The organism is Escherichia sp. HH26CH (assembly GCF_009820205.1).
Lineage (GTDB): Bacteria > Pseudomonadota > Gammaproteobacteria > Enterobacterales > Enterobacteriaceae > Escherichia > Escherichia coli_F.
The window spans coordinates 1-115,343 of record NZ_VNXM01000013.1 but is presented as its reverse complement, the minus strand read 5'-3'; the positions used below and the strand labels follow the sequence as shown (position 1 = coordinate 115,343).

Genomic DNA, 115,343 nt, shown 5'->3' with positions numbered 1-115,343 from the left:
GCTGAAGTTACTGAAAACTATTATGCGCGCCGGAACCGCGACGGTGAAATATCCCTTCGCGCCACTGGAGGTCAGCCCAGGCTTTCGCGGGAAACCGGACCTGATGCCCAGCCAATGTATTGCCTGCGGTGCCTGCGCCTGTGCTTGTCCGGCAAATGCGCTGACTATCCAGACCGACGACCAGCAAAATACGCGCACCTGGCAGCTCTATCTGGGGCGTTGTATTTACTGCGGACGTTGTGAAGAAGTGTGCCCGACCAGAGCCATTCAGCTTACCAATAACTTTGAACTGACCGTCACCAATAAAGCCGATCTCTATACCCGCGCGACGTTCCATCTACAACGTTGCAGCCGTTGCGAACGCCCGTTTGCCCCGCAAAAAACCGTCGCACTGGCTGCAGAACTGTTGGCACAGCAACAAAATGCACCACAAAACCGCGAAATGTTGTGGGCGCAAGCGAGCGTCTGCCCGGAATGCAAACAACGCGCGACGCTGATCAACGACGACACAGATGAACCGCTGGTGGCTAAGGAGCAGCTATGAGTCCAGTGCTTACGCAACATGTCAGCCAGCCCATCACGCTGGACGAACAAACGCAAAAGATGAAGCAGCATTTGCTACAGGATATCCGTCGTTCGGCCTACGTTTATCGCGTGGATTGTGGCGGCTGCAACGCCTGTGAAATCGAAATTTTTGCCGCCATCACGCCAGAGTTCGACGCAGAACGCTTTGGCATTAAGGTTGTTTCATCACCGCGTCACGCCGATATTTTGTTATTTACTGGCGCAGTCACCCGGGCGATGCGTATGCCTGCACTTCGGGCATATGAGTCTGCCCCCGATCATAAAATCTGTGTTTCCTACGGCGCGTGCGGTGTCGGCGGCGGTATTTTCCACGATCTCTACAGCGTCTGGGGCGGCAGCGACACCATTGTCCCCATTGATGTTTGGATTCCCGGCTGCCCGCCAACACCGGCCGCCACCATTCACGGTTTCGCCGTGGCGCTCGGTTTGCTACAACAGAAGATTCACGCGGTGGATTATCGCGATCCCACCGGGGTGACCATGCAACCGCTGTGGCCGCAGATCCCGCCATCACAGCGTATCGCCATTGAGCGAGAAGCGAGGCGGCTGGCGGGCTATCGTCAGGGGCGAGAAATTTGCGATCGGCTCCTGCGCCATTTAAGCGACGATCCTACAGGAAATCGGGTTAACACCTGGTTGCGCGAAGCCGACGATCCGCGTCTCAATAGTATCGTTCAGCAACTCTTTCGCGTTCTCCGGGGGTTACATGGCTGAGGAGTGCGGGGAAATTGTTTTCTGGACGCTGCGAAAAAAATTTATCGCCAGTAGCGACGAGATGCCGGAACACAGCTCCCAGGTAATGTATTACTCGTTGGCTATCGGTCATCACGTTGGCGTGATTGATTGTCTGAATGTCGCCTTCCGCTTCCCACAGACGGAATACGAGGATTGGCTTGCACAGGTCGAAGAGGAGCAAGCCCGACGTAAGATGCTGGGGGTGATGACCTTTGGTGAGATTGTTATTGACGCCAGCCACACCGCCCTGTTGACCCGGGCATTCGCGCCACTGGCAGATGACGCGACGTCTGTGTGGCAGGCGCGTAGCATTCAATTCATTCATCTGTTGGATGAAATTGTGCAGGAACCGGCCATCTATCTGATGGCCAGAAAAATTGCGTGAGAAGGATTTCTCATTAATAAGGACTGTTGATGGCTATGTCAGACGAGGCGATGTTTGCCCCGCCGCAAGGAATAACAATTGAAGCGGTAAACGGAATGCTCGCGGAGCGGTTAGCGCAGAAACACGGCAAGGCGTCTTTATTACGCGCCTTCATCCCGCTGCCGCCGCCGTTCAGCCCGGTACAACTTATTGAACTGCATGTTCTCAAAAGCAACTTCTATTACCGCTACCATGATGATGGCAGCGATGTGACGGCAACAACAGAGTATCAGGGCGAGATGGTCGATTATTCGCGCCACGCCGTCCTTCTCGGCAGTAGTGGAATGGCGGAGCTACGCTTTATTCGCACCCACGGCAGTCGTTTTACTCCCCAGGATTGCACACTGTTTAACTGGCTGGCACACATAATCACTCCGGTTCTGCAATCATGGCTCAATGATGAAGAACAGCAGGTGGCGCTGCGTTTGCTGGAGAAAGATCGCGATCATCATCGGGTACTGGTGGATATCACTAATGCAGTGTTGTCACATCTTGATCTCGACGATCTGATCGCTGACGTCGCTCGTGAGATCCATCATTTTTTCGGTCTGGCTTCAGTCAGTATGGTACTGGGCGATCATCGAAAGAACGAGAAGTTCAGCCTGTGGTGCAGCGATCTTTCTGCCTCACATTGTGCGTGTCTGCCACGCTGTATGCCTGGCGAAAGTGTATTGCTGACACAAACGCTACAAACCCGACAACCGACCTTGACGCACCGTGCAGACGATCTGTTTCTCTGGCAACGCGACCCGTTATTACACTTACTCACATCGAACGGCAGCGAATCTGCGCTCCTTATACCGCTCACCTTTGGCAACCATACACCGGGTGCATTGTTGCTGGCGCATACCTCTCCCACTCTCTTTAGTGAGGAAAACTGCCAGCTACTACAACATATTGCCGATCGCATCGCTATTGCCGTTGGCAATGCCGATGCCTGGCGTAGCATGACCGATTTGCAGGAAAGCTTGCAGCAAGAAAACCACCAGCTTAGCGAGCAGCTCCTTTCGAATCTGGGCGTCGGTGACATTATCTATCAAAGCCAGGCAATGGAAGATTTGCTCCAGCAGGTAGATATTGTGGCGAAGAGCGACAGTACGGTGTTGATTTGTGGTGAAACCGGAACCGGCAAAGAGGTGATCGCCAGGGCGATCCATCAACTGAGCCCGCGACGCGACAAGCCGCTGGTCAAAATCAACTGCGCCGCTATCCCCGCCAGTCTTCTGGAAAGTGAGTTATTCGGTCACGACAAAGGGGCATTTACTGGCGCGATTAACACTCATCGTGGTCGTTTTGAAATTGCCGATGGCGGCACGTTATTTCTCGATGAAATTGGCGATCTGCCGTTAGAACTTCAGCCTAAACTGCTGCGCGTATTGCAGGAACGGGAGATTGAGCGTCTCGGCGGGAGTAGAACGATCCCGGTAAATGTCAGAGTCATTGCCGCCACCAACCGTGATTTGTGGCAAATGGTTGAAGATCGCCAGTTTCGCAGCGATCTCTTTTATCGCCTGAATGTCTTCCCACTGGAACTGCCGCCACTGCGCGACCGTCCGGAAGATATCCCTCTTTTAGCAAAGCATTTCACGCAAAAAATGGCGCGCCATATGAATCGCGCAATTGACGCCATCCCGACCGAGGCGCTACGCCAGTTGATGTCGTGGGACTGGCCGGGCAACGTGCGCGAGCTGGAAAACGTGATTGAGCGAGCGGTACTACTGACTCGCGGTAACAGTCTGAATTTACATCTTAATGTCCGACAAAGCCGTTTACTGCCGACGCTAAATGAAGATTCAGCGCTTCGCAGTTCAATGGCGCAGTTACTGCACCCGACGACGCCAGAGAATGACGAAGAAGAACGTCAGCGCATTGTTCAGGTATTGCGAGAAACCAATGGCATTGTTGCCGGGCCTCGTGGCGCGGCGACGCGATTAGGGATGAAGCGCACCACGCTGCTATCACGAATGCAGCGGCTGGGGATCTCGGTTCGCGAGGTGTTGTAATCTGTTTTTGCAGGAGTATGCATGAGAAACAAACTCTCTTTCGACTTGCAGTTGAGCGCCAGAAAAGCGGCAATCGCTGAACGGATTGCCGCCCATAAAATTGCCCGCAGCAAAGTGTCGGTCTTTTTAATGGCGATGTCCGCAGGCGTGTTTATGGCGATCGGATTTACTTTTTACCTTACCGTTATCGCCGATGCCCCGTCTTCACAGGCATTAACCCATCTGGTGGGTGGCCTTTGCTTTACACTCGGCTTTATTTTGCTGGCGGTTTGCGGCACCAGCCTGTTCACCTCGTCGGTAATGACGGTGATGGCAAAAAGTCGGGGCGTTATTAGCTTGCGAACATGGCTGATTAATGCACTTCTGGTGGCCTGCGGTAATCTGGCAGGTATTGCCTGTTTCAGTTTGTTAATCTGGTTTTCCGGGCTGGTGATGAGTGAAAACGCGATGTGGGGAGTCGCGGTTTTACACTGCGCCGAGGGCAAAATGCATCATACATTTACTGAATCAGTCAGCCTCGGCATTATGTGCAATCTGATGGTTTGTCTGGCGCTGTGGATGAGTTATTGCGGACGTTCATTATGCGACAAAATCGTCGCCATGATTTTGCCCATCACCCTGTTTGTCGCCAGTGGCTTTGAGCACTGTATCGCCAATTTGTTTGTGATTCCGTTCGCCATTGCCATTCGCCATTTCGCCCCTACCTCCTTCTGGCAACTGGCGCACAGTAGCGCAGACAATTTTCCGGCACTGACGGTCAGCCATTTTATTACCGCCAATCTGCTCCCGGTGATGCTGGGTAATATTATCGGCGGTGCAGTGCTGGTGAGTATTTGTTATCGGGCTATTTATTTACGTCAGGAACCCTAAAAATCAGCCCGGCGAAACAGTTCGTCGGGCTGAAGATTATTCTTGCGCGATTTGCCCATCGGGCCAGGCGTGAATCACGGCTTTGATCAGCGTCGCCAATGGAATGGCGAAGAATACGCCCCAGAATCCCCACAAACCACCGAAGATCACTACTGATAAAATAATGACCAGCGGATGCAGGTTAACCGCTTCGGAGAACAACACAGGTACTAACAGGTTGCCGTCCAGCGCCTGAATGATCAGATACACCGCGAAGCAGCTCCAGAATTCCGTGCCAGCACCAAACTGGAATAGCGCCACGCCAACCACCGGAATGGTCACCACAAATGCACCAATGTACGGAATAAGTACCGAGAAGCCGACCAGCACCGCCAGCAGCAGCGAATAGTTCAGCCCGAAGAGTAAGAACCCCAGCCAGGTGGCGATCCCCACCACGATCATTTCCAGCACTTTCCCACGGATATAGTTAGTGATTTGCTGATTCATCTCCTTCCACACCTGGCCTGCCAGACCACGGTTACGCGGCAGCACCCGGCGAACGGCGTTCAACATTTGCTCTTTGTCTTTCAGCAGGAAGAAGACCATCAATGGCACCAGCACCAGATAGACGGCAATGGTCAGCAAACCGACCAGCGAGGCGAGGGAAATTTTCACCACCGAATCGCCCATGGTGAGCATTCGGCTGCGCATATTTTCGGCCATTGCATCAATAATCCCCGCATCCATTAACGCCGGATAGCGGCGCGGCAACGTGGCGGCAAAATCAGAGAGCTTATTGAGCATCCCCGGCATATCACGGATTAAGTAGATGCCCTGTTGCCAGGCGATAGGCATTACCACGAACGCCATCAGCAGCAAAATACCGACGAAAACGACCAATACAATCGATGTCGCCCAACGTCGGGAGCAGCCTATTGATTGTAGGCGCACGGTTGGCCATTCCAGTAAATAGGCCAGCACAATCGCCACCAGCAACGGTGCGAGTAGGCCGCTAAAGAAAAAGATAATGCCAAATCCGGCAACTAAAATAACCAGCAAGGCAATCGCTTCCGGGTCACTAAAACGGCGGCGATACCATTGCATCAACATTTCGAGCATAAAGACCTTCCCTGAACCTCAAGAGCGGGATTGCGATCCGCAATTGTATCGAAATGTCACAAAAAAGACTTCGCTTTTTATGACGAATTCAGGAAACTGAAAAGTCATTTGAGTGGGCTAATCTTCGCCGTTACACTCAAAGGCGGCGCGGTGGGAACGATATTTCACAGTATCGGTCAAATGACTATCTCCAGAAACACAGGACAGAGGTTATGTTCAGGCAGTTGAAAAAAAACCTGGTTGCAACCCTCATTGCTGCCATGACCATTGGTCAGGTAGCCCCGGCGTTTGCCGATAGTGCAGACACCTTGCCGGATATGGGAACCTCCGCAGGAAGCACGCTTTCCATTGGTCAGGAAATGCAGATGGGCGACTATTATGTCCGCCAGCTACGCGGTAGCGCGCCGTTAATTAATGATCCACTATTAACGCAGTACATTAATTCACTAGGAATGCGTCTGGTTTCGCATGCCAATTCGGTTAAGACACCGTTTCATTTTTTTCTGATCAACAACGACGAAATTAACGCCTTTGCTTTCTTTGGCGGCAACGTGGTGCTGCACTCTGCCCTGTTCCGTTATTCCGATAACGAAAGTCAACTGGCTTCAGTTATGGCGCACGAAATCTCCCACGTCACCCAACGTCACCTGGCGCGAGCGATGGAAGATCAACAGCGCAGCGCGCCGCTGACCTGGGTCGGCGCGTTAGGTTCTATTTTACTGGCGATGGCCAGTCCGCAGGCGGGGATGGCAGCGCTGACCGGTACACTGGCGGGAACGCGCCAGGGGATGATCAGCTTCACCCAGCAAAATGAACAGGAAGCGGATCGCATTGGTATTCAGGTGCTGCAACGCTCAGGATTCGATCCGCAGGCGATGCCGACCTTCCTCGAAAAATTGCTCGATCAGGCGCGTTACTCCTCGCGTCCGCCGGAAATTTTATTGACTCACCCGTTGCCGGAAAGCCGTCTGGCGGATGCCCGTAACCGTGCCAATCAAATGCGTCCGATGGTGGTGCAATCGTCAGAAGATTTCTATCTGGCAAAAGCGCGTACGCTGGGGATGTACAATTCTGGACGTAATCAGCTCACCAGTGATTTGCTGGATGAATGGGCAAAAGGAAATGTTCGTCAGCAACGGGCCGCGCAATATGGTCGCGCTTTGCAGGCAATGGAAGCCAATAAATACGACGAAGCGCGTAAAACGCTGCAACCGTTACTGGCGGCTGAACCAGGCAACGCGTGGTATCTCGATCTGGCTACCGATATCGACCTTGGGCAAAACAAAGCCAATGACGCTATCAATCGCCTGAAAAATGCCCGCGATTTGCGCACCAATCCGGTGTTGCAGCTCAACCTGGCGAACGCTTATCTGCAAGGGGGGCAACCACAGGAAGCGGCCAATATTCTGAATCGCTACACTTTTAACAATAAAGATGACAGCAACGGCTGGGATTTACTGGCACAGGCGGAAGCCGCACTAAATAACCGCGATCAGGAACTGGCTGCGCGAGCAGAAGGTTATGCGCTCGCCGGGCGACTCGATCAGGCCATTTCCTTGTTGAGTAGCGCCAGTTCTCAGGTGAAATTAGGCAGCCTGCAACAAGCGCGTTACGATGCGCGCATCGACCAGTTGCGCCAGCTGCAGGAACGCTTTAAGCCTTATACCAAGATGTAATTCGCATTAAAGGAAGAACCATGACCAAACAGGTAAAAATCTACCATAACCCACGCTGTTCAAAGAGCCGGGAAACGCTGAACCTGCTGAAAGAAAACGGCGTGGAGCCAGAAGTGGTGCTCTACCTTGAGACACCCGCCGATGCGGCAACGCTGCGCGATTTGCTGAAAATGCTGGGAATGAATAGCGCTCGTGAATTGATGCGCCAGAAAGAGGATCTTTATAAAGAACTGAACCTGGCTGACAGTTCGCTTAGCGAAGAGGCGCTGATTCAGGCAATGGTGGATAATCCGAAGCTAATGGAGCGCCCGATTGTGGTCGCGAATGGCAAAGCGCGAATTGGTCGTCCACCGGAGCAGGTGCTGGAAATCGTGGGTTAAGAAGTGCTCCATCGCTAGTTGAAGCACATTGCCGGATGCGACGCTTGCCGCGTCTTATCCGGCCGACGAATACTAAGGGTGCGCATCCGACAATAAACGTCTTGTCTACAGTTTCAGAATTTCTTTCACAAACGGAATGGTCAGCTTACGTTGCGCGGTAATCGACGCACGATCCAACTGATCCAACGTCATAAATAACGTGCGCATCTCTCTGTCGAGCCGCTTCAGCAAGAAACGCCCCACATCTTCCGGCAGTTCAAAACCACGTAAACGCGCGCGTAACTGGAGCGCCTGCAACTTATCTTCATCAGAAAGAGGCTGCAATTTGTAGATCTGCCCCCAGTCGAGTCGCGACGCGAGATCCGGTAATCCCAGATTCAACTGCCGCGGTGGACGATCGCCGGTGATTAACAACCGTGTTTTACCCGATTCCAGAATTCGATTGTAGAGATCGAAAATCGCCATCTCCCACAGCTCATCGCCTGCAATACACTCAATGTTGTCGATACAGACCAGCGACAAATGCTCCATACCGTCGAGCACTTCCGGAACAAACCAGGTGCGTTTATCCAGCGGGACATAGCCCACCGCATCGCCACGCTGCGACAATTCCGCGCAAGCCGCGTGCAGCAGATGGCTGCGCCCCGCGCCTTCGCGTGCCCAGAGATAGATGTAACCGCTATGTTCCTGACGCAGCACGTTTTGCAGCGCGGCCAGTAAAGAGGAGTTATCCCCCGGCCAGAAACTTGCAAAGGTTTCGTCGTCAGGAAGATAAAGTGGCAAAGAGAGCTGTGCCGGTGTGTTCAGAGATACCTCAACCAGGATTTCACAAAATCGCGAGAAGTTTACCACAGAATCCCATGATGTTTGAACCGGGCAGCAACACTGCCCGGTCGGTACATTATTTGTCTGTTATATCCGCGTCTTCTGCGTCCAGCACCACTTCTTCAGGGCGCAGCACACTAATCAGTTTGAAGATCAAACTTAAGCCGATACCGACGATGGTCGCCAGCGCCATACCTTTCAGCTCCGCCGCGCCGATGTTTACCTTCGCGCCACTGACACCGATGATCAAAATGACAGAAGTCAGGATCAGGTTCTGTGCTTTGTTGTAATCCACTTTCGATTCGATCAGTACGCGAATACCGGAAGCACCAATGACACCATAAAGCAGCAGCGAAACGCCGCCCATCACCGGCAATGGGATCATCTGGATAGCTGCAGCCAGTTTACCGACGCAGGAAAGCAGGATAGCGAAAATCGCCGCCCCGCCGATAACCCAGGTACTGTAAACACGGGTGATCGCCATCACGCCAATGTTTTCCCCGTAGGTAGTATTTGGCGTGGAGCCAAAGAAGCCGGAGATCACGGTCGACAAGCCGTTAGCAAACATCGAACGGTGCAGACCTGGATCGCGCAGCAGATCTTTTTTGACGATATTAGCCGTTACCACCAGGTGCCCTACGTGTTCGGCAATAACCACTAACGCCGCTGGCAGAATAGTCAGAATGGCAAACCACTCGAAGCGCGGCGTATAGAGAGTTGGCAGCGCAAACCAGTGAGCATTAATAATCGGCGTGGTATCGACAATTCCCATTGCGAAAGAGAGCGCGTAGCCCACCAGCACGCCAATTAAAATCGGGATAATTGCCAGAAAACCACGAAACAGCACGGAACCTAAAACCGTGACCGCCAGGGTGGTAATGGAGATGATGATGGTTTTGGAGTCTGGCGTTTGCCCTTCAGCCGGGAGTAAACCTGCCATACCGGCAGCTACGCCCGCCAACTCCAGACCGATGACGGCAACGATTGCGCCCATTGCCGCAGGTGGAAACAGCACGTCCAGCCAGCCGGTCCCCGCTTTCTTCACGATAAAAGAAACCAGGCAGAACAGCACGCCGCACATAATAAAGCCGCCCAGCGCGACTTCATACCCTAACGGCAACAGTAACAATACCGGTGAAATAAAGGCAAAGCTGGAACCAAGATAAGCCGGAATTTTCCCTTTACAGATGAAGAGATACAGCAGCGTTCCTATACCGTTAAATAACAGTACAGTCGCCGGGTTAATATGAAATAAGACGGGCACCAGGACGGTTGCACCAAACATGGCGAACAAATGTTGCAAACTAAGCGGGATTGTCTGTAAAAGTGGCGGTCTTTCACTCACCCCGATAGCACGGCGCGTCATAGTATTATCCTCTGTATTATGTGTTATAGGCGCTTTACTCAAAAAAAAGCCGACTCTTAAAGTCGGCTTTAATTATTTTTATTCTTTATTTCGTACCAAAGATTTTGTCACCGGCATCGCCGAGGCCCGGAATAATGTATCCGTGCTCGTTCAGTCCCTGGTCAATCGATGCAGTATACAGTTCGACGTCCGGGTGCGCTTTTTCCAGCGCTGCGATACCTTCTGGCGCAGCTACCAGCACCAGAACTTTGATGCTGCTGCAGCCCGCTTTTTTCAGCAGGTCGATGGTCGCGATAACGGAACCACCGGTTGCCAGCATTGGGTCAACGATCAGCGCCATACGCTCATCGATGTTAGAAACCAGTTTCTGGAAGTACGGTACCGGCTCCAGCGTTTCTTCATTACGGTACATACCGACGACGCTGATGCGCGCGCTCGGAACGTTTTCCAGCACACCGTCCATCATCCCCAGACCGGCACGTAAAATTGGCACCACGGTAATTTTCTTACCTTTGATCTGGTCGATTTCTACCGGACCGTTCCAGCCTTCGATAGTTACTTTTTCCGTTTCGAGGTCGGCGGTCGCTTCGTAAGTCAGCAGGCTACCCACTTCGGAAGCGAGTTCGCGAAAGCGCTTGGTGCTGATATCTTGCTCACGCATCAGTCCCAGCTTGTGTTTGACGAGTGGGTGTTTGACTTCCACGATCTTCATACTCTTTCTCCTTTGAGGGGCAGCCACAAAAAAAATCGACGGATTATACCTCCTTTCTTCAAGGCGGCAATATTATTTTCGTTGACTTTAGTCAAAATGATAACGGTTTGAGATAAAGTTATTTTGTATTCAAATGGTTATGGAAGAAGATTATTCCATCCGAAAACGATCCTTTGCCCAGGTACAAGTATTCTTTCGCCGCGCGCCTGGGGAAAAGACGTGCAAAAAGGTTGTGTAAAGCAGTCTCGCAAACGTTTGCTTTCCCTGTTAGAATTGCGCCGAATTTTTATTTTTCTACCGCAAGTAACGCGTGGGGACCCAAGCAGTGACCGATAAAACCTCTCTTAGCTACAAAGATGCCGGTGTTGATATTGACGCGGGTAATGCTCTGGTTGGAAGAATCAAAGGCGTAGTGAAGAAAACGCGTCGTCCGGAAGTGATGGGCGGTCTGGGCGGCTTCGGTGCGCTGTGTGCATTGCCGCAAAAATATCGTGAACCCGTGCTGGTTTCCGGCACTGATGGCGTTGGCACCAAGCTGCGTCTGGCGATGGACTTAAAACGTCACGACACCATTGGTATCGATCTGGTCGCCATGTGTGTTAACGATCTGGTAGTACAAGGCGCGGAACCCCTCTTTTTCCTCGACTATTACGCAACCGGAAAACTGGATGTTGATACCGCTTCAGCGGTGATCAGCGGCATCGCTGAAGGTTGTCTGCAATCGGGCTGTTCGCTTGTGGGTGGCGAAACGGCAGAAATGCCGGGGATGTATCATGGTGAAGATTACGATGTCGCTGGTTTCTGCGTTGGCGTGGTAGAAAAATCAGAAATCATCGACGGCTCTAAAGTCAGCGATGGCGATGTGCTGATTGCACTCGGCTCCAGCGGTCCGCACTCGAACGGCTATTCGCTGGTGCGCAAAATTCTTGAAGTCAGCGGTTGTGATCCGTTAACCACCGAACTTGATGGTAAGCCATTAGCCGATCATCTGCTGGCACCAACCCGCATTTACGTGAAGTCCGTGCTGGAGTTGATTGAAAAGGTCGATGTGCATGCTATTGCGCACCTGACCGGCGGCGGCTTCTGGGAAAACATTCCGCGCGTATTGCCAGATAATACCCAGGCAGTGATTGATGAATCTTCCTGGCAGTGGCCGGAAGTGTTCAACTGGCTGCAAACGGCAGGTAACGTTGAGCGCCATGAAATGTATCGCACCTTCAACTGCGGCGTCGGGATGATTATTGCCCTGCCTGCTCCGGAAGTGGACAAAGCCCTCGCCCTGCTCAATGCCAACGGTGAAAACGCGTGGAAAATCGGTATCATCAAAGCCTCTGATTCCGAACAACGCGTGGTTATCGAATAATGAATATTGTGGTGCTTATTTCCGGCAACGGAAGTAATTTGCAGGCAATTATTGACGCCTGCAAAACAAATAAAATTAAAGGCACCGTACGGGCAGTTTTCAGCAATAAGGCCGACGCGTTCGGCCTTGAACGCGCCCGCCAGGCGGGTATTGCAACGCATACGCTCATCGCCAGCGCGTTTGACAGTCGTGAAGCCTATGACCGGGAGTTGATTCATGAAATCGACATGTACGCACCCGATGTGGTCGTGCTGGCGGGTTTTATGCGCATTCTCAGCCCGGCGTTTGTCTCCCACTATGCCGGGCGTTTGCTGAACATTCACCCTTCTCTGCTGCCGAAATATCCCGGATTACACACCCATCGTCAGGCGCTGGAAAATGGCGATGAAGAGCACGGTACATCGGTGCATTTCGTCACCGATGAACTGGACGGTGGCCCGGTTATTTTACAGGCGAAAGTCCCGGTATTTGCTGGTGATACGGAGGATGACATCACCGCCCGCGTGCAAACCCAGGAACACGCTATTTATCCACTGGTGATTAGCTGGTTTGCCGATGGTCGTCTGAAAATGCACGAAAACGCCGCGTGGCTGGATGGTCAACGTCTGCCGCCGCAGGGCTACGCTGCCGACGAGTAATGCCCCCGTAGTTAAAGCGCCAGCTCTGCCGCTGGCGTTTTTCAATTCACCTGTAAATCGCAAGCTCCAGCAGTTTTTTTCCCCCTTTTCTGGCATAGTTGGACATCTGCCAATATTGCTCGCCATAATATCCAGGCAGTGTCCCGTGAATAAAACGGAGTAAAAGTGGTAATGGGTCAGGAAAAGCTATACATCGAAAAAGAGCTCAGTTGGTTATCGTTCAATGAACGCGTGCTTCAGGAAGCGGCGGACAAATCTAACCCGCTGATTGAAAGGATGCGTTTCCTGGGGATCTATTCCAATAACCTTGATGAGTTCTATAAAGTCCGCTTCGCTGAACTGAAGCGACGCATCATTATTAGCGAAGAACAAGGTTCCAACTCTCATTCCCGCCATTTACTGGGCAAAATTCAGTCCCGGGTGCTGAAAGCCGATCAGGAATTCGACGGCCTCTACAACGAGCTGTTGCTGGAGATGGCGCGCAACCAGATCTTCCTGATTAATGAACGACAGCTCTCCGTCAATCAACAAAACTGGCTGCGTCATTATTTTAAGCAGTATCTGCGTCAGCACATTACGCCGATTTTAATCAATCCTGACACTGACTTAGTGCAGTTCCTGAAAGATGATTACACCTATCTGGCGGTGGAAATTATCCGTGGCGATACCATCCGTTACGCGCTGCTGGAGATCCCATCAGATAAAGTGCCGCGATTTGTGAATTTACCGCCAGAAGCGCCGCGTCGACGCAAGCCGATGATTCTTCTGGATAACATTCTGCGTTACTGCCTTGATGATATTTTCAAAGGCTTCTTTGATTATGACGCGCTGAATGCCTATTCAATGAAGATGACCCGCGATGCCGAATACGATTTAGTGCACGAGATGGAAGCCAGCCTGATGGAGTTGATGTCTTCCAGCCTGAAGCAGCGCTTAACCGCAGAACCGGTACGTTTTGTTTATCAGCGCGATATGCCTAATGCGCTGGTTGAAGTGTTACGCGAAAAACTGACTATTTCCCGCTACGACTCCATCGTCCCCGGCGGCCGTTATCACAATTTTAAAGACTTTATTAATTTCCCCAACGTCGGCAAAGCCAATCTGGTGAACAAACCATTGCCGCGTTTACGCCATATTTGGTTCGATAAAGCCCAGTTCCGCAACGGTTTTGATGCCATTCGCGAACGTGATGTGTTGCTCTATTATCCTTATCATACCTTTGAGCATGTACTGGAACTGCTGCGTCAGGCTTCGTTCGACCCGAGCGTACTGGCGATTAAAATTAACATTTACCGCGTGGCGAAAGATTCACGCATCATCGACTCGATGATCCACGCCGCACACAACGGTAAGAAAGTCACCGTGGTGGTTGAGTTACAGGCGCGTTTCGACGAAGAAGCCAACATTCACTGGGCGAAGCGCCTGACCGAAGCAGGCGTGCACGTTATCTTCTCTGCGCCGGGGCTGAAAATTCACGCCAAACTGTTCCTGATTTCACGTAAAGAAAACGGTGAAGTGGTGCGTTACGCACACATCGGGACCGGGAACTTTAACGAAAAAACCGCGCGGCTTTATACTGACTATTCGTTGCTGACCGCCGATGCGCGCATCACCAACGAAGTACGGCGGGTGTTCAACTTTATTGAAAACCCATACCGCCCGGTGACATTTGATTATTTAATGGTGTCACCACAAAACTCCCGCCGTTTGTTGTATGAGATGGTGGACCGCGAGATCGCCAACGCGCAGCAAGGGCTGCCCAGCGGTATCACTCTAAAGCTAAATAACCTTGTCGATAAAGGTCTGGTCGACCGTCTGTATGCGGCTTCCAGCTCCGGCGTGCCGGTTAATCTGCTGGTTCGCGGCATGTGTTCGCTGATCCCCAATCTGGAAGGCATTAGCGACAACATTCGTGCCATCAGTATTGTTGACCGTTACCTTGAACATGACCGGGTTTATATTTTTGAAAATGGCGGCGATAAAAAGGTCTACCTTTCTTCCGCCGACTGGATGACGCGCAATATTGATTATCGTATTGAAGTGGCGACGCCGCTGCTCGATCCGCGCCTGAAGCAGCGGGTGCTGGACATCATCGACATATTGTTCAGCGATACGGTCAAAGCACGTTATATCGATAAAGAACTCAGTAATCGCTACGTTCCCCGCGGCAATCGCCGCAAAGTGCGGGCGCAGTTGGCGATTTACGATTACATCAAATCCCTCGAACAACCTGAATAACCCTATGCCAATACACGACAAATCCCCTCGTCCGCAGGAGTTTGCTGCGGTCGATCTTGGTTCAAACAGTTTCCACATGGTTATTGCCCGTGTGGTGGATGGCGCTATGCAGATTATTGGTCGCCTGAAACAGCGGGTCCATCTGGCAGACGGTCTGGGGCCAGATAATATGTTGAGTGAAGAGGCAATCACACGCGGATTGAACTGCCTATCGTTGTTTGCTGAACGCTTGCAGGGATTTTCGCCTGCCAGCGTTTGTATTGTTGGCACCCATACGCTGCGTCAGGCGTTGAATGCTACTGACTTTTTGAAACGCGCGGAAAAGGTCATTCCCTACCCGATTGAAATTATTTCCGGTAATGAAGAAGCCCGTCTGATTTTCATGGGCGTGGAACATACCCAGCCGGAAAAAGGTCGCAAACTGGTTATTGATATTGGCGGCGGATCTACGGAACTGGTGATTGGTGAAAATTTCGAACCGATTCTCGTTGAAAGCCGCCGGATGGGTTGTGTCAGCTTTGCCCAACTCTATTTCCCGGGCGGGGTCATCAATAAAGAGAATTTTCAGCGCGCTCGCATGGCAGCAGCACAAAAACTGGAAACTTTAACCTGGCAATTTCGCATTCAAGGCTGGAACGTGGCAATGGGCGCTTCCGGTACCATTAAAGCCGCCCATGAAGTGTTGATGGAGATGGGCGAGAAAGACGGGGTAATTACCCCGGAACGTCTGGAAAAACTGGTAAAAGAAGTTTTACGTCACCGTAATTTCGCATCGCTGAGTTTACCGGGTCTTTCCGAAGAACGGAAAACAGTCTTCGTTCCTGGACTGGCGATTTTATGCGGTGTGTTTGATGCTTTAGCCATCCGTGAACTGCGCCTTTCTGATGGGGCGTTACGCGAAGGTGTATTGTATGAAATGGAAGGACGTTTCCGTCATCAGGATGTGCGTAGTCGCACCGCCAGTAGTCTCGCTAACCAGTATCACATCGACAGTGAACAGGCCCGACGGGTGCTGGATACCACTATGCAAATGTACGAACAGTGGCGGGAGCAGCAACCGAAGCTGGCGCATCCGCAACTGGAAGCGCTACTGCGATGGGCCGCCATGCTGCATGAGGTCGGGTTGAATATCAACCACAGCGGTTTGCATCGCCACTCCGCTTATATTCTGCAAAACAGCGACTTGCCGGGTTTTAATCAGGAACAGCAACTGATGATGGCGACGCTGGTACGCTATCACCGTAAAGCGATTAAGCTCGACGATCTGCCGCGCTTTACCTTGTTTAAAAAGAAACAGTTTCTGCCGCTGATTCAGCTATTGCGTCTTGGCGTATTACTCAATAATCAACGTCAGGCAACCACCACACCGCCAACATTGACGCTGATTACCGATGACAGTCACTGGACACTGCGTTTTCCGCATGACTGGTTTAGTCAGAATGCACTGGTACTGCTTGATCTGGAAAAGGAGCAAGAATACTGGGAAGGCGTGGCTGGCTGGCGATTGAAAATTGAAGAAGAAAGTTCACCTGAAATCGCTGCTTAATGCTTTGCGGGCCGACGAGAAATGTCGGCCCTCGCTGTTCAGGCACTTTCGCGAATGGGTTCGATTTCATTCAGCGTATCAATTAACGGTTGCGGCTTACCAATAAGATAACCCTGCATATAATCTATCCCTAAAGAAAGCACCGCCTCGCGGATCTCTTCGTTTTCAACGTACTCTGCCACTACCAGCATTTTCTTCATTCGCGCCAGGTGACAAATCGACGCCACTATCTGGTAATCCAGACTATTTGACACAATATTGCGGATAAAACTGCCGTCAATTTTAAGGAGATCGGCATTCACATTTTTAAGCCGCGCATAGCTGGCGTAGCCGGTGCCGAAATCATCAATCGCAATCTGGCAGCCTAATTCCTGAAGATGCTGCAAGGTGATTTGCGCCTGCTTAACATTGGTTAGCGCATTACTTTCGGTGACTTCAAAAATAAGTTGCCACGCTTCAATCTGGTATTTAGCCAGCAGCTGACTGACTTCAACGGGAAAACGAGCCTGACATACCGAGGTTGGCGACAGATTAATCGCAAAACGGTGAGCGGGCATCTTCGCTCTGTTTTCAGCCATAAATTGCAGCGTATGCTCAATGACCCACATGTCGATACTCGACGATAAACCAAATTCGTGCGCGACCGGCAAGAAGCTGTCGGGGCTGATCAGTTCATCATTATCACCTTTCATGCGCAGAAGAATTTCATGGTAGACATCACCACGCATACCGGTAATCGGCTGGGCCATCAGGAAAAAATGGTTGTGTTCCAGCGCCTGCTGTAGCCGATTCATCATCGCGACTTTATCTTTCAATTCGCGTTGCAAATACATTGCCCCGCGACGCTGCATATTTTCCGGGGCGTTGGTCACGATGGAGAGTTCAGCAACCGTATTTAGCTCTCCCAGCAGCAGGTAGATATGATTCACCGGCGAGCGTACATAGCAATAACTGACGCCAATCTGTGGTTGCATCGGCATACCATCCCAGTAAAAACGAAATTGCTTGAGATGGCTATCCAGTGCGGTAATGCGCTCCTGGTGCGATTCTGTATTCAGTCGCAGCGCGAGATCGTTACCCGAAAGCTGATAAACATCTTCACCCGGTTCCAGCAATGGTGACAGCCAGTGAGAAAGTTTTTGCTTGTATTGAATCCGTAGCATGATGCCATAGTTCTTAACCAGCATTTCCATGCCGGGGATGCGTAAATAACAAAGCGCAGACCAGGGGGCATCACGCAACGCGCGATTCAGGGCGCGAACATTTGGCAGATGAACCACCGGGTCCACATACGCAAGCCGCTGAATGCGTCTGACTACCGCTCGCTGACGGGTTGCCAGTACAGCCATATAATTGACAATAAAAGAGAATACCAGATAACTGGAGGAGGTTATGGTCAGTTGCGTGGTATAGCCAGGATAAATGGGAATGTAATTTTGATAGCTGTGGATGCTGATCATCAGCACGACCGCCCAGAGCAGCGAAATCAACTTATAACCATAGCGCATGGCTCCCCACATCATCAGGGGTAGCAATAATGACAAGGTATAATTGGTGCTGAAAATCGTGCTTTTTTCATTTAACGGCATGCATAACAGCAACAACAACGCACCTAATGCCAGTAGCCAGAGCGCGAACTCTTTTTTGGTGACTTTCACATCAACTTGCTGTTTTAATTGCGAATAATAGCTGCGTAAATAAAACGGATTTCGCACCACCCGAATGATGAAGTAGCACAGCGGAACACCAATCAGATTGCCCACCAGTAAGGCCTGATAATTGATTAAGGTCCCGAGGTTAAAAGGCATGACGCCGACCAGATTTTCTCTACTCGCCAGTAACCCTACAAACGCAGCAAACTGGAAAAGTATCAGAAACAGCGTTGCAGGAAACACAATCTGCCAGAATATACGCTGGGAAATTAAACGGGTATCACCATGTGAAACGTTGTTACGCCGGGGAGTAAAGACCCTGTAACCGCCCCAACAGAGAATGATAATGATAATAAAATTAGCTGTTAATGAGAGCGTTTCGTAAAAACCCAGCTCTGCATATTTGCGGACAAAAATCCCTAAGGCGATCCCTGGCAATGCCGCCCAGCTGAAAAACATCATCATGCTGATCATCAGTGCCAAAGGCAGGTAAAAGAGAAAAACCTCACCGGAAGAAATATGCGCGAAAGTATTAATATGGGCGAAAATGGGCAAGATTAAAGAAGGCAGGAACAGCGGAAGCCCCCACCATTTATCACGTATTTTTATATAGGTTGCATTCAGTTTCATAGATGCTCAGCAGAATCCCCCACATCCTGAAGGAGGTGTATTCAGACAGGCATCCCACCTGACTTCGAATGATGATTATTCATCACTATAGAGAGCATTGATTCTAAGTGTCATATGAAAGTTCCAATTGATATATATCAAACAAAATAACCCTGATTAATGAATTATTACGTTTATCATGTTAATTCATCATTATTACATCATCATTGTAAATAATTAAATTAACTTCCATAACATTAAAATATGTATCCACTGACGCTTTTTTACATAACGAAGAATTGACCATTTTGTCCTGTTGTGCCTTAATGTAAGTACCGTCCACGGCGTGGGACATACTTCAAGGAACCTTTTGTGAGTCAGGCAACCAGTATGCGAAAACGACACCGATTTAACAGTCGCATGACCCGTATCGTACTGCTCATCAGCTTTATCTTCTTCTTTGGCCGCTTTATCTACTCGTCCGTCGGTGCCTGGCAGCACCATCAGAGCAAAAAAGAAGCTCAACAATCCACACTCTCCGTCGAATCACCGGTACAACGTTAGCGGTTACCTTCTCCACCTTCACTGAACATAACGGCACCTCGCTGTCGGATGCAGTTGCTCTTTGAGATTATCAAAGCGGCAGATATTCTTTCATCTTAAATTTTACGTCTTTGTCCTGACTGATGTTTATCCTGTTTGGCTGCGAAATAAATATAAAATTAATACATATGTTTTAATGATGTATTTTTATAAATTATTTTCCACATGAATTTTAATAAATTTAATCTATTCCTTTATACGCAATACATTTACTTTCCTCTTTTGATGATCTTAAATGTCTTATTTTTCGTAATGTGTATAACAAGGAATAGTGATGAAATTTAAAAAATGTCTTCTGCCTGTGGCAATGTTAGCGTCATTCACTCTGGCAGGATGCCAGTCAAATGCTGATGATCATGCCGCCGATGTTTATCAAACCGATCAACTGAATACCAAACAAGAAACTAAAACCGTTAATATTATTTCCATTCTTCCCGCAAAAGTTGCCGTAGACAACTCCCAAAATAAACGAAACGCACAAGCCTTCGGCGCGCTTATTGGTGCAGTCGCTGGCGGTGTTATCGGCCACAACGTGGGGTCTGGCAGCAATTCCGGAACGACGGCAGGTGCAGTTGGCGGCGGAGCTGTTGGCGCGGCAGCAGGTTCTATGGTGAATGATAAAACCTTAGTGGAAGGTGTTTCTCTAACGTATAAGGAAGGCACCAAAGTGTATACCTCCACCCAGGTGGGTAAAGAGTGCCAGTTTACGACAGGTTTAGCCGTTGTTATTACCACGACGTATAACGAAACGCGTATTCAGCCAAATACCAAATGTCCTGAAAAGAGCTAATAATCAGGAGGAGTCATGAAGAAAGTTTTTCTTTGCGCCATCTTAGCCTCCTTAAGCTATCCGGCTATCGCCTCATCATTGCAGGATCAACTCTCTGCTGTCGCAGAAGCGGAACAGCAAGGTAAAAATGAAGAGCAAAGGCAGCATGACGAATGGGTCGCGGAGCGCAACAGGGAAATCCAGCAAGAGAAGCAACGTCGCGCAAACGCCCAGGCCGCGGCTAATAAAAGAGCGGCAACGGCAGCGGCGAATAAGAAAGCTCGTCAGGATAAACTGGACGCCGAAGCCACTGCGGACAAGAAACGCGATCAAAGTTATGAAGATGAGCTACGCAGCTTAGAGATTCAGAAACAAAAACTGGCGCTGGCGAAAGAAGAAGCCCGCGTTAAGCGAGAAAACGAATTTATCGATCAGGAACTGAAGCACAAAGCTGCGCAAACCGATGTGGTGCAATCTGAAGCTGACGCAAACAGGAATATGACTGAAGGCGGTCGCGATCTGATGAAAAGCGTGGGCAAAGCAGAAGAGAACAAATCGGACAGCTGGTTTAACTAAGCGATGTCAGTAACTTCAATCCTATGATTCGTGAGTATAAAAAACCCTCTGTAGTAACAGAGGGTTTTGCTAATTCATAGTGCTGGGCTCAAATCATTCCCACTCAATAGTCGCCGGCGGCTTGCCGCTGATGTCATACACCACGCGGGAAATACCGTTCACTTCATTGATAATGCGGTTGGAAACGCGACCGAGGAAATCGTACGGCAGATGCGCCCAGTGTGCGGTCATAAAGTCGATAGTTTCGACAGCACGCAGAGAGACAACCCAGTCATACTTACGGCCATCGCCCATTACACCAACGGAACGTACTGGCAGGAAGACGGTGAACGCCTGGCTGACTTTGTCGTACAGGTCCGCTTTACGCAGTTCTTCAATGAAGATGGCATCAGCACGGCGCAGCAGGTCGCAGTACTCTTTCTTCACTTCGCCCAGCACACGAACGCCAAGCCCTGGTCCCGGGAACGGGTGACGGTACAGCATGTCGTACGGCAGGCCCAGCTCCAGACCAATTTTACGCACTTCGTCTTTGAACAGCTCTTTCAGCGGTTCAACCAGGCCCATCTTCATCTCTTTCGGTAGGCCGCCCACGTTGTGGTGAGATTTGATGACGTGAGCTTTACCGGTTGCAGACGCGGCAGATTCGATAACATCAGGGTAGATAGTACCCTGCGCCAGCCACTTCACATCTTCCAGTTTCAGCGCTTCTTCATCGAATACTTCAACGAAAACGCGACCGATGATTTTACGTTTTGCTTCCGGATCGTTTTCACCAGCCAGCGCTGACAAGAAGCGATCTTCTGCCGGAACGTGAACAATGTTCAGACCAAAGTGATCGCCAAACATATCCAGAACCTGCTCTGCTTCGTTGAGACGCAGCAGGCCGTTGTCGACGAATACGCAAGTCAGGTTTTTGCCGATTGCGCGGTGCAGCAGCATTGCGGTTACGGAGGAATCCACGCCACCAGAGAGGCCGAGGATCACTTTATCGTCGCCTACCTGCTCGCGGATACGGGCTACGGCATCGTCGATAATTTTCGCTGGCGTCCACAGGGCTTCACACTGGCAGATATCACGCACAAAACGCTCCAGCATGCGCATCCCCTGGCGGGTGTGAGTCACTTCCGGGTGGAACTGTACGCCATAGAAGCGTTTTTCTTCATTTGCCATGATGGCGAACGGGCAGCTTTCGGTGCTGGCTACGGTGATGAAGTCGGACGGGATAGCGGTAACTTTATCGCCGTGGCTCATCCAGACATCGAGCAGCGGTTTACCGTCTGCGGTCAGCGCATCTTCGATACCGCGAACCAGTGCGCTGTCGTTTACGACTTCAACCTGCGCATAGCCAAATTCACGTTCGTTAGAGGCTTCAACATGACCACCCAACTGCATTGCCATGGTCTGCATACCATAGCAAACGCCGAATACCGGTACGCCTGCTTCAAAGACATACTGCGGCGCACGCGGGCTGTTTTCTTCGGTGGTGCTTTCCGGGCCGCCGGAAAGAATAATGCCGCTTGGATTGAAGTCACGAATTTGTGCTTCTGTCACATCCCACGCCCACAGTTCGCAGTAAACACCCAGTTCACGCACGCGGCGCGCAACCAGTTGGGTGTACTGAGAACCGAAGTCCAGAATGAGGATGCGATGCTTATGAATGTTTTCCGTCATTGACGCTTATTCCGAGGCAAGTGAAACAGATAATATAAATCGCCCGACATGAAGTCGGGCGAAGAGAATCAGGAGCCCAGACGGTAGTTCGGGGACTCTTTAGTAATGGTCACGTCGTGAACGTGGCTTTCCTGAATGCCCGCACCGCTGATACGTACAAACTCCGCTTTAGTACGCAGTTCGTCGATAGTACCACAGCCGGTCAGGCCCATACAGGAGCGCAGGCCGCCCATCTGCTGGTGAATGATCTCTTTCAGGCGACCTTTATAGGCTACGCGACCTTCGATACCTTCCGGCACCAGTTTGTCGGCAGCGTTGTCGCTCTGGAAGTAACGGTCAGAAGAACCTTTGGACATCGCGCCCAGAGAGCCCATCCCACGGTAAGACTTGTAAGAACGGCCCTGGTAGAGCTCGATTTCACCTGGGGATTCTTCAGTACCCGCCAGCATGGAACCTACCATCACCGCGCTTGCACCAGCAGCGATAGCTTTCGCGATATCGCCAGAGAAACGAATACCACCGTCAGCGATAACCGGAATCCCGGTGCCTTCCAGGGCTTCTACTGCGTCAGCAACGGCAGTGATCTGCGGAACACCGACGCCAGTAACAATGCGGGTAGTACAAATAGAACCAGGGCCGATACCCACTTTAACGGCACTGCAACCGGCTTCTGCCAGCGCGCGGGCACCTGCAGCTGTTGCCACGTTGCCGCCGATGATTTGCAGGTCAGGATATTTAGCGCGAGTTTCACGGATACGCTGCAGAACGCCTTCAGAGTGACCGTGAGAGGAGTCAATCAGCAGAACGTCAACGCCTGCGGCAACCAGCGCATCAACACGCTCTTCGTTACCCGCACCTGCACCAACCGCTGCACCTACACGCAGACGGCCTTGTTCGTCTTTACAGGCGTTCGGTTTACGCTCCGCTTTCTGGAAGTCCTTCACAGTGATCATGCCGATCAGGTGGAATTCATCATCAACCACCAGCGCTTTTTCAACGCGTTTTTCGTGCATTTTTGCCAGCACAACTTCACGGGCTTCGCCTTCACGCACGGTTACCAGACGCTCTTTCGGCGTCATGTAAACGCTGACCGGCTGGTTCAGGTCGGTAACAAAACGCACGTCACGACCGGTGATGATGCCGACCAGTTCGTTTTCTTCGGTCACAACCGGATAGCCTGCAAAACCGTTACGCTCGGTCAGCTCTTTCACTTCGCGCAGCGTCGTGGTTGGCAGAACAGTCTGCGGATCGGTTACCACGCCAGATTCGTGTTTTTTCACGCGGCGAACTTCTTCAGCCTGGCGTTCAATGGACATGTTTTTGTGGATAAAGCCGATACCGCCTTCCTGAGCCAGGGCGATAGCCAGGCGCGCTTCCGTTACGGTATCCATTGCTGCGGAGAGCATAGGGATATTCAGACGAATAGTTTTCGTCAGCTGGGTACTGAGGTCAGCGGTATTCGGCAGAACGGTAGAATGTGCAGGAACGAGGAGAACGTCGTCAAACGTCAGAGCTTCTTTAGCGATACGTAGCATGGGCAATATCTCGACCAGAGTGGTTAATAAATATTGCCGCGGCATTATACAGAGCGTAACCGATTGCATCTACCCCTTTTTGCAAAAAATGCTTGCTATCCCCGGAGGGCGGGTTACTATCGACTGAATAACCTGCTGATTTAGAATTTGATCTCGCTCACATGTTACCTTCTCAATCCCCTGCAATTTTTACCGTTAGCCGCCTGAATCAAACGGTTCGTCTGCTGCTTGAGCATGAGATGGGGCAGGTGTGGATCAGTGGCGAAATCTCTAATTTCACACAACCGGCTTCCGGTCACTGGTACTTTACGCTTAAAGACGATAACGCCCAGGTGCGCTGTGCGATGTTCCGCAACAGCAATCGCCGGGTGACCTTTCGCCCGCAGCATGGGCAACAGGTTTTAGTTCGCGCCAACATTACGCTGTATGAACCGCGCGGCGATTATCAAATTATTGTCGAAAGTATGCAGCCCGCCGGTGAAGGTTTGCTGCAACAGAAGTACGAACAGCTTAAAGCGAAGTTGCAGGCTGAAGGGTTATTCGACCAGCAATTCAAGAATCCGCTACCGTCACCTGCGCACTGCGTGGGCGTTATCACCTCAAAGACTGGTGCTGCACTGCACGATATTTTGCATGTGTTGAAACGCCGCGATCCGTCTCTGCCAGTGATAATTTACCCGACCGCCGTTCAGGGCGATGACGCACCGGGGCAAATCGTTCGCGCCATTGAGCTGGCGAATCTTCGCAACGAATGTGACGTACTGATCGTCGGGCGTGGCGGTGGTTCGCTGGAAGATTTATGGAGTTTTAACGATGAACGCGTGGCACGGGCGATTTTTGCCAGCCACATTCCGGTGGTCAGCGCCGTTGGGCATGAAACCGATGTGACGATTGCCGACTTTGTTGCTGATCTACGTGCGCCAACGCCGTCAGCCGCCGCCGAAGTGGTGAGCCGCAATCAGCAAGAGTTACTGCGTCAGGTGCAGTCTGCGCAGCAACGGCTGGAAATGGCGATGGATTACTACCTCGCCAACCGCACACGACGTTTTACGCAGATTCATCACCGTTTACAGCAGCAGCATCCACAGCTCCGGCTGGCGCGTCAGCAAACCACGCTTGAGCGTCTGCAAAAGCGGATGAGCTTTGCGTTGGAGAATCAGCTTAAACGCGCCGGTCAGCAACAGCAGCGATTAACACAGCGGCTGAATCAGCAAAATCCGCAGCCGAAGATTCACCGTGCGCAAACGCGGATCCAACAGCTGGAATATCGTCTCGCTGAAACACTTCGCGTACAGCTTAGCGCAACGCGCGAACGCTTTGGTAACACAGTGACGCACCTCGAAGCGGTGAGTCCACTGTCCACACTCGCACGCGGTTATAGCGTTACCAGCGCCGCTGATGGCGCGGTGCTAAAACAGGTTAAGCAGGTGAAAGTGGGTGAGACACTGACCACTCGCCTGGGCGATGGCGTAGTGATCAGTGAAGTGAGTGCTGTGACGAAAAGCCGCAAGCCGCGCAAGAAAACCTGATGACGTATTGCGTACCAGACTTTCCCCCGCTTTACAGACCCGATAAGACTACTGGAAACAGGTCGCAAACCCCGCAGTACTGGATGCCTGAATACCGCAGTTTTGTGTCCCCGCCCCTTCATCCATGCCACAATAGAACGAACCGGCCCGATCGGTAGAGAAATAGGGGAAGCTTATCGATGATGGCCATCCCAGCGCGCTAAAGCTGCTATGTAACGACTGTAAATCGGTATAGCTCGGTGCTCTACTAAAGTCACCGCACTGCTTTGCAATATCCCATTTTTGAGCATCGATCACATGTGCCAGCGCCCAGATTTCATTATTCACCGTTGGCGCTACTGCCGCTGTAGCCCCTGACGGCAACTCTGATTTCAATAGTGGGCGGTGTAACGTCTTGCCACTTACTGTGGCGGTATCCGCCATATGTCCCCAGAAATAAGCCGTGGCAACATTCGGACTGGTCGGCACGGTGAAAATGGTATCCAGCGTCGCGGTTATCGCGGCGTTATTGGTCAGCGTCACCGTCAACGGCGTTTTATATCCTGGCGTATTATCCTGACGAACGGTAAAACTTGCCGTACCGTCCGCCCCTGTCACGCCGTCGATCGTATTCCCACTGTCAGCCAGCGTGGCTGCTGCACCGGATGAGGGTTGCACAGTCAAATCGTCCATCGCGTCCACATCACCATACAATGTCGCCCCGCTGTTACGCGGCACGGCATCACCACGTTTTAAGGTGAAAGCGACATTCGGTACCGGCTTCCCGGCGCTGTCTTTTACGGTAACAACGACGGGCGCGGCTTCACCTTTTTTTACCTTCGCCGCCTGCGTAGTGGCATCTATCGCCGTCGATGTCAGCGTGACGCTGGAGACGGTCGCGCGGGGATTGACCAGACATCCCTGATACGCCGTACTCGCCGTCGACGACTCAAAACCATTATTCAGACTGACAACCAGGGCATTCCCCTGCTTGTTATCCAGTGCCCACCATGCATACTTCGTAGACCAGCCGATTTGAGTCGTCAGCGTGTTCCCCGGATAGCGCGCGTAGAGCGATAATAAATCATCGCTCAATGGCCGACGTGCCGCTTCACAAGGACTGAGGTTGCTATCTTCCCTTTGCGTTGCCTTAAACAACGGCCACACTTCATTGTTATCCGTCACCTGACTGACTCCGGCGCTCGACGGCAGCTCTTTCAACAACTTAGGCCGTTCAAAGACCACGCCGTTTTCCGCCGTTACCGTATCCGGCATATGGCCCCAGTAGGTCGCCATTGCGGAATCCGGGCTGGTGACGACGGTAAAGATCGTATCAAGGACGCTGGTAGTTGCGACATCTCGCGCCAGTATAGCGGTGAACGGAATGGCCAGGCCGATGGTCTCAGGCTGTTCAACATTGAAAGTGGCCGTACCATCACTGCCGGTGAAACCTTGCCATTGCGTATCGTGTGCGGCCAGAGAAAACTCCGCCGGCACAGGTGTCAACTCTGTCAACGTCATTCCATTTGCCGGCGTGCCCACTCCTACTCCTGAACGACTCATCGCTGAACCACGCCTGAGCGTCACGGCCTCTCCCGCCAGCGGGTTGCCATCACGATCTTTGACCGTCACCACAATTGGCAGTGGGTTACCTTTTTTCACTGACGCGCTGGGTCGCCCGCCATTGCTGAGGGTTCTGGCGTTATCCATTGCGGATGACGTCAACATTACGCTGACGCCTGCCGGATGCGGCTTCGTCAGGCAAAGCATCAGCGCGTTGTTTGACGAGCTCTTCGCGATATCTCCTGCGCTCAGGCTGACAGTCTGATACTGCCACGTATATAAATCCGGCATGACCATATCATAAGCCCACCACTTGCCTGCATATATCGGCAGCCCCAGGTCAGTCTTTATCGCGCCGTTGGGATGATCATTATACAAATCCAACAATTCATTACTGCGCGGTTGATTCTCCAGCGGACAATCTGTCGATGTTAAATTTTGAAAGTTGCTCATATACGACCACACTTCACCATTGCCGTTAGTGCTAATCGATGATCCTGAAGTCGCTTCGGCTTTCAGCAGCGGTCGTCTGAAGGTGACGCCTGCCGAACTGGTAAAGGTGTCCGGCATGTGTCCCCAGAATTTCGCGCTCGGTGAGTCCGGGCTGGTTATCACCGTGTAGATAACATCCAGCGTGGCGGTTTTGGTTGTATCGCGCGCCAGCGTGACGGTTATCGGTGTCGCCAGACCGGTCGTGGCATTCTGGCTCACTTCAAAGGTGGCTGTGCCATCACTGCCCGTTGTTTTGAGCACTTTTGCCCCATTTGCCGTCAGCACAGCGTCACTGTTCGCGGGTATCAATGACTTCACGGTAAGATCGTCCGCACTCGAGCTAACGGTTGCTTTCGAGCGATCCAGCGTCGTTCCATGCGTGAGGGTAAATGCGGCGTAGGGTACCGGATTCCCGGCGCTATCACGTACGGTCACCGTCAGCGGAATCGTCTCACCTTTCTTCGCTACGGCGCTCGGTCGACCACCATTGCTGACCGTTTTTGCCGCATCCTGTGCTGTTGAGGCGATCTCTATCGCCGCCGGAACGGTATGCGGTTTCACCAGGCACATCACTACCGCCGTATAACTGGACGATGCCTGAACTGTCTGACCATTAACGAGCGAAAATGCCTGGTTGCTCCAGCTACTGCCAGAAACCGTCATCATATCGTAGGCCCACATATACCCAGCGAAGGTCGGCAAGCCGAGCACCGTGCCCAACTGGTTGTTAGGGTAATCCGCATACAACCCCTGCATGTCAGTCGTCAGCGGTTGATAACTCTCATCACATCCAGCCTTGCTGGCATCCATTTTCTCCGTTGCTGTCAGACGCGACCAGACTTCATTATTGGTCGTTACCGCCGTACCACCAGAAAGTTCAGCTTTGAGGAAAGGCCGTTTGAAGGTGACGCCTTCGCTGCTGGTAAAGGTTTCCGCCATATGCCCCCAGTAGGCCGCCAGTGGTGTATCCGGGCTGGTGATAACGGTGAAGATCACTGACAAGGTGTTCGACGACACCCCGGTATCGTTCAACAGGGCATAAAAGTCGGTTTTGAGTCCGGTGGACGCATCCTGTCGGAGTGTTATCGTGGTGGTTCCGTCTGGCCCGGTCACGCCATACACGGTGGCCGATGCATTGGTATCAACTGTACTGGCCGCTGCGGGTGTCACCGAAACAGTCTGCATCGTCACCAATGCATTCTGGCGATTGAAAGAACTGCTGCGCTTCAGTGTAAACGGCGTATTACCCACCGGTTTTCCTTGCGCATCTTTGGTCGTGACGCGGATAACAACCTCATCGCCTTTTTTCACCTTAATGGCGCTCAGGGTATCGTCTACCTTAACAAATTGCGTGGCGTCCGCAGGCTCCAGAGAAACCTGGCTGGCAACAACCGCAGGCGTTGTGCGACAGGTTTGTAATACCAGCACGGTGGTCACGATTTGAGAAACCGCGCCGGAATTCAGCTGCACCACATTGTAATAACGGTTACTTGATTGCGTATCACTCGGTGTATTGGTGAGATAACTGGTTGCTACCGGCCATCCCTGCACTGTACCCATCGCATTACCACTATTGGCACTGTACAAGGACTTCAGGCCATCCAGTGTCGGCATATACTCCGCACCACACCCATCCATATCGGTGTTATTTGACTGGACCACACTGAATCTTGCCCAATCTTCACCATTCTCAAAAGTGCTATAGCGTGCATAGTTATTGGTAAGTTCTTTAAACAGTAATGGTCGCTTATACGTCATGCCATCAGCGGCCGTTACCGTTTCAGGCATGTGCCCCCAAAAATTCGCTTTAGGAGAATCTGGACTGGTTACCACGGTAAAGACCACCGGGAGGGTCGCCTGAACGCTGCTGACGCCATCCAGTGATGCCGTGAGATCGGTTCTTAACCCGGTACTGTTATCCTGTTTCAGCGTAAAGGTTGTCGACCCGTCAGCCCCCGTCACGCCATAGATCATTTCGGTTGTTGCCTGAAAATTACTCCGCGTATTTCCCCAGGCATCGGTTACGGTCAGCGCACCTGCACTCGCTGTCGCTGATGTATACCTCCGGTTTATGCTGTTGGCACGTTTCAGAATAAACGCCGCATTGCCAACCGGGTTACCTTGCGCATCTTTCGTGGTGACGCGCACTACCGACTCTTCGCCTTTTTTGGCCTTAACCACACTCAGTGTATCGTCAACATAAACCAGGGCCGCAGGATCTGCCGCTTCCAGCAGAATCTGGCTCACCGTGGTGACTGGCGTGGTTTGGCAGGTCAGTAGATCCAGTGTCGACGTTGACACCATGGCACTGGTGCCATTACCGAGATCCACCGCTTTGTAGTTACGCTGTTCCATGCCAGTGTTGTCGGGCGTGCTGGATAAATAACGCGTGACTACCGGCCAGCCCTGGACGGTTTTGATGGTATTGCCAGCGTGATTATCAAACAACGACAACAACCCTGCCTGAGTGGGAACATAGCTAGTGCCGCAGCCGTTACTGGTTGAGTTCGCCTGGGTTTGGGTAAACAGCGCCCAGTTTTCATTGTCTTCGAATATTGCTGTTCGCCCGGTCTGACTTGACAGTTCCTTTATCAGCAATGGGCGTTTAAAAACGGTACCATCTGCCGCCGTTAAGGTTTCCGGCATATGGCCCCACATTTTCGCTTTGCTACTATCCGGGCTGGTGACCACAGTAAAGATCGTATCCAGGCTGTCTTTTTTTGTTGCATCGGAATACAACGTCGCCGTCAGCGCCGTTTTGGTGCCGTGAGTATCCGGGCGGGTAATATTGAGGATTTTGCTGCCGTCGCTACCGGTCATGGCAGTATAAAATCCCGCGGTGTCGTTCAACGTCGTTTCATCCGCCAGCCCACTGTTAATCACCACCGGTGCCACCAGCGCATCGCCACTACCGGCAATATGTTTTTCGCCCGTGCGGGTATAACCGTCTCCGCGACTCAGTTTAAATGGCATATCCGTGAGCGGATTACCCTGCGCATCTTTTACCGTTACCTTAACCCGTAGCGTTTCGCCTTTTTTCAGCTTCGCCGCGTTATTTCCGGCAGCCCACTGTGCGTTATCAACCACATCCAGCGTAATGCTGCTGGCAGGTTTGTTCGCCGTCGTCAGGCAACTGACGTAAACCGGCGTATCGCCGCCGATGGCCTGTGCGCCGTTATCCAGGGCAATGGTGTAATTGTGCGGCGTTAAATCCGCGGGGGAACTGCTCCAGTAGGGCTGACGCTGCGTCGGCCAGCCGTGTGTGGTTTGCACCGCATTACCGTTATTGGCGTCATAGAGCGCACTGAGCTGTGAGCGGCGCGGCAGCATATTGGTTCCGCAACCGCCTTTACTGGTAATGGCCGTACTGGCCTGGCTAACGCGCGCCCAGACTTCGTTTTTTTCCGTTAATGTGCCATCCGGACTGGTGATTTCTGCTGCCAGCTTAGGCCGGGTAAAGGTTAATGAATCAACAGTAATCGTTTCATCCATATGGCCCCACATCTGCGCGCCACTAACGTCCGGGCTGGTTGGGGTGGTAAAAATAACATTGTAATTAATGGCATTTGATAAATGGGAATTTACCGGCGTAACGCTCAGCGCCGTTCTTAGCCCGACGCCTTGTGGTTGCTCTATTTCGACCGTTGCCACGCCTTGTGCATCTGTCGTACCCGTATAAACCATCGACGGCTGCGATGTGCCGTATTGCGTGCCATTCATCGTGATAGCGCCGCTGCTCGGGTCATCAAACCCGCTCACCTGCCCCGCTCGGTTATACCCCATGCCTTTGGTGATGGTGAAAGCAGTAAAGGGAACCGGAGTATTATTGAGCGCGTTAATCGTACGCACGGTCATCACGATGGTGTCCCCCACTTTGGCCTGCGCTTTGCTGCCAGGGGTGATATCGTGATCGGTGCTCACTTCAACCTTCGCGACCATCTCATTGCCCGAACAGGTGAGATAATTCTGCTTAAAGCCGGAGTAGCTGTCGACGCTCCCGTTCCCCAGATTCACCGATGAATGCGTTGTTTGCTCCACCGCGCTTAAGTAGCTCTGTTGGGCGGTGGGCCAGCCATACTCAGTGCCAATCGCGTTACCGGGATGGGCTGAAAACAGGCTTTCCAGCCCACTCTGACGTGGCGTATGGCCGACGCCGCATTCAGCCTGCATACTGGTGTCTTGATCGAACAGCGCCCAGTCTTCGTTATTTTCCCGCACCGATCCCAGTTCATGCTCGGTTTCATCCGCCAGCAATGGACGTTTAAACAAGCTGCCAGATTCAACAATGCCGCGCATATGGCCCCACATCCGCGCCTTATCGCTATCAGGGCTGGTGATCACGGTAAAAATCACATCTTTGGCATCTGCGGCCGTAAAATCGCTGCGCATTTTCGCCGTGATGTGGGTTTTCACGCCTGCACCGTCGGGCTGGCTCAGGGTTAGCGAAGCCTGACCATTGACATCGGTTATGCCTTCATAGGTGTGAGCATCAACCTGTTGTAAATTCGAACCACCAGTAATCTGTACCGGATGGGCTTCCCAGGTAGGGTCGGTTTGATTCTTGCGGTTAACACCGTCATCCAGGTGCAGCGAGAAGTAGTAGTACGCCAGCGGTTGATCGTTGTTTTTGGTGTCAGTGATCGTCAGACGCATCGAGGCGTCTTCGCCCACCTGCGCTTTCATCGCCTGTGCCGCATCATCATAGTTTTCGGGCGTAAGGACGATTTTCGGTTCGACATCAGGCGCTGGCTTATCCACACAGCTCACAAGAAACGTGGTGCTATCCGGCTTTTGCGTTTCACCACGGTTAGAGACATCCGCCGCATGGTGCTGCCCGGTGGTGCCCGCCAGCGATGACCAGTAATAATCCCCCTGCATCGGCCAGCCAAGGACTGTCTGCACCGATGTGGGGATAACGGTCGCCAGCGCGCCGAAGTGGCGCATGCCGGGCAGCACGGTGCAGTGGCTATCTGCGCCGCTCCAGGTGAAGGTGGACCAGGTTTCGTTGTGATCGACGACCGTGGCGCTTTCATTGCTGACTTCTGCCGCCAGCTTTGGTCGACTGAAGGTGTAACCGTGGGCTTCTACCGTCTCCGCCATATGGCCCCACATCGTAGCCTGCGCCACGTCCGGGCTGGTGAGTACGGTAAAAATCACTGCGGTTTCACTGGTTTGCGCAATGCCGGAAATGCTGACCACCAGTGGCGTTTTGACGCCAGGGCCATTCGGTTGGCTCACCGTGATGGTGGCCGTGCCGTTGGCATCAGAGGTGCCATGGTATTCGGTAGCCGTCGTCGTTAACTCGGTGCTATCCAGTACCACTGGCGCACTATTATTCACTGCCCCCTGGCGATTTTCAGCATCTTTACGTTTGATAATAAACGGAATATTACCCGCGACGTTGCCCTGACAATCTTTAGTGGTGACGGTGAGCGTGATGGTGTCGCCAACGGTGGTTTTTGCCGCCGCGATCGTTTCGTTAAAACCACTGGCGCTCACCGAGATTAAATCCCCCTGTGCTGGCGCGATGTTCAGGGTCACTTTCTGGTCCACCAGCGCCACCGTCCCCGCATAGGGATACCCGGTCGAGGTCAGCAGATAGAGCATTGGGAGGGTTTGCTGCGCATCAATCTGCGGCCAGGCCACCAGCGAGCGTCCGGCCAGCCCCTGAGCGCAAAAGCTACGGTTAGCAATGGGTTGTGGGTTAAGGGGCACATCGGGCGTGGCGGCATCGGCCCACATCAGGCTGACGGTAGGGGGTGTTTGATTTTCCCAGCGCAGCGCAGGTGGTGTGGAAAACTGGTCGCCTTCATTGTCCTGAGGATTAGCGACAATCAGGTTAGCTGCGTCATCATCAACGCTAAATTCATTCGGTTTAGCAGAAAACCCGACATCATGAGATTCAGCAGGATTAAGCTGAACACTGCCCTGATAGACGGGTACGCTGGCGCTGTCGGCAAAAGGAACGGTTCCGTTAAACTCGCCTGTAGAATCAGGATATGTCTGCCATTCCACCCCTGCTCGTGCAAAGTCAGACAGCATAAACGCTGCCAACATTCCCAGAAGCATAATGATTTTCCCTGGTTTCAGACATACCGACATGTAGAAAACTCCAGCATGATAAACAAAACATCAACCTGTTTTGCTTAACGCGTCGCTAAGCAAAACAGGCGGAAAACAGCATTCCCGTATGGGAATGCTGTTGTGCGCATTAGTGGTGTTTGTAAATGATAGACAGCGTATAGCCCTGAACGCCGTCGCCGTTTGCCGGGATCGCAAGACCACTCTTACCATTACGGTCACTACCATTAAGGCTGGTTCTTGCTTCTTCGTTAGTTTGCGGGATAACAATGTCATTGTTATCGAAGCTGGCATTAGCAATACCGCCCGCCGCAGCAAGTTGTTTACTGTTACCGTTAAAGACCCATGCAAAGTCATAGTTAGCGGTAACGTCCATATCCGTACCTGCGTCGTATTTATCGTTCTGGTTTTCATCCGAGTACAGTTTGGCCACATACGTTTTATTAAGCGCAATGGCCGTGTTACCACCGATAAGGTTGGTAGTGGTGCCTTTCTCGAAGATGGCAACTTTCAGATTCTGGTTCACAACCGGGCCGGGATCGACATTGTCCGTATCGCTGCCGCCACCGCTGGCCGTTGAAATATCCAGCAGAGTCAGCGACGTTCCCTCGAAGGGATTACCGGTCTGGGTGATGGGCTGGATTTCAACACCGATATAACGCCCACGATCGTCATCAGTGAGTTTATAACTCGTCTTGCCTGCCGCTGCGGTCAGCTCCGTTTTATCGCCACCCGCATTATTGCTGTAGCTGTACCATTTGATAGTGGCCGTCGTTTTCGCATCAATGCCTGCGGGACCATCATCAATATCCCCTTCGGTATCGCCGATATCCCAACCCAGCGTGATGGTATCCCCTGAGTAAAGGCGTTTATCCGTCTCGCTACCCGGAGGACGGGTACCTTTACCATCAGACGTTACTTTAATGTGATCCGCATCTTCCGAGTTAATCGTGGCATTCCCCCCTTCGCGATAGAGCCAGGGTATGGTCCCCTCGAATTCAGCGGTCGTTCCACTGGCGACCCAGGCGGCATCTTCCGCCATAGCGGCTGGTACGGCACAGTATCCAGCCAGCATCAGTGCCAGCGCGACTTTTGTCAGGCCACGTTTCATATGAGGTTTCATAAACACTCTCCTTGATTAATATTCAGCGGTGGCCCGATCAGCCATGGCGCCGCCCCTATTTCTTGCTGTAATTGACCTGCAAACCATATCCCTGCACGCCATCGGTTACCTGGGCACTAAACTTTGCTGCCGCGTCCTTGTTGGTTGCCGGGATCTCTATATCGACGTTCGTGGTATTGGTTTGCGCACCGGTATTGCCATTTACGCTATGCCCCGTGAATTCCCACTGATAGTCATACTGTTTCATCTCGTCGTCAGTGAGCTTCTCAGAAAGCTGGAACACGCCGTCTTTGTTAGCGTCGCGCCACAGCACAAAGCGATAGCGGCTATTGAGAGGCAACGGTTCTTTGTTGCCGATAAGATTGACGGGCTTAGCTGCACCAACGCGGTAGATAAAAGCATTCAGCCCGCCGATGTCAGAACCCAGGAACGTTACGTCAACATAGTTACTGTCATCATAAGGGGCGGCTTTCGCTTTCCAGCGGAAAGTGCCGGGCAACGTACTGGAGAGCGTAACGGTCCCCTTTTCTTTATCTTGTTTGGCGATAAAAACGCACGGCACCTCGGTGGTGCAGGGTTTATTCGCCAGCGTCACTTTTTTATCGTTGGCATCAAACAGCTGCGGGCTGAGATTATCCTGCGGCAAGACATTACCGTTACGGTCAGTGTTGTCGCCAAAGCTATCGGTAATGTCGAGATCCATGACGACACCATCTACACCATCCGCTTGCGCGCTGGCTTCGTGGCTGTGATTGTTCTCATCCGGTACATTGGCGATGTTGTTAACGATGAGCTCAATTTTACGGTCCTGCTGAACGGTAATTTCCACCACGCCGGAATTCTGCCGATTGCCTTTTTCATCTTCCAGCGCCAGGCGTACCCGCCAGGTATTGAGTTTTTCCTGGTCGGCTTTATCAGAGCTGTACTGCCAGGCAGGCAGTACCAGATTCCAGTGGTTGTTGTTCCCTTCAGTAAGGGTGTTTTCTTTGATAACCGGCATCACCAGCGTACGTGCAGCATTGTTTTTCGCCTGCCAGGAGGCAGCAACGATTTTGTAATGATGATTAATGAGCGCGTTAATGGTCCACTTACATTTTTCCAGCCCGATGGCTGCTTCTGGCGTATCTTTAATCACGCACTCGGGATGTTCATTCGTCGTATCAGCTTTCAGCCACAAAGTGACATCGAGGGGATCTTTCTCTTTGTATTCCAGAACAATAAAGTTGTTACGTTCAACAAAGTCGTGACGACTGCCCATGAGCGAGTGGGCCGCGCTCACTTTGTCAGGATCAAGCTGGTCTTTGAGCGGGATGCCAAACTGGTAGTTCAGCGTTGCGTTAACAGAAAGATCGGTATTATCGCCAGTGCCGGCTTTGAAATCCGTTCCTACGGCAATGAGCGGTACGGGCTGGTATTTCACACCCAGCGTGACGGCGAAGGGATCTTTCTCCAGATTATCGGTGCCAAAAAGCGCGACTTCATCACCGTAATACTGTTCGAAAACGATTTTACCGCCAAGCTGCGGGTAAGCGGGTAGCCAGGCTTCGGCGCGAATATCCCAGCCGCGCGCAGGACGCTCCTCATAAAAATCGAAATCTTCGGAGTCTTTCCAGTCAGAAAGCGGATGATAATAGTTGCCAGAGAATTTTAAATAATCAGTCCAGGCTTCGGCACCTAAACCTAAACGGCGATGCCCACGGGTAAAATCATAATCATAAAATATATTTCCACCCAATAACCATCTATCAAAATTATGTCTTACACCAAGCCCAATATTCCCGATCGTACGATCTTCTTTTCGTTGTGCAGAAAATTGGCTGAAATAAACAGTAGTTTGATTATCATACCAGGGAACAAAATAATCGATGGAACTGCCATCCAGATCGCCGCCCTGACCAAGAGAAAGATTCGTTCGGACCTTACCGTAGGGGGAGAGTGTATCCTCAATATAAGATTGTGTCGTAGAGGTAATTTGACTTTGCAGATAGCTTCTGGCCTGGGACTCCAGCGCCTCGGGTGTCAGGTTTTCAAACCCTTGCGTGGCAGAGTTAATGACGTAATCGGCACCACGCTCTTTTAGCGATTTACCCTTGTTAGTTTGCTCTTCCTGTTGTGCGGCCTGACTACCTAAATCAGGTAACGATTCTTTATGCTCAACATTTATCTCTGGAGCCGCAAAAGCAGCTCCAGAGATAAATGTTAGCATAATACAGCGTTTCCATCGCAGCATGCACATCCCCTGTGACATTAATAATGCTTAAAATTAGCTCTAATATTCTATTCCAGATTATTCAGAAAGGCACGCCAGGAAAACTAAATATAATCTTAAATTTATAACACAGTGATTTCGCTCACTTACATTTGCGTTTCAACAAATAAAATAGGATGCAATCATTTATATTATGAATACAAATGATTACACCATATATTTAAATAATATTAAGCAACAATAAATTCAACGCGCTTTTTGGATATTAAACCGTGCCCATGCTGGCAGAAATAATCTACTGCACCACAAGCTTTTAACACCTGTAATGGCTGATGGCAGTCAGGACAAAGCGCCTGAATGGTGAAATCTTTGGCACAAGTTGCACAGTGGGCAGTTTCACCGTTGCGTTCGAGAGGGTTATGGCAGGTTGGGCAGTTGAGTTCCATAAATACTCCTCGCCTGTTGTTCAGTTTCCCTCTCCGTTTGGAAAGGGAAACCGGATAAGAGATTACTTACTTTTCTTAATATGCTTCATCAAACGCTTACGCTTGCGCATCTGGGTCGGCGTCAAGGTGTTACGCTTGTTCGCATATGGGTTTTCCCCTTCTTTGAACTGAATACGAATCGGCGTACCCATCACGTCCAGAGACTTGCGGAAGTAATTCATCAAGTAGCGTTTGTACGAATCCGGCAGGTCTTTCACCTGGTTGCCGTGAATCACCACAATCGGCGGGTTATAGCCACCGGCGTGGGCATATTTCAGCTTCACTCGACGACCGCGAACCAGCGGCGGCTGGTGATCTTCAACCGCCATGGTCATGATACGCGTCAGCATTGACGTACCCACGCGACGGGTGGAGCTGTCATACGCTTCACGCACTGATTCAAACAGATTACCAACGCCGCTGCCGTGTAATGCAGAGATAAAATGCACACGGGCGAAGTCGATAAAGCCCAGACGGAAGTCCAGCGTCTCTTTTACTTGCTCTTTCACTTCCTGGCTCAGGCCGTCCCACTTGTTCACTACAATGACAAGTGAGCGCCCACTATTGAGAATAAAGCCCAGCAGGGAGAGATCCTGATCGGAAATACCTTCGCGAGCATCAATCACCAACATCACCACGTTGGCATCTTCAATCGCCTGCAATGTTTTGATTACGGAGAATTTCTCTACCGCATCGGTGATTTTGCCGCGTTTACGTACGCCCGCAGTATCGATGAGTACATACTCACGTCCATCGCGTTCCATTGGAATGTAAATACTGTCACGCGTGGTGCCCGGCATGTCGTAAACTACGACGCGTTCTTCGCCAAGGATACGGTTAGTGAGTGTAGACTTACCGACGTTAGGACGACCCACTATCGCCAGTTTGATTGGCAGACTTTGCGGGTCAAAGTCGTCTTCCTCTTCTTCTTCGCCGTTCTCTTCCGCTTCAAATTGCGCCCAGTACTCAGCGTCTTCATCCACTTCTTCTTGTGGTGCGATATCTTCCATCCACGGCAACAGCACGTGCTCCAGCAGACTTAATACGCCACGACCGTGAGACGCGGCGATAGGATAGATTTCACCTAAACCGAGCGAATAGAAATCAACAACGGCCTGATCCGGATCCAGACCATCGGTTTTGTTTGCCACCAGGAAGGTCGGTTTTTCGCGGGAGCGCAGATGTTTAGCAATCGCTTCATCCGCAGGCATCAGGCCCGCGCGCGCATCCACCATAAACAGTACGACGTCCGCTTCTTCAATCGCCAGCAGCGACTGTTCCGCCATGCGGGTTTCTACACCGTCTTCTGTTCCGTCAATCCCGCCGGTATCAATACAGATAAACTCGCGGCCTTCAATTTCCGCACGACCGTACTTACGGTCACGAGTCAGACCCGGGAAATCCGCAACCAGCGCATCTCGGGTGCGAGTTAGACGGTTAAATAACGTGGATTTTCCTACGTTAGGGCGCCCGACAAGCGCGACCACAGGTACCATGTTTAAAGCCTCATTTTTATAAATCATCAGACAACGCACGCTATATTCGTGTCGTTGTTAAAAACAGGAAAACGGCCCCTGTCCAGGAGCCGTTTTCAAAGTGAACGACAGAGACGATTAACGTGTAATAGAGTACACAGTCCCGTCTTTTGCCTGGATCAGCAGTTTGCCGTCAGCGGCAACCGGTTCAGTCTGGAAACCGGAGCTATCAACTTTTTGCTGGGCAACGAAACGACCATCTTCGACGTTGATCCAGTGCAGATAACCTTCACTGTCACCTACCACCAGGTTGCCATTATACAGCACCGGAGAAGTCAACAGACGATGCAGCAGATCGCTTTGTGTCCACAGCGTAACGCCGCCATCAATGGTCAACGCCATCACCCGGTCATTTTGATCGACCAGATAGATGCGGTTGCCGTCGACGATGAAATCATTCACCGAACCCAGTTCGCGCTTCCACATAATCTGACCGCTGCGCAGATCAAGCGCCGTCAGGTTACCATTATAGGCCAGCGCGAAAACAACGCCGTTAACAATGACGGGAGTCGTGTCAACATCGCTCAGGCGGTCAATTTCGGTAGAACCGGTCGCCTGAGAAATACGCTGCTGCCAAATCATCTGGCCCTGTTCCATTAGCACTGCGCTGACGCGACCATTATCGCCACCCACGACGGCCGCACCAAAAGCCGTTGCTGGCGCAGACTCGCCACGCAAAGAGAGTGAAGGCATATCGAGGTTAACTGTCCATTTGACAGCGCCGTCAGCTTCGTTCAGGGCTTGCAACTGACCGTTACTGGTGTGGATTAACACCAGACCGTCGCTGACCACCGGGCGAGAAAGCGCTTCACCCGCGACTTTAGTCTGCCATGCCACAGTACCATCACTGGTATTCAGCGCGTAAACCTGCGCCTTTTCGCTACCAATGTAGACATGTCCGCCAGACACGGTCACGCCGCCAGAAAGTAATGCAGGCTCTTTAGAGAACCAGCCATCTTTCTCGGCCAGACTGACAGACCAGATTTCTTTGCCATCATCCGCATTCAGCGCTTTTACTAAACCAGCGCGGTCTGCTGCATAGACAACGTTGTCCGCCAGTGCCGGATGAAGATTGGAATAGAAGTTGCCAATGCCGCTACCCACGGAAGTGCTCCACGCCGTGGTCGGCGTAAACTGGTTTTCAACGGTCGGCAATGGGGACATCTTTACCACATCTTCTTCGCTGTTAAACAGCGAACAGCCGCTTAAAAGGGTAACGGAAAGCAGTCCTGGCAGCAGTAATTTACGCAATTGCATCGGGTCCCTCTCAGATGGACAAATTATTAATTTTCATCTGCATCATTTCGCTCAGTGCCGGAGTAACATCGCTTTTCACGCCTGCTTCCCATGCACTACGCGCACCTTGCTTATCACCTTTGCTCAGCAATGCTTCGCCACGCAGGTCGGCAACAATGGCAGCCCACCCTTCACCTTTGATGGTATCGAGGGTTTTCAGCGCGGCATCAGCCTGCTTGAGCTGTACCTGAACGCGGGCAAGACGCAGATTTATCACGGCTTTGAGATTTTCATCGCTCGTGTCCGCCAATCCCTGTTGTAACTGGGTGGCAGCTTTCTCTAGTTCATTTTTGTCAACAAATTGCTGCGCAAGTTCCAAAGAAGCCAGCGCACCATAGGTATTTTTATTTTCAGCAGCAAATTTTTCCGCCGCCGGGATGCTATCCGGTTTGCCTTCGCTCACTGCGGTAACCGCATTTTGATAGGCAAGAGAAGCGGAGCGTGTAGAATCAACCTGATGGCTGTTCCAGTAGCGCCAGCCAATCAATGCGCCAACGCCCAAAATCACCCCAACAGCCAGTGCTTTGCCATTTTCAGCAAAAAAGCGTTTAACCGCTTCAACCTGGTCGTTTTCGTTCTCGTAAATTTCCACGCTGTCCTTCTCCTTCCTTAACCCAGTAACGTGCGCAAATGCGCGGCTACGCTATCCTGCGCAACTGCCGTTTGCTCACCAGAGCGCAAATCCTTCACTACTGCTGTGCCGTTAGCCACTTCAGACTCACCCAGCACCACAGCAACGCGGGCGCCCCATTTATCAGCACGGGCAAACTGCTTCTTAAAGTTGCCGCCGCCGTGGTTGGTCATCAGTTTCACGCCCGGTAATTCATCACGCAGACGCTCTGCTAATGCCATAGCCGCAGATTGTGTGTCAGCACCTGAAGCCACCAGATATATATCGACAACAGGATCGGCTTTAAATTCCGGATTAACGGCCTGAACTAACAATACAAGACGTTCGAGACCCATCGCGAAACCGACTGCCGGTGTTGCACGACCACCCAGTTGTTCCACCAGACCGTCATAACGACCGCCTGCGCACACGGTGCCCTGGGAACCGAGGCTGTTAGTCACCCACTCAAAAACAGTACGGTTATAATAATCCAGACCACGCACCAGACGCTGGTTTACGGTGTAAGCGATACCCGCGCTCTCCAGCAGTTTGCACAGACCAGCAAAGTGCTCACGAGATTCCTCGTCAAGATAGTCACCTAATGCTGGGGCGTCGTTGAGAAGGGCCTGCACTTCCGGATTTTTGGAATCCAGCACGCGCAACGGGTTAGTGTACATGCGGCGTTTGCAGTCTTCGTCCAGTTTTTCTTTATGCTGCTCAAGGAATGCCACCAGCGCATCACGATAATTGGCGCGTGCTTCCAGCGAACCGATAGAGTTCAGCTCAAGAGTTACGTGTTCAGAGATACCCAGTTCACGCCACCAGCGGGCGGTGAGCATAATCAGTTCAGCGTCGATATCAGGACCTTGTAGGCCGAAAACTTCGCAACCCAACTGGTGGAACTGACGATAACGCCCTTTCTGCGGACGCTCGTGACGGAACATCGGCCCGATATACCATAGACGCTGTTCCTGATTGTACAGAAGACCATGCTCGATGCCGGCGCGTACACAGCCCGCCGTCCCTTCAGGGCGCAGAGTCAGGCTGTCGCCATTGCGATCCTCAAAGGTGTACATCTCTTTTTCAACCACGTCGGTGACTTCACCAATCGCACGTTTGAATAGCGGGGTCTGCTCTACAATCGGCAAGCGGATTTCACTGTAACCGTAGCTGCCGAGCACGTTTTTCAGTGTGCCTTCAATGCGCTGCCAGATGGCCGTTTCGCCAGGCAGGTAATCGTTCATGCCGCGAATGGCTTGAATGTTTTTTGCCACGTTTATTCTCTTTCTGAATATAAAAATGAACCCTCAACGCGCCCCTCAATATTTCGGGAGCCATGCGGGTTCAATCATACACGGGAAGCGAGGCGCTTCCCATCACGTTATTATTTTTCAACCTGCTGAACGTCAATTCGACGCGCTTCATCCAGTTGGCTGGCTTTCGCACGAATGCGCGCTTCCAGCTGGTCGATCATATCGTTGTTGTCCAGACGGTCTTTGCGCACGCCATCTTCATAGAGGCCGCTTTTCTTGTTGCCGCCGGTAACGCCGAGTGTAGAAACCAGCGCCTCACCTGGTCCATTCACCACGCAGCCGATAATCGAAACGTCCATCGGGGTGATGATATCTTCCAGGCGTTGCTCCAGGGCGTTAACCGTACCGATAACGTCAAACTCCTGACGCGAACAGGTCGGGCAGGCGATGAAGTTGATCCCGCGCGAACGGATACGCAACGATTTCAAAATATCGAAACCGACTTTGATCTCTTCGACCGGATCGGCCGCCAGCGATACGCGCAGCGTGTCGCCGATGCCTTCAGACAGCAGCAGGCCTAAACCAATGGCAGATTTTACTGCCCCACTACGTGCGCCGCCCGCTTCGGTGATCCCAAGATGCAGCGGTTGATCGATCTGTTTTGCCAGCAGACGATAAGACTCTACAGCGAGGAAGACATCAGACGCTTTGACGCTGACTTTGAACTGATCGAAGTTCAGACGATCAAGATGATCAACATGGCGCATGGCAGATTCCAGCAATGCCTGCGGCGTCGGTTCGCCATACTTTTCTTGCAGATCTTTTTCCAGCGATCCAGCGTTAACGCCAATACGGATCGGAATGTTTTTATCGCGCGCGCAGTCAACCACCATGCGAATACGCTCTTCATTACCGATATTACCAGGGTTAATACGCAAACAATCGACCCCGTATTCCGCTACTTTCAGCGCAATGCGATAGTCAAAGTGGATATCAGCCACCAGCGGTACGTTAACCTGTTGTTTGATGAGCTTGAACGCTTCTGCCGCGTCCATCGTCGGTACGGAGACACGGACGATATCAGCGCCAACACGTTCCAGCGCCTTAATTTGATTGACCGTAGCTTCGACGTCTGTCGTACGCGTATTGGTCATGGACTGTACGGCGATGGGGGCACCATCGCCAATCGGCACATTCCCAACGTAAATACGTGTTGATTTTCTACGTTGAATTGGAGCCTGGTTATGCATGAAAAATCTCCCGCGTTACCCGTCTGTTACTGCGCCGGTGATTGTTCGGCATTTAGGGTCAGACGCGCAACCTGGTTAGTTCTGATAAAACGACTCAGATCGACAGGTTTCCCTTGATACTGGATCTGTACTGCGGCTGGCGCACCAATTTTCAGTTTGTACGGAGCCTGGCCGGTTAAATTCAAATTACCGTCTTTACGCTGCATACCGCTAAACAATTTTTTACCGGTAGCATCAGTGACTTCCAGCCAGCAATCGGCAGTAAAGTTCATCACCAACGCATTCGGATCAGCCGCTGGCGTGGTCACGCCAGCCTGATCGGTTGGCAACGGCGCAGCACCATCTGGCGTTGTTGTTGCCGTTGGTGCCGGGGTCGCAGCGGTATCAACATTTGCCTGCGAAGGTGAAACAACTGCATTCTGTTGTGAATCAACAGCTGGTGCTGGCGAAGTTATGGCAGGTGTTTGCGTGTTAGTTGCGGTAGTATCCACAGACGCTGGCGGCGTGGACGTCGTAGTCGGGTCTGTGGTTGTCGACGTATCTAACGGAACACTCTGCCCCTGTTCGTTATTACTGCTCAGTTCCGCAGAAGATTGATCGGCCATAGTAGTGATCTCTTCCTGCTGAGCTTTGTGGTCTTGCCACCACCAGGCACCGCTCAGGCCAATAACCACAAACAACACCAGCCAGGTGAAGGTCATCAGCCAGCCGTCACGTTTTTTGCGGCGTTTACCGAGGGAAAAACTCTGCATCGGCGCAACTTTTGCAGCTCGTAGTGGAGCCTGTTTTTCCAGCCCCGGTAGCAGTTCTTCTTCTGGAATATGTACCAGACGCGCATAAGAGCGGATATATCCGCGCAGGAATGTTGAAGCAAGATCGGCAGGTGCCTTATCTTCTTCAATGTCGCGTACCGTGGAAACCTTCAGGCAAAGTCGCTCAGCAACGGCCTGCTGACTAAGTCCTAGTTGTTCGCGAGCATTACGCAGGCGAGCGCCGGTAGTAAGTGCTTCATTTTGGTCGTGCGTGGCTTCAGTATTCATTCGCTGCAGGTACGTTTAAATGAGAATTGAGATGCCGGTGAACCATCATGCTCACCCACACCGCGAAACATCCGTTAAGTTAACCGTTATCATACAGTATAAGACCGTCTGTGTGCTCGTGACAAAGCCCACATTCACTAAGGCTAACTTACTGTTGCATCGTTACATACTGCCTTAAAGTCAGCAAAAACGCACCGTTAATATTGACCAGACAATTGCAACTTAATACTTCATTCATAAAAGATTACGCCACGGTACATAAAGTAACCGTGGCGTAATGGCTATCAGACCGCTTTAATGTCGATGGCCTCACCCTGCATTCGTTTACGCAGGGTACGTTTCGTACGGTCGATAACATCGCCCGCCAACTGACCACAGGCAGCATCGATATCATCACCACGAGTTTTACGCACAATAGTGGTGAAACCGTAGCTCATCAGCACTTTAGAGAAACGGTCGATACGACTGTTTGAGCTGCGTCCATACGGCGCGCCAGGGAACGGGTTCCACGGGATCAGGTTGATCTTACACGGCGTATCTTTCAGCAGCTCCGCCAGTTGGTGCGCGTGTTCAGTGCCGTCGTTAACGTGATCAAGCATCACGTATTCAATAGTGACTCGGCCCTGATTGGCGTTAGATTTCTCCAGATAGCGGCGCACCGCAGCAAGAAACGTTTCGATATTGTACTTTTTGTTGATCGGCACAATTTCGTCACGAATTTCGTCGTTCGGCGCATGCAGGGAAATTGCCAGCGCTACGTCGATCATATCGCCCAGTTTATCCAGCGCCGGAACAACGCCTGATGTAGAGAGCGTAACGCGACGTTTAGACAGACCAAAACCGAAATCATCGAGCATGATTTCCATCGCCGGAACGACGTTGTTCAGGTTGAGCAGCGGCTCGCCCATACCCATCATCACTACGTTAGTGATTGGGCGCTGACCGGTGACTTTTGCTGCGCCAACGATTTTCGCTGCACGCCACACCTGGCCGATAATTTCCGACACCCGCAGATTGCGGTTAAAGCCCTGCTGGGCGGTGGAACAGAATTTACACTCCAGCGCACACCCCACCTGCGAGGAAACGCAAAGCGTGGCACGGTCGTCTTCCGGGATATACACCGTTTCGACGCGCTGATCGCCAACGGCAATCGCCCATTTAATGGTGCCGTCAGATGAACGCTGTTCTTCAACCACTTCCGGTGCGCGGATTTCCGCCACCTCTTTTAGTTTGCCGCGCAACACTTTGTTGATGTCGGTCATCTCATCAAAGTTGTCGCAGCAATAGTGATACATCCACTTCATCACCTGATCGGCGCGGAAGGGTTTTTCACCTAAATCTTTAAAAAACTCCCGCATCTGCTGACGGTTGAGATCCAGCAGGTTGATTTTTCCATCTTTCGTGGTGACGTTTTCAGGTGTGACTAATTGTTCAGACATATGCTATTCCGGCCTCGTTATTACACGTTATGGCCCCTGGAGGGTTGAAAAAAGAAACGCCCCGGTGAGCGGTTGCTCGTCCGGGGGCGCTGCATTGTACAAATTCTGGCGCACGGATGCCACGTTTGCACGCGGCATTTACGAAATTATTAACGGGTGCGCGGGCACACTTCGCCTTCGCCGAAGAAATAAGCGATTTCGCGAGCGGCAGATTCGACGGAATCAGAACCGTGGGTACCATTTTCGGTCAGGTTGTCAGCGTAATCAGCACGCAGAGTACCGGCCAGTGCGTTTGCCGGATTGGTCGCGCCCAGCAGATCGCGGTGACGCTGAACGGCGTTTTCACCCTCCAGCACGGAAACCACAATCGGGCCAGAGGTCATGAATTCAACCAGACCATCAAAGAACGGTTTTCCATCGTGTTCAGCATAAAAGCCACGAGCCTGTTCAACGGTCAGGTGCAGCATTTTGGTGCCGACAATTTTGAACCCTGCAGCTTCAAAGCGCGCAAAGATATTACCAATGACGTTTTTTGCTACCGCGTTCGGTTTGATGATGGAAAAAGTACGTTCAATAGCCATGTTTACCTCTGTAAATTATTCTGTTGTTGTCTGTACCAGCGTACGAGATGGCGCGGATTATAATGAGCAACAGGGCCGTTGACTATTGATGAAGGTAACATTTTTTTAAAATAAAACGAGCTTAAGCAACAAATATGAGCAAAACAGACTACTGCATGACAAATCTCACCGTCGCGACCTGCCCCATTTCGTCCATTACCAGTAATTGATAATCGCCTTTCTCTGTCAAATGCAGAGTCACGTTACGCCCGCGTTCAGCTAACGGTTCACCATTAAGAAACCACCAGCGTTCGCCTGTTCCTCCGATTGATTGTACTGGTAATGACGCATCGGTAGCTCCTGGCAGACGTTTGATAATTACGCCATTACGCACACCAATCAACTGTAAAGGTACCTGAGCATCACGACCATACGGCGAGCAATTTGTTGATGCCCCAGGTAAGCGCGCTGCTCGTCGTTCAGCAGCAGGTAGCCAGGGTTCAAGTGGTAATGGCCAGACATTAATCATTTCTTGTCGAGCCTGAGGACAATCAGCAGCAACACGTTTACCTTGCTCATCAAGCCAGATGGGGAAACGAATCCCACTTATTCCTTCTTGCTCCGGTAAAAGTAATGTTGGTGGCTGGCTATCTTCGAGCAGCCAGGTGGCAAGACGACGGCGGCAATTGCTATCGCCTTCTGGCAATGATTGCCCACCCGGCCAGCAGATAACGCCACGGCTTACAGAATCAGGACGCGGGTCTTCCGGCAGATTCGCACTGCGCGACAGTAAGATATTATTGACCTGATTCAACAGCGGTACGGCGCTGGCAAAGCCAAACTGACCGACAACGGGCGTACCGTCCGGTCTGCCAGTCCAGATCCCAATTACGTAACGAGCGTTAACGCCAATAGCCCATGCATCGCGATAGCCATAACTGGTTCCTGTTTTCCACGCCAGAGGTACGACGCGTGGCAAAGCGCCATCCGGAAGCGGCTGCGCTTCATCTGCCATAATACGGCGGATAATCCACGCGGCCCCCGGCGACATTAACGGTCGCTCAAGTAATGGGTCCCCCGGCTGTAAGCGCAACTTACCCGCCTTACCGTGGCGAGCAAATGCGGTATACGCTGCAGCCATATCCTCCAGTTTTGCACCTGCGCCGCCGAGAATGAGCGAAAGATTCGGTGCAGCACCGTTGGGCAAATATAACGGCAATCCAACATTGCGTAACTTTGCCGCAAACCGTTTCGGTCCATAGGCTTCCAGCACCTGCACAGCAGGTAAATTCAGAGAGCGCACCAGCGCCTCGCTCATGCTGATCGGGCCATGAAAACCGCTGTCAAAGTTGCCTGGTCGATAATCACCAGTGCGCCGGGGAACGTCTTGCAACAGCGATGCAGGGTGGATCAAGCCTTCATCCAGCGCCAGACCATAAACAAACGGTTTGAGTACCGATCCCGGCGATCGGATCGCATTGACCATATCGACATGCCCAAAGCGGGAATCATCATTAAGATCAACCGATCCTGCCCAGCCGCGCACACTCATATCAGTATGATCAACAACGATCATTGCCAACGAACTGCGCGGTGGCAATCGTCCTTTCCAGTTTTGCGCCAGTTCTTCCAGACGACGCTGTAAACCAGCATCCAGCGTAGTAACGATTTTGTCGCTTTTGCTTTTACCGAGCATCATGCGCGAAAACAGCGGTGCCAGTTGCGGCATTTGTCTGGGTGCCAACCAGATGGGCTCTTCACTAGATTCTTTTACCTGCTCACGGGACCACACACCTTGCGCAGCCATCCGATTGAGCACTTTATTACGTGCGGCCTCGGCACGTTCCGGCCAGCGATCCGGACGCAGTCGGCTGGGCGCTTGTGGTAACACCGCCAGCATTGCCGCCTCGGAATAGCTTAAATTCGCAGGCGATTTTCCGAGATATGCCCAACTTGCCGCACCGATCCCCTGCAACGTACCACCAAACGGAGCGCGATTAAGATACAAGGTCAGAATGTCACGTTTAGACAAGTGCCATTCCAGTTGAAACGCGCGCCAGAGCTGGCGAATTTTGCCGCCAAAAGTTTTGGGGTGAGGATCAAGCAGACGAGCAACCTGCATGGTGAGTGTGCTGCCGCCGGAAATAACCCGTCCCGAAATGAGATCTTGCCATGCTGCGCGCGCCACCGAGAATGGATTCACCCCCGGATGCTTCCAGAACCAGCGATCTTCATAATTGATCAGTGCTTCAAGGTAACGCGGAGAGACATCTTCGATGGTTACCGGATAGCGCCAGATGCCCTCAGCATCGGCGAAACGCCAGAGTGGCGTACCATCCTGCGCCACGACTACGCGTGCGGGATTGACTTCATGCAATGGCAGGGGCCAGAGTTTATCTGCTCCCCACGCGGCAAAAAAAAGGAGAAAAGGCGCAGCTGCCAGCGCTATCCAGCAGCCGCGTTTGGTTAACAGGCGAGGCATTTACGGTCTGACAATCAACAGATCTTCAGCCGCGCCAGTCGCCCGCCAGTGGGGAACATACATCGATTCCACCATTGGTTGCGGAACATTGTATGTTCCCGGCGTTACCGCCCGCGCCAGATACACCAGCGTGACTGGTTGATATTCATCAACGGCAACCGCCGCCACAAAGCGATCGTCACGAAACTCAATATGCTTAATGTTCGCTTGTTGCATTTGACTGAGTAGGTTTTGCACTTCGCTACCACTTTGCTCCAGGCTGGCGCTGCCGTTAGCCAGGTTCTGGTTTTCCAGTTCCAGGCCCGCAGGCAGTAAATCAACGACCAAAGCATCCGGCACGCTGTTACTGGCTTTTACCTGCAACCAAACCAGCACCAGATCGCCGCTACGTAACGAGTCCAGCGATTTGCTCTTACCATCAGTACCAAGAATATGACGCTCGATTTGCAGCACATTGTTCGCCGGTAAAGGGGCGGATTGCGGATAACCGCTGGCATCCACACGCAGCCATAACGGCTGATCGCCACTGTTGGTCACCTGTAAGGTGGCAAGTTGATCGCTATTCAGATTGCTGGTTTGCGCTTTCTCACCTGTCAGCAGCTCAGCAGAGAAAGACGTTTGCGCCTGCCATTTGCCCGGTAAATCCTGAATCGTACGGGCAGCCAGGAACAGCGCGTTACTTTCCTGAGTTGATAACCAGCGTTCACCGAACGCCTGCTGCGAAAGTGTGTTCAGCAGAGGGTACTGCTCATCGGGTAGCAATTTGTTCTCTTCCAGCAAGGAGAGCATCAATGCGTTGTCGCGCAGTGGACTACCGTAATCACCCAGCCATATCCGCTCATCACTATTGCGCGGCGTTTTCAGCGCCAGCACAATCGCTTCTTCACCACGCGTTGCATCGCCCATGGTTTTCAGCGCAACGCCAAGTTGCAGCAGCGGTAATCCAGACGCAGCATCGGCACGATGCTCCCAGATTTCACGCAGCGCACCCAGCGGTGCCTTTTGCTGACGGGCCAGCACCAGCGCAGCGTAAGACTGTACGGCGAATTTACTGGCTTTGAGATTATCCGCATACGGAATCGACATCATGCCCGGATCTTGTAAATAGCGCAGTAGACGCTCATTCCCCCGGTTAATGGCTTCTGTCGGCACGCTGTAACCCTGCTCACCTGCGCGGACCAGGAAATCCATCACGTAAGCCGTCAGCCAGTACTCTTCATCACCGTTTTTATCCCACAGCGCAAAGCCACCGTTATCACGTTGCATTTGCAGTAAACGAGAAATGCCGATATCGACTGCCGCACGGCGCTTCTCATCACTGTCGCCTTTGATTCCCAACGCCTGCAGTTGGGCTGCATTGGTGTAAAGTGACGGGAACAGGCCGCTGGCGGTTTGCTCCAGACAACCGTACGGATACGCTTTTAACTCTTTGATATAACGTGCAATATTCAACGGTGCTTTGCCGCTCAACAACAATTGCCCTTCCAGCGTAACAGGCGAGAAGTTTTGCAATCCATCAGCTGGAATCGCCCATGTCTCACCAGGCTGCAACGCCGTACCGTAATTGACGGTTTGTGCCGGAAATGCCGGACGGACACCCATTTTCCACTGCTTATGCTGATCGGCAACGGTTTCGCCCGGTAACGCTAACCCGCTAATAGTGGCCTGAATTTCACCATCACCATAACCCGGCAATGCTCGCACCGGGATAAACAGCGTGGTTCGCACGCCCGGCGCTAATTCAACGGCTGCGGGTGAATCGCTAACCAGTTCAAGCAAGCCACTGGCGGTCAGAGCAACGTTCAGTTTTTGCGGTTTATCGGTAAGATTAGTGATATTCAGCGTCAGACGTGAGGTGTCACCGCTGGCCATAAAGCGCGGCATATTCAGTTCTGCTATCACCGGTGCGGCAACAACCACTTTGCTTTCGTTGCTACCGAAATCATCTGCCGTCCATGCTTGTGCCATGACGCGCAATTCACCGTTAAAATCACCAATCGGCAATGTAACCGTGCCTTCGCCCTGTTCGTTGAGTGTTACCGGTAGCGCCTGTTGCGCAACAATATTGACGTGATTTACTGGCGGTTTACCACCGCGTTTCAGTTCATCACCATCGCCACCAAAACGCAGAGCTGCCAGACGCCCCTGACCTTCAATGACCTGACCGTAAATATCGTAAATATCTGCGCCATAGCGTTTCTGACCAAAGAATGCCTGCCACGGATCTGGCGTGACATAATCAGTAATATTCAACACACCGCTATCAACCGCAGACACCAGCACATTCACCTGTTTTGGCATCTCACCATTTTTATTGCTGGCTTTAATTTTCACGGTTAATGGCTGATTGGGGCGTATTTTCGCTGGAGTTTCCAGCGCCAGATCGAGACGACGGTTTTCATCGCCAAGCGGCAAATGCAACACGCCAACTGCGCGTTTTGGCGTCGCGGAGCGAGATTTATCGCCAGGACGTACCACCAGCGTACTTAAATAAAGATCATGACGATTCCAGGTTTTATCGACCGGAATCGTCAGATCCAGCCCTTGTGCCGGAACATCAATCTCCTGCCACCACAGCGGCCCTTCACTGGACTCGACCATCGCATAGCCTTTACCCGCCGTTGGCGCGGCAATGTGCAACTTAATGGTATCACCAGGGCGATAACTGGCTTTATCCAGTTTCAGCGTGACACGGTCTGGTCGCACAGCACCGCTACCGTCGCTATTGTCCTGCCAGCTATAGCCAGCCCAGAAACGCACACTACTGACCGCTTCATTCGGCGCTTTGACTTCCAGACGATAAGCGCCCCACTCTACCGGGAAACTGACTTTACCGGTTTCATCAGCCTGAAGATCCAGTGTTTGTTCATTTTCGATCAGATCTTTTTGATCAAACTGTGACTGCCAGCCTTCATCTTCTGACCAGTTCCAGTAGTAATCGCGGCGTTCGCGAATCAGGCGCACTTGTAAGCCAGACACAGCTTTTTTGACGCCCTGTGCATCGCTATAAACGATGTCAAAAGCGGCGTTACTGCCTTCATCAACAATGGGCTGTTTTACCGTACTGTCAGTGCGATAATCGTAAACCGATTTCGAGGCGAATTGCGGACGGATCCCCGGCAATGCATCGGCAGGCCAGATAGCCTGCTCAGCACGGCGCGTCACCGGGCGACCGCCAGACTCCAGCAAACTGCCCTGGAAAATAACCTGTAATGGGGAATGCGTTTCCTTCCACTGGCTTTCTGTAGAAACTTCGCCGCGCCCTTTATCATCCAGCGTCAACTGAACTTCATCCAGCGTGCGCGAAAGGTTTTCAGCAGCTATATCGCCGAATTCGAAACCAGGTAAGGCTGACACAGCTTCACGCAGTGGGCGCAGGAAAAGTTGCCCTTGCAAAGTATTACCATTAGCAGGCGCCCCGTACAGGTAGTAACCCACCACGGAGAATTTCACTTCATCTTTCGGCGTTAACGGGGTTTTCTCACCGGTCAGATTCAGCGCCATGCGCTCTGGCATAAAATCTTCGACGTGGAAATCCCACATCCGATACTGGTTATCGCCCGTGTTGGCTCGGATATGCCACATGCCGGTGGCCGCATTACTATCGAGTGGCCAGGTAAAGTGATAGAGGCCATTCGCCGGCTGACTAACGACGCTCCTGAGTACCTGCCCGTCGGGTTTAATTACGTCCAGCTTGATGGGTTGATCGGGCAACGCTTTACCGTCTGCATCACGCAATAAACCATTAAGGATGACTGTTTCACCCGGGCGATAAAGATCGCGCGGACCAAACATGAAAAACTGTTTGTTATAGCCTGGCGCGCCAGCAATGTTAAATTCTGCTAAGTCCAGCGCCGGAAGTTTTAAATCGAGTAGCGTTGTCTGACCGTCTTTACGCGCCAACAGTAATGCCGCGTTTTTATCATTTTCCAGCTGCACATGCCCCTGAGCATCACTGGTTGCCTGAGTCAGAGTCTGCCCTTTCTCATTTAATAATGAGACTTCAACTCCTTGCTGGGCCGCGCCGTTTTCCAGGCTTTGGGTAAAGATATCCAGACGATTGTGATAACGGTGGGCCGATACGCCGATATCACTTAATGTAAACAGCGTCGCGGGATTACTGTAATCGTAACGTCCAGCCTGATTCATCACAGCCAGATACACACCCGCCTGCTGAAGCGGTTTGATATCACCCAGCGGCAGCAATAATTTTTCACGGGTGTTACGCGCAGGATTGAGATCAAAACGTCCGGTATAAACCAGATCCGCCATTTGCAGCAGTTTGTCTGACTGCCAGTTCGCCAGCGAATTTCGGTATTCCCATTGGCTAATAAATGCTGGCAGAGATTCTGGCTTAACACGGAAGAAGTTAACATCGACATTGTTAACATTGAGCGCCATTACCGGCAGCCCTTCAATGACTTTTCCAGGCAGCAGCGAACCACGGCTGGCAAAACCGACGCTGGGCTGGATATCGCGGGTAGTTATAGTTTTTTCGTAATCTTTACTGAAGGTTGCGTTGTTGAGTGCCTTGACCTCCTTGCCAATAGTAACGATCAAATCACGTTTCGGCTCGAGGTGGCGTAAACGCAGCTCTTTAAGATTATCTGACAGCTCCCAGGCCCCATCCACTTTGCCGCTTTTTTTATCAACGACGTGAATAACGCGCGAGAAATCCTGATCCGGATCGAGAGGGATAGAGAAGGTCAGCACCAGCGTGGCTGCGCCATCGAGTTGGACTTCAGAGAGATCCAGCAATGTCAGCGCCTTACCGGCACTCTGTTGTGCCAGTTTTTGTCGCTCCGGTGCAGAGAGTTTTGCTGAACTCGCGTTTTCTGAAGATGCCGCTTTAGTAACTTCAGAAGGTGCATCTTTTTTCACCGCTGTTGGCGCGTTATCGTTGTTGTCGCACCCTGCCAGCGCCAGCATTAGCATGCAGGCGGCTACGCGTAACTTTTTCATTTTTCATCCCTGCCACAATGGCCCGTTAGCAACGTCGAATAATTATTATGCGTGAGAATTTACGTTATGTAATTCAGTATCGCGCCCATGGAATCCGAATTTTAGTGAGAATTGTGGCTCAGACAGCCAAATCAGCCTCTTTTGCTTGTCGCTTTTCACTAAACATCCGACAATTTAGCCTAACCCGGCAAAAATGGAGATGCCTATGTCCACGACATGGTTTGTAGGAGCCGACTGGCTCGCCGAACATATTGATGACCCGGAAATTCAGATTATCGATGCCCGCATGGCACCGCCTGGACAGGAAGATCGTAACGTTGCCCAGGAGTATCTGAATGGACATATTCCCGGCGCAGTGTTTTTCGATATCGAAGCGCTTTCTGATCACAATTCCCCGCTTCCGCACATGCTGCCGCGCCCGGAAACGTTCGCCGTTGCAATGCGTGAGTTAGGCGTTAACCAGGATAAGCACCTGATTGTCTATGACGAAGGTAATCTTTTCTCAGCCCCACGTGCATGGTGGATGCTGCGCACCTTTGGTGTAGAGAAAGTGTCGATTCTGGGTGGTGGACTTGCAGGTTGGCAGCGTGATGATCTGCTATTAGAAGAAGGTGCAGTAGCGCTGCCAGAAGGTGAGTTTAACGCTGCGTTTAATCCTGAGGCTGTGGTGAAAGTAACCGATGTGTTATTGGCAAGCCATGAAAATACGGCGCAAATTATTGATGCCCGCCCGGCTGCACGTTTTAATGCAGAAGTTGATGAACCTCGCCCAGGTTTACGTCGCGGGCACATTCCCGGCGCGTTGAACGTTCCGTGGACAGAACTAGTACGAGAAGGCGAACTAAAAACGACCGATGAACTGGATGCGATATTTTTTGGTCGCGGTGTCAGCTACGACAAACCAATTATCGTCAGTTGCGGTTCTGGTGTAACGGCAGCCGTGGTTTTGTTAGCACTCGCGACGCTGGATGTGCCAAACGTGAAACTATACGACGGCGCATGGAGTGAATGGGGCGCACGGGCCGATTTACCGGTTGAGCCAGAGAAATAAGCTTTTTACAGGCAATAAAAAACCGCCAAATTTGGCGGTTTTTTATTGCTGGTCTGGTTCGCGGCCTTTCCAGCAGGTTGACTTGTGTTGCCGGAGCAACGCAGGCACCCCACAGTGTTGAAATACTCTCTTTTATGCCTGGCTAAGTCAAGATAATAAATAGAGTAATTATTCAAATATGAGAGTATTATTCGTGACGGCCCTTTTCGCCGTCTCGCAAACGGGCGCTGGCTTTAGGAAAGGATGTTCCATGACCGTAAATGCAGGCACCCCACAGCGCTTGCTATCGCGGCAATATCGCCAGTGGTGCTGTCGTGATGCGGTCTTCGCATGGACCGCACAATGAAGATACGGTGCTTTTGTATCGTACTTATTGTTTCTGGTGCGCTGTTAACCGAGGTAAATAATAACCGGAGTCTCTCCGGCGACAATTTACTGGTGGTTAACAACTTTCAGAGCAGCAAGTAAGCCCGAATGCCGCCCTTTGGGGCGGCATATTTTAGATTATCCGATTCTGTTTAAAGTCACGCAAAAAACCACCCCAGCGACGTTCATAGAATGGCGCAATATGTTCGGTAATAAAGTGGCTAATTCCTTTTTCCCCTTTTTTCACCTGACAAATATCGATGGGTTCATCGCCAGGTAATGTATCGGTCGCTACACTTCCCGCCGCCTGAATAATTTCTTCGATATCACCATCGGCTTCAATGCCAATAAGTAAATTAGGCTGTGCCTCTTCGTTCTCCTTAATTGAACAAATAAAAGCACGCTTCACCGGCTTAATGGTTTTAAATAAGGTGGTAAGTGAATCAATCATTTGCGCTGGCGGCTCTGCGACTTCCGATAATATCAGCGATTCACCGCCTTCCAGTACTTCCTGACTGCTCAGCGGATTTCCTTCTTCACCAATCAACAAACTGATTTCACGCGGCATAAACTCTTTACCGGTTGGCAATTTGGCATTAAGGAAGAGCGTTTCGCCAAGGGTCATCTCAAACAGTGTGCGAACGGGCATTACGACAAACGCCTGTTCGTCTTCAACCGCCTGTTGCAGTGCTTCTAACGAGGTGAAAAAAGGAATGACGCTGGTACCGTCTTCTTTTTCCCAGTGCTGTAAATCAAGCGCGCTATCTTCAGCCACTGCCTCGCCCTGCGCCGCCGTACCTGGTACCCAGACAGTGGATTCCAGTAGAGTACGGAAAAAGGCCGGGCGGTGCGCCGGTTCAGTTGCTGCTTTTTCCAGCAGCTCTTCAAGTTCGTTTTTTGTTTCGGACATAAGAACCACAATTCATTCAACGTTCGGGGCACAAGTGCCTGATGCGCTACGCTTATCAGGCCTACAAGGGAATCGCAATTTTTTGAATTCACAATACTTTGTAAGCCGGATAAGGCGTTTACGCCGCATCCGGCATATTAGTTTACGCCGTTAACAGATTAGCAATCGTGCGCACACCCAGCCCGGTCGCACCCGCAGACCACTGTTCAACCGGTGCTTTACGGTAAGTCGCCGAACAGTCGATATGCAGCCAACCTTGTTTATAGTTCTCAACAAAGTGCGACAGGAAGCCCGCCGCCGTACTTGCACCCGCCGGATACGCCGCGCTTCCGGTATTGTTCAGTTCCGCAAAGTTAGATGGCAGCTGGCTACGGTGGAACTCCGCCAGCGGCAGACGCCAGAACGGTTCGTTCTCCTGGGCGGCACTCTCCAGTAGGCGACCGGCCAACGCATCGTCAAAACTGAACAGCGCGTGATAATCATTACCCAGCGCGGTTTTCGCCGCACCGGTGAGTGTCGCGGCATCGATAATCAGTTCCGGTTTCTGCGCACTGGCGTCAATCAGGCCATCTGCCAGAACCAGACGCCCTTCCGCATCGGTGTTCATGACTTCGACTTTTTTACCGTTGCGATAGGTAATGATATCCCCCAGTTTGAACGCGTTGCCGCTAATCAGGTTATCCGCACAGCAGAGGAACAGCTTCACACGCTTGTTCAGACCGCGCGTAATGGCAAATGCCAGCGCCCCGGTAACCGTTGCCGCACCGCCCATGTCAGACTTCATTGAGTCCATAAACGCGGTCTGTTTGATGCTGTAGCCGCCGGAATCAAAGGTGATGCCTTTACCTACCAGGCACGCGTACACCGGCGCTTCTTTATCGCCAGTTGGGTTGTAATCCAGCGCCAGCAATACCGGGGAACGTTCTGAACCACGCCCGACAGTGTGCAGCCCCATATAACCTTGATCACGAAGATCTTCACCTTTGGTGATCCGGTAAGTCACACGATCGCCTGCGACGTTGCTGATCAGATCAACAGCACGCTGTGCCAGTTGCGATGGCCCCAGTTCTTCTGCTGGTGCGTTGATGGTGTCACGCACCCAGTCGATGATCATCAGGCGGTTATCCAGTTCCTGACGCTGGGCATCGTCCAGATCCGGCCACTCCACTTTGCGTGTGCCTTTCGGGGCTTTGTAACCTTGCCAGAATGCCCAGCAACGATCCGCATCCCAGCCTTCACCGCTTAGCTGAACATGCTTGATGCCCAGACCGTCAATCTTGCGCGCCGCACGCTGGATCAGCCCCAGATCGTCTGCCCCGTTCAAATGCAGGGTAATACCATCATTATTAATGCTGTAAGTCGCTTTTTCTCCCCAGCGCGCGTCGGCAGGTTGGGTCGAGAGGGTAATCTTCATCGCTTCTGTCATTTTAGTTATCCTTATTTGTAAAAGGGCCGCCAGTTGGCAGCCCCAGGATTTTTCCGCTAAATGATTCGCGTTGCAGGAAGGCGGCAAGTGAGTGAAGCCCCAGGAGCATAGATAACTATGTGACTGGGGTGAACGAGCGCAGCCAACGCATCTGCGGCGTGAAGCATGACGCGGAAATCACTCGGCTTCGTCCAGCCAGACTAATAAAATCGCTTCGAGGATTTTCTCGTTGGACGCCTGCGGGTCGTCGTCGAAATCTTCCAGATCGCAAATCCACTGATGCATATCGGTGAATCGAACCGTTTTCGGATCAAGATCGGGATATGCATCGTACAGTGCTTCGCCAATTTCGCGGCTATCGGTCCACTTAAGTCCCATACTAACCTCTGTTAATGCTCACGCGCATGGTTGATAGTGTAACGCGGAATTTCGACCACTAAATCTTCGTCGGTAACGCGCGCCTGGCAGCTTAAACGGCTTTCCGGCTCCAGCCCCCAGGCTTTGTCCAGCATGTCGTCTTCCTGCTCTGAGCTTTCCGGCAGCGAATCAAAACCTTCACGAACGATGCAGTGGCAGGTGGTGCAAGCACAGGATTTTTCACAGGCGTGTTCAATCTCGATGCCGTTACGCAGCGCAACGTCGAGAATGGTTTCACCGCTATTCGCTTCCAGAACAGCGCCATCAGGACAGAGATCCTGATGAGGCAAAATAACAATCTTTGGCATATTAAACCTCGTCCACGGAATGGCCCTTCAGCGCACGACGAACCGACTGGTCCATGCGGCGAGCGGCGAAATCCTGGGTTTGTTTGTCTACGTTTTTAATCGCTTGTTCGATGGCGTCAACATCATCGCCCTGCGCCACTTCACTCAGGTGAGCGGCAGCATCGTCAATGACCTGACGTTCTGCGGCGCTTAACAGCGCGGCATCAGCAGCCAGCGCGCCGTGCAAACTTTCCAGCACACGCGCCGCTTCTACTTTTTGTTCAGCCAGCATACGGGCTTTTACGTCCTGCTCGGCATAGCTCATTGAGTCTTTGATCATCGAAGCGATTTCACTGTCGGTCAGACCATAAGACGGTTTAACCTGAATAGACGCCTCAACGCCGGTGGATTTCTCCATCGCCGTCACGCTCAAAAGACCATCAGCATCGACCTGAAACGTTACGCGAATATGCGCGCCGCCAGCCGGTAGCGCCGGAATACCACGCAGCGCAAAACGTGCCAGCGAGCGGCAGTCCTGCACCAGCTCACGCTCACCCTGCATTACATGGATAGACATCGCCGTCTGACCATCTTTAAAGGTGGTGAAATCCTGGGCGCGCGCCACCGGAATTGTGGTGTTACGCGGGATCACTTTCTCCACCAGGCCACCCATGGTTTCGAGGCCCAGCGACAGCGGGATCACATCAAGTAACAGCATTTCGCTGTCCGGCTTGTTACCCACCAGAATATCCGCCTGAATCGCCGCGCCAATAGCGACGACTTTATCCGGGTCGATGGAAGTCAGCGGTGGACGACCGAAAAATTCGCCCACTCGTTCACGCACCAGCGGCACGCGGGTAGAACCACCAACCATAACCACTTCCAGCACTTCATCAGCTTCTACGCCCGCGTCTTTCAGCGCACGACGACAAGCCAGTAAGGTTCGTTTTACCAATGGCGCGATCAATTTATTGAATTGTTCACGGCTGATTTCACCCTGCCAGCCCGCAACATTCACGGTCACAGAGTCCGCATCGCTCAGCGCGATTTTGGCCGCAATGGCGGCATCCAGCAGTTCACGCTGAACGCGGTTATCGCTACGGTCAGGAATGCCCGCCTGTTCGCGAATGTAATCTGCTAACAGATGGTCAAAGTCATCGCCGCCGAGCGCGGAATCACCGCCGGTCGCCAGCACTTCGAACACGCCGCGACTTAAGCGCAGAATGGAAATATCAAACGTCCCGCCACCGAGGTCATAAACAGCGATCACGCCTTCCTGACCGGAGTCCAGTCCGTAGGCGATAGCCGCAGCGGTCGGTTCGTTAAGTAAGCGCAGAACATGTAGCCCCGCCAGACGCGCCGCGTCTTTGGTGCCCTGACGCTGGGCATCGTCAAAGTACGCCGGAACGGTGATAACGACACCATCCAAGTCGCCTGCCAGGGCTTCAGTTGCCCGCGCCGCCAGTGCTTTGAGGATGTCCGCAGAAACACGCACCGGGTTCAGCAGCCCCGCCGCCGTTTCAATCATCGGCAAGCCGTTTTCGCTGGCCTGGAATTGATAAGGCAAATGCGGGTAGCGTTGCTGGATATCAGCCAGCGAGCGCCCCATCAGGCGTTTAACAGAACTAATGGTGTTGGCGGTGTCGAGCGCTGCGTTAGTACGCGCGTCATAACCCACCGAATGCCCCTGCTGTTGATAGTGAACAACAGAGGGCAGCAGGTGACGGCCTTCATGGTCGGCTAACGTTTCGGCCTGACCGCTGCGTACTGTCGCCACCAGCGAGTTGGTTGTGCCCAGGTCAATACCGGCCGCCAGACGACGCTGATGCGGCGCAGCACTCAAACCAGGTTCACTAATTTGTAATAAGGCCATGTTTAGCTTCCAGAAATTAAAAATCGAGCAGTTTTTCTTCGAGTTGTTCGGCACTGCTTCGCAGTTTATCGAGAAAACGCAGCTTACGCACGGTATCCGCCGCCGCGTCCCACGTCTCGTTGTCTAACTGTTCAACCATCAACTGATGGCGGGTATCAAACATCTTTTTCACACGTTTGATAAAGCTTTCCAGCCGTGCTTCATCTTTCGCCTGTTCGATCTCGTCCAGTTCTTCGCGCAGCTCCAGCTGTTCCATCAGGAACGCGGTGTCGCGCACAGTATGCTGCTCGCTGGCGAGATCAAAACCGTGCAAAGAAAGTAAATATTCCGCGCGCATTAACGGATGACGCAGCGTTTGCCAGGCCTGGTTAATGGTTGCAGATTGCTGTACGGCGGCGAGTTGTTCCGCCTGGCTTCCGCTGGCGAATTTATCAGGATGATACTGACGTTGTAGATCCTGAAAACGCAGGCTCAGTGCCTGGGTATCGAGTTGATAACGGGCAGGCAAGCCAAAGAGGGTGAAGTAATCCATAACATTCTCAGGGCTGCGATCCGCCGCAATAACGACGAATCAGGTAAAACAAACCCCACGCGCAGCTGACCACGGTGGGGTTATCGGTATGCGCATCAAACGTGGAAGCTTTCGCCGCAACCACACTCATCTTTGACGTTCGGGTTGGTAAATTTAAACCCTTCGTTCAGGCCTTCTTTTACGAAATCCAGTTGCGTACCGTCCAGAAATTGCAGGCTTTTGCCATCGACCACGACTTTCACGCCTTTGTCTTCAAACACGATGTCTTCCGGCGTCGGTTCGTCAACAAATTCCAGTACATAAGCCATACCTGAACATCCGGAGGTTCTCACACCCAGACGCAGGCCAAACCCTTTGCCGCGGTTAGCCAGAAAGGTATTTACTCGCGCTGCTGCACTGTCGCTCAGTGTAATCGACATAACCAAACCTCAACTCTTATTTTGCTTCACGTTTGCTTTTATAGTCCGCAATGGCGGCTTTGATCGCGTCTTCTGCCAGAATAGAACAGTGAATTTTCACCGGCGGCAGTTCAAGTTCTTCAGCAATATCGGTGTTTTTGATCGCCTGTGCTTCGTCGAGAGACTTCCCTTTCACCCATTCGGTGACCAGGGAGCTGGAAGCGATAGCGGAACCGCAGCCGTAAGTTTTAAAACGCGCGTCTTCAATGATACCTTCATCGTTGACTTTAATCTGCAACTTCATCACGTCGCCACAGGCCGGTGCACCCACCATGCCGCTGCCCACGTTCTCGTCGTTGTTGTCGAAGGAACCCACGTTACGCGGATTCTCGTAATGATCGATAACTTTTTCGCTGTAAGCCATTATAAATTCTCCTGATTCCGATACCGATTAATGATGTGCCCATTCGATGCTGTTCAGATCCACGCCCTGCTTGTACATTTCCCACAGCGGAGAAAGGTCACGCAGACGACCGATGGATTTACGAACTAACTCGATGGTGTAGTCGATCTCTTCTTCAGTAGTAAAACGACCTAAAGAGAAACGGATAGAGCTATGTGCCAGCTCATCGTTCAGCCCCAGCGCGCGCAGCACGTAGGACGGTTCGAGGCTTGCTGACGTACAGGCAGAACCGGAAGAAACCGCAAGGTCTTTCAGCGCCATAATCAGCGACTCACCTTCAACGTAATTAAAGCTGACGTTGAGAATGTTCGGCGCACCGTGTTCCAGGTCACCGTTCAGGTAAACTTCTTCGATATCTTTGATGCCGTTCCACAGACGGTTACGCAGGCCGCGCAAACGTTCCATCTCGGTCGCCATCTCTTCTTTTGCGATGCGATAGGCTTCGCCCATCCCGACGATCTGGTGAACAGGCAGAGTACCGGAACGCATACCGCGCTCGTGACCGCCGCCGTGCATTTGTGCTTCGATACGTACGCGCGGTTTACGACGCACATACAGCGCACCGATACCTTTCGGGCCGTAGATTTTGTGACCGGAGAAAGACATCAGGTCAACTTTCAACTGGCTCAGGTCGATAGGCAGTTTGCCCACGCTCTGGGTTGCATCAACGTGATAGATAATGCCACGAGCACGGCACATTTCACCGATAGCCGCGATATCCTGCACCACGCCGATTTCGTTATTTACGTGCATGATGGAAACAAGGATGGTGTCATCACGCATCGCTGCTTCGAGTTCTTTCAGGTCGATAATACCGTTACGCTGCGGTGCCAGGTAAGTGACTTCAAAACCTTCGCGCTCCAGCTGACGGCAGGTATCCAGTACCGCTTTGTGTTCGGTTTTGCTGGTGATGATGTGCTTGCCTTTTTTCTGATAAAAGTTAGCAGCGCCTTTGATCGCCAGGTTGTCAGATTCGGTAGCACCAGAGGTAAAGACAATTTCACGCGGATCAGCGCCAACCAGATCGGCAATCTGATTACGAGCGATATCTACCGCTTCTTCAGCCTGCCAGCCGAAACGGTGAGAACGGGAGGCCGGGTTACCAAAGGTTCCGTCCATCGTCATAAACTGCATCATTTTCTCGGCAACACGCGGGTCCACCGGCGTGGTTGCGGAGTAGTCGAGATAAATCGGTAATTTCATTGCTCTATAAACTCCGTACATCACTCAATGCAAGGAACCAGGCTACCGGCTGGATGTACGACCGTGTTTACGGAGCGCGAGACGCCCCGGCCTGATTCTGAATACTTTTTATCTTTTATGCGCGTAACTTAACGTCGATTGCGTCTTGTGTGCGGGTGCGTGGCGCGTCGTGAGTATGCTGACGACCAGATACATCCAGCACTTCCTGGTTATTAACCAGTTCGCCTAAAGTAATGTTGTTGAGAAAACCGGTGAGGCGGTCGCTCAAATCACGCCACAGCGCATGGGTCAGGCATTTATCGCCCCCCTGGCAGCCGCCTTTACCCTGACAACGGGTGGCATCTACAGATTCGTCAACGGCGCTAATCACTTCGCCAACGGCGATGCTGCTGGCATCTTTGCCTAACAGATAACCACCGCCTGGTCCGCGTACGCTGGAAACCAGACCATTTTTACGCAGACGGGAAAACAGTTGTTCCAGATAAGAAAGGGAAATTCCCTGACGTTCGGAAATATCAGCCAACGGTACCGGGCCCGCTTCAGAGTTGAGCGCAACGTCAAGCATTGCGGTCACGGCATAGCGCCCTTTAGATGTCAGTCTCATGTCTTACTTCACCTCAAACTCGCCCCTGCCCGGGGTTTTTTATTGTAAAAGTGGGGGTATTGCATAGCAGGGTCAAGTCTGACATTCCCGAGTAAATTGGTCAACTATTCACTTGACTGATTTAGTCGGGTATTTAACCTTCAGTGCCATTTTTTATCGTGGCGTTTGTACCTGTTGTCGGGTGCGGCGTAAACACTTTATCCGACCAGGGGTTCAGTACAATGTAGGCCTGACAAGACGCGTTAAGCGCCGCATCAGGCAACCTCGGTTATTCGGCCTTGTTACCTTTATTCTGCTGCTCAATAGAAGCCAGAATCCCGCGCAGGATATTCAACTCCTGGCTTTCCGGGCGCGCACGGGTAAACAGACGACGCAGCTTATTCATCACCTGCCCCGGATGGTTTTCACGGATAAAGCCGGTTGCCAGCAGCGTTTGTTCAAGATGACCGTAAAAACGTTCCAGATCATCGACCAGCGGATACGGCGTCTCGTCATGTTCAACCTGCTCGCTGTTCTCCTGAGTCGCCAGCCAGGCCATGCGCACTTCATAGGCAATAACCTGAACAGCCATCGCCAGGTTAAGCGAACTGTATTCCGGGTTAGCGGCAATGGCGACATGATAATGGCACTTTTGCAACTCTTCATTGGTCAAGCCGACACGCTCACGACCAAAAACCAGTGCCACCGGCGTATTTGCCGCTTCAGCGACGCTTTTCAAACCGCATTCGCGCGGGTCGAGCATCGGCCACGGCAGCGTGCGGGAACGTGCGCTGGTGCCAACCACCAGGCTACAACCGGCTAACGCTTCGTCGAGCGTATCGACAATGTGAGCATTACCAATCACATCGCTGGCCCCTGCTGCCAGAGCAATCGCCTGGGAGTCAGGTTTCACCAATGGATTAACCAGCCACAGATTGGTTAAGCCCATTGTTTTCATGGCACGGGCAACAGAACCCATATTGCCGGTGTGTGACGTCTCCACCAGCACAATTCGAATATTTTGCAGCATTGTCTTTCTTCGTCTAAAGATTATTTGCGCATCTTATCATAAAACGAAGACAGATGCCGATCTCGCTGCTATACTCTGCGCCGTTTTCCCGTTCTTTAACATCCAGTGAGAGAGACCGATGCATCCGATGCTGAACATCGCCGTGCGCGCAGCGCGCAAGGCGGGTAATTTAATTGCCAAAAACTATGAAACCCCGGACGCTGTAGAAGCGAGCCAGAAAGGCAGTAACGATTTCGTGACCAACGTAGATAAAGCTGCCGAAGCGGTGATTATCGACACGATTCGTAAATCTTACCCACAGCACACCATCATCACCGAAGAAAGCGGTGAACTTGAAGGTACCGATCAGGATGTTCAATGGGTTATCGATCCACTGGATGGCACTACCAACTTTATCAAACGCCTGCCGCACTTCGCGGTATCTATTGCCGTTCGTATCAAAGGCCGCACTGAAGTTGCTGTGGTTTATGATCCTATGCGTAACGAACTGTTCACCGCCACTCGCGGTCAGGGCGCACAGCTGAACGGCTACCGTCTGCGCGGCAGCACAGCTCGCGATCTCGACGGTACTATTCTGGCGACCGGCTTCCCGTTCAAAGCAAAACAGTACGCTACCACTTACATCAACATCGTCGGCAAACTGTTCAACGAATGTGCAGACTTCCGTCGTACTGGTTCTGCGGCGCTGGATCTGGCTTACGTTGCCGCAGGTCGTGTTGACGGTTTCTTTGAAATCGGTCTGCGTCCGTGGGATTTCGCCGCAGGTGAGCTGCTGGTTCGTGAAGCGGGCGGCATCGTCAGCGACTTCACCGGTGGTCATAACTACATGCTGACCGGTAACATCGTTGCCGGTAACCCGCGCGTTGTTAAAGCCATGCTGGCGAACATGCGTGACGAGTTAAGCGACGCTCTGAAGCGTTAATTTCTCTGGCGGGTGATTTCTCTCACCCGCCCTCGCCTTTCAGGCGCTATTCCGAAATGCTTCCGCTCTGCTTTACTTTCTTTCGTCACTCTCCCACCATCTTTCCCCGATTAATGGATGATAAAGAAGTCGCAAGGAAAGGTTATGGCACTGCCAGTGAACACACGCGTTCTCAAAATTCTGTTTATTCTCTTTGTTGTTGCCTTCTGCGTTTATTTAGTGCCGCGCGTTGCCATCAACTTCTTCTATTATCCCGACGACAAAATTTACGGTCCCGACCCCTGGTCGGCGGAATCCGTCGAATTTACAGCTAAGGACGGTACTCGTTTGCAAGGCTGGTTTATCCCTTCTTCGACAGGCCCCGCTGACAACGCCATCGCAACCATCATTCATGCTCACGGCAATGCCGGAAATATGTCCGCCCACTGGCCGCTGGTCAGTTGGTTACCCGAGCGTAATTTCAACGTTTTTATGTTTGATTATCGCGGGTTTGGTAAATCAAAAGGCACGCCGTCTCAGGCCGGATTGTTGGACGATACGCTAAGTGCCATCAATGTGGTGCGCCATCGCAGTGATGTAAACCCACAACGACTGGTGCTGTTCGGGCAGAGTATTGGCGGGGCGAATATTCTTGATGTCGTTGGTCAGGGTGATCGTGAGGGCATACGTGCAGTGATCCTCGACTCCACATTTGCCTCTTATGCAACCATCGCCAACCAGATGATCCCCGGCAGTGGCTACTTACTTGATGAGAGTTACAGCGGCGAAAATTACATCGCCAGCGTCAGCCCGATCCCAGTTTTACTCATTCACGGTAAGGCCGATCACGTTATCCCATGGCAGCACAGCCAAAAGTTGTATGATCTGGCAAAAGAGCCAAAACGTTTAATCTTAATCCCTGACGGCGAACACATTGATGCTTTTTCCGATCGTCACGGTGATGTTTATCGCGAACAAATAGTGGATTTTATCCTTAGCACGTTGAATCCGCACAACTAACCCATGATCGCTAGCGCGATAATCATTCACAAATCCACCTTTAGACGAGCTAATCCACTGGTCAGAACAGTTTAAGATGAGAAAAATTCTGTGACGCTTGCCAACATTTCTGATGATTAGCATTCTCTTCGCCATTTCCCTGGGCAAACTTTAGCTATTCTTATCAATTATGCTTATGGGAGATCTACAGATGATGCCTACGCTTGCTTCACCATCTGTCCTTTCGGCTCCCCAGCGCCGCTGCCAGATCTTGCTGACACTCTTTCAGCCGGGGTTGACCGCCACCACGGCAACCTTCAGCAAGCTTAATGGTGTGGATGATGATATTGCCAGTCTTGATATCAGCGAAACAGGACGGGAGATCCTGCGCTATCATCAACTCACACTGACTACTGGTTATGACGGTAGCTATCGGGTTGAAGGCACAGTGCTTAACCAACGTTTGTGTTTATTTCATTGGCTACGACGTGGTTTCCGTCTGTGTCCGTCATTTATTACCAGCCAATTCACACCTGCTCTGAAGAGTGAACTAAAGCGGCGCGGAATTTCGCGTAACTTTTACGACGATACCAATCTACAAGCGTTAGTGAATCTCTGCTCTCGGCGGCTACAAAAACGCTTTGAATCGCGCGATATTCATTTCCTGTGTCTGTATCTGCAATATTGCTTGCTGCAACACCACGCTGGCATTACGCCTCAGTTTAATCCGCTCCAACGTCGCTGGGCAGAATCCTGCCTGGAATTTCAGGTAGCGCAGGAAATTGGACGCCACTGGCAGCGTCGGGCGCTCCAGCCTGTACCGCCTGATGAGCCACTATTTATGGCATTACTTTTTTCCATGTTGCGAGTTCCCGATCCAATTCGGGATGCGCATCAGCGGGACAGACAATTGCGTCAGTCTATCAAACGTCTGGTAAACCATTTTCGTGAGCTGGGAAATGTTCGTTTTTATGATGAACAGGGGTTATGCGATCAGCTTTATACTCACCTCGCCCAGGCGTTAAATCGCAGTTTGTTTGCCATCGGTATTGATAACACCCTGCCAGAAGAGTTCTCCAGACTGTACCCACGCCTGGTGCGCACCACCCGCGCGGCGCTGACCGGATTTGAAAGTGAATACAGCGTCCATCTTTCTGATGAGGAAAGCGGTCTGGTCGCGGTAATTTTCGGTGCCTGGCTAATGCAGGAAAACGACCTGCATGAAAAACAGATTATTCTACTGACCGGGAATGATAGCGAGCGTGAATCGCAGATTGAGCAGCAGTTACGTGAACTAACGTTACTGCCGCTCAACATTAAGCATATGTCGGTAAAAGCATTTTTGCAGAGAGGTGCTCCACGCGGCGCGGCACTGATTATTGCGCCTTACACCACGCCGTTACCGCTCTTTTCACCACCGCTGATCTACACAGATCTGACGCTGACAACACACCAACAGGAGCAGATCCGCAAAATGCTCGAATCAGCATGAGGGAACAACTTTCGGGCGCAAGAACATTGCCGGAAGCGCCACCAGCGCCATCACCCAGAACACGCCGTGGCCCAGATATTGATACAGGTAACCGGCGAAGACGGTCATGATGGCGATACTACCGCCCATTGCAACGGCAGAGTAAACCGCCTGCAAACGAATGACTTCGCTACCCTGGCGGGCGGCAATATAACGCATGGCCGCCAGGTGGCAGACCGTGAAGGTGCCGCAATGCAGAATTTGCACTACTATCAACCACGGCAACGCCGTCGTTGCTCCCATAATTCCCCAGCGCATTACGCCGCTAATCGCCGAGATCAGCAGCATATCGCGTGCACTACAACGGCGGAAAAGTTTATTACTCAGCGCAAAAATAATGACTTCTGCCACCACGCCCAGCGACCACAAATAGCCCACCGCTGAAGCAGAATACCCAGCTGCCTGCCAGTAAATAGCGCTAAAACCGTAATAGGCTGCATGCGCTCCCTGTAATAAACAAACGCAGGCCAGAAAGCGCCAGTTCTGGCGGACCAGTGTCAGCCAGGCTGGCCCTCCCGTGCTCTCCTGCTGACGGCTAGCCCCTTGTGGCTGAATCGTTGGACGAATGAGAAATCCGAGCAGCATGGACGCCACGCCCAACGTCAACAGCGCGAGGATCACCCGATAATCCAACATACTGACCAGTTTACCTGTCAGCGCCGAGCCAATGACAAACGCCACCGAGCCCCACAGTCGCACTTTGCCGTAATCAAGCGGGAACTGTTTTTGCCATGTATTCGCCAGTGCATCGGTCAACGGTACCAGCGGTGAGAAAAAGAGGTTAAAGCCAATCATCACCACCATCAACCACGCTACATGCGCCCCCGCCCAGAAGGCGACAGCAAAGAGAAGTGTCAGCAGTGCCAGTACGCGCAAGGCGGAAATCAGGCGGGAAGGATCGCTAACGCGGGGCGCGATGATCAAACTCCCGAGAAAACGGGCAACCAGACCAGCCCCCAATAACAGGCCGATAGTTTCTGGCGTTAAGCCAATCCCCTTAAGCCAGACGCTCCAGAAAGGTAGAAAAATGCCGTAACTAAAAAAGTATGTGAAATAACCGAGCGCCAACCAGCGCGTGGATTGCAAAACCATGAGTCCCTCCCGTCAGGAGGCGTTAGTCTGGGGTTAATCGAATGTTGGTGCAAGTTGAAAAATAAGAATATTCGAGCCTGCTTCCCGATGTCTGTAACGCCTGTTCGCAAGCACTAAAAAAGCTGCGCCCCACAACGCACCTTGCAAAATTATTGCGTATTTATGCCGTTACGCTTGCCAAACGTTCCTGCACAATGGCGATGAAATCGCGTAATGCCGGTTTCATTTCGCCTTTCTTCCACGCCATTAGTAGGGCAATGGAAGGCACATTTCCGGCAATTGGCCGAAATACCACCTGCCCGGTATTAAAATTATTCATATAACCGGGTATCAAAGTTACGCCAAGCCCCATCCCCACCAAATTCATCGTTACCAGAATATTGGTTGCCACCTGGACGATATTCGGCTGGCTGTTTTCTTGCGCAAACCACTCCTTAACGATCGGCGCAAGCGAACCGGAATACGCCGGATCGGTACTAACGAAATTCACGCCATCCAGCTGCGCGGCGGTGATCTCTTTTTCTTGTGCTAAAGGATGATCAACCGGCAACACCACCACTAATGGTTCGTCAAAAAGTTCCAGATAATCAATCTCCGGGCTATAAACAGGATGGCGCATTAAGCCGACATCCAGTTCACCACGGCGAATTTTTTCTTCCTGTTCCGTGGTAATTAAACTCACCAATTCGATCAAAGTTTCTGGCTGTTTCAGTCGGAACATGGGCAATACTTTTGGCAGTAAATTCACTTCCGCCGATGGCACAAAACCGATGATTAAATGCTTATCTTCCTGAACAATTTTCCGCGCCCGTTGTTTGGCCTTTTCCGCTTGTTCCAGGATTGCCTGCGCGTCCTGGAGAAAACATTCTCCCGCCGCCGTCAACGCGACTTTACGTTTATCACGTACCAGTAGCGGAACACCAACACAGTTTTCGAGATCGCGGATCTGGCTGCTTAACGAAGGCTGTGAGGTATGCAGTTTTTCCGCCGCACGGGTAAAGTTCAGTGCCTGCGCCACTGCGACGAAATAGCGTAAATGCCGTAGTTCCATCACCTTCCCCTTGTTATCGAAAAAACGTCTCAGTTGGTAGAAATTAACTATTTCACATATCAGCAACCAACCAGCAACATCCTTATGGCACAAAAATAGAAGGTCAATACATCTTATCTTTCAGGATTAAAAAATATGACCACACCCTCAGATTTGAACATTTACCAACTGATTGACACCCAAAACGGTCGGGTTACTCCGCGTATTTATACCGACCCGGATATTTACCAACTGGAGCTTGAGCGCATTTTCGGTCGTTGCTGGCTGTTTCTCGCTCATGAAAGCCAGATCCCTAAACCCGGTGATTTTTTTAACACCTACATGGGAGAAGATGCGGTTGTCGTGGTGCGCCAGAAAGACGGCAGCATCAAGGCGTTTCTCAACCAATGCCGCCACCGGGCCATGCGTGTGAGTTATGCCGATTGCGGCAACACTCGCGCCTTTACCTGCCCGTATCATGGCTGGTCTTATGGTATTAACGGCGAGTTGATTGATGTACCGCTGGAACCTCGCGCCTACCCACAAGGGTTGTGTAAATCCCACTGGGGGCTAAACGAAGTCCCTTGTGTGGAGAGTTATAAAGGGCTGATTTTTGGCAACTGGGATACCTCCGCGCCGGGCCTGCGTGATTACCTGGGTGACATTGCCTGGTATCTGGATGGCATGCTGGATCGTCGCGAAGGCGGTACCGAAATTGTCGGCGGCGTACAGAAGTGGGTGATCAACTGCAACTGGAAATTCCCGGCAGAGCAGTTCGCCAGTGACCAGTATCACGCCCTGTTCAGCCATGCTTCTGCCGTACAGGTATTAGGAGCGAAAGATGATGGCAGCGATAAGCGTCTCGGCGATGGACAAACCGCCCGCCCGGTATGGGAAACCGCTAAAGATGCCCTACAATTCGGTCAGGACGGACACGGTAGCGGTTTCTTCTTTACCGAAAAGCCAGACGCCAATGTCTGGGTCGATGGTGCAGTTTCCAGCTATTACCGCGAAACCTACGCCGAAGCAGAACAGCGTTTAGGCGAAGTTCGCGCCCTGCGCCTGGCGGGTCATAACAATATTTTCCCCACGCTTTCCTGGCTCAACGGCACTGCCACACTCCGCGTCTGGCATCCGCGCGGCCCTGATCAAGTTGAAGTGTGGGCGTTCTGTATTACTGACAAAGCCGCCTCTGATGAGGTTAAAGCCGCTTTTGAAAACAGCGCCACCCGCGCTTTTGGTCCTGCTGGTTTTCTTGAGCAGGATGACTCGGAGAACTGGTGTGAAATTCAGAAATTGCTGAAAGGCCACCGCGCCCGCAACAGTAAACTTTGTCTGGAAATGGGGCTTGGTCAGGAAAAACGTCGCGACGACGGCATTCCAGGCATTACAAACTATATCTTCTCAGAAACGGCCGCCCGTGGAATGTATCAACGCTGGGCCGATCTCCTGAGCAGCGAAAGCTGGCAGGAAGTGCTCGATAAAACCGCCGCATACCAGCAGGAGGTGATGAAATGAGTGCGCAGGTTTCACTGGAGTTACATCACCGCATTAGCCAGTTTCTCTATCACGAAGCCAGTCTGCTGGATGACTGGAAATTTCGTGACTGGCTGGCGCAGCTCGACAAAGAGATTCGTTACACCATGCGCACCACGGTTAACGCGCAAACGCGTGACCGCCGCAAAGGCGTTCAGCCACCGACAACCTGGATTTTTAATGACACCAAAGACCAGCTGGAGCGGCGAATCGCGCGTCTGGAAACGGGCATGGCCTGGGCGGAAGAGCCGCCGTCGCGCACCCGTCACTTAATCAGCAACTGCCAGGTAAGCGAAACCGACACCCCAGACGTGTTTGCTGTGCGGGTAAATTATCTGCTTTATCGGGCACAAAAAGAGCGCGATGAAACGTTCTATGTCGGGACTCGTTTTGACAAAGTTCGTCGTCTGGAAGATGGCAACTGGCGCTTGCTGGAACGGGATATCGTCCTGGACCAAGCGGTGATCACGTCCCATAACCTGAGTGTACTGTTCTGATGAATCGAATTTATGCGTGTCCCGTTGCGGATGTGCCGGAGGGTGAGGCTCTCCGGATCGATACCTCGCCTGTCATCGCCCTGTTCAACGTTGGCGGCGAGTTTTATGCCATTAACGATCGTTGCAGTCATGGTAATGCGTCGATGTCAGAAGGGTATCTGGAAGATGATGCTACGGTAGAGTGCCCACTGCACGCTGCCAGTTTTTGCCTGAAAACGGGGAAAGCGTTATGCCTGCCCGCCACCGATCCGCTAACCACTTATCCAGTACACGTTGAAGGTGGTGATATCTTCATCGACTTACCGGAGGCGCAGCCATGAGCGATCTGCATAACGAGTCCATCTTTATTACAGGTGGCGGATCGGGATTAGGACTGGCACTGGTCGAGCGATTTATCGAAGAAGGTGCGCAGGTTGCCACGCTGGAACTGTCGGCGGCAAAAGTCGCCAGTCTGCGTCAGCGATTTGGCGAACATATTCTGGCGGTGGAAGGTAACGTGACCTGCTATGCCGATTATCAACGCGCGGTCGATCAGATCCTGACTCGTTCTGGCAAGCTGGATTGTTTTATCGGCAATGCGGGCATCTGGGATCACAATGCCTCACTGGTTAATACTCCCGCAGAGACGCTCGAAACCGGCTTCCACGAGCTGTTTAACGTCAACGTACTCGGTTACCTGCTGGGCGCAAAAGCCTGCGCTCCGGCGTTAATCGCCAGTGAAGGCAGCATGATTTTCACACTGTCAAATGCCGCCTGGTATCCCGGCGGCGGTGGCCCGCTGTACACCGCCAGTAAACATGCCGCAACCGGACTTATTCGCCAACTGGCTTATGAACTGGCACCGAAAGTGCGGGTGAATGGCGTCGGCCCGTGTGGTATGGCCAGCGACCTGCGCGGCCCACAGGCGCTCGGGCAAAGTGAAACCTCGATAATGCAGTCTCTGACGCCGGAGAAAATTGCCGCCATATTACCGCTGCAATTTTTCCCGCAACCGGCGGATTTTACGGGTCCGTATGTGATGTTGGCATCGCGGCGCAATAATCGCGCATTAAGCGGTGTGATGATCAACGCTGATGCGGGTTTAGCGATTCGCGGCATTCGCCACGTAGCGGCTGGGCTGGATCTTTAAGGAAGCACGATGAAAGAAAAAACGATCATTATTGTCGGTGGCGGGCAAGCGGCGGCAATGGCTGCGGCCTCGCTACGCCAGCAAGGGTTCACCGGTGAGCTGCATCTGTTTTCCGATGAGCAACATCTTCCTTATGAACGCCCCCCGCTCTCGAAATCCATGTTGCTGGAAGATTCCCCGCAGTTACAGCAGGTGTTACCTGCTCACTGGTGGCAGGAAAACAATGTTCATCTGCATTCCGGTGTAACCATCAAATCGCTGGGCCGCGACACAAGAGAGTTAGTGTTAACCAACGGCGAAAGTTGGCACTGGGATCAGCTGTTTATGGCAACCGGCGCGGCAGCCCGACCGCTGCCGTTGCTTGATGCACTGGGAGAACGCTGCTTTACCCTGCGCCATGCCGGCGATGCCGCCAGACTGCGAGAAGTTCTGCAGCCCGAACGGTCAGTCGTGATTGTCGGTGCCGGAACTATTGGTCTGGAACTGGCTGCCAGCGCCACGCAGCGTGGATGTAAGGTGACAGTGATTGAACTGGCGGCAACCGTCATGGGCCGTAATGCACCACCGCCCGTGCAACACTATCTTTTACAGCGCCATCAGCAGGCTGGTGTGCGCATTCTGCTCAATAATGCCATTGAACATGTGGTCGATGGTGAAAAAGTAGAACTGACGCTGCAAAGTGGCGAAACGCTTCAGGCCGATGTGGTGATTTACGGTATTGGTATCAGCGCCAACGACCAACTGGCTCGCGAGGCCAACCTTGATACTGCCAATGGTATTGTCATTGATGAAGCTTGCCGCACCTGCGATCCCGCGATCTTTGCCGGTGGCGATGTGGCAATCACCCGTCTTGATAATGGTGCACTACACCGCTGCGAAAGCTGGGAAAACGCCAATAACCAGGCGCAAATTGCCGCTGCCGCAATGTTGGGGCTACCGCTTCCGCGACTGCCGCCGCCGTGGTTCTGGAGCGATCAGTACAGTGATAACTTACAGTTTATTGGCGATATGCGTGGCGATGACTGGATTTGTCGTGGCAACCCGGAAACTCAGAAGGCGATTTGGTTTAATCTGCAAAACGGCGTGCTTATCGGTGCAGTCACGCTGAATCAGGGCCGTGAGATTCGCCCAATCCGCAAATGGATCCAGAGCGGCAAAACGTTTGATGCGAAACTGCTGATAGATGAGGACATCGCGCTTAAATCACTGTAACCAGGATAATTAGCGAATATCTCAACGCCTGGGGCGTGGCGAGGTACCAGAGTGTGTATTACGTTTAAATCACATTATCTTGCAAAGGGATTGGTTATGAACACACTACGTTATTTTGATTTTGGTGCTGCCCGCCCCGTTTTGTTATTAATTGCCCGTATCGCCGTGGTCTTAATTTTCATTATTTTTGGTTTTCCCAAAATGATGGGCTTTGACGGTACGGTCCAATATATGGCCTCGCTGGGTGCGCCAATGCCGATGCTGGCAGCGATTATTGCGGTAGTTATGGAAGTGCCCGCCGCGATTTTAATCGTGCTTGGCTTTTTCACCCGTCCGCTGGCGGTGCTGTTTATTTTCTACACGCTGGGTACGGCGGTGATTGGTCACCATTACTGGGATATGACCGGCGATGCGGTTGGGCCAAATATGATTAATTTCTGGAAGAATGTCAGTATCGCTGGCGCATTCCTGCTGTTGGCAATTACCGGGCCGGGGGCAATTTCTCTCGATCGGCGTTAGGAAAGATGCCGGATGCGGCGTGAACGCCTTATCCGGCAATTTATAAATTACAGTAACGCAACCCGCAACGACATCTCTGACGTTGTTGATTCCCCCGGCGCAAGCGCAATGAGGTCACCTCCTTCCGGGCGATGATGGTCATCCGGCGCATGGCTCATCGGTTCCAGACAGAAGAAATCAAACGCATATCCTTTATCAAACGCCGGGTCGGAAACAAAGATGAAATAACATGGTGCAGGCGGCGTCGTTTCCATGATGATGGCATAACCCTCCTGCGGCTGCTCAATGCGGGCCTGACCATTCCATCCGGCAAAGCCATTGTTCACCCACTGGTGCGGCAACGGCGCGAGCTGGTTGAAATCCAGCTCCTGCGGTAGCTGCTCGCAAAACTCACCCGCCAGCCACTGCTCCCGCTCCAGCCAGTAACCGCTCGCCTGCGCCTGAATCCGCGTTTGTGGTGACAACGGAAAATAAGGATGCCAGCCGGTACCAAATGGCAGCGTCTCTGCCCCTTGATTGGTGACAGAGAGCGTCACCGTCAGCGTATCTGCCGTTAAATGAAACGCCTGACTTACCCGATAGTGATAAACACCGCTGCGATGTTCATACACCAGACACAAGCTATCATCGCTGCGCGAGACACATTGCCACTGCCCCAGCCAGCCGTCGCCGTGCAGATAGTGCGCATCCCACTCAACATTCGGTTGCAGTTGATACTCACGCCCCTGCCAGACAAAACGGTTGCCACTCACCCGGTTTGCAAACGGCACCAGCGGAAAACAAGAGGCATCGGTTGCCACACCGTTTTTTTTACCGGGACGTAAGAGCGGCGTCGCGTCACGCCAGAAGCCTTCGATGACGCCGCCCCGGTCAGAAACGTCCAGCTTTAGCGGCCCGTGAGATAAGGTATAGATGGTCATCCGCTGACTCCTTAATCCGGGAAGTTAATCACAACTTTCCCGCATTTACCGCTCGCCATCAGCGCATAGGCATCTCCTGCCTGTTCCAGTGAGAAGCGATGGGTAATGGCATTACGCGGCCACAGTTTCCAGTCCGTTAAATCGTGGGCGCATTTTTCCATATGGAACAGACTGGTCACCCAGGAGCCAATAATCCGCCGTTGATGGTGCATCAGGTCGGCGCTAACCTCGAACTCCACTTTTCCGGTTTCCCCGATGTAAACCACGCGTCCCCAGTCAGCGGTGGATTGCAACGCCAGTAAGCGACCTGCGGCATTACCGGAACAATCGAGCGCAACATCCGCGCCGCCGTGGGTAAGTTCGGCGATAATCTGCGGCAGACTTTCAGTGGTTGCTAAATAGCCGTGATCCATCACCCCTAACTGTTTCGCCATTGCCAGACGTTCCGGCAGCATATCAACGCCGATGATCCTTTTTGCACCGCGACCTTTCGCCAGCATCATCGCCATCATGCCGACCGGCCCCAGACCGACCACCAGCACGTTATCACTGCCGGAAACTTCGCCGCGCAAAATCCCTTCATACGCTGTACCAACGCCGCAACTGATAAACGCACCATCTTCATAGCTCAGCGCGTCCGGCAGAAGGATCAGATCTTTTTCTTCCGCCAGCAGGTATTCGGCATGACCGCCGTCACGCTGCCAGCCGTAAGCGGCTTTTCCTTCGCCAGTACAAGAGATAGGAAAACCGCGACGGCAGTTCGGGCAAAAACCACAGCCAGAAATGTGATACACCAGCACGCGGTCGCCCTCTTTAAAATGGCGGCAGCCTTGCCCCATCGCCACAATTTGCCCGCACGGTTCATGACCGTTGATAAATCCCTGGTATAACGGTTTATCGGGAGCCGCCGCTGTGGCGCGGTGTTGATGATAGATATAGTGGACATCGCTTCCGCAAATCCCGGAGGATTTCATTTTAATCAGTACCTGGTTAATCCCCGGTGTCGGCACCGCAACTTCCCGCAGATCGACGGTCGAATTTCCTGGTAAATAAGCTGCCAGCATCGTTTTCATAATTCCCTCATTAACAATACGATTAATTTTCATCCCTGCCGCACCCGCGCCAGGGGCGTTAAGGTTTAGCGTTTCGCTTTACTGCTTCGCTGGGTCAGCAAGATATTCGCCAGAACCGCCACCACGATGATGACGCCGCGCACCACCTGCTGGAAAAAAGAGTTAATCCCGAGCAACACCAGACCGTTACCGATTAGCGTAATCACCAGCACACCAAGCAATGTACCGAACAAGGAACCGCGACCGCCGGAAAGTGCCGTACCGCCGACCACGACCGCAGCGATGACGTCAAACTCCAGACCGTTTGCCGCACCTGCGTTACCAGAACCGAGGCGAGCTGCCAGCAAAATGCCGGTCACCGCCGCTAATAATCCCGAAAGGGTAAAAATAAGAATGCGCACCCGACGAACGTTGATACCGCACAACTGCGCTGCCGTCGCATTACCGCCAACAGCAAAAACCGAGCGCCCGAAGGCGGTTTTGCGGCTAATGAACACAAACAGCGCAAACAACACCATCATGATCAGCGCGGATACCGGCACACCGAGAAATTGTCCCCCCAGCCAGTCCAGTACCTCGTTTTCGTCAATCGGCACTGGCAGGGCGTTAGTCATAAACAGCCCCATTCCGCGCAGGGCGCTCCACAGCCCCAGCGTGGCAACGAAACTGGGCACGTTAAACACGCCGCGCAGCACGCCGGCCAGCGTCCCCATCAGCGCGCCTAACAGCAACACCAGCAGACAAGCAATCGCCAGCGGAACGTTAAATTGCAGCAAAAATGCCAGGCACACCGAGACAAAAGCCACCATCGGTCCAACGCTGACATCAATTTCACCGGAGATAATAATCAGCGTCATCGCCCAGGCGGCGATCCCGATGGTGGCAGCATCGCGCAGCACGTTCATTTGGTTATTCAATGAGATAAAGCCCGGTGCGTTCAGGGAGAAGACCAGATAAAGAATGGCGATTACCACCAGCAAACCAATCTCATTAATATGGCGACTGACAAATTGTTTGAGCGAGACGCTCTTGCCCTGCGGCAATGATAATGACGAAGCAGACATCTTCAGGTTCCTCGGTAAAATTCATCAGTGCACAGACAGAATGGCGGACATCAGCTCATCCACATTGACCGGCGAGTGAAACTCCTGCGAGAACGTACCGTGCTGTAATAACAGGATGCGGTCGCACACCAGCGGCAACTCCTCCACTTCACTGGAGATAAACACCACGCTTTTCCCTTCGGCAGCCAGCTCGCGGACAATACGGTAAATCTGCTGTTTGGCTTCGATATCGACGCCGCGCGTTGGCTCGTCGAGCAATAAAATCTGGCTGGCGGCATAGACCCAACGACCGATCACCACTTTTTGCTGATTGCCGCCAGAAAGCGTGCCAATAGGCGTTTCGCTACTGGCTGCCTTGACCGTCATCCGCTGCATCACCTCTTCGGTCAGGCGGCGGATGGTGGACCATTGCAGCACACCGTTGGCGCTGATTTTTTGCCGATTGGTCAGCACTGTATTTTCGTCAACGCCCAACCAGGGAATGATCCCCGCTTCTTTGCGGTTTTCTGGCGTATAGCCAATGCCGCGTTTCAGCATGTCGCCGTAATCGGGGCGCGTGATTTTCTCGCCGTTGATAACAATATCGCCCTGTTCATACGTCTCCAGCCCAACAATCGCCTTCAGCAATTCACTGCGCCCTGCCCCCAGCAGACCAGCAATGCCGAGCACTTCGCCGCGACGCAGGGAAAAACTGATCTCCGTAAGTTTTGGTCTGTGGCGTAACGCGCGAACTTCCAGTACGGTCTGGTCCGCAATCTCCTGAGCTACAACCGGTGCAAGATCAACGTGATCGCGCCCGAGCATCAGCGACACAATATGACGGGTTGAGGTGTTTTCGAGCATCACATCGCCCGCCACCTGACCATCGCGCATAACGGTGGCACAGGAGGCAATGCGGCGAATTTCTTCCATCCGGTGGCTGACATAAATCACCGCCACGCCCAGTGCTGACATTTTTTTCACGGCGCTGATCACCAGTTCAACTTCCGTACTGGCAAGCGAGCTGGTCGGTTCATCAAGGATGACCACGCGCGGCTCGCCTTTCATCACCCGCGCAATTTCCACCAGTTGCTTTTGCGCCGGACTTAGTGTCGAAACAAGTTGTTCAGGACTAACGTCAACGCCCAGCGCCTGCAAGCAACGTTGGGCGTCCTGCGCCATTTGCAGGTAATCAATCATGCCGTTGCGGCGGGGCCACTGACCGAGGCAGAGGTTTTCCGCCACTGTCAGCCCTTCCACCAGACTTAATTCCTGATAAACCGCGCGTACCCCCAGTTCAGCGGCACGGCGAGTCAGCGTAGCTTCGTCACCTTCCAGTCGCGTCTCGCCAATCCAGATATCACCGCTATCCGGACGTTCGCTACCGGTAAGCATTCGAATGAGGGTCGATTTTCCCGCACCGTTTTTGCCTAACAGCGCGCGAACTTCGCCTTTATTGAGCGTAAAGTTAACGTTATCCAGCGCAACGACACCGGGGTAACGCTTATTTCCTGCCACCACTTTTGCTACCGGAACTGCCTCTGTTGCCGTGAACATAGGGACCTCTGCGAATCAGCGATTAGGGCAGACCATCAACGTGTGTTGCCAGCCACTGTTTACCGTCTTCCGTTTTGGTATAGAGATCGATTGGTACCTGAATCACTTTTTCACCGTCGGCTTGTTTATTGATAACCTTCAATGTTTGCGCGAAAACAGCATTGCCCATTTTCTTACCGGAAATATCCACTACCGCTTTCAGCACCTGGTTATTTTCCAGTTCCTGAGCAATTTCAGTGGTCATATCTGAACCGAAAACGGCAATTTTTCCAGCCTGATTTTGATTACGTACCGCTTTTACCGCGCCGAGTGTCGCTCCACCCGATTCCCCCATAATGGCGTTGAGATCTGGCGTGGAGATAATCAGTTTTTCACCAACAGAAATCGCTTTATCTAAAACAGTCCCTTCCTGATTAGCGACAATTTTCGCGCCGGGAACGCGGGCTTTTAATACTTCTTCAAACCCTTTACGTCGTTGCACACAAACTTCAAAGGCTTCGCAATTGATGACAGCAATTTTCGGCTGGTCAATTTTGTTAGCAATAAAATAATCGGCGGCAGCGTTACCCAGTTTTTTACCAAATTCCAGCGGATCGCCAACCAGATATGCCGAGACATATTTATCGACACCCTTTTGATTAATACAGGTGTTGTAGCAAATCACCGGAATACCCGCCTCACTGGCGCGGCGAACGGTGCGGCTACTGCCATTTTCAGACACTGCCGACAAAATAATGGCATCGACATTACGCGCCACGAGGGTATCAACAAAGGTACTTTCTTTCGAAATATCGCCCTGGGCGTTAGTTTCAATTAACTGTACCTGTACTGAAGAATCTTTTGCCGCATCCTGAACGCCCTGGCGCACTCCAGCGTAATATCCCTGGGTATCAAGGTATATTGCGCCAATGGTCATTTCTTTATCCGCAGCGTTGGCAAATAGTGTGCTACCTAATAGCGTAGCCATTAATAATAGATTACGGGTTGTTCTCATTTTTTTAGGCATAGTGCCTCCTGTAGGGTTTTTATTTACAACGGCTTATTTTAATTATTTGAGCGTGAGCGGCAGCGCGTGCCGCTCAAATATTACAGTTAATAAGGTTTAGTGAACGCGGTTAAAAATAAAAGGCATCACGGTGGTGAATAATGGCGCTTTCGGCCAGGCCGGATTAATCGCCGTCAATTCAGCGCGAGCAGATTCGTATTGCGCAATCTCGCCTAATCCCGCGGCCGCCAGCATCGCCACCATCAGGCATTTTTCTTTATGCTGCTGTTGTAAATCGCCATACAGCGACAACAAGTCAGGCTGCGAGACGGCAAAGAAATCCGCTTCGATACTGGTTTTTGCCATCTCTTGCGCCCACTGTTTCATTTCAATAAACAGTTGCTGTGCGGTTTGTTGTTCGCCCAGTAATCGCAGCGCCATCCCTTGCCAGAAGAGATAATCAACCGGTTGATCGTTGTAATAACTGTGGATGTTAATAGTGCGATCACCCGTCGCCGCCAGACGTAAACAACGCGTCGCTGCAGTTTCATCGCCCTGGGCTTTGGCACATATCGCCTGCCAGAACCAGATGTCGTTGTCAGTTTGCCCCGGTAAACGGCCTTCGCTTAAATTCTCCGGATAGTGCAGCGCGGCATGAAGCAGTTCGCTGGCCTGCTGCGGTTGTCTGGCATCAAGGTATTGCCAGGCGCGTAACAACTGGTTGAGGATAAACTGACTGGTGACTTTCCCTTCTCCGCCTTCCCACGGATGGAATTTACGCGTGGCGAGAATCTCTGCCGCTTTGTCGGCCTGACCAGTGAGATGCCACAAATTGAGCAATTCTGCGGTCATGTCATCACGCTTCAGGGCGATTTCCAGATTAGCTTCCAGACGCGCCAGACGTTTTTCTGGTGCAGCACCGGTTAACTTATCCAGCAAATCCCGTTCGAATAGCAAACGTGCATCCTGCGGCGCAAGTTGATAAGCATTATCAAGATAACGCGCAGCCAGTTCATAATCATGCTGCTTATTCCACGCATGGATTGCCAGCCCACGCCATCCGTCGGCAAACTCCGGCGACATCTCAACGCAACGCTGCCATAAGGCAATGGCTTTGTTGTAACTGCGCTTGTTGTAGTAGAAACAGGCCAGTAAATGCCGGGCAAACCAGCACTCTTCGATACTCTCCAGCGCCGCCACTTCTTCCAGCGTATTAGGGAAACGGACAAACTGCGGGAAGACATCAATAGCTTTTGCGACCAGTTCTCCGCGTTCAGCTTTTGGCAGCAAACTGGCTTGCAGGTAAAGCGGTAGCGTGCGCTGACAGTCCAGTGCGTTCAGCATCTCTGCCGCCAGAGCGGGCATGCCCCAGTTAATCAGTTGCCCGGCGGTCATCAGGGCGTTAACGTCGCGTCCCTGACACAGACCTCGCCACTGTACGAGGGCAGATTCGCTACAACCATCGAACCAGTTCAGCCACCACAGAGTGGCGTTCAGCGGATAATCACGCAGCAACTTCTCTCGCTGCAAACGCGCGTTGTCCTGACGACCACTTAACACCAGCAGCAGGTTATGCAGGCAAAGCACTTCCTGATTGGTTGGGCAGGCGCGAAGACTTTGTTGGCAAAAATCCAGACCCGCGTCGAAGTGACCATTACGCGCCGCCAGCCGTGCCAGACCATAATAGCCACCGGCTTTACTGTTTCCGCTCCAGACCGCACGCCAGAAATCCTCTTCGGCTTGTTGATATTGCCCCTGACGTTCGTAAGCACTGGCGCGAATTAAACTCGCCTGTCCGCACTGCGGGTTTTTGTTCAACGCATGTGCGCGTTTCAGCGCCTGAGTGGCATACGCCACCGTTTGCGGGAAGTCGGCGCGGTTATATTCCAGCATCGCCAACGCCAGGTTACAGCGATAATCCAGCGGGTCCAGCGCCACGCCGCGCAGGTAGTAATCGAAGGGGGAACGGCTGGCATGATGATATTGCTCCAGATGCTGACCGATAAACCAGGCTTCATCTGTACTGGTAATCTCTTGTGCTGCCAGTGGCGCTTTGGCGACGTCCGGCAACGGCAACTCTTGCGGCTGATGTTCCTGATAACTCAGTACGATATTGCCGTCAGCATCGGAGAGTTCAATGGTTAGTCTGTCAGGATTGATACCATGCAACACGCCCTGAATGGCGTTCGCTGGCGTCAGAGCCACAGCATCGTCGAGCAACGCGTTGCATCTGCCGATTTCGCGGATCGCCAGCCGGTATCCGTTCAACGGAGAGATGGCATACAGCCCCCACTCAATCCCCCGCTCGCTACGCTGGAGTTTAATCACCGCATCGCGGGAGGCGTTTTGCACCATGCCCAGAGAATGATAAGGCAGGAAATACTGCTCGAAACGCTTCTCTTCGTAAGCATCAAGCCAGGTAAAATCGGGCTGGTTATCGGCAAAAATACCCGTCATCAGTTCGATATACGGGCCGTTATTGTCGGTCAGGCTCTTATCCCACGCCTGGCCGAATTCACTGTGTCCCCAGCTCCACTGTTTTTTACCTGGCGCGATGTGGTGGTTGGCAACGTGTAGCAAACCGCCATCTTCATCGTGACACCATGCGCCAACAAAATCGTACTGCGATTTTTCGGCCATATACGAAGTCGGCACTGGCACATTTTTATAGCGAGAAATATCCACTCCGGCGGAGTAGTCCACTTTGTAGTAAGTGCCGGTAGCGATAGGGAAAGCTGAAACAGCCCGTTTGCCGTGATCAAACACCGCCGTTACATCCGGCGGGAAAACGCTCTGATGCCCTTCGCCACCTTTCACTGCCGGGTTGGCCCACCACAAGAAATGACGCGGCGTGGCATTGCCGTTATAGACGCGGCTGGCGATTTCCAGCGCCGCCCGGTCAGGGCGTAGTGTGAAACCGGTCATCACCTGTAAACCGTGCATCGGCTCCGTTTCGCCGACCCACACCGTCTGTGCGCCGTCTTCATGGGCTTCGAGGGTGAAATCAACGGGCATAAAGGTGGTTGGGCGATGGTGTTGTGGCCAGTTAAACTCAATCCCGCCCGAAATCCACGGCCCCAATAGCCCTACCAGCGCCGGTTTAATCACCTCATTGTGATAGACAAAATCGCGCTGTTTCACTTTATCCCAAGCGCGATGCACCCGACCGCCCAGCTCCGGCAGGATCATCACTTTGATATAGTCGTTTTCCAGCCACACCGCTTGCCAGGATTTCAGGACTTTCTGCTCGCTCAGCGTATCGGTCACGCCGTAGGGATAAACCGCGCCGGACGATCCCTGATAAACGCGATTTTCCAGGAACATAGGGTGTATATCCTGCGGCCCGGTTTCATAAGTCGGGATCTCAACGCGCTCTTGCCACACTTTTACTGGAGTCATGGTGCCCTCAATATTAACAAGACATACTGAATTAAAAGATTTGTGGCAGTGTATTGAACAATCTGGCAATGTTTTCGCGGAATAATCACGCAATTAACTAAACAAGGTTTAGTGAATATGAGAGCCTGCATTAACAATCAACAGATCCGCCACCATAACAAATGCGTGATTCTGGAACTGCTGTACCGGCAAAAGCGCGCCAATAAATCAACGCTGGCCCGGCTGGCGCAAATTTCAATTCCAGCGGTCAGTAATATTTTGCAGGAGCTGGAAAGCGAAAAACGGGTGGTGAATATCGACGATGAAAGCCAGACGCGCGGGCACAGTAGCGGTACATGGCTGATCGCGCCGGAAGGTGACTGGACGCTGTGCCTGAACGTAACGCCCACCAGCATTGAGTGTCAGGTCGCTAATGCCTGTTTAAGTCCGAAAGGCGAATTTGAGTATTTTCAGATTGATGCACCGACACCGCAGGCTCTGTTGTCCGAAATCGAAAAATGCTGGCATCGTCATCATAAACTGTGGCCGGACCGTACTATCAACCTGGCGCTGGCAATCCACGGTCAGGTTGATCCAGTGACTGGCGTGTCGCAAACCATGCCGCAAGCGCCGTGGACAACGCCGGTTGAGGTGAAGTATCTGCTGGAAGAGAAGCTGGGCATTCGGGTGATGGTCGATAATGACTGCGTGATGCTGGCGCTGGCGGAGAAATGGCAAAATAATTCGCAAGGACGGGATTTCTGCGTGATCAACGTTGATTACGGTATTGGCTCGTCGTTCGTGATCAACGAGCAAATTTATCGCGGCAGTTTGTATGGTAGCGGACAGATTGGTCACACCATCGTTAATCCGGATGGCGTCGCCTGCGACTGTGGACGTTATGGCTGCCTGGAAACCGTCGCCTCGTTAAGCGCATTAAAAAAACAGGCGCGAGTATGGCTAAAATCACAACCGGTGAATACTCAGCTTGATCCTGAAAAATTGACAACCGCACAATTAATCGCTGCCTGGCAGAGTGGAGAGCCGTGGATCACCAGCTGGGTTGACCGCAGTGCCAACGCCATTGGTTTGAGTCTGTATAACTTCCTCAATATCCTCAATATTAATCAGATTTGGCTGTATGGTCGCAGCTGCGCCTTTGGTGAGAACTGGCTTAATTCCATTATTCGCCAGACAGGATTTAACCCGTTCGACCGTGACGAAGGACCGAGCGTGAAAGCGACGCAAATTGGCTTTGGGCAATTAAGCCGCGCACAACAGGTGCTGGGGATTGGCTATTTGTATGTTGAGGCGCAGTTACGACAGATTTGATGGCGCGATAACGTAACAAGGCTTCCCGAAGAAAGCCTTGATGATCACAAACGAAAAATTGCCTGATGCGCTACGCTTATCAGGCCTACACGGAGATTGCAATATATTGAATTTGCAAGAATTTGTAGGCCTGATAAGGCGTTCACGCCGCATCCGGCATGAACAACGAGCACATTGTCAGCAAATCACCGTTTCGCTTATGCGTAAACCGGGTAACGTGCGCAGATATCGAGAACTTTGCCTTTGATGCGCTCGATAACCGCTTCATCATTGATGCTGTCCAGCACGTCACACATCCAGCCAGCCAGTTCTTTCGCTTCGGCTTCTTTAAAGCCACGACGGGTAATCGCTGGAGTACCTACACGAATACCGGAAGTCACAAACGGGCTCTTCGGATCGTTCGGTACGCTGTTTTTGTTGACGGTGATGTTAGCACGGCCCAGAGCGGCGTCAGCTTCTTTACCGGTCAGGTTTTTATCAACCAGATCAACCAGGAACAGGTGGTTATCAGTACCGCCGGAAACCACTTTGTAGCCGCGCTCCAGGAATACTTCTACCATCGCTTTAGCGTTTTTCGCGACCTGCTGTTGGTAAGTTTTGAACTCAGGTTCCATCGCTTCTTTCAGAGCAACCGCTTTACCAGCGATTACGTGCATCAACGGGCCGCCCTGACCACCAGGGAAAACGGCAGAGTTCAGTTTTTTGTACAGTTCTTCGCTACCGCCTTTCGCCAGGATCAGGCCGCCGCGCGGACCCGCCAGGGTTTTGTGAGTGGTGGTAGTCACTACGTGAGCATGAGGAACCGGGTTCGGGTAGACGCCAGCAGCGACCAGTCCCGCAACGTGCGCCATATCAACGAACAGGTAAGCACCGATGCTGTCAGCGATTTCACGCATTTTCGCCCAGTCAACCACGCCGGAATATGCAGAGAAGCCACCGATGATCATTTTCGGCTTGTGTTCTTTGGCTTGTTTTTCCAGATCGGCGTAGTCGATATGACCGGTAGCATCGATACCGTAAGGAACGATGTTGTACAGTTTACCGGAGAAGTTAACCGGAGAACCGTGAGTCAGGTGACCGCCATGCGCCAGGTTCATACCCAGAACGGTGTCGCCGGGTTCCAGCAGCGCGGTGTAGACCGCAAAGTTCGCCTGGGAGCCGGAGTGCGGCTGGACGTTAGCGTAGTCAGCGCCGAACAGTTCTTTCGCGCGATCGATCGCCAGTTGTTCAACGATATCAACATACTCGCAACCGCCGTAGTAGCGTTTGCCCGGATAACCTTCAGCATATTTGTTGGTCAGCTGAGAACCCTGCGCCTGCATTACGCGCGGGCTGGTGTAGTTTTCGGAGGCGATCAGTTCGATGTGCTCTTCCTGACGTACTTTTTCCTGCTCCATAGCCTGCCACAGTTCGGCATCATAATCGGCAATGTTCATTTCACGCTTTAACATCCGCATCTCCTGACTCAGCTAACAATAAAATTTTCGGCCTTTATAGGCGGTCCTGTTGGACAACGGCGAACAGTATAACCGAATCATTGTGCGATAACAGGTCTTGACAAAGGAATTTACGCAAACGATTACCTTCAGGCTGCGCAAGGCTTTGGAGAATAAAGAGCTTGCAACCGTAAACGGATTTCTTTTCAGGTTTGTGATGCAAATTTTTCACTTCATCACATTCTTCATGAAAAACACCAAAGAACCATTTACATTGCAGGGCTATTTTTTATAAGATGCATTTGAGATACATCAATTAAGATGCAAAAAAAGGAAGACCATATGCTTGACGCTCAAACCATCGCTACAGTAAAAGCCACCATCCCTTTACTGGTGGAAACAGGGCCAAAGTTAACCGCCCATTTCTACGACCGTATGTTTACTCATAACCCAGAACTCAAAGAAATTTTTAACATGAGTAACCAGCGTAATGGCGATCAACGTGAAGCCTTGTTTAACGCCATTGCCGCCTACGCCAGCAATATCGAAAACCTGCCTGCGCTGCTGCCAGCGGTTGAAAAAATCGCTCAGAAACACACCAGCTTCCAGATCAAACCGGAACAATACAATATCGTCGGTGAACACCTGTTGGCGACGCTGGACGAAATGTTCAGTCCGGGCCAGGAAGTGCTGGACGCGTGGGGTAAAGCCTATGGCGTACTGGCTAATGTATTTATCAATCGCGAGGCAGAAATCTATAACGAAAACGCCAGCAAAGCCGGTGGCTGGGAAGGTACTCGCGATTTCCGCATTGTAGCTAAAACACCGCGCAGCGCATTGATCACCAGCTTCGAACTTGAGCCGGTGGACGGCGGTGCAGTGGCGGAATACCGTCCGGGGCAATATCTCGGCGTCTGGCTGAAGCCGGAAGGTTTCCCGCATCAGGAGATTCGTCAGTACTCTTTGACCCGTAAACCTGATGGCAAAGGCTATCGTATTGCGGTGAAACGCGAAGATGGCGGGCAAGTATCCAACTGGCTGCACAATCACGCCAACGTTGGCGATGTTGTGAAACTGGTCGCTCCGGCAGGTGATTTCTTTATGGCTATCGCAGATGACACGCCGGTGACGTTAATCTCTGCCGGTGTCGGTCAAACACCAATGCTGGCAATGCTCGACACGCTGGCAAAAGCAGGCCACACAGCACAAGTGAACTGGTTCCATGCGGCAGAAAATGGCGATGTTCACGCCTTTGCCGATGAAGTTAAGGAACTGGGACAAGCACTACCGCGCTTTACTGCGCACACCTGGTATCGTCAGCCGAGCGAAGCCGATCGCGCTAAAGGTCAGTTTGATAGTGAAGGTCTGATGGATTTGAGCAAACTGGAAGGTGCGTTCAGCGATCCGACAATGCAGTTCTATCTCTGCGGCCCGGTTGGCTTCATGCAGTTTGCCGCGAAACAGTTAGTGGACCTGGGTGTGAAACAGGAAAACATTCATTACGAATGCTTTGGCCCGCATAAAGTGCTGTGATTTGAGGTTGCCGGATGGAGACATCCGGCAACCCTGACGCGGTTTAAATTGCCGCGTCGTCCTCTTCGCCAGTACGGATACGAATGACCCGTGCCACGTCAAAGACGAAAATTTTACCGTCACCGATTTTGCCGGTTTGCGCCGTGCGAATAATCGTATCTACGCAGATATCGACAATGTCGTCCGGCACGACAATCTCAATTTTTACCTTCGGCAGAAAATCCACCATATACTCCGCGCCGCGATACAGCTCGGTATGGCCTTTCTGGCGGCCAAAACCTTTCACCTCGGTGACCGTCATGCCGGTAATGCCGACTTCAGCCAGTGCTTCGCGGACATCGTCCAGCTTGAAGGGTTTAATAATCGCATCAATCTTTTTCATGCTATTCCTTGAAAAGGTCGCCTGTCTTTTGATCTGCTAAACGTAACACATAACGCCGATTCATTCCTTGAAATCGTTTGCATCCAGCTCGTGTCGGGAAAGCAGTTTATAAAATTCTGTCCGGTTGCGCCCCGCCATTCTCGCCGCGTGGGTGACATTACCTTTGGTGATTTGCAGCAGCTTACGCAAGTAGTTGAGTTCAAACTGATTACGCGCCTCAACAAAGGTTGGCAGAGCCGTATTTTCGCCCTCCAGCGCCTGCTCGACTAACGCATCACTAATCACCGGAGATGATGTTAGCGCCACGCATTGTTCAATCACGTTGACCAACTGGCGCACATTACCCGGCCAGCTCGCGGTCATCAGTCGTTTCATTGCATCGGTGGAGAATGCGCGGACAAACGGTTTATGTCGCTCTGCCGCCTGGCGCAATAAGTGGTTTGCCAGTAGCGGAATGTCTTCTGTGCGCTCCGCCAATGCCGGAATTTTCAGACTGACAACGTTGAGGCGATAGTAGAGATCTTCACGGAATTCCCCGCGCGCCATCGCCTTTGGCAGGTCACGGTGAGTGGCGGAAATAATCCGCACGTCGATATCAATATCGCGGTTGCTGCCCAGCGGGCGCACTTTGCGCTCCTGCAACACGCGTAGCAGTTTGACCTGCAACGGTGCGGGCATGTCGCCAATCTCATCGAGAAACAGCGTACCGCCTTCCGCCGCCTGGAATAAACCTTCACGATTGCTGACAGCGCCAGTAAACGCGCCACGCGCATGACCAAACAGCTCTGACTCCAGCAATTGCTCGGGCAATGCGCCACAGTTAATAGCAATAAACGGTTTGCTGTTGCGCGGGCTGGCGTTGTGGATCGCCTGGGCAAAAATCTCTTTCCCGGTACCGCTCTGACCGTTAATCAAAACGCTAACATCTGACTGCGCCACCAGCCTCGCCTGTTCCAGCAAACGTAGCATCAGCGGGCTGCGGGTGACAATCGCCTCGCGCCAGCGTTCGTCGGTGGTTGGCGCGGATTGTTCCAGCGCATCATCAATTGCCTGATACAGCGCGTCTTTATCGACGGGCTTGGTGAGGAAACTGAACACGCCCTGCTGTGTCGCGGCAACCGCATCGGGAATGGAGCCATGCGCGGTGAGGATGATTACTGGCATACCTGGCTGCACTTTCTGGATTTCAGCAAACAGTTGCATACCATCCATTTCATCCATCCGCAGATCGCTGATGACTAAATCTACTTTTTCACGATTCAGTATCCGCAATCCTTCAGCTCCACTTTCCGCCGTGACCACGCTGTAGCCTTCACTGGTCAGACGCAGGCCAAGCAGTTTCAGCAATCCTGGATCGTCATCGACCAGTAATAAATGCGCAGGTTTATGGCTCATCAGGAGTGACCTCATGGGTAGATGGCGCGGGCTTTTCACTCTCGTGCGGCGTATCCGGCGAGAAATTGCCAGCCGGTTTGCGGGTCGAGAGCTGACGTTCAATATCGGTCAGATTTTCCAGCTTGCGGGTGGTGAGCTCCAGTTGCTGCTGTAGAACGTGATGTTGCTGGCGCAAAGTATCCAGTTCGCTGTCGCTGGACTGCTGGAGTTTGCTGTAGCGTTGGCGCTCTTCCGCCAGTTGCAGTTGCAGCGCCTGACCGTCGCGCCACAGTTGATACAGTGGGCGAACCTGTGCCGGGATCTCGGTACTTAACGCATCAATGCGCGCGACCAGCTGGCGGCGCTCATAAGGCGTAATTTTGGCGTCAGCGAGCAAAATCCCTTGTTTGAAGATATTTTGCCAGCTGCCGTCGTCATATTGGCGGGCTTGCTGACGCGACTGCGCAGGCATTAAACGTTCAGCACAATCCATCGCCCGCAGCCAGTAAAGCGGATTGGTTTCGGTTGACTTACCTTGCAGTGCCCAGATGTCGCTGCATTCAGTAGAAAGATAGTCAGCCAGTTGATAAACCGGAATTTTTTCTTCTGCTGGCGCATCAATAGCTGGCTTATTGTGACTCTGCACGCAACCCAGCAATGCCAGACATGGCAGCCCTGCCAGCCATAGCCGTCGGGGCAATAATCGTTGAAAAATGTGTCGCATATTCACCAGACTTAAAACCTATCCCAGTGGGCGTAATTGTTGCAGGCAGTTTGGACATGGACAGCGCGGAGAAACCGGAGCGTACACGTAGTACGTAAGGATTTCGAGCACTGCACGAGGCCAAACTGGCAAATAAAATAGCCTGATGGGATAGGCTCTTAACATTATTTCGTGTTTTTCGACGACGGTAATTCAATGCGGAAGCAAACCTCTTGCCCGCTCTCGTCGACCAGATACAGTTCCCCCTGCATACGGCGAATACAATCCCTGGCAATGCTTAATCCCAGACCGCTGCCCTTCACCGCCCCTTTTCGCTGGTGGCTTCCCTGAAAAAAGGGTTCGAAGATCATGGCGCGTTCCTCTTGCGGAATGGGTGTGCCTGTATTGATGACATCAATATAAACCCGCGCGCCATGTAAACTGCTGCGAAGGCAAATGTTACCGGATTCAGCCCCGTAGTGCACCGCATTGGAGTAAAGATTATCCAGTACGCTCATCAGCAGCATTGGCTCCGCCAGGCAAGCAGTTGCTTTGAGATCGACGTCGGTATGCATCATTTTAGCCCGTGCGGGCAGGCTATGAGCAGAAACCACCATTTCCACCAGCGGTGCTAACTCTACACTCTCCAGTTCCACTGCACCGTCCGCCTGTTTACGGTTGTAATCAAGCAGTTGTTCGATCAGTTTTTGCAAATTGCGGCTGCTGCTATCAAGGATGCTCACCACCTCTTTTTGCTCGGGCGTAAGCGGCCCGACAACCTGGTCAGCCAGTAATTCAGTGCCCTCGCGCATACTCGCCAGCGGGGTTTTTAATTCATGAGATAAATGTCTTAAGAATTGATGGCGCTGGGATTCCAGCCATGACAGGCGCTCACTTAACCAAAGAATACGTTGCCCAACCGAGCGTAACTCACTCGGTCCACTGAACGAAACGCTATTGCCCAGAGAACGCCCTTCCCCCAGACGGTTGATCATCCGTTCAATATTTTTCACCGGGCCGATAATCATCCGCGTGAAAAGCAGTACCATCACCAGACTTACCAGAAATAACACCAGCGATTGCCAACCAAAATATTGCCCACGTTCGGCGATTTCACGCTGAAGCTGCTGTCCGCGAGAGAACACCACTGTGCGCGTGGCCTGTACCATTTCGGTATTGGCACTGGCAAAGGCTTCCAGACGCGCGGCGGCAGCAGCATCGGGACCGCTGTTGTTACACTGAAGTTGAGCCAGATTGTTCAAATCCTGACGCAATGCCTGGTAAAGTTTATCGTCCGGCAGTACGCCTGCGTGGGCATCGAGCATTTCGCTGTAACGCTTGCGCTGGCTTTGATAAACCTTCGCCAGAGTTGGGTCGTCCAGCACGCAATACTGACGGTAGCTACGCTCCATCTCCAGCGCCGCGTTGGTCATCGCTTCACTGCGCCGGGCATCAATAAGCGTAGTGCGGTTAACCAGCGCCGCCTGATCGCTAAGCGCATTCAGGCTTTGCCAGGCTTGCCATGCCAGCACCAACAGGGGTAGCAGAATCAGCAAAAATGCCAGCATTACCAGTTGTCGTAATGAGCGGGGAAAAACGGGCCAGCGTTTCAAGGTGTTACTCTCGTCAGACGCGAATAGCCTGATGCTAACCGAGGGGAAGTTCAGATACAACAAAGCCGGGAATGACCCGGCTTTGTTATGGAATAAGGCGGTGCCTAACTCGACGTTTCGCCCGAGGGTTGATATAGCTAAGCTGATATCAGAAGTTGGACGGCAGGCACCTTGTTGTGCGTCATTCGAATTTTATGTAGCACGTCCCGAAGGGGCTGACATAAGTCGGTGAATGAGCCACTGATGACTATTATGCAGTAACTGTGCCAATAAATAAAATAGTTTGGTAACGTACTGATTATACGTTGTTTTGATGGATTTATGACTTCTTCGCTATTTGGGTGTAAATCAGCCATTGTGTCGCTAAAAAGAGACACCTTAAGATAAATTTATTAGATCCAAATAAAATCAATCAATTAAATGTCGCCAAAAAGCAACACAGTAAACCACCCATTGTCGTGATTTACAGACACAAAAAAAGCTCCCGGAGCTGGGAGCTTATGATAGTGGTCGGCGTTTAATGCCGGATGCGGCGTGAATGCCACATCCGGGCAGCAAAACCAATAGTTTGACGACTTACCCCAACTGCTTACGCGCATTGCGGAAAATACGCATCCATGGGCCATCCTCGCCCCAGTTTTCCGGATGCCAGGAGTTACTGACAGTACGGAAAACACGTTCCGGGTGCGGCATCATAATGGTGACTCGACCACTTTCAGTCGTGACCGCCGTAATACCATTCGGAGAACCGTTCGGGTTAGCCGGGTAGGTTTCAGTGACTTTGCCGAAGTTATCGACATAGCGCAGTGCCACCAGCCCTTTGCTTTCCAGTGCCGCCAGATGCGCCGCATCGCGCACTTCCACGCGTCCTTCGCCGTGAGAGACAGCAATCGGCATCTGCGAACCCACCATCCCTTGCAACAGCAGAGACGGGCTTTGGGTCACTTCTACCAGGCTGAAACGCGCTTCAAAGCGATCGGAGGTGTTACGCACGAAACGTGGCCACAACTCGCTACCTGGGATCAGTTCGCGTAGGTTAGACATCATCTGACAACCGTTACATACCCCCAGCGCCAGCGTTTGCGGACGGTGGAAGAAGGTTGCAAACTCATCGCGTACACGGTCATTGAACAGGATAGACTTCGCCCAACCTTCACCAGCCCCCAGCACGTCACCGTAGGAGAATCCGCCGCACGCTACCAGAGCGTGGAAATCCTCCAGGCTCGTGCGTCCAGCCAGCAGGTCGCTCATATGCACATCGATTGCATCGAAGCCTGCACGGTGGAAAGCTGCCGCCATTTCAACATGCGAGTTCACCCCCTGCTCACGCAGCACGGCAACTTTCGGACGCGCACCAGTGGCAATATACGGTGCTGCCACATCTTCGTTGATATCAAACGACAGTTTCACATTCAGGCCCGGATCGGCGTCGTTAGATTTCGCCTGATGTTCCTGATCGGCACACTCCGGATTGTCACGCAGGCGCTGCATCTGCCAGGTAGTTTCTGCCCACCAGACACGCAACGTGGTGCGGCTTTCGCTGAATACAGTCTGCCCGTTGGCGGTAATTACAAAACGGTCACCGGAAACCGCCTGCCCAACATAATGGACGCAATCAGCAAGCCCATGCTGTGCCAGTACCGCTTCAACTGCTTCACGGTCAGCGGCTCGAACCTGAATCACCGCACCCAGTTCTTCGTTAAACAACGCCGCCAGGCGATCGTCACCCAGAGTGGCGATATCCGCTTCAATACCGCAATGACCGGCAAACGCCATTTCCGCCAGCGTCACCAGCAGGCCACCGTCAGAGCGGTCGTGATACGCGAGCAGCTTACGCTGTGCAACCAGCGCCTGAATCGCGTCATAGAAGCCTTTCAGTTGCGCGACATCGCGTACATCTGCCGGTTTGTCGCCAAGCTGACGATAAACCTGCGCCAGCGCCGTTGCGCCCAGCGCGTTATTGCCTTTGCCCAGATCAATCAGCAGCAGTGCGTTATCTTCGGTAGAAAGCTGCGGCGTGATGGTGTGACGCACATCTTCCACGCGGGCAAATGCAGAAATCACCAGCGACAGCGGCGACGTCATTTCGCGCTCTTCGCTACCTTCCTGCCAGCGGGTTTTCATCGACATGGAGTCTTTACCCACCGGAATCGTCAGGCCCAGCGCCGGACAAAGCTCTTCGCCCACCGCTTTAACGGCTTCATACAGGCCCGCGTCTTCACCTGGATGACCTGCTGCCGCCATCCAGTTAGCGGAAAGTTTGATGCGTTTGATATCGCCAATCTGCGTAGCGGCGATGTTAGTTAACGCTTCACCGACCGCCAGGCGGGCAGAAGCGGCGAAATCCAGCAGTGCAACTGGCGCACGTTCGCCTATTGCCATCGCTTCACCGTAGTAACTGTCGAGGCTGGCGGTAGTGACTGCGCAGTTAGCGACCGGCACCTGCCACGGACCCACCATCTGATCGCGCGCCACCATGCCGGTTACGCTGCGATCGCCGATGGTCACCAGAAAGGTTTTCTCCGCCACAGTCGGCAGATGTAACACACGTTTCACCGCGTCAGCGATGGTGATCCCTTCACGGGCCAGCGCGTCGCCTTTCGCTTTCAGCGTTTGCACATCGCGGGTCATCTTCGGCGTTTTGCCAAGTAGTACGTCGAGCGGCAGATCGATGGGTTGATTATCAAAATGACGATCGTGCAGAGAAAGATGTAATTCTTCGGTGGCCTCACCAATCACCGCGTACGGTGCGCGCTCACGCTTACACAGTTCGTCAAACAGCGGTAACTGATCGGCAGCAACGGCCAGCACGTAGCGTTCCTGGGATTCGTTACACCAGATTTCCAGCGGGCTCATGCCCGGTTCGTCGCTCAGGATATCGCGCAGTTCAAATTTACCGCCGCGCCCGCCGTCGCTCACCAGCTCCGGCATGGCATTAGAAAGGCCACCCGCGCCGACATCGTGGATAAACAGAATCGGGTTCGCGTCGCCAAGCTGCCAGCAGCGGTCGATCACTTCCTGGCAACGACGTTCCATTTCCGGGTTATCGCGCTGAACGGACGCGAAATCGAGATCCGCGTCAGACTGGCCGGAGGCCATGGAAGAGGCCGCGCCGCCGCCAAGACCGATGTTCATTGCCGGGCCGCCGAGAACGACCAGTTTCGCACCGACGTTGATCTCGCCTTTTTGTACGTGATCGGCGCGAATGTTGCCGATCCCACCCGCCAGCATGATCGGTTTGTGATACCCGCGCAGCTCTTCGCCGTTGTGGCTGTTCACTTTTTCTTCATAGGTACGGAAGTAGCCGTTCAGTGCCGGACGACCAAATTCGTTGTTAAATGCCGCGCCGCCCAGCGGACCTTCTGTCATGATGTCCAGCGCGGTGACAATGCGCTCAGGCTTACCGAAATCTTCTTCCCACGGTTGTTCAAAGCCAGGAATACGCAGGTTGGATACGGAGAAACCGACCAGGCCAGCTTTCGGCTTCGCGCCGCGGCCGGTGGCACCTTCATCGCGGATTTCACCGCCGGAACCGGTAGCTGCGCCCGGCCACGGAGAAATCGCCGTTGGGTGGTTGTGGGTTTCGACTTTCATCAGGATATGCGCCGGTTCCTGATGGAAGTCGTAGCGGCCCGTTTCGTGGTCAGCAAAGTAGCGGCCCACTTCGGAACCTTCCATCACGGCGGCGTTATCTTTATAAGCAGAAAGAACGTGATCCGGCGTGGTTTCGAAGGTATTTTTGATCATCTTGAACAGCGATTTCGGTTGCTGTTCACCGTCGATAATCCAGTCGGCGTTAAAAATTTTATGACGGCAGTGCTCAGAGTTCGCCTGGGCGAACATATACAGCTCGATGTCGTTCGGGTTACGACCCAGCTTTGTGAATGCATCCTGCAGATAGTCAATTTCATCTTCCGCCAGTGCCAGGCCAAGACGCAGGTTAGCGTCGATTAGCGCCTGACGGCCCTGCCCCAGCAAATCAACGCTGGTGACCGGAGTCGGTTGATGGTGTGCAAACAGCTGCTCTGCATCATCTAAAGCAGAAAAGACCGTTTCCATCATGCGGTCGTGCAGTTCAGCGGTCACCTGCTGCCATTGTTCATGGGTCAGCGTACCGGCTTCTATATAGTAAGCAACGCCGCGCTCAAGGCGGTTTACCTGTTGCAGCCCGCAGTTATGGGCGATATCGGTCGCTTTCGAAGACCAGGGAGAGATGGTACCAGGACGCGGGGTCACCAGCAGGAGTTTGCCTTGCGGGGCATGGCTGGCGAGTGCCGGGCCATATTTCAGCAGGCGTTCAAGTTGTGCGTGCTCATCATCGTTTAACGGCGCATTGAGGTCAGCAAAATGGACATACTCGGCGTAAATATTGTGAACCGGGAGCCTGGCAGCCTGAAAACGTGCCAGCAGTTTGTTGATTCGGAATGCCGACAATGCAGGCGAACCACGCAGAATTTCCATCATAAGTCTCTCGTCTTCTAAGCTTTCGGTGTACCCAAGGGGGGGAAACGGGCGTCATTATAAAGAATCTGATGCGCTGACGAAACCGTTTGCGTGGAAATAAAATCACCATCGTGAATTAGCAACGCGTGCCGCCAATGGCTGTAATAAGTTGCCAACTGGCGCTGGTTTACGCAAAATGCCGCTCATTTATGAGTAAACCTTTCACTATTATTACGTTTTTTCAAGCTGGGATGCGCACGACACAGAGAATTAACTAATTGAAAAAATTAAAGATTAATTATCTGTTCATCGGCATTCTGGCACTGCTGCTCGCGGTCGCTCTCTGGCCATCCATTCCCTGGTTTGGTAAAGCCGACAACCGTATCGCCGCCATTCAAGCGCGGGGAGAGTTGCGTGTGAGCACTATTCATACCCCACTGACTTATAACGAAATCAACGGGAAACCTTTTGGCCTGGATTACGAACTGGCGAAACAGTTTGCCGAGTACCTCGGCGTAAAACTGAAAGTGACCGTGCGGCAGAATATCAGCCAGCTGTTTGACGACCTCGATAACGGCAACGCCGATCTGCTGGCTGCAGGACTGGTTTATAACAGTGAGCGGGTAAAAAACTATCAGCCTGGCCCTACCTACTATTCCGTGTCACAACAACTGGTTTATAAAGTGGGTCAGTATCGCCCGCGTACGCTGGGCAATCTGACAGCGGAGCAACTTACCATCGCACCAGGCCATGTGGTGGTTAACGATCTCCAGACCCTGAAAGAAACAAAATTCCCGGAATTAAGCTGGAAGGTAGACGACAAAAAAGGCTCAGCAGAATTAATGGAAGATGTCATCGAAGGAAAACTCGATTACACCATTGCTGATTCTGTCGCCATCAGCCTGTTTCAGCGCGTTCACCCGGAACTCGCTGTAGCGCTTGATATCACCGACGAACAGCCGGTGACTTGGTTTAGCCGATTAGATGGCGATAATACCCTTTCTGCCGCTCTGCTCGACTTCTTCAACGAAATGAATGAAGACGGCACGCTGGCACGCATTGAAGAGAAATACCTGGGGCATGGCGATGATTTTGATTACGTCGATACACGCACGTTTTTACGCGCCGTCGATACCGTACTGCCGCAGTTGAAACCGCTGTTTGAGAAGTACGCCGAAGAAATTGACTGGCGTTTGCTGGCCGCTATTGCTTATCAGGAATCGCACTGGGATGCACAGGCCACTTCCCCGACGGGTGTGCGTGGCATGATGATGTTAACCAAAAATACCGCACAAAGCCTCGGCATTACGGATCGTACCGATGCCGAACAGAGCATCAGCGGCGGTGTGCGTTATTTGCAGGATATGATGAGTAAAGTGCCGGAAAGTGTGCCGGAGAACGAACGGATCTGGTTTGCCCTCGCCGCGTACAATATGGGCTATGCGCATATGCTGGATGCCCGCGCCCTGACGGCAAAAACTAAAGGTAATCCTGACAGTTGGGCTGACGTGAAACAGCGCCTGCCTTTACTTAGCCAGAAACCCTATTACAGCAAGCTGACTTACGGCTACGCACGTGGGCATGAAGCCTACGCTTATGTCGAAAATATTCGTAAGTATCAGATTAGCCTGGTGGGTTATCTGCAAGAGAAAGAGAAGCAGGCTACAGAAGAGGCGATGCAACTGGCGCAGGATTATCCGGCAGTATCGCCAACTGAGCTGGGCAAAGAGAAATTTCCTTTTCTCTCGTTTCTTTCCCAGTCGTCATCAAACTATTTGACCCACTCTCCCTCTCTGCTGTTTTCCAGGAAAGGGAGTGAAGAGAAACAAAATTAATCCGTCGAGGATTGCGCTTTTTTCTGCGCTTTAATTTCCTGGCGGCGCATGCGAAAGAAGTCACTGAGCAACGCCGCGCACTCGTCTGCCAGTATTCCTTCCGTTATTTCCACTCGATGATTCATACCCGGATGGTGCAGCACATCCATTAAAGATCCCGCAGCGCCCGTTTTCGCATCACGCGCACCAAAGACCACGCGACTAATACGACTGTGGATCATTGCTCCGGCACACATCACACATGGCTCAAGCGTGACATACAACGTGGCGTCGATCAGACGATAATTTTGCATCACCAGACCGCCCTGCCGCAGGGCCATGATTTCTGCATGCGCGGTGGGATCATGTCGACCAATCGGACGGTTCCAGCCTTCGCCGATTACCCGATTGTTATGCACTAATACCGCGCCGACCGGCACTTCCCGCTCATCCCATGCACGCTTCGCCAGCGTCAGCGCGTGACGCATCCAGTATTCGTGGCTAAATTCGACTTCAGACAAAAAGAAAACTCCGGTTATAAAAGCGCGGCGCATTATACACGGACGCTATGCTTTACTCTATTCCAGTTGCTGGAGTTCACCACGCGGGGTTACCCGCCAGCGATGCTGGCAGAAATAAAGCAGCGGGTTGTCCTGATTACTGTCGCTATAGCCACTGTACAGCCGCAGCGGCGTGCCGATTTTGCGCTCCAGTTGCGCGACCTTTTCATGTCCCAGACAACGCATCGTCAATACCCAACCACCATAGCCACGCTGAATTTGGCTGGCGATAAGATTAACCCGCGGCAGCCAGGGCGTATCGAAATAAACCGCTTCAACCAGCGGCTGCGGAGATCCTGTGATCAACCAAATATCCGCATCGGAACTTAACAGGTAGGTAGTCAAACGCTCCTGAACCAGCGGAAAAGCGGTAACATTGTCGCGAAACCAGTGCACAAAATCGGCCTGCAACGCTTGTAAGCGCGCTTCACTGTGACCAAAAGTGCATCCCCAAAGAAGCAGACTCATCGGCCAGCGTGCTGCACGACCTTTTATCAATAACGCGATGGCAATGACCGGCAACAACGGCAGGACAAGTAATGCATTCAGCGGTTGGCGACGCAGTAAATAACGCAAAAAACTGCCGAACATATCCTGCTGATGCAATGTTCCATCTAAGTCAAAAAACACCACACGACGCTCGTGAGTTGCCAAACCATACTCCTCTGGACTGAAACATCCTGATTAATCTTCGCTACTACATAGCCTAACAGATAGATCATCACTTTTCCGGCAACAATCGACTGCATCATGGCTATCTGGAATTTTTAATTCATGGCAATTAGCAGCAATGGAATATAAAATTCACTCGCGTGTGTTTCATATTGCCTGTTGTCGCCATAATTTCATCGCGAGGAAAGATATGAACGGCTTACTTCGTATCCGTCAGCGTTACCAGGGGCTTGCCCAGAGTGATAAAAAACTGGCGGACTATCTGCTACTACAACCTGATACGGCGCGCCATTTAAGCTCTCAGCAACTGGCCAACGAAGCCGGAGTCAGTCAGTCCAGCGTCGTGAAGTTCGCGCAAAAACTCGGCTATAAAGGTTTTCCGGCATTGAAGTTGGCGTTGAGTGAAGCGCTGGCAAGCCAGCCGGAATCTCCCTCCGTGCCCATTCATAACCAAATCCGCGGTGATGATCCGTTACGGCTGGTCGGCGAAAAACTGATTAAAGAAAATACTGCCGCTATGTACGCAACGCTAAATGTTAATAGTGAAGAGAAACTGCATGAATGCGTAACAATGTTGCGCTCTGCACGGCGGATAATTCTGACCGGTATTGGCGCTTCGGGTCTGGTGGCGCAAAACTTTGCCTGGAAGCTGATGAAGATTGGCTTCAATGCTGCCGCAGTGCGCGATATGCATGCGCTACTCGCTACAGTACAGGCGTCGTCCCCTGACGATCTGTTATTAGCCATTTCCTACACCGGTGTACGACGCGAGTTAAACCTAGCGGCAGATGAGATGCTGCGAGTGGGCGGAAAAGTGCTGGCGATTACCGGCTTTACTCCCAATGCCCTGCAACAGCGTGCTTCTCATTGCCTGTATACCATTGCCGAAGAACAAGCGACAAACAGTGCTTCAATCTCTGCTTGTCACGCTCAGGGAATGTTAACGGATTTACTGTTCATTGCTCTGATTCAGCAGGATCTGGAGCTGGCACCAGAACGTATTCGTCATAGTGAAGCGCTGGTGAAAAAACTGGTTTGAGTAAAGAATGCGCGTATAATGCCCGCCCGGTTTGTGTTGTTTTGAGAGTTTCCTTATGGCGCTGTTAATCACTAAAAAATGCATCAATTGTGATATGTGTGAACCCGAATGCCCGAATGAGGCGATTTCGATGGGTGAACATATCTACGAGATTAACAGCGATAAGTGTACCGAATGCGTAGGCCACTACGAGACGCCCACCTGCCAGAAGGTGTGCCCGATCCCCAATACCATTGTGAAGGATCCACAACATGTCGAGACGGAAGAACAGTTGTGGGATAAATTTGTGCTAATGCACCACGCGGATAAGATTTAATATTCTGCTCTATGAGCAGGATATTGCTTATTTGCTCGTATAAAAGCGAAAGTTACATATTCATTTCCATGATGTCATTAATGAATATATTCATTAAATGAATTCCGATAATATATACGCCGACACTTACGTCTAATTATTAAAGGCGCGCCTGGCTGGTTAACCTGACGCGCCTTAAGTACGTTTCCTGGTGTTACAAGAACAGAAGGATCAGCTGTAAAACAGCAATGACGACTTTAATGACCCGTTTAATCAGGTATCGGCAATCAGTCATTCGTTTTTCCTTAAACAAGGAATGCAGCCGTTCAGATTAGCCCTTACATCTCCCCAAAACTGAACGTGCGAGTTATTGGAATCGAGTGCCGCACTCCACACCAGAGCTTTGACGACACCACTCGTTTCAATGGGGGAATTCAGTGGCATGGCGTAGAACACAGCAAAATATCCAATAACGACGCCGATTCTAATGTACTTATCAAAAAGCGGTCACGTTAATCTTTTCATCAATATCGATTTCTTCGTAAAGGCTCGAGTTTTTATGCTAAAGATTGCAAGTTGCTTGTACAGGATAACTAAATTGATCCATAATCATTTTTGTTGGAATCGTGTGCTGCACAAAATTAAAGTTGTAAAGTAAAACCCCCGTTCCTTACCAGTTCGGGGGTTTTACTTTTTAAAGAGAACGATATTATTTTAACTTTCGATAATTACCGTGGCACAAGCATAGTGGCGCTCATCTGCCAGCGTTACATGCATATTTACAACGCCGAGTTTTTCCGCCAGTTTTAACGCCTCACCCCATAGCCGCAACCGTGGTTTGCCGAGCTCATCGTTGAATACTTCAAACTGATTAAACGCCAGACCATTGCGGATCCCGGTGCCAAACGCTTTTGCTGCGGCTTCTTTTACGGCAAAGCGTTTCGCCAGAAAACGCACCGGCTGGTGGTGCGTTTTCCAGATTGCCCATTCGTTATCGCTTAATACGCGGCGTGCCAGGCGCTCACCGGATCGGGCGATCACCGATTCAATGCGAGCGATCTCCACAATATCCGTACCTAAACCTAATATTGCCATTAGCCACGCGCTTCCAGCATCAAACGCTTCATTTCTGCCACCGCATCTTTCAGTCCGGTCATCACTGCACGACCAATAATGGCATGACCGATATTCAGTTCGTGCATCTCAGGAATGGCGGCAATGGCTTTCACGTTGTGATAGGTCAGACCGTGACCAGCGTTAACTTTCAGACCGAGACTTGCGGCAAAGGCCGCGGCTTTGGCGATACGCGCCAGCTCTTGCGCCTGTTCGGCGTCAGTTTTGGCATCAGCATAGCAACCGGTGTGGATCTCGATGAACGGTGCGCCAACCTCTGCCGCGGCTTTGATCTGCTCTTCATCGGCGTCGATAAACAGAGAAACCAGGATCCCGGCCTCCGCCAGACGTTTGCAGGCATCGCGCATTTTTTCACGCTGTCCAGCGACGTCCAGGCCGCCTTCGGTTGTTACTTCCTGACGCTTTTCCGGTACCAGGCAGCAAAAATGCGGCTTTGTTTCAACGGCGATCGCCAGCATCTCTTCGGTCACCGCCATCTCCAGATTCATGCGGGTATCCAGCGTCTGACGCAGGATGCGCACGTCGCGGTCGGTAATGTGGCGACGATCTTCACGTAGATGCACGGTAATGCCATCCGCCCCCGCCTGCTCAGCAATAAACGCCGCCTGCACCGGATCCGGGTAAGCAGTACCACGTGCGTTACGCAGCGTTGCAATATGGTCAATGTTGACGCCTAACAGTAATTCAGCCATGACAATCCTCATCATTCATAATGTGTTTTCACCGTTCGCTTAGGCATAAACTGCCGGAACAGTTCCCTGCTCTTTAATGGTTTACCGCCAAGATACGGCTTAAGCGCCATGCGGGTAAAGCGTTTCGCGGCGCGTAGTGTGTCTGAGTCAGGAAATTCCCGCGCGTTTAACGCTTTTAACTGCCTTCCAGTGAACGTTTTATTGTCGATAACGACGCTTGCGATAAACCCTTTTTCTTCGCGATAACGATACGTCATGGTGTCATCTACCGGCTCGCCGCTACCCGCACAATGGGTAAAATTGACGCCATAACCCAGATGACCGAGCAGTGCCAGTTCAAAGCGGCGCAGCGCGGGTTCTGGCGTACCAGTGGCACCTGCAAGAGACTGAATGCAGTGCAAGTAATCGAAAAAGAGTTCAGAGAAGCGCGTCTCGTATTCCAGCACGCGGGAGAGAAGTTCGTTAATGTACAAACCACTGTAAAGGGTGATACCGCTTAATGGCAGCGCCAGCGAGACAGCTTCAGCACTGCGCAGCGTTTTGACTTCGCCACGCCCGCCAAAACGTAGCAAGAGAGGGGTGAAAGGCTGTAATGCACCTTTCAGAGTAGAGCGTTTAGAGCGTGCGCCTTTGGCAACCAGACGCACGCGACCCGATTCCTCCGTGAAGACGTCCAGCATCAGGCTGGTTTCGCTCCACGGGCGACTATGCAGGACAAATGCGCGCTGCCAGCCTTCCATCGGAGTAACTCTTAAAGATCGTCAACGTAACCGAGACTGCGCAGTGCGCGTTCGTCGTCGGCCCAGCCAGATTTCACTTTTACCCACAGTTCAAGGTGGACAGGCGCTTCGAACATTTCCTGCATGTCTTTACGCGCTTCAATTCCGATGGTTTTAATCTTGGCCCCTTTGTTGCCAATCACCATCTTCTTCTGCCCCTCACGCTCAACGAGAATCAAACCGTTGATGTCATAACCACCGCGTTCGTTAGAGACAAAACGTTCGATCTCCACGGTCACGGAATATGGCAGTTCAGCACCGAGGAAACGCATCAGTTTTTCGCGGATGATTTCAGACGCCATAAAACGCTGCGAGCGATCGGTGATGTAATCTTCCGGGAAGTGATGGGTCGCTTCAGGCAGATGCTTACGCACAATTGCCGCGATAGTGTCGACATTCAGCCCGGTTTCGGCAGAGATCGGCACGATATCGAGGAAGTTCATCTGGCTTGCCAGGAACTGTAAATGCGGCAGCAGATCGGCTTTTTCCTGCACGTTATCCACTTTGTTCACCGCGAGGATTACCGGCGCTTTGCCATCGCGCAGTTTGTTGAGCACCATTTCATCGTCCGGCGTCCAGCGGGTGCCTTCAACGACAAAAATCACCAGTTCAACGTCGCCAATGGAACTGCTCGCCGCTTTGTTCATCAGGCGGTTAATGGCGCGTTTTTCTTCCATATGCAGGCCTGGGGTATCGACGTAGATCGCCTGATACGCGCCTTCAGTATGGATCCCCACAATGCGGTGACGAGTTGTCTGCGCCTTGCGGGAGGTGATGGAGATTTTCTGCCCCAACAATTTATTCAACAATGTGGATTTGCCAACGTTCGGACGTCCGACGATAGCAATAAATCCGCAGTAACTTTTATCGTTGCTCATTCCAGCTCCAGTTTTTTCAACGCCTGTTCGGCGGCAGCCTGCTCAGCCTTACGACGGCTTGAACCTGTGCCAACCACCGGTTCACTCAGGCCGCTGACCTGGCAGTGGATAGTAAATTCCTGATCGTGCGCTTCGCCACGTACCTGAACTACCAGATAAGTCGGCAGCGGCAGATGGCGACCCTGCAAATATTCTTGCAAGCGCGTTTTCGGATCTTTTTGTTTATCGCCTGGGCTAATTTCGTCCAGACGGGTTTGATACCAGTTAAGGATTAATTTCTCGACGGTTTGAATGTCACTGTCGAGGAATACGCCACCAATTAATGCTTCGACGGTGTCGGCGAGAATTGACTCACGACGAAATCCACCGCTTTTAAGTTCACCTGGCCCTAAACGTAAGCACTCACCTAACTCAAATTCGCGCGCCAGTTCAGCCAACGTATTGCCACGGACCAGCGTGGCGCGCATCCGGCTCATATCGCCTTCATCCACGCGAGGGAAACGGTGATAAAGCGCATTGGCGATAACGTAGCTCAGAATAGAGTCGCCTAAAAATTCTAAACGCTCGTTATGTTTGCTGCTGGCACTACGATGGGTTAATGCCTGCTGCAACAGTTCCTGATGATTAAAAGTGTAGCCCAGCTTCCTTTGAAGCCGATTAATTACGATGGGGTTCATGCGATACCAATAAATAAATGCGTCAACAATTCAGCACACGAAACAGACCTGATATACATGGCTCTACTAACTGCTTCGCTGCAGTTTCAGTTTACCGGTATATGGGGACCAACGCTGTTTCGTGTGCCGTGGCAACCTGGAGGTGCCAACCTTAAACTTCGGGGGAATATTCTATACACAACGACGGGGGATGTCGTTAGCCACGGGAGATTTATCTCATAAATAATTCACGTTGTCGCCATAACGGCGACAACGTGAACGAAGATAAGCTATTAATGGATGCCGCCAATACGACTTAAGCGCACACCAGTCGGCCATTCGCCTTCTTGCTTATCGAAACTCATCCAGATAGCCGTTGCCCGACCTACCAGATTCGCTTCCGGCACAAAGCCCCAGTAACGGCTGTCCGCGCTGTTGTCACGGTTGTCACCCATCATGAAGTATTGGCCCGGTGGAACAATCCAGGTTGCCAGTTGTTGCCCTGGCTGCTGGTAATACATCCCCACCTGATCCTGCGCAATCGGCACTGTCAAAATACGGTGCGTCACATCACCCAGAGTCTCTTTACGCTCGGAAAGACGAATTCCATTTTCTTTGGTTTCGTTTTTCGGCACTTCAAAGAATCCGCTGGTTGCTTCCCCACCATTACGGCGCGAGAAGGTCTGAACGAAATCGCTGGGTTCCACGTTTGAGTAGGTGACCGGCAGCGCGTTTTCACACGCCTGACCGGAACTGCATCCCGGCTGAATCGTCAGCTCTTTTGAAACCGGATCGTAAGTGACTTTATCGCCCGGTAAACCCACCGCACGCTTGATGTAATCAAGCTTTGGATCTTCCGGGTATTTAAAGACCACGATATCGCCACGTTTCGGATGACCGGTTTCGATCAGCGTTTTCTGGTAGATAGGATCTTTAATGCCGTAAGCAAACTTTTCTACCAGAATAAAGTCACCGATTAACAGAGTCGGCATCATCGAACCTGACGGGATCTGGAACGGTTCATAAATAAACGAACGCACAATCAATACGATAGCCAGCACCGGAAAAACAGAAGCACCGGTTTCCAGCCAGCCAGGCTTCGGCGCAACTTTCTTCAGCGTTGCTTTATCCAGTGAGTCACCGGCAGCCGCCTGCGCCGCTGCCTGACGTTCCCGCCGTTTAGGTGCGAAAAAGAATTTATCCACGCACCATAAAATGCCCGTCACCAGTGTGGCAATCACCAGAATCAGGGCAAACATATTCGCCATGCCAACTCCTAAGGGTTATTTGTTGTCTTTGCCGACGTGCAGAATGGCGAGGAACGCTTCCTGCGGCAGCTCGACGTTACCGATCTGCTTCATGCGTTTCTTACCTTCTTTCTGCTTCTGCAGCAGCTTTTTCTTACGGCTGATATCGCCGCCATAACATTTAGCCAGTACGTTTTTACGCAGCTGTTTCACGGTGGAGCGCGCAATGATGTGCGTACCAATCGCAGCCTGAATGGCGATATCAAACTGCTGGCGTGGGATCAGATCTTTCATCTTTTCCACCAGCTCGCGACCACGGTTTTGCGAATTATCACGGTGGGTGATCAGCGCCAGCGCATCAACACGTTCACCGTTGATTAATACGTCTACACGTACCATGTCGGACGCCTGGAAGCGTTTGAAGTTGTAATCCAGAGACGCATAACCACGCGAGGTAGATTTCAGGCGATCGAAGAAGTCGAGCACCACTTCAGCCATCGGGATCTCGTAGGTCAACGCTACCTGGTTACCGTGGTAAACCATGTTGGTTTGTACGCCACGTTTTTCTACGCACAGCGTAATAACGTTACCGAGATATGCCTGCGGCAATAGCATGTGACACTCTGCAATCGGCTCGCGCAGTTCGTAGATGTTATTTACCGCTGGCAGCTTCGATGGGCTGTCGACGTAAATAACTTCTCTTGACGTAGTTTCAACTTCATACACTACGGTCGGCGCAGTGGTGATCAGATCCAGATCGTATTCACGTTCCAGACGTTCCTGAATGATCTCCATGTGCAGCAGGCCGAGGAAGCCGCAGCGGAAACCAAAGCCCAACGCGCTGGAGCTTTCCGGCTCATAGAACAGTGAGGCATCATTCAGGCTGAGTTTGCCCAGCGCGTCACGGAAGGCTTCATAGTCGTCAGAGCTTACCGGGAACAAGCCTGCGTAAACCTGCGGTTTGACTTTCTTAAAGCCAGGCAGCGCCTTTTCTGCCGGATTACGCGCCAGTGTTAAGGTATCGCCTACCGGTGCACCGTGGATGTCTTTGATCGCACATACCAACCAGCCAACTTCACCGCATTTCAGTTCAGTGCGGTCAACCTGCTTCGGCGTGAAAATCCCCAGACGGTCGGCGTTATAGGTCTGCCCGGTACTCATGACTTTCACTTTGTCGCCCTTACGCAGGGTGCCGTTTTTAATACGGATAAGTGAAACAACGCCCAGGTAGTTGTCGAACCAGGAGTCGATAATTAGCGCCTGTAACGGGCCTTCCGGATCGCCTTCCGGCGGCGGAATATCGCGCACCAGACGTTCGAGAACGTCCTGCACACCAACGCCGGTTTTCGCTGAGCAGCGCACTGCGTCGGTGGCGTCGATACCAACGATATCTTCAATTTCTTCTGCTACGCGTTCAGGATCAGCTGCCGGCAGGTCAATCTTGTTCAGTACCGGCACTACTTCGAGATCCATTTCCATCGCGGTGTAGCAGTTTGCCAGGGTTTGCGCTTCTACGCCCTGCCCGGCGTCGACCACCAGCAATGCACCCTCACAGGCCGCCAGCGAACGGGAAACTTCATAGGAGAAGTCTACGTGGCCCGGGGTGTCGATAAAGTTAAGCTGATAGGTTTCGCCGTCAGACGCTTTGTAATCCAGCGTCACGCTTTGCGCTTTGATGGTAATGCCACGCTCACGCTCAAGATCCATGGAATCGAGAACCTGCGCCTCCATTTCACGGTCAGACAGGCCACCGCAGATCTGGATAATACGGTCAGACAGCGTCGATTTACCGTGGTCAATGTGAGCTATGATCGAAAAGTTACGTATATTCTTCATAAAGTATGATTATTGTGCCTTAATGCCCGGTTAACCAGGCTTTTAGAAGTCGCTGTTCTGAGCTTAACGTCTGTATTAATAGAAACGCCGCATTCTACACTACAACATTGAGGCGAGGAAATGTTCATACCGTATGGATTGTGGTATCTGGAAACGTCCTCGCATTTGTTATGCAAAATGCAACAAAGCCAGTGAAATCACTGGCTCGCGTCTTCCGAAGATGTTTCAAATCGCACAAGGCCTGGCGGCAATGCCACGCTTAAGATGATCGGTTGCCATTCCGCCCGGGCAGCAAACTTTCGCGAGTAGCCGCGTGCAATCAGGAATCCACCAACGCCGCCGAGAATCGCACCGCATAATGCTGCAAGATCTGAAGCAAAGAGTAGCTGAAATAACGAAGCGATGAGGAATAATCCCACCAACGGCGACATATAAACCAGTAATGCGGAGCTAAGCAGGCTGCCTTCGGTGATTCCTAATTCCACTTTTTGCCCCGGCACTAACGGTTCATCACAGGGTACGACAATGGTATGCGTGGTTTGTGGGCCAAGTTTATTCAGCACGCGGCTACCGCAACCGACACGAGAAGCACAGCTGCTGCATGAGGCTTTAACATCACAACTGACCAGCGCCTGCCCGTTTTGCCAGGAGACGACCGTAGCCCACTCTTTGATCATTGCGCTGCCCCGAACTTAATATTCTCGGCAATGCGTTTCGCCGTTTGCGGCGGCAGTTCGCCGACAATGGTGATTTCGGCGTTATCACGTACGCTTGTACTGACGGTTCTGCGTCCGGTGCGCAACATCTGATCGGTGCTCGATGGAGTAGCGCGGTTAACGTTTACCGAGAAGCTGAATAATCCGTCGGAATAGAGACGTGATTCGATAGGCATGTTGTCCATCGTCGGTAACGGACGTCGGCTGCTGGAAACCTCACTAAACCCCTGTGGCAACCAGGTTGGCGTCCAGCTGAATTTAGCTTTTTCACCTACAGGAACAGAAAGCAGCGGCGGCAGATTTGCTTTCGCCAGCGTCTGCATACTGCTGCTGATATCCTGATTAACGTTAAAAGCAATCACGCGAAATTGTTCCAGCGTTTCACCATCGCGATCAAGGAGATCAACCCGCATCGGTAATTTCGATTCGGTGTCCATCCACACGATGTAGCTATAGCGTGTGCCATCACGGGCCACCACGCGAATGACTTCGCAAAGACGATCAGCAATACGCGTGCGTCCCACGGAGATAAAATCGTAGTAAGGAGAAAGGCGTTTGAAATCGGTATAGATGAGCGATGGCAGAGAATCAACAATGTAATCGCCATTAAGCGTGAACGGTTCAAGGCCCGGTTCAAAGTAGCTGATTTCATTGCCGCGCTGTACCACTTCCCGGCGCGGGCCATCCATTTGCAACAATTGTGCAAGAGGACGGTTATCGAGGCGTGCATGTCGATAACGCAGAGACTCAACACCCTGTTTATTGATGCTGATGAATGACAGCTCGTAATTCAGTGACTGACTGGCCAGGTTCATCTGCTGTAATAACGCCCCGGACGCGGGAGTGGCCGAGGCGTTAGCAGAGAATAACAGGCTACCTGTCACTAATGACATGGCAAACCAAAGTTGCTTCATTACTGCGATTGCGTTCCTAAAGTTTGAATTCCTGGCACCTGTACAGCGGCTTGCTGTGTTTGGGCCTGCTCAAACTGAAGCTGTTCAGAGTGGAGTCGACGTTGCAGTTCGTAATCCTGCAACATTGCATTAATGCGACGACGCTGCTCCTGTACCTGCTGCTGTTGACCATTGTTTGCAGTCGCTTCAGAAGGTACTCCCAGGCTAACCGGGCTGGCTTTACCCATCATCGGCAGTGTATTAAATACTGGCGTTTCGGGCTGCTGGGACGTTTCAGATTGCCCATTATAGTGCTGGACGCCAACGATAACTGCAAGCGATACGCATGCTGCTACGCCCATTTGGGTAAGCTGTGCAGCCCATGGACGTACTTTCTGCCAGAATGGCATTTTCTGCCATTGATGCGGCGCAGGCTGGGCCTCTGGGATCAGTGTCGCCGGTTGACGTACTGGCTCTTCTTCAATGGCGGCCATTACGCGTGAAGAGATATCGAAATGGAGCACCTCGGGAGTATCACCCCGCATTGAGTCACGGATTAAGTGATAGCTTTCCCAGGTTTTCTGCATTTCTGGGTTATGAGCCAGTTCGTTAAGCAGCTCACTATCCAGCGTTTCGCCATCCATTAAAGCGGAAAGTTGTTCTTTCTGCATGCCTAATACCCTTATCCAGTATCCCGCTATCGTCAACGCCTGATAAGCGGTTGAACTTTGTTATCAATAGCTTCCCTCGCTCGGAAGATACGTGAACGCACCGTACCTACCGGACAATCCATGATAGCGGCTATCTCTTCATAGCTCAGGCCATCCAGCTCCCGCAAGGTTATTGCCATGCGTAAATCTTCCGGGAGGGACTCAATAGTTCGGAAAACTATCTGTCTCAGTTCTTCTGACAACATTAAGTTCTCAGGGTTCGAAATTTCTTTCAACGCGCCGCCACTTTCGAAGTTTTCAGCTTCAATGGCATCCACATCACTGGAAGGTGGACGGCGTCCCTGAGCAACCAGGTAATTTTTCGCTGTATTTACAGCAATCCGATACAGCCATGTATAAAAAGCGCTATCTCCCCGGAACGAATCCAGCGCACGATAGGCTTTAATAAAAGCTTCTTGTACCACATCGGGAACATCACCCGACGGCACATAGCGGGAAACCAGACTCGCCACTTTATGCTGATAGCGCACTACCAGTAAGTTAAAGGCTTTCTGATCTCCCTTCTGGACCCGTTCAACCAGGACCTGGTCCGTTAACTGCTCGCTCATCCGAGGTAAAGTCTCCCCAAACCAAATTTCCACGCGCTATCGAAACGCCACTCCATTAGCTGCAATTTGAGCAAGCAAAGGGTTAGAGTGTCTCGTTTTTGTAAAGTTCCGTAACGCATCTGTTTTTGTTTGTCATGCTGTAGACGGATCATTATCTATCATTATAAGTCTACAGAATCTGAACATCGCATTATCTGTGTAGAAATGCCCATTTAACTGCCTGAAGAGTAACCCAACGGCCTTTTTATTTCACCACCTAATCCTTCGCCAGCCAGTAACTTCTCGTTTTCTCGTCGCCGTGATTCGGTCTGTTTAGCCCCTGTAACAAAAATCAAAATAGCAGGTGTTTAATCGCACAACATGATGCTATGCTGACCAAACCGTGTTTAGTAAATTAAACAAAGAAAATGAATACTCTCCCTGAACATTCATGTGACGTGTTGATTATCGGTAGCGGCGCAGCCGGGCTTTCACTGGCGCTACGTCTGGCTGACCGGCATCATGTCATCGTTCTAAGTAAAGGCCCAGTAACGGAAGGTTCAACATTTTATGCCCAGGGCGGAATTGCCGCCGTGTTTGATGAAACTGACAGCATTGATTCGCATGTGGAAGACACAATGATTGCCGGTGCTGGTATTTGTGATCGCCATGCAGTTGAATTTGTCGCCAGCAATGCGCGTTCTTGTGTGCAATGGTTAATCGACCAGGGGGTGTTGTTTGATACCCACGTTCAATCGAATGGCGAAGAAAGCTACCATTTGACCCGTGAAGGTGGACATAGTCACCGACGAATTCTTCATGCTGCGGACGCCACCGGTAAAGAAGTAGAAACCACACTAGTGAGCAAGGCGCAGAACCATCCGAATATTCGCGTGCTGGAGCGCAGCAACGCGGTTGATCTGATTGTCTCTGACAAAATTGGCCTGCCGGGCACGCGACGAGTTGTAGGCGCGTGGGTATGGAACCGAAATAAAGAAACGGTTGAAACCTGCCACGCAAAAGCGGTTGTGCTGGCAACCGGCGGTGCGTCGAAGGTTTATCAGTACACCACCAATCCGGATATTTCTTCTGGCGATGGCATTGCTATGGCGTGGCGCGCGGGCTGCCGGGTCGCCAATCTCGAATTTAATCAGTTTCACCCTACCGCGCTCTATCACCCACAGGCACGAAATTTCCTGTTAACGGAAGCACTGCGCGGCGAAGGTGCTTATCTCAAGCGCCCGGATGGCACGCGTTTTATGCCCGATTTCGATGAGCGCGGCGAACTGGCCCCGCGCGATATTGTCGCCCGCGCTATTGATCATGAAATGAAACGCCTCGGTGCGGATTGTATGTATCTCGACATCAGCCATAAGCCTGCCGATTTTATTCGTCAGCATTTCCCGATGATTTATGAAAAGTTATTGGGACTGGGGATTGATCTCACGAAAGGCCCTGTGCCGATTGTGCCTGCTGCACACTATACCTGCGGTGGTGTAATGGTTGATGATCATGGGCGTACGGACGTCGAAGGTTTGTACGCCATTGGCGAAGTGAGTTATACCGGCTTACACGGCGCTAACCGCATGGCCTCAAATTCATTACTGGAGTGTCTGGTTTACGGCTGGTCGGCGGCGGAGGATATTACCAGGCGTATGCCTTATGCCCACGACGTCAGTACGTTACCGCCGTGGGATGAAAGCCGTGTTGAGAACCCTGACGAACTGGTGGTGATTCAACATAACTGGCACGAGCTACGTCTGTTTATGTGGGATTACGTCGGCATTGTGCGCACAACGAAACGTCTGGAACGCGCCCTGCGGCGGATCAATATGCTTCAGCAGGAAATAGACGAATATTACGCCCATTTCCGCGTATCAAATAATTTGCTGGAGCTGCGTAATCTGGTACAGGTTGCCGAGTTGATTGTTCGCTGTGCGATGGTGCGCAAGGAGAGCCGGGGGCTGCATTTCACGCTGGATTACCCGGAGTTGCTCACTCACTCTGGCCCATCGATCCTTTCCCCCGACAACCTTTACATAAACAAATAAAAAGCCTGGGTCAGCGCAGTGTACGCTTCGGAATAGCTCTGGTCTGGCCCACGAATCACTAAGCGATCGCTATAGCATTCTCCCGCCTGTGGGGAGAATGCCAGCAGCACCCGATGCGGCTGTCGCGTTTCGTTTTCCGCCACATCCGTCCGTAAACGTAAATGCCAGCCCATTCTTAATGCCAGTTCAGTAAAACCATTACCAATCTGCTCTGGCAACACCACGCAAAAAAATCCCTCTTCAGTAATGCACTCCGCCGCGCAGGTTAGCAACGATTGATGATCAAGCGTAGTGGTATAGCGTGCCTGTTCCCTCTGCGGCGTAGCGCACTCAACGCCCTGCTGATAATAAGGCGGGTTACTGATAATTAAATCAAAGCGTGCTGTCTGCTGTGTGATCCACTGCTGAATATCCGCCGGATAGATATTAATCCGCTCTGCCCACGGGGACTGGTTGATATTTTCCTGCGCCTGAGTCGCAGCTTCACTTTCCAGTTCAACGGCATCAATCATCACGCTGTCATCGGTTCGCTGCGCCAGCATTAATGCCAGCAACCCGCTACCCGCGCCGATATCAAGGCAACGTTTTACCCCAGCCACCGGTGCCCATGCGCCCAGCAAAATGCCATCCGTTCCCACTTTCATCGCACAGCGATCGTGAGCAACAAAAAACTGTTTAAAAGTAAATCCATTACGACGAAGCACGGATGTAGACTGTGACATGAAAATAAAACCTTGCAGGAAAAACGGCGATAGCACCGGGTGTGAACAATACCCGAGAAGCGATATCCATACAAACAGATGAAGATTGCAGCCGTAACGTCTATAATCAGCGCCCCACACAGAGGTAGAACATGACTGTAACGACTTTTTCCGAACTTGAACTCGACGAAAGCCTGCTGGAAGCCCTCCAGGATAAAGGTTTCACTCGCCCGACCGCCATTCAGGCTGCCGCCATTCCGCCTGCGCTCGATGGCCGTGATGTACTCGGTTCTGCGCCGACAGGCACCGGTAAAACGGCGGCGTATCTGCTGCCAGCGTTGCAGCACCTGCTCGATTTCCCCCGTAAGAAATCCGGTCCGCCGCGTATTTTGATCCTCACCCCGACTCGCGAACTGGCGATGCAGGTGGCCGATCATGCCCGCGAACTGGCGAAACATACGCATCTGGATATCGCCACCATCACCGGCGGCGTAGCCTATATGAACCACGCGGAAGTATTCAGCGAAAACCAGGATATCGTGGTTGCCACGACCGGACGTCTGCTGCAATACATAAAAGAAGAGAACTTCGATTGCCGCGCGGTTGAAACGCTGATCCTCGACGAAGCAGACCGTATGCTGGATATGGGTTTTGCTCAGGATATCGAACATATTGCAGGCGAAACGCGCTGGCGTAAACAGACCCTGCTCTTCTCGGCAACGCTTGAAGGCGATGCCATTCAGGATTTTGCCGAGCGTCTGCTTGAAGATCCGGTGGAAGTTTCTGCGAATCCATCCACCCGTGAGCGCAAAAAGATTCATCAGTGGTATTACCGCGCTGATGATCTTGAGCATAAAACCGCATTACTGGTGCATCTGTTAAAACAACCGGAAGCGACCCGCTCAATTGTATTTGTGCGTAAGCGTGAGCGTGTGCATGAGTTGGCAAACTGGCTGCGCGAAGCGGGCATCAACAACTGCTATCTCGAAGGTGAGATGGTACAAGGCAAGCGTAACGAAGCGATCAAGCGTCTGACCGAAGGTCGCGTTAACGTACTGGTTGCCACCGATGTTGCCGCGCGCGGTATCGACATTCCGGATGTCAGCCATGTCTTTAACTTCGATATGCCACGCAGTGGCGATACTTATTTACACCGTATCGGACGTACCGCGCGCGCCGGTCGTAAGGGAACCGCGATTTCGCTGGTTGAAGCTCATGACCATCTGCTGCTGGGCAAAGTAGGCCGCTATATTGAAGAGCCAATTAAAGCTCGCGTTATTGATGAGTTACGCCCGAAAACGCGTGCGCCAAGCGAAAAGCAGACCGGCAAGCCATCGAAGAAAGTACTGGCTAAACGTGCCGAGAAGAAAAAAGCTAAAGAGAAAGAGAAGCCGCGGGTGAAAAAACGCCATCGCGACACCAAAAATATTGGTAAGCGCCGTAAACCAAGCGGAACGGGCGTGCCACCGCAAACGACAGAAGAGTGATCTTAATTCCGGGTTTAAGCCCGGAATTAAAAGTGCTGGCAAACGCCAAACTGCCTGATGCGCTACGCTTATCAGGCCTTGTATTATCCCTCCTGTGCAGAGAAAATCGGCCAGTT

Annotated in this window: 96 protein-coding genes (1 of these 96 running past the window's edge); 33 read left to right on the top strand and 63 right to left on the bottom strand. The window is 52.0% G+C overall.

The genetic code is table 11. From position 1 onward, the window contains the following. The 5 genes in view from hyfH to focB are tightly spaced (at most 29 nt apart) and all read left to right on the top strand, a layout consistent with a single transcriptional unit that may run on beyond the window. Positions 1-544 carry the 3' portion of a hydrogenase 4 subunit H gene (gene hyfH, locus FQ015_RS05340; RefSeq protein WP_000916074.1) on the top strand. It extends 2 nt beyond the left edge of the window, so only the last 544 of its 546 coding nucleotides appear in the window; the start codon is cut by the window's left edge — 1 of its three bases falls inside, at position 1; it ends in the stop codon at positions 542-544. After that, a complete protein-coding gene (gene hyfI, locus FQ015_RS05335) occupies positions 541-1,299 on the top strand; it encodes a hydrogenase 4 catalytic subunit HyfI (RefSeq protein WP_160523803.1) in 759 nt (252 codons plus the stop codon). The genes hyfH and hyfI overlap by 4 nt, the downstream gene beginning before the upstream one ends. Beyond that, positions 1,292-1,705, top strand: a complete 414-nt coding sequence (gene hyfJ / locus FQ015_RS05330) for a hydrogenase 4 assembly chaperone HyfJ (RefSeq protein WP_160523802.1) — start codon at positions 1,292-1,294, stop codon at positions 1,703-1,705. Before hyfI ends, hyfJ begins: the two co-directional genes overlap by 8 nt. Positions 1,706-1,734: 29 nt before the next feature. Further along, positions 1,735-3,747, top strand: a complete 2,013-nt coding sequence (gene hyfR / locus FQ015_RS05325; protein WP_160523801.1) for a DNA-binding transcriptional regulator HyfR — start codon at positions 1,735-1,737, stop codon at positions 3,745-3,747. A gap of 21 nt (positions 3,748-3,768) precedes the next feature. Continuing rightward, positions 3,769-4,617 carry a formate transporter FocB gene (gene focB, locus FQ015_RS05320; RefSeq protein ID WP_105288168.1) on the top strand — a complete coding sequence of 283 codons (849 nt, stop codon included), beginning with the start codon at positions 3,769-3,771 and terminating at the stop codon, positions 4,615-4,617. 36 nt (positions 4,618-4,653) lie between these two features. On the opposite strand, the gene FQ015_RS05315 is transcribed toward focB, so the two are convergent. Further along, positions 4,654-5,715 carry an AI-2E family transporter gene (locus FQ015_RS05315; RefSeq protein WP_000892051.1) on the bottom strand — a complete coding sequence of 354 codons (1,062 nt, stop codon included), beginning with the start codon at positions 5,713-5,715 and terminating at the stop codon, positions 4,654-4,656. A gap of 212 nt (positions 5,716-5,927) precedes the next feature. On the opposite strand from FQ015_RS05315, the gene bepA reads away from it, so the two are divergent. Beyond that, positions 5,928-7,391 (top strand): beta-barrel assembly-enhancing protease, encoded by a 1,464-nt coding sequence (bepA, locus tag FQ015_RS05310; protein ID WP_000489665.1) that lies wholly within the window; start codon positions 5,928-5,930, stop codon positions 7,389-7,391. 20 nt (positions 7,392-7,411) lie between these two features. Next, positions 7,412-7,771 (top strand): arsenate reductase (glutaredoxin), encoded by a 360-nt coding sequence (gene arsC, locus FQ015_RS05305; protein WP_000166449.1) that lies wholly within the window; start codon positions 7,412-7,414, stop codon positions 7,769-7,771. A 105-nt stretch (positions 7,772-7,876) separates the two neighbouring features. Here arsC and FQ015_RS05300 read toward each other — a convergent pair whose 3' ends face one another. The 3 genes from FQ015_RS05300 to upp form a co-directional block, all read right to left on the bottom strand. Continuing rightward, on the bottom strand, positions 7,877-8,578 hold the full coding sequence (locus FQ015_RS05300; protein WP_001307333.1) for a DnaA inactivator Hda: 702 nt from the start codon (positions 8,576-8,578) through the stop codon (positions 7,877-7,879). Positions 8,579-8,672: 94 nt separating this feature from the next. Then, entirely contained in the window at positions 8,673-9,962 is a 1,290-nt protein-coding gene (gene uraA / locus FQ015_RS05295) for a uracil permease (RefSeq protein ID WP_000198328.1), read from the bottom strand. An 85-nt stretch (positions 9,963-10,047) separates the two neighbouring features. Beyond that, positions 10,048-10,674, bottom strand: coding sequence for a uracil phosphoribosyltransferase (upp, locus tag FQ015_RS05290; protein WP_001295473.1), 627 nt, complete (start codon positions 10,672-10,674; stop codon positions 10,048-10,050). A gap of 325 nt (positions 10,675-10,999) precedes the next feature. Here upp and purM point away from each other — a divergent pair, with 325 nt between their 5' ends. The 4 genes from purM (at position 11,000) to ppx (ending at position 16,459) form a co-directional block, all read left to right on the top strand. Next, the gene (gene purM / locus FQ015_RS05285; protein WP_032303535.1) at positions 11,000-12,037 is read left to right on the top strand and encodes a phosphoribosylformylglycinamidine cyclo-ligase; all 1,038 of its coding nucleotides are present in this window, start codon (positions 11,000-11,002) and stop codon (positions 12,035-12,037) included. Then, entirely contained in the window at positions 12,037-12,675 is a 639-nt protein-coding gene (gene purN, locus FQ015_RS05280; RefSeq protein WP_001028614.1) for a phosphoribosylglycinamide formyltransferase, read from the top strand. Before purM ends, purN begins: the two co-directional genes overlap by 1 nt. 171 nt (positions 12,676-12,846) lie before the next feature. Next, a complete protein-coding gene (gene ppk1 / locus FQ015_RS05275; protein WP_000529576.1) occupies positions 12,847-14,913 on the top strand; it encodes a polyphosphate kinase 1 in 2,067 nt (688 codons plus the stop codon). Positions 14,914-14,917: 4 nt separating this feature from the next. Beyond that, positions 14,918-16,459 carry an exopolyphosphatase gene (gene ppx / locus FQ015_RS05270; RefSeq protein WP_105277925.1) on the top strand — a complete coding sequence of 514 codons (1,542 nt, stop codon included), beginning with the start codon at positions 14,918-14,920 and terminating at the stop codon, positions 16,457-16,459. Positions 16,460-16,497: 38 nt separating this feature from the next. On the opposite strand, the gene pdeF is transcribed toward ppx, so the two are convergent. Continuing rightward, positions 16,498-18,741 carry a cyclic-guanylate-specific phosphodiesterase PdeF gene (pdeF, locus tag FQ015_RS05265; RefSeq protein WP_160523800.1) on the bottom strand — a complete coding sequence of 748 codons (2,244 nt, stop codon included), beginning with the start codon at positions 18,739-18,741 and terminating at the stop codon, positions 16,498-16,500. A gap of 181 nt (positions 18,742-18,922) precedes the next feature. Beyond that, positions 18,923-19,075, bottom strand: coding sequence for a hypothetical protein (locus FQ015_RS05260; protein ID WP_000017552.1), 153 nt, complete (start codon positions 19,073-19,075; stop codon positions 18,923-18,925). Between the two features lie 17 nt (positions 19,076-19,092). Here FQ015_RS05260 and FQ015_RS05255 point away from each other — a divergent pair, with 17 nt between their 5' ends. From FQ015_RS05255 to FQ015_RS05245, 3 genes are all read left to right on the top strand, one after another. Further along, positions 19,093-19,284: a YfgG family protein gene (locus FQ015_RS05255; protein ID WP_000076001.1), complete on the top strand. Its 192-nt coding sequence runs from the start codon at positions 19,093-19,095 to the stop codon at positions 19,282-19,284. Positions 19,285-19,594: 310 nt separating this feature from the next. Next, positions 19,595-20,113 carry a glycine zipper 2TM domain-containing protein gene (locus FQ015_RS05250; RefSeq protein ID WP_001295476.1) on the top strand — a complete coding sequence of 173 codons (519 nt, stop codon included), beginning with the start codon at positions 19,595-19,597 and terminating at the stop codon, positions 20,111-20,113. Positions 20,114-20,128: 15 nt separating this feature from the next. After that, complete coding sequence (locus FQ015_RS05245; protein ID WP_000755178.1) at positions 20,129-20,668, top strand: DUF5384 family protein; 540 nt, start codon at positions 20,129-20,131, stop codon at positions 20,666-20,668. 93 nt (positions 20,669-20,761) lie between these two features. On the opposite strand, the gene guaA is transcribed toward FQ015_RS05245, so the two are convergent. Together guaA and guaB are read right to left on the bottom strand one after the other, a co-directional pair. Continuing rightward, positions 20,762-22,339 carry a glutamine-hydrolyzing GMP synthase gene (gene guaA, locus FQ015_RS05240; protein ID WP_000138270.1) on the bottom strand — a complete coding sequence of 526 codons (1,578 nt, stop codon included), beginning with the start codon at positions 22,337-22,339 and terminating at the stop codon, positions 20,762-20,764. A gap of 68 nt (positions 22,340-22,407) precedes the next feature. Then, a complete protein-coding gene (gene guaB / locus FQ015_RS05235) occupies positions 22,408-23,874 on the bottom strand; it encodes an IMP dehydrogenase (protein WP_001299507.1) in 1,467 nt (488 codons plus the stop codon). A 161-nt stretch (positions 23,875-24,035) separates the two neighbouring features. Between guaB and xseA the strand changes: the two genes are divergently transcribed. Continuing rightward, on the top strand, positions 24,036-25,403 hold the full coding sequence (gene xseA, locus FQ015_RS05230; RefSeq protein ID WP_160523799.1) for an exodeoxyribonuclease VII large subunit: 1,368 nt from the start codon (positions 24,036-24,038) through the stop codon (positions 25,401-25,403). Positions 25,404-25,451: 48 nt separating this feature from the next. Here the strand turns inward: xseA and FQ015_RS05225 are convergent, their stop codons facing one another. The 14 genes from FQ015_RS05225 to yfhM form a co-directional block, all read right to left on the bottom strand. Further along, positions 25,452-33,539, bottom strand: a complete 8,088-nt coding sequence (locus tag FQ015_RS05225; RefSeq protein WP_160523798.1) for an adhesion domain-containing protein — start codon at positions 33,537-33,539, stop codon at positions 25,452-25,454. Between the two features lie 109 nt (positions 33,540-33,648). Then, the gene (locus FQ015_RS05220; protein WP_160523797.1) at positions 33,649-34,641 is read right to left on the bottom strand and encodes a SinI family autotransporter-associated protein; all 993 of its coding nucleotides are present in this window, start codon (positions 34,639-34,641) and stop codon (positions 33,649-33,651) included. Positions 34,642-34,696: 55 nt separating this feature from the next. After that, positions 34,697-36,871 (bottom strand): intimin-like inverse autotransporter SinH, encoded by a 2,175-nt coding sequence (sinH, locus tag FQ015_RS05215; RefSeq protein ID WP_160523796.1) that lies wholly within the window; start codon positions 36,869-36,871, stop codon positions 34,697-34,699. A gap of 209 nt (positions 36,872-37,080) precedes the next feature. Beyond that, a complete protein-coding gene (locus tag FQ015_RS05210; protein WP_000422357.1) occupies positions 37,081-37,296 on the bottom strand; it encodes a zinc ribbon domain-containing protein in 216 nt (71 codons plus the stop codon). A gap of 62 nt (positions 37,297-37,358) precedes the next feature. Next, positions 37,359-38,831, bottom strand: a complete 1,473-nt coding sequence (gene der / locus FQ015_RS05205; RefSeq protein ID WP_001353036.1) for a ribosome biogenesis GTPase Der — start codon at positions 38,829-38,831, stop codon at positions 37,359-37,361. Positions 38,832-38,948: 117 nt separating this feature from the next. Further along, positions 38,949-40,127, bottom strand: a complete 1,179-nt coding sequence (bamB, locus tag FQ015_RS05200; RefSeq protein ID WP_001177040.1) for an outer membrane protein assembly factor BamB — start codon at positions 40,125-40,127, stop codon at positions 38,949-38,951. A 10-nt stretch (positions 40,128-40,137) separates the two neighbouring features. Beyond that, positions 40,138-40,758 (bottom strand): ancillary SecYEG translocon subunit YfgM, encoded by a 621-nt coding sequence (gene yfgM / locus FQ015_RS05195; protein ID WP_000409211.1) that lies wholly within the window; start codon positions 40,756-40,758, stop codon positions 40,138-40,140. A 17-nt stretch (positions 40,759-40,775) separates the two neighbouring features. Beyond that, positions 40,776-42,050 carry a histidine--tRNA ligase gene (hisS, locus tag FQ015_RS05190; RefSeq protein WP_001107185.1) on the bottom strand — a complete coding sequence of 425 codons (1,275 nt, stop codon included), beginning with the start codon at positions 42,048-42,050 and terminating at the stop codon, positions 40,776-40,778. Positions 42,051-42,160: 110 nt separating this feature from the next. Beyond that, entirely contained in the window at positions 42,161-43,279 is a 1,119-nt protein-coding gene (gene ispG, locus FQ015_RS05185) for a flavodoxin-dependent (E)-4-hydroxy-3-methylbut-2-enyl-diphosphate synthase (protein ID WP_000551807.1), read from the bottom strand. A gap of 26 nt (positions 43,280-43,305) precedes the next feature. Next, a complete protein-coding gene (gene rodZ, locus FQ015_RS05180) occupies positions 43,306-44,319 on the bottom strand; it encodes a cytoskeleton protein RodZ (protein WP_032184883.1) in 1,014 nt (337 codons plus the stop codon). A gap of 284 nt (positions 44,320-44,603) precedes the next feature. Continuing rightward, positions 44,604-45,758 (bottom strand): bifunctional tRNA (adenosine(37)-C2)-methyltransferase TrmG/ribosomal RNA large subunit methyltransferase RlmN, encoded by a 1,155-nt coding sequence (locus FQ015_RS05175; protein WP_000003317.1) that lies wholly within the window; start codon positions 45,756-45,758, stop codon positions 44,604-44,606. Between the two features lie 149 nt (positions 45,759-45,907). Next, positions 45,908-46,339, bottom strand: a complete 432-nt coding sequence (ndk, locus tag FQ015_RS05170; RefSeq protein ID WP_160523795.1) for a nucleoside-diphosphate kinase — start codon at positions 46,337-46,339, stop codon at positions 45,908-45,910. 148 nt (positions 46,340-46,487) lie between these two features. Continuing rightward, the gene (pbpC, locus tag FQ015_RS05165; protein WP_160523794.1) at positions 46,488-48,800 is read right to left on the bottom strand and encodes a peptidoglycan glycosyltransferase PbpC; all 2,313 of its coding nucleotides are present in this window, start codon (positions 48,798-48,800) and stop codon (positions 46,488-46,490) included. Next, a complete protein-coding gene (gene yfhM / locus FQ015_RS05160; protein WP_160523793.1) occupies positions 48,801-53,762 on the bottom strand; it encodes an alpha2-macroglobulin in 4,962 nt (1,653 codons plus the stop codon). A gap of 205 nt (positions 53,763-53,967) precedes the next feature. Here yfhM and sseA point away from each other — a divergent pair, with 205 nt between their 5' ends. Together sseA and timP are read left to right on the top strand one after the other, a co-directional pair. Beyond that, complete coding sequence (sseA, locus tag FQ015_RS05155; RefSeq protein WP_160523792.1) at positions 53,968-54,813, top strand: 3-mercaptopyruvate sulfurtransferase; 846 nt, start codon at positions 53,968-53,970, stop codon at positions 54,811-54,813. A gap of 342 nt (positions 54,814-55,155) precedes the next feature. After that, the gene (gene timP, locus FQ015_RS24515) at positions 55,156-55,281 is read left to right on the top strand and encodes a small toxic inner membrane protein TimP (RefSeq protein ID WP_249417451.1); all 126 of its coding nucleotides are present in this window, start codon (positions 55,156-55,158) and stop codon (positions 55,279-55,281) included. Between the two features lie 31 nt (positions 55,282-55,312). On the opposite strand, the gene sseB is transcribed toward timP, so the two are convergent. From sseB to trmJ, 11 genes are all read right to left on the bottom strand, one after another. Beyond that, positions 55,313-56,089, bottom strand: a complete 777-nt coding sequence (gene sseB / locus FQ015_RS05150; RefSeq protein WP_160523791.1) for an enhanced serine sensitivity protein SseB — start codon at positions 56,087-56,089, stop codon at positions 55,313-55,315. Between the two features lie 142 nt (positions 56,090-56,231). Next, on the bottom strand, positions 56,232-57,515 hold the full coding sequence (gene pepB / locus FQ015_RS05145) for an aminopeptidase PepB (RefSeq protein WP_000133572.1): 1,284 nt from the start codon (positions 57,513-57,515) through the stop codon (positions 56,232-56,234). A gap of 177 nt (positions 57,516-57,692) precedes the next feature. Then, the gene (gene iscX, locus FQ015_RS05140; RefSeq protein WP_000523616.1) at positions 57,693-57,893 is read right to left on the bottom strand and encodes a Fe-S cluster assembly protein IscX; all 201 of its coding nucleotides are present in this window, start codon (positions 57,891-57,893) and stop codon (positions 57,693-57,695) included. Positions 57,894-57,904: 11 nt separating this feature from the next. Continuing rightward, positions 57,905-58,240: an ISC system 2Fe-2S type ferredoxin gene (gene fdx, locus FQ015_RS05135; RefSeq protein WP_001124471.1), complete on the bottom strand. Its 336-nt coding sequence runs from the start codon at positions 58,238-58,240 to the stop codon at positions 57,905-57,907. Between the two features lies 1 nt (position 58,241). Next, positions 58,242-60,092: a Fe-S protein assembly chaperone HscA gene (gene hscA / locus FQ015_RS05130; RefSeq protein ID WP_160523790.1), complete on the bottom strand. Its 1,851-nt coding sequence runs from the start codon at positions 60,090-60,092 to the stop codon at positions 58,242-58,244. Positions 60,093-60,108: 16 nt separating this feature from the next. Then, complete coding sequence (gene hscB / locus FQ015_RS05125) at positions 60,109-60,624, bottom strand: co-chaperone HscB (RefSeq protein ID WP_000384413.1); 516 nt, start codon at positions 60,622-60,624, stop codon at positions 60,109-60,111. A 95-nt stretch (positions 60,625-60,719) separates the two neighbouring features. Then, positions 60,720-61,043 carry an iron-sulfur cluster assembly protein IscA gene (gene iscA, locus FQ015_RS05120; protein WP_000028953.1) on the bottom strand — a complete coding sequence of 108 codons (324 nt, stop codon included), beginning with the start codon at positions 61,041-61,043 and terminating at the stop codon, positions 60,720-60,722. A 16-nt stretch (positions 61,044-61,059) separates the two neighbouring features. After that, entirely contained in the window at positions 61,060-61,446 is a 387-nt protein-coding gene (gene iscU, locus FQ015_RS05115; protein ID WP_000331707.1) for a Fe-S cluster assembly scaffold IscU, read from the bottom strand. Positions 61,447-61,473: 27 nt separating this feature from the next. Further along, positions 61,474-62,688 carry a cysteine desulfurase gene (iscS, locus tag FQ015_RS05110; protein ID WP_001295373.1) on the bottom strand — a complete coding sequence of 405 codons (1,215 nt, stop codon included), beginning with the start codon at positions 62,686-62,688 and terminating at the stop codon, positions 61,474-61,476. A 115-nt stretch (positions 62,689-62,803) separates the two neighbouring features. Beyond that, positions 62,804-63,292 (bottom strand): Fe-S cluster assembly transcriptional regulator IscR, encoded by a 489-nt coding sequence (gene iscR / locus FQ015_RS05105; protein ID WP_001241357.1) that lies wholly within the window; start codon positions 63,290-63,292, stop codon positions 62,804-62,806. Between the two features lie 268 nt (positions 63,293-63,560). Continuing rightward, positions 63,561-64,301 carry a tRNA (cytosine(32)/uridine(32)-2'-O)-methyltransferase TrmJ gene (gene trmJ, locus FQ015_RS05100; protein ID WP_000940023.1) on the bottom strand — a complete coding sequence of 247 codons (741 nt, stop codon included), beginning with the start codon at positions 64,299-64,301 and terminating at the stop codon, positions 63,561-63,563. 118 nt (positions 64,302-64,419) lie between these two features. Between trmJ and suhB the strand changes: the two genes are divergently transcribed. From suhB to csiE, 3 genes are all read left to right on the top strand, one after another. Beyond that, complete coding sequence (suhB, locus tag FQ015_RS05095; protein ID WP_000553451.1) at positions 64,420-65,223, top strand: inositol-1-monophosphatase; 804 nt, start codon at positions 64,420-64,422, stop codon at positions 65,221-65,223. Between the two features lie 144 nt (positions 65,224-65,367). Continuing rightward, positions 65,368-66,222: an alpha/beta hydrolase gene (locus FQ015_RS05090; RefSeq protein WP_024212144.1), complete on the top strand. Its 855-nt coding sequence runs from the start codon at positions 65,368-65,370 to the stop codon at positions 66,220-66,222. Between the two features lie 190 nt (positions 66,223-66,412). Then, positions 66,413-67,693, top strand: coding sequence for a stationary phase inducible protein CsiE (gene csiE / locus FQ015_RS05085; protein WP_160523789.1), 1,281 nt, complete (start codon positions 66,413-66,415; stop codon positions 67,691-67,693). Here csiE and FQ015_RS05080 read toward each other — a convergent pair. Both FQ015_RS05080 and hcaR read right to left on the bottom strand, forming a co-directional pair. After that, positions 67,685-68,824: a 3-phenylpropionate MFS transporter gene (locus tag FQ015_RS05080; protein WP_160523788.1), complete on the bottom strand. Its 1,140-nt coding sequence runs from the start codon at positions 68,822-68,824 to the stop codon at positions 67,685-67,687. The genes csiE and FQ015_RS05080 overlap by 9 nt on opposite strands. A 160-nt stretch (positions 68,825-68,984) precedes the next feature. After that, on the bottom strand, positions 68,985-69,875 hold the full coding sequence (gene hcaR, locus FQ015_RS05075) for a DNA-binding transcriptional regulator HcaR (protein WP_000423267.1): 891 nt from the start codon (positions 69,873-69,875) through the stop codon (positions 68,985-68,987). 135 nt (positions 69,876-70,010) lie between these two features. Between hcaR and hcaE the strand changes: the two genes are divergently transcribed. The 6 genes from hcaE (at position 70,011) to FQ015_RS05045 (ending at position 74,747) form a co-directional block, all read left to right on the top strand. Then, positions 70,011-71,372 carry a 3-phenylpropionate/cinnamic acid dioxygenase subunit alpha gene (gene hcaE, locus FQ015_RS05070; protein ID WP_000211172.1) on the top strand — a complete coding sequence of 454 codons (1,362 nt, stop codon included), beginning with the start codon at positions 70,011-70,013 and terminating at the stop codon, positions 71,370-71,372. Continuing rightward, complete coding sequence (gene hcaF, locus FQ015_RS05065; RefSeq protein WP_001276084.1) at positions 71,369-71,887, top strand: 3-phenylpropionate/cinnamic acid dioxygenase subunit beta; 519 nt, start codon at positions 71,369-71,371, stop codon at positions 71,885-71,887. The genes hcaE and hcaF overlap by 4 nt, the downstream gene beginning before the upstream one ends. Beyond that, positions 71,887-72,207 carry a bifunctional 3-phenylpropionate/cinnamic acid dioxygenase ferredoxin subunit gene (locus FQ015_RS05060; protein ID WP_001080102.1) on the top strand — a complete coding sequence of 107 codons (321 nt, stop codon included), beginning with the start codon at positions 71,887-71,889 and terminating at the stop codon, positions 72,205-72,207. Before hcaF ends, FQ015_RS05060 begins: the two co-directional genes overlap by 1 nt. Beyond that, positions 72,204-73,016, top strand: coding sequence for a 3-phenylpropionate-dihydrodiol/cinnamic acid-dihydrodiol dehydrogenase (gene hcaB / locus FQ015_RS05055; protein ID WP_001281377.1), 813 nt, complete (start codon positions 72,204-72,206; stop codon positions 73,014-73,016). Before FQ015_RS05060 ends, hcaB begins: the two co-directional genes overlap by 4 nt. A 9-nt stretch (positions 73,017-73,025) precedes the next feature. Continuing rightward, entirely contained in the window at positions 73,026-74,228 is a 1,203-nt protein-coding gene (gene hcaD / locus FQ015_RS05050) for a phenylpropionate dioxygenase ferredoxin reductase subunit (protein WP_000660752.1), read from the top strand. 96 nt (positions 74,229-74,324) lie between these two features. Further along, positions 74,325-74,747, top strand: a complete 423-nt coding sequence (locus FQ015_RS05045) for a DoxX family protein (RefSeq protein WP_001094726.1) — start codon at positions 74,325-74,327, stop codon at positions 74,745-74,747. Positions 74,748-74,794: 47 nt separating this feature from the next. On the opposite strand, the gene FQ015_RS05040 is transcribed toward FQ015_RS05045, so the two are convergent. From FQ015_RS05040 to FQ015_RS05015, 6 genes are all read right to left on the bottom strand, one after another. Continuing rightward, entirely contained in the window at positions 74,795-75,667 is an 873-nt protein-coding gene (locus tag FQ015_RS05040) for an aldose 1-epimerase (RefSeq protein ID WP_160523787.1), read from the bottom strand. An 11-nt stretch (positions 75,668-75,678) separates the two neighbouring features. Beyond that, positions 75,679-76,773 carry a zinc-dependent alcohol dehydrogenase family protein gene (locus FQ015_RS05035; RefSeq protein WP_160523786.1) on the bottom strand — a complete coding sequence of 365 codons (1,095 nt, stop codon included), beginning with the start codon at positions 76,771-76,773 and terminating at the stop codon, positions 75,679-75,681. A 32-nt stretch (positions 76,774-76,805) separates the two neighbouring features. Beyond that, positions 76,806-77,804, bottom strand: a complete 999-nt coding sequence (locus tag FQ015_RS05030; RefSeq protein WP_039020969.1) for an ABC transporter permease — start codon at positions 77,802-77,804, stop codon at positions 76,806-76,808. Between the two features lie 24 nt (positions 77,805-77,828). Next, positions 77,829-79,340, bottom strand: a complete 1,512-nt coding sequence (locus FQ015_RS05025; protein ID WP_160523785.1) for a sugar ABC transporter ATP-binding protein — start codon at positions 79,338-79,340, stop codon at positions 77,829-77,831. Between the two features lie 22 nt (positions 79,341-79,362). Continuing rightward, on the bottom strand, positions 79,363-80,346 hold the full coding sequence (locus tag FQ015_RS05020) for a substrate-binding domain-containing protein (protein ID WP_001124915.1): 984 nt from the start codon (positions 80,344-80,346) through the stop codon (positions 79,363-79,365). Between the two features lie 96 nt (positions 80,347-80,442). Then, positions 80,443-83,724, bottom strand: coding sequence for a DUF5107 domain-containing protein (locus tag FQ015_RS05015; protein WP_039020971.1), 3,282 nt, complete (start codon positions 83,722-83,724; stop codon positions 80,443-80,445). 117 nt (positions 83,725-83,841) lie between these two features. Here FQ015_RS05015 and FQ015_RS05010 point away from each other — a divergent pair, with 117 nt between their 5' ends. After that, positions 83,842-85,035, top strand: a complete 1,194-nt coding sequence (locus FQ015_RS05010; protein ID WP_039020972.1) for an ROK family protein — start codon at positions 83,842-83,844, stop codon at positions 85,033-85,035. A 197-nt stretch (positions 85,036-85,232) separates the two neighbouring features. On the opposite strand, the gene glyA is transcribed toward FQ015_RS05010, so the two are convergent. Continuing rightward, positions 85,233-86,486 (bottom strand): serine hydroxymethyltransferase, encoded by a 1,254-nt coding sequence (gene glyA / locus FQ015_RS05005; RefSeq protein WP_000919159.1) that lies wholly within the window; start codon positions 86,484-86,486, stop codon positions 85,233-85,235. A 327-nt stretch (positions 86,487-86,813) separates the two neighbouring features. Between glyA and hmpA the strand changes: the two genes are divergently transcribed. Next, positions 86,814-88,004 (top strand): NO-inducible flavohemoprotein, encoded by a 1,191-nt coding sequence (gene hmpA / locus FQ015_RS05000; protein ID WP_039020973.1) that lies wholly within the window; start codon positions 86,814-86,816, stop codon positions 88,002-88,004. Positions 88,005-88,047: 43 nt separating this feature from the next. Here the strand turns inward: hmpA and glnB are convergent, their stop codons facing one another. The 5 genes from glnB to purL all read right to left on the bottom strand — a co-directional run bounded on the left by glnB (position 88,048) and on the right by purL (position 96,540). Then, the gene (gene glnB / locus FQ015_RS04995) at positions 88,048-88,386 is read right to left on the bottom strand and encodes a nitrogen regulatory protein P-II (protein WP_000717691.1); all 339 of its coding nucleotides are present in this window, start codon (positions 88,384-88,386) and stop codon (positions 88,048-88,050) included. A gap of 60 nt (positions 88,387-88,446) precedes the next feature. Next, positions 88,447-89,781, bottom strand: coding sequence for a two-component system response regulator GlrR (glrR, locus tag FQ015_RS04990; RefSeq protein ID WP_001353028.1), 1,335 nt, complete (start codon positions 89,779-89,781; stop codon positions 88,447-88,449). Then, positions 89,771-90,484, bottom strand: a complete 714-nt coding sequence (gene qseG, locus FQ015_RS04985) for a two-component system QseEF-associated lipoprotein QseG (RefSeq protein ID WP_001215870.1) — start codon at positions 90,482-90,484, stop codon at positions 89,771-89,773. The genes glrR and qseG overlap by 11 nt, the downstream gene beginning before the upstream one ends. Before the next feature lie 164 nt (positions 90,485-90,648). Next, positions 90,649-92,076, bottom strand: coding sequence for a two component system sensor histidine kinase QseE/GlrK (gene qseE / locus FQ015_RS04980; protein ID WP_001353026.1), 1,428 nt, complete (start codon positions 92,074-92,076; stop codon positions 90,649-90,651). Between the two features lie 576 nt (positions 92,077-92,652). Then, positions 92,653-96,540 (bottom strand): phosphoribosylformylglycinamidine synthase, encoded by a 3,888-nt coding sequence (purL, locus tag FQ015_RS04975; RefSeq protein ID WP_160523784.1) that lies wholly within the window; start codon positions 96,538-96,540, stop codon positions 92,653-92,655. A gap of 257 nt (positions 96,541-96,797) precedes the next feature. Here purL and mltF point away from each other — a divergent pair, with 257 nt between their 5' ends. Then, the gene (gene mltF / locus FQ015_RS04970) at positions 96,798-98,354 is read left to right on the top strand and encodes a membrane-bound lytic murein transglycosylase MltF (protein WP_160523783.1); all 1,557 of its coding nucleotides are present in this window, start codon (positions 96,798-96,800) and stop codon (positions 98,352-98,354) included. On the opposite strand, the gene tadA is transcribed toward mltF, so the two are convergent. Both tadA and yfhb read right to left on the bottom strand, forming a co-directional pair. Next, a complete protein-coding gene (gene tadA / locus FQ015_RS04965) occupies positions 98,351-98,854 on the bottom strand; it encodes a tRNA adenosine(34) deaminase TadA (protein ID WP_001353025.1) in 504 nt (167 codons plus the stop codon). The two genes, mltF and tadA, sit on opposite strands and share 4 nt — an antisense overlap. Before the next feature lie 57 nt (positions 98,855-98,911). After that, positions 98,912-99,547, bottom strand: a complete 636-nt coding sequence (gene yfhb, locus FQ015_RS04960; protein WP_000190661.1) for a phosphatidylglycerophosphatase C — start codon at positions 99,545-99,547, stop codon at positions 98,912-98,914. Between the two features lie 208 nt (positions 99,548-99,755). On the opposite strand from yfhb, the gene FQ015_RS04955 reads away from it, so the two are divergent. Continuing rightward, a complete protein-coding gene (locus FQ015_RS04955; protein ID WP_001013779.1) occupies positions 99,756-100,604 on the top strand; it encodes a MurR/RpiR family transcriptional regulator in 849 nt (282 codons plus the stop codon). A 55-nt stretch (positions 100,605-100,659) separates the two neighbouring features. Further along, positions 100,660-100,920 carry a 4Fe-4S dicluster ferredoxin YfhL gene (gene yfhL / locus FQ015_RS04950; RefSeq protein WP_001196297.1) on the top strand — a complete coding sequence of 87 codons (261 nt, stop codon included), beginning with the start codon at positions 100,660-100,662 and terminating at the stop codon, positions 100,918-100,920. 193 nt (positions 100,921-101,113) lie between these two features. On the opposite strand, the gene shoB is transcribed toward yfhL, so the two are convergent. The 13 genes from shoB to rseD form a co-directional block, all read right to left on the bottom strand. Beyond that, positions 101,114-101,194, bottom strand: a complete 81-nt coding sequence (gene shoB / locus FQ015_RS04945) for a type I toxin-antitoxin system toxin ShoB (RefSeq protein ID WP_000128779.1) — start codon at positions 101,192-101,194, stop codon at positions 101,114-101,116. Between the two features lie 419 nt (positions 101,195-101,613). Then, positions 101,614-101,994: a holo-ACP synthase gene (acpS, locus tag FQ015_RS04940; RefSeq protein ID WP_000986047.1), complete on the bottom strand. Its 381-nt coding sequence runs from the start codon at positions 101,992-101,994 to the stop codon at positions 101,614-101,616. Next, entirely contained in the window at positions 101,994-102,725 is a 732-nt protein-coding gene (gene pdxJ, locus FQ015_RS04935) for a pyridoxine 5'-phosphate synthase (RefSeq protein ID WP_032303577.1), read from the bottom strand. Before pdxJ ends, acpS begins: the two co-directional genes overlap by 1 nt. Positions 102,726-102,736: 11 nt before the next feature. After that, positions 102,737-103,465 (bottom strand): DNA repair protein RecO, encoded by a 729-nt coding sequence (gene recO, locus FQ015_RS04930; RefSeq protein WP_160523782.1) that lies wholly within the window; start codon positions 103,463-103,465, stop codon positions 102,737-102,739. Between the two features lie 11 nt (positions 103,466-103,476). Further along, positions 103,477-104,382: a GTPase Era gene (gene era, locus FQ015_RS04925; protein WP_000063883.1), complete on the bottom strand. Its 906-nt coding sequence runs from the start codon at positions 104,380-104,382 to the stop codon at positions 103,477-103,479. Next, positions 104,379-105,059, bottom strand: a complete 681-nt coding sequence (gene rnc, locus FQ015_RS04920) for a ribonuclease III (RefSeq protein ID WP_001068343.1) — start codon at positions 105,057-105,059, stop codon at positions 104,379-104,381. The genes era and rnc overlap by 4 nt, the downstream gene beginning before the upstream one ends. Before the next feature lie 272 nt (positions 105,060-105,331). Then, positions 105,332-106,306 (bottom strand): signal peptidase I, encoded by a 975-nt coding sequence (lepB, locus tag FQ015_RS04915; protein WP_000002542.1) that lies wholly within the window; start codon positions 106,304-106,306, stop codon positions 105,332-105,334. A gap of 15 nt (positions 106,307-106,321) precedes the next feature. Next, on the bottom strand, positions 106,322-108,121 hold the full coding sequence (lepA, locus tag FQ015_RS04910; protein ID WP_000790168.1) for a translation elongation factor 4: 1,800 nt from the start codon (positions 108,119-108,121) through the stop codon (positions 106,322-106,324). A gap of 197 nt (positions 108,122-108,318) precedes the next feature. Beyond that, entirely contained in the window at positions 108,319-108,798 is a 480-nt protein-coding gene (gene rseC, locus FQ015_RS04905; protein WP_000589077.1) for a SoxR-reducing system protein RseC, read from the bottom strand. Continuing rightward, a complete protein-coding gene (gene rseB / locus FQ015_RS04900) occupies positions 108,795-109,751 on the bottom strand; it encodes a sigma-E factor regulatory protein RseB (RefSeq protein ID WP_000812053.1) in 957 nt (318 codons plus the stop codon). Before rseB ends, rseC begins: the two co-directional genes overlap by 4 nt. Continuing rightward, positions 109,751-110,401, bottom strand: coding sequence for an anti-sigma-E factor RseA (gene rseA / locus FQ015_RS04895; RefSeq protein WP_001168459.1), 651 nt, complete (start codon positions 110,399-110,401; stop codon positions 109,751-109,753). Before rseA ends, rseB begins: the two co-directional genes overlap by 1 nt. A 32-nt stretch (positions 110,402-110,433) precedes the next feature. Beyond that, entirely contained in the window at positions 110,434-111,009 is a 576-nt protein-coding gene (gene rpoE, locus FQ015_RS04890; RefSeq protein WP_001295364.1) for an RNA polymerase sigma factor RpoE, read from the bottom strand. Next, positions 111,006-111,161 (bottom strand): rpoE leader peptide RseD, encoded by a 156-nt coding sequence (gene rseD / locus FQ015_RS04885; RefSeq protein ID WP_001303621.1) that lies wholly within the window; start codon positions 111,159-111,161, stop codon positions 111,006-111,008. Before rseD ends, rpoE begins: the two co-directional genes overlap by 4 nt. A gap of 255 nt (positions 111,162-111,416) precedes the next feature. On the opposite strand from rseD, the gene nadB reads away from it, so the two are divergent. Then, positions 111,417-113,039: an L-aspartate oxidase gene (gene nadB, locus FQ015_RS04880; RefSeq protein WP_001094513.1), complete on the top strand. Its 1,623-nt coding sequence runs from the start codon at positions 111,417-111,419 to the stop codon at positions 113,037-113,039. Here nadB and trmN read toward each other — a convergent pair. After that, on the bottom strand, positions 113,024-113,761 hold the full coding sequence (gene trmN / locus FQ015_RS04875) for a tRNA(1)(Val) (adenine(37)-N(6))-methyltransferase TrmN (protein ID WP_001353022.1): 738 nt from the start codon (positions 113,759-113,761) through the stop codon (positions 113,024-113,026). The two genes, nadB and trmN, sit on opposite strands and share 16 nt — an antisense overlap. A gap of 131 nt (positions 113,762-113,892) precedes the next feature. On the opposite strand from trmN, the gene srmB reads away from it, so the two are divergent. Continuing rightward, entirely contained in the window at positions 113,893-115,227 is a 1,335-nt protein-coding gene (srmB, locus tag FQ015_RS04870; protein ID WP_000219193.1) for an ATP-dependent RNA helicase SrmB, read from the top strand. Positions 115,228-115,343: the final 116 nt, after the last annotated feature.

Coding starts and splice junctions, on each gene's coding strand:
- xseA (WP_160523799.1), top strand. CDS start 24,036: ATGTTACCTTCTCAATCCCCTGCAATTTTTACCGTTAGCCGCCTGAAT.
- ppk1 (WP_000529576.1), top strand. CDS start 12,847: ATGGGTCAGGAAAAGCTATACATCGAAAAAGAGCTCAGTTGGTTATCG.
- FQ015_RS05225 (WP_160523798.1), bottom strand. CDS start 33,539: ATGTCGGTATGTCTGAAACCAGGGAAAATCATTATGCTTCTGGGAATG.
- hyfJ (WP_160523802.1), top strand. CDS start 1,292: ATGGCTGAGGAGTGCGGGGAAATTGTTTTCTGGACGCTGCGAAAAAAA.
- bamB (WP_001177040.1), bottom strand. CDS start 40,127: ATGCAATTGCGTAAATTACTGCTGCCAGGACTGCTTTCCGTTACCCTT.
- hyfR (WP_160523801.1), top strand. CDS start 1,735: ATGGCTATGTCAGACGAGGCGATGTTTGCCCCGCCGCAAGGAATAACA.
- pdeF (WP_160523800.1), bottom strand. CDS start 18,741: ATGAAACTGAATGCAACCTATATAAAAATACGTGATAAATGGTGGGGG.
- pdxJ (WP_032303577.1), bottom strand. CDS start 102,725: ATGGCTGAATTACTGTTAGGCGTCAACATTGACCATATTGCAACGCTG.
- bepA (WP_000489665.1), top strand. CDS start 5,928: ATGTTCAGGCAGTTGAAAAAAAACCTGGTTGCAACCCTCATTGCTGCC.
- yfhL (WP_001196297.1), top strand. CDS start 100,660: ATGGCGCTGTTAATCACTAAAAAATGCATCAATTGTGATATGTGTGAA.
- FQ015_RS05030 (WP_039020969.1), bottom strand. CDS start 77,804: ATGTCTGCTTCGTCATTATCATTGCCGCAGGGCAAGAGCGTCTCGCTC.
- hyfI (WP_160523803.1), top strand. CDS start 541: ATGAGTCCAGTGCTTACGCAACATGTCAGCCAGCCCATCACGCTGGAC.
- trmN (WP_001353022.1), bottom strand. CDS start 113,761: ATGTCACAGTCTACATCCGTGCTTCGTCGTAATGGATTTACTTTTAAA.
- glyA (WP_000919159.1), bottom strand. CDS start 86,486: ATGTTAAAGCGTGAAATGAACATTGCCGATTATGATGCCGAACTGTGG.
- FQ015_RS05175 (WP_000003317.1), bottom strand. CDS start 45,758: ATGTCTGAACAATTAGTCACACCTGAAAACGTCACCACGAAAGATGGA.
- era (WP_000063883.1), bottom strand. CDS start 104,382: ATGAGCAACGATAAAAGTTACTGCGGATTTATTGCTATCGTCGGACGT.
- hscB (WP_000384413.1), bottom strand. CDS start 60,624: ATGGATTACTTCACCCTCTTTGGCTTGCCTGCCCGTTATCAACTCGAT.
- qseG (WP_001215870.1), bottom strand. CDS start 90,484: ATGCGACACATTTTTCAACGATTATTGCCCCGACGGCTATGGCTGGCA.
- guaA (WP_000138270.1), bottom strand. CDS start 22,339: ATGACGGAAAACATTCATAAGCATCGCATCCTCATTCTGGACTTCGGT.
- FQ015_RS05040 (WP_160523787.1), bottom strand. CDS start 75,667: ATGACCATCTATACCTTATCTCACGGGCCGCTAAAGCTGGACGTTTCT.
- rodZ (WP_032184883.1), bottom strand. CDS start 44,319: ATGAATACTGAAGCCACGCACGACCAAAATGAAGCACTTACTACCGGC.
- shoB (WP_000128779.1), bottom strand. CDS start 101,194: ATGACTGATTGCCGATACCTGATTAAACGGGTCATTAAAGTCGTCATT.
- rnc (WP_001068343.1), bottom strand. CDS start 105,059: ATGAACCCCATCGTAATTAATCGGCTTCAAAGGAAGCTGGGCTACACT.
- hscA (WP_160523790.1), bottom strand. CDS start 60,092: ATGGCCTTATTACAAATTAGTGAACCTGGTTTGAGTGCTGCGCCGCAT.
- FQ015_RS04955 (WP_001013779.1), top strand. CDS start 99,756: ATGAACGGCTTACTTCGTATCCGTCAGCGTTACCAGGGGCTTGCCCAG.
- iscU (WP_000331707.1), bottom strand. CDS start 61,446: ATGGCTTACAGCGAAAAAGTTATCGATCATTACGAGAATCCGCGTAAC.
- pepB (WP_000133572.1), bottom strand. CDS start 57,515: ATGACAGAAGCGATGAAGATTACCCTCTCGACCCAACCTGCCGACGCG.
- hcaD (WP_000660752.1), top strand. CDS start 73,026: ATGAAAGAAAAAACGATCATTATTGTCGGTGGCGGGCAAGCGGCGGCA.
- FQ015_RS05025 (WP_160523785.1), bottom strand. CDS start 79,340: ATGTTCACGGCAACAGAGGCAGTTCCGGTAGCAAAAGTGGTGGCAGGA.
- FQ015_RS05020 (WP_001124915.1), bottom strand. CDS start 80,346: ATGCCTAAAAAAATGAGAACAACCCGTAATCTATTATTAATGGCTACG.
- ppx (WP_105277925.1), top strand. CDS start 14,918: ATGCCAATACACGACAAATCCCCTCGTCCGCAGGAGTTTGCTGCGGTC.
- FQ015_RS05220 (WP_160523797.1), bottom strand. CDS start 34,641: ATGAAACCTCATATGAAACGTGGCCTGACAAAAGTCGCGCTGGCACTG.
- lepB (WP_000002542.1), bottom strand. CDS start 106,306: ATGGCGAATATGTTTGCCCTGATTCTGGTGATTGCCACACTGGTGACG.
- timP (WP_249417451.1), top strand. CDS start 55,156: ATGAAGATACGGTGCTTTTGTATCGTACTTATTGTTTCTGGTGCGCTG.
- FQ015_RS05210 (WP_000422357.1), bottom strand. CDS start 37,296: ATGGAACTCAACTGCCCAACCTGCCATAACCCTCTCGAACGCAACGGT.
- FQ015_RS05080 (WP_160523788.1), bottom strand. CDS start 68,824: ATGGTTTTGCAATCCACGCGCTGGTTGGCGCTCGGTTATTTCACATAC.
- glnB (WP_000717691.1), bottom strand. CDS start 88,386: ATGAAAAAGATTGATGCGATTATTAAACCCTTCAAGCTGGACGATGTC.
- pbpC (WP_160523794.1), bottom strand. CDS start 48,800: ATGCCTCGCCTGTTAACCAAACGCGGCTGCTGGATAGCGCTGGCAGCT.
- FQ015_RS05245 (WP_000755178.1), top strand. CDS start 20,129: ATGAAGAAAGTTTTTCTTTGCGCCATCTTAGCCTCCTTAAGCTATCCG.
- ispG (WP_000551807.1), bottom strand. CDS start 43,279: ATGCATAACCAGGCTCCAATTCAACGTAGAAAATCAACACGTATTTAC.
- glrR (WP_001353028.1), bottom strand. CDS start 89,781: ATGAGCCATAAACCTGCGCATTTATTACTGGTCGATGACGATCCAGGA.
- FQ015_RS05045 (WP_001094726.1), top strand. CDS start 74,325: ATGAACACACTACGTTATTTTGATTTTGGTGCTGCCCGCCCCGTTTTG.
- FQ015_RS05060 (WP_001080102.1), top strand. CDS start 71,887: ATGAATCGAATTTATGCGTGTCCCGTTGCGGATGTGCCGGAGGGTGAG.
- purN (WP_001028614.1), top strand. CDS start 12,037: ATGAATATTGTGGTGCTTATTTCCGGCAACGGAAGTAATTTGCAGGCA.
- arsC (WP_000166449.1), top strand. CDS start 7,412: ATGACCAAACAGGTAAAAATCTACCATAACCCACGCTGTTCAAAGAGC.
- focB (WP_105288168.1), top strand. CDS start 3,769: ATGAGAAACAAACTCTCTTTCGACTTGCAGTTGAGCGCCAGAAAAGCG.
- sinH (WP_160523796.1), bottom strand. CDS start 36,871: ATGCTGCGATGGAAACGCTGTATTATGCTAACATTTATCTCTGGAGCT.
- rseA (WP_001168459.1), bottom strand. CDS start 110,401: ATGCAGAAAGAACAACTTTCCGCTTTAATGGATGGCGAAACGCTGGAT.
- upp (WP_001295473.1), bottom strand. CDS start 10,674: ATGAAGATCGTGGAAGTCAAACACCCACTCGTCAAACACAAGCTGGGA.
- csiE (WP_160523789.1), top strand. CDS start 66,413: ATGATGCCTACGCTTGCTTCACCATCTGTCCTTTCGGCTCCCCAGCGC.
- iscA (WP_000028953.1), bottom strand. CDS start 61,043: ATGTCGATTACACTGAGCGACAGTGCAGCAGCGCGAGTAAATACCTTT.
- iscR (WP_001241357.1), bottom strand. CDS start 63,292: ATGAGACTGACATCTAAAGGGCGCTATGCCGTGACCGCAATGCTTGAC.
- iscX (WP_000523616.1), bottom strand. CDS start 57,893: ATGGGACTTAAGTGGACCGATAGCCGCGAAATTGGCGAAGCACTGTAC.
- acpS (WP_000986047.1), bottom strand. CDS start 101,994: ATGGCAATATTAGGTTTAGGTACGGATATTGTGGAGATCGCTCGCATT.
- rseC (WP_000589077.1), bottom strand. CDS start 108,798: ATGATCAAAGAGTGGGCTACGGTCGTCTCCTGGCAAAACGGGCAGGCG.
- recO (WP_160523782.1), bottom strand. CDS start 103,465: ATGGAAGGCTGGCAGCGCGCATTTGTCCTGCATAGTCGCCCGTGGAGC.
- suhB (WP_000553451.1), top strand. CDS start 64,420: ATGCATCCGATGCTGAACATCGCCGTGCGCGCAGCGCGCAAGGCGGGT.
- rseD (WP_001303621.1), bottom strand. CDS start 111,161: ATGATCCGTCTACAGCATGACAAACAAAAACAGATGCGTTACGGAACT.
- FQ015_RS05090 (WP_024212144.1), top strand. CDS start 65,368: ATGGCACTGCCAGTGAACACACGCGTTCTCAAAATTCTGTTTATTCTC.
- trmJ (WP_000940023.1), bottom strand. CDS start 64,301: ATGCTGCAAAATATTCGAATTGTGCTGGTGGAGACGTCACACACCGGC.
- iscS (WP_001295373.1), bottom strand. CDS start 62,688: ATGAAATTACCGATTTATCTCGACTACTCCGCAACCACGCCGGTGGAC.
- ndk (WP_160523795.1), bottom strand. CDS start 46,339: ATGGCTATTGAACGTACTTTTTCCATCATCAAACCGAACGCGGTAGCA.
- sseB (WP_160523791.1), bottom strand. CDS start 56,089: ATGTCCGAAACAAAAAACGAACTTGAAGAGCTGCTGGAAAAAGCAGCA.
- FQ015_RS05315 (WP_000892051.1), bottom strand. CDS start 5,715: ATGCTCGAAATGTTGATGCAATGGTATCGCCGCCGTTTTAGTGACCCG.
- yfhM (WP_160523793.1), bottom strand. CDS start 53,762: ATGAAAAAGTTACGCGTAGCCGCCTGCATGCTAATGCTGGCGCTGGCA.
- lepA (WP_000790168.1), bottom strand. CDS start 108,121: ATGAAGAATATACGTAACTTTTCGATCATAGCTCACATTGACCACGGT.
- rseB (WP_000812053.1), bottom strand. CDS start 109,751: ATGAAGCAACTTTGGTTTGCCATGTCATTAGTGACAGGTAGCCTGTTA.
- guaB (WP_001299507.1), bottom strand. CDS start 23,874: ATGCTACGTATCGCTAAAGAAGCTCTGACGTTTGACGACGTTCTCCTC.
- hcaE (WP_000211172.1), top strand. CDS start 70,011: ATGACCACACCCTCAGATTTGAACATTTACCAACTGATTGACACCCAA.
- hmpA (WP_039020973.1), top strand. CDS start 86,814: ATGCTTGACGCTCAAACCATCGCTACAGTAAAAGCCACCATCCCTTTA.
- FQ015_RS05010 (WP_039020972.1), top strand. CDS start 83,842: ATGAGAGCCTGCATTAACAATCAACAGATCCGCCACCATAACAAATGC.
- FQ015_RS05035 (WP_160523786.1), bottom strand. CDS start 76,773: ATGAAAATTAATCGTATTGTTAATGAGGGAATTATGAAAACGATGCTG.
- sseA (WP_160523792.1), top strand. CDS start 53,968: ATGTCCACGACATGGTTTGTAGGAGCCGACTGGCTCGCCGAACATATT.
- fdx (WP_001124471.1), bottom strand. CDS start 58,240: ATGCCAAAGATTGTTATTTTGCCTCATCAGGATCTCTGTCCTGATGGC.
- FQ015_RS05260 (WP_000017552.1), bottom strand. CDS start 19,075: ATGTCCCACGCCGTGGACGGTACTTACATTAAGGCACAACAGGACAAA.
- hcaF (WP_001276084.1), top strand. CDS start 71,369: ATGAGTGCGCAGGTTTCACTGGAGTTACATCACCGCATTAGCCAGTTT.
- hcaB (WP_001281377.1), top strand. CDS start 72,204: ATGAGCGATCTGCATAACGAGTCCATCTTTATTACAGGTGGCGGATCG.
- srmB (WP_000219193.1), top strand. CDS start 113,893: ATGACTGTAACGACTTTTTCCGAACTTGAACTCGACGAAAGCCTGCTG.
- FQ015_RS05015 (WP_039020971.1), bottom strand. CDS start 83,724: ATGACTCCAGTAAAAGTGTGGCAAGAGCGCGTTGAGATCCCGACTTAT.
- purL (WP_160523784.1), bottom strand. CDS start 96,540: ATGATGGAAATTCTGCGTGGTTCGCCTGCATTGTCGGCATTCCGAATC.
- rpoE (WP_001295364.1), bottom strand. CDS start 111,009: ATGAGCGAGCAGTTAACGGACCAGGTCCTGGTTGAACGGGTCCAGAAG.
- hcaR (WP_000423267.1), bottom strand. CDS start 69,875: ATGGAACTACGGCATTTACGCTATTTCGTCGCAGTGGCGCAGGCACTG.
- der (WP_001353036.1), bottom strand. CDS start 38,831: ATGGTACCTGTGGTCGCGCTTGTCGGGCGCCCTAACGTAGGAAAATCC.
- nadB (WP_001094513.1), top strand. CDS start 111,417: ATGAATACTCTCCCTGAACATTCATGTGACGTGTTGATTATCGGTAGC.
- uraA (WP_000198328.1), bottom strand. CDS start 9,962: ATGACGCGCCGTGCTATCGGGGTGAGTGAAAGACCGCCACTTTTACAG.